Below are 113922 nucleotides of genomic sequence, written 5' to 3' on the forward strand. Positions count from 1 at the left end.
TCGGGCAGCACTCCCTCCAGGGCGAGCAGCTTCCGCTTGGTCTCCAGCCCGCCCCCGAACCCGCCGATGCCGCCGTCGCTCTCCACGACCCGGTGACACGGCACGACGACGGGCAGCGGGTTGGCGCCCATCGCCGCGCCCACCGCCTGCGCTGCGCCCGGCTGGCCGACCCGGCCGGCCAGAACGCCGTACCCGACGACCGAGCCGTACGGGACGCCGCTCGCCAGCTCGCGCAGCACCTGCCGGTTGAAACCGGAGATCAGTGACCAGTCCAGGGGCAGTTCGAAGGCGTGCCGCTCGCCCGCGAAGTACGCCTCGACCTGGCGTATCGCCTCGGCCAGCAGCGGCGATCCGGGTGCCTCGACGGGCTCGGTGCCCAGCCGGGCCGCCAGCCGCTCCAGCGACCGGTCGCGCTCCGCGTCGGTGGCGTGGAACACGACGTTGACCAGGCCGTCGCCGGTCGCCGCAAGGAGCAGCGGACCGATGGCGGTGCCCACGACGGTCCACACGACCTGCTGCTCGTACTGCCCGTGGCTGTCCATGGGCCCCACCGTACGACCCGCCACTGACAACGCCCGCCGGCCGGCTCAGTAGCCGGTCAGCGCCGCCCACACCACGTCGGGCTTGTTGGTGATGACGCCGTCGACGCCGTACCGCGTGACGGTCCAGGCGGTGGCCGCGTCGTTGACGGTCCAGGTGTACACCCCGAGCCTCCTGCCGTGCGGACCGTGGAACGCGTGCACGGTGGCGACATAGCTGCCGGAGATGGTCCCGTACGACGGGTTGATCAGATCGGTGAACCGCGCGTACCGGTACAGGTCGCGCAGCGGCGGTGTGCCGAGGAAGCCGGTCGTCAGGCCGGGCTTCAGATCATGGACGATGCGCAGACTGTCCGCGCTGAAGCTCTGCACGACCAGGCGGCCCAGGTGCGGCCTGTCCAGCCAGCCCTCGTTGCCGAGGAGCTTGAGGGTCTGCTGCTCGATGCCCGGGTACAGCTCGGGGTTCTTGATCTCCAGGAACAGCTTCTCGTGGTTGCTCTCGACCCGGCTCATGTACTGCTTCAGGGTCGGCACGTGCGTGCCCGCGTACCCGGGGCCGAACCAGCTGCCCGCGTCCAGCCGGGCGATCTCGGCGGCGGTGAAGTCCTTCACCTTCCAGGGCGCCCGGCCGGGGAAGACCTTCTCGACGTTCGTGGTGCGTTTGAGGCTGTCGTCGTGGATGACGACCAGTACGCCGTCCTTGGTGCGCTGCACGTCGTTCTCGACCCAGGAGAAGCCCAGCCGGGCCGCCTCGTCGATGGCGGGCAGGGTGTTCTCGGGAGCGTAGGCGGAAGCACCCCGGTGGGCGACGATCCGGGGCTGTTCGCCGACGTCGCCGGCCCGGGCGTCGGGAGTGGGCGCCAGCAGGGTGGCCGTCCCCAGGAGCGCGGTGGTCGTGGCGGCAACGGCGCGCGCGTGCATGCGTACTCCTCGCGTCGAGCGAATACGGACAGCACCAGAGTGACAGCAGAGCGTCAACAGGAGGGGGGCGCCGGACGGCCACGGAATGAATGGAGTTCCCCAAGTCCGCACACCGGTGCCGCACAAGTGGGGCAGGGGCGTGATTCTTTGCCGGAAAATCGTTCGACCATTCCGGTGGGGGTCATACTCTCCTCGTCAACCCTGACCGCTCGGAGCGGTCCTGGGACGGGGGCGAATTTCAGGTATTCCGGGACGCAAAGGGTGAAGGGCAGCCGCGCATGCAGGGCACGGTCGACGGATTCACGTACGGGATCGTCACCCCGCTGGTGGCCTATCTGATGGCCTGCCTCGGTGGAGCCCTCGGCCTGCGCTGTACGACCAGAGCCATGCTGGTGACCCAGTCCTGGCGCCCCGCCTGGCTCGTCCTCGGCTCGGCCGCGATCGGCTCCGGCATATGGACCATGCACTTCGTCGCCATGATGGGGTTCACCGTCAAGGAGACACCGATCCACTACGACAAATCGATGACGTACGCGAGCCTGGGCATCGCCGTCGTCATGGTGGGGATCGGGATCTTCATCGTCGGCTACCGCGGCGCCACCGGGACGGCGCTGTTCACCGGCGGCACGGTCACCGGTCTGGGCGTCGCCTCGATGCACTACCTCGGCATGGCCGGCCTGCGCCTCAACGGAAGCCTGCAGTACAACACGGTCACCGTCGCCGCCTCCGTCGTCATCGCGGTCGTGGCCGCCACCGCCGCCCTGTGGGCCGCGGGACAGGTGAGGGGCTTCCTGTGGAGCGTCGGCGCGAGCCTCGTCATGGGGCTCGCCGTCAGCGGCATGCACTACACCGGTATGGCCGCCCTCAGCGTCCATCTGCACGGCACCGGCTCGACCACCGCCGGTGAGTCGCCCGCGGCCCTGCTCGGCCCCATGCTGATCGGCCCTCTCGTCTTCCTCCTTCTCGCGGGCGTCGTCGTGATGTTCGATCCGCTGATGGTCATGGGCAAGCCCGACTGGACCCGCGTCGAGCACAAGCCGGGCATCCCGGCCGGCGCCGTCGTCCCGTCCCCGGGCCGCCGACCGCAGGTCCGCCAGCAGGGCCACCGCGGTTCCCGCACCCCGCAGAACCGGTGATCGGGACCCGTTGTCAGTGCGGGGTCGTACGGTGGATCCATGCGGCCCGTTTCCAACATCGAACGCACGGTGGCGCCCTTCGAGGTCGTCAGCTCCTACCAGCCCAGCGGCGACCAGCCGACGGCCATCGCCGACCTGGCCAGGCGCATCGAGGCCGGTGAGAGGGACGTCGTCCTGCTCGGCGCGACCGGCACCGGCAAGTCCGCCACCACCGCGTGGATGATCGAGAAGCTCCAGCGCCCCACGCTCGTGATGGCGCCGAACAAGACGCTGGCCGCCCAGCTGGCCAACGAGTTCCGCGAGCTCCTCCCGAACAACGCGGTCGAGTACTTCGTCTCGTACTACGACTACTACCAGCCCGAGGCGTACGTCCCCCAGTCGGACACCTACATCGAGAAGGACTCCTCGATCAACGAGGAGGTCGAGCGTCTGCGGCACTCCGCGACCAACTCGCTGCTCACCCGCCGCGACGTCGTCGTGGTCGCCTCGGTCTCGTGCATCTACGGCCTCGGTACTCCGCAGGAGTACGTGGACCGCATGGTCCCCCTCAAGGTCGGTGACGAGATCGACCGCGACGAACTGCTGCGCCGCTTCGTGGACATCCAGTACACCCGCAACGACATGGCGTTCAGCCGAGGCACCTTCCGTGTCCGCGGCGACACCATCGAGATCTTCCCCGTGTACGAGGAGCTGGCCGTCCGCATCGAGATGTTCGGCGACGAGATCGAGGCGCTGTCCACCCTGCACCCGCTCACCGGCGAGATCATCAGCGACGACCAGCAGCTGTACGTCTTCCCGGCCTCCCACTACGTCGCGGGCCCGGAGCGCATGGAGCGCGCCGTCAACGACATCGAGAAGGAGCTGGGCGAGCGCCTCGCCGAGCTGGAGAAGCAGGGCAAGCTCCTGGAGGCCCAGCGGCTGCGCATGCGGACCACGTACGACCTCGAGATGCTCCGCCAGATCGGCTCCTGCTCCGGTGTGGAGAACTACTCGATGCACTTCGACGGCCGCTTGCCCGGCTCCCCGCCCAACACCCTGCTCGACTACTTCCCGGACGACTTCCTCCTCGTCATCGACGAGTCGCATGTCACCGTGCCGCAGATCGGCGCCATGTACGAGGGCGACGCCTCCCGCAAGCGCACTCTCGTCGAGCACGGCTTCCGGCTTCCCTCCGCCCTGGACAACCGCCCCCTGAAGTGGGAGGAGTTCCAGGAGCGGATCGGGCAGGCCGTGTATCTGTCGGCGACCCCCGGTCCGTACGAACTGTCCCGCGGGGACGGCGTCGTCGAGCAGATCATCCGCCCCACCGGTCTCGTCGACCCGGAGGTCGTGGTCAAGCCCACCGAGGGGCAGATCGACGACCTGGTGCACGAGATCCGCAAGCGCACCGAGAAGGACGAGCGCGTCCTGGTCACCACGCTCACCAAGAAGATGGCCGAGGACCTCACCGACTACTTCCTCGAACTCGGCATCCAGGTGCGCTATCTGCACAGCGACGTCGACACCCTGCGCCGCGTCGAGCTGCTGCGCGAACTGCGCTCCGGCGAGTTCGACGTGCTGGTCGGCATCAACCTGCTCCGTGAGGGCCTCGACCTGCCCGAGGTGTCCCTGGTGGCGATCCTGGACGCCGACAAGGAGGGCTTCCTGCGCTCCGGCACCTCGCTGATCCAGACCATCGGCCGCGCGGCGCGCAATGTCTCCGGTCAGGTCCATATGTACGCCGACAAGATCACCCCGGCGATGGAGAAGGCCATCGACGAGACCAACCGCCGCCGGGAAAAGCAGGTCGCCTACAACAAGGCCAACGGCATCGACCCGCAGCCGCTCCGCAAGAAGATCAACGACATCGTGGCGCAGATCGCGCGCGAGGAGGTCGACACCGAGCAACTGCTCGGTTCCGGCTACCGCAGGACGAAGGACGGCAAGGGAGCCAAGGCCCCCGTCCCCTCGCTCGGCGACAAGGCGGCCAAGGCGGCCAAGGGGGCGAAGGTCAAGTCGGCCAAGGGCAAGGCCCAGGAGAAGGCCACGGTGCCGACGGACCGCCCCGCGGCCGAACTCGCCGAGCAGATCGAGGAGATGACGGAACGGATGCGCGCCGCCGCCGCGGACCTCCAGTTCGAGATCGCGGCCCGGCTGCGCGACGAGGTCTCCGAGATGAAGAAGGAGCTGCGCCAGATGCGGGAGGCCGGTCTGGCCTGACCTCGCAGTCAGTGCCGGACCCCGGCGCGTGCGCAGAGTGTTGCAACACCGACACAAACCGCGGGCCGGGGTTCGGCAGTGTCGGTGCCCGTGACTAGGGTTCTGGTCAACCGCAAGCAGTGCGGCAACAGGGGAAATCCGAGAGGGGAACCAGCCGTGTCCGTCAACATGACCAAGGGTCAGGCCATCAGCCTGGAAAAGAAGGATGGGGGCACCCTGACCGCGGTCCGTATGGGTCTCGGCTGGCAGGCGGCACCCAGGCGCGGGTTGTTCGGCTCGCGCACGCGGGAGATCGACCTGGACGCCTCGGCGGTGCTCTTCGCGGAGAAGCAGCCGGTCGACGTCGTCTTCTTCCGCCACCTCGTGAGCGACGACGGCTCCGTTCGCCACACCGGCGACAACCTCGTCGGCGGCGTGGGCCAGGGCGGTGACGACGAGGCCATCCTCGTCGACCTGGCGCGCGTCCCGGTCCACATCGACCAGATCGTCTTCACCGTGAACTCCTTCACGGGCCAGACCTTCCAGGAGGTGCAGAACGCGTTCTGCCGCCTGGTCGACGAGACCAACGGGCAGGAACTCGCGCGCTACACCCTGGCGGGCGGTGGCGCGTACACCGCGCAGATCATGGCGAAGGTGCAGCGGGTCGGCGCCGGTTGGACGATGACGGCCCTGGGTAATCCGGCCAACGGCCGTACCTTCCAGGACCTGATGCCGGCGATCCTGCCGCACCTGTAGGACCGCCGGAGGGCCCGGCGAGCGGCACACGACAACACGACACAGGGGGAAGGCGATGACGGCCGAGCTGGTGCGGGGGCAGAACCACCCGCTCTCGCAGGTCCGGCTCGAGATCCGGGTCTCGGCCGGTGTGCCCGTCGTGGCGGCGGCCACGCTGAGCGACGGCAACGGCAAGGCGCGCGGCGTCGAATGGGTGGCGCATCCGGGCGCGCCCGCGCTCCCCGGGCTCGAGGTCTCCAGGCAGGCGGCGGCCGACCATCGCCTTGCGGTGGACCTGGCCGCCATGCCGGAGGCCGTGCATTGCGTCAACGTGCTGCTCGCCCTGCCCGAGGGGGTGGGAGGCCCGACCCGTTTCGGCGGCGTCCCCGCCCCCTCCGTCGCGGTCACCGGCCTCGACGGCACCGGGATCGCCAGTTTCACCCTCACCGGCCTGGACGCCGAGTCGGCCGTCGTCGCCCTGGAGCTGTATCGCAGACAGGGCGCCTGGAAGGTGCGTGCCGTCGGCCAGGGCTATGCGGGCGGCCTCGCCGCGCTCCTCACCGACCAGGGCCTGCCCCAGGCCGTGGAACTCGCGGGCAGCATCCATGAGGCCGTGGCCCGGGGCGTGGCCCGGTCCGTCTCGGCGCCGCCATCGCGTCCGTCGGACGCCGACCGGTCCCGCCGGACGGCGCCCTCCGCACCGGGCCCGGCCCCACAGGGCACCTCGGACCCCGTGCCCCCTCACGGCACACAAGGACCGTACGGCGGCCATGTGCCCGGCTCCTCGTTCCCCCCGCAGCCCGACTCCACCGCTGCGCAACAGGCGCCCGCCGGCGGCCCGGTCGACTACACCCACCCGAACCGCCGGCACTCGACCCCGCCCCCGCCTCCGCCGCAGGCGCCCCCCGCCCTGCCCGGACAGCCCGCCGTGCCCGTCGCCGGTGACGCGGCCGGCTGGTCCATGGACGAGCGGCTGTACAACCAGGTCTGGGGCATGTTCGAGGACCTGGCCCGCACCACGGCCGCGTACCGCAGCGCCGTCGACTTCGCCGAATCCCGTATGGACAAGGAGATCGACCAGGTCCTGTCGGACCCGCGCAACCGGCTCGGCTCCTCGGGCGACGCCGAACGCGAGGCGGCCGGTGCCAAGCGGGCCCGGCTCGTCGAGCAGGCGAGAGTGGTGCTCGACCGTGATCTGGCCCAGCTGACCGCCGAGTGCGAGGTGGTCGAGCATGCGCTCCCGCCGGCGTACGCACGCTGGGACAACCCCGTCTGGCATGCCTACCGCGTACCGACGGAGTCCCCGATGGCCCTGCGCCTGGGCGACCTCCACCTGCCCGAGAGCGCTCCGCTGCGCGTCCCGATGCTGGTCCGGCTGCCCATGGAACGGGGCCTGTGGATCGACAGCGGCCCGAGGACGGGCCTCGACGATTCCTTCCCGGACCCCGGCGCGCTGCGGCATCTCGCGATGGAGACGGCGGTGGCGCTCGCGGTCCGGCTGCTCGCGGTCCACCCGGCGGGGGAGTTCACCGTGCATGTGATCGACCCGGCCGGTTCAGGGGCCCAGGCACTGGGGCCGCTGACGCGCAGCGGTGTGCCGGCGGCTCCGCCCGCGACCGGCGCGGCGGGCGTCGCGGATGTGCTGGGCCGGCTCACCCAACGCGTCGACCTGGTGCAGATGGCGCTGCGCGGTGGCGCGGCCGAGTCGTTGCCGCCGGGCATCGACATCGCGCAGCAGCTGCTGATCGTCAATGACTTCCCGCACGGCTTCGACGACCGGGCGGTGAACCAGCTGCGCTATCTCGCGGATGAGGGGCCGTCCGTCGGCGTGCATCTGCTGATGGTCGCGGACCGTGAGGACGCAGCCGCCTACGGCCCGCTGCTCGATCCCCTGTGGCGATCGCTCATGCGACTCACGCCGGTTCCCGACGACCACCTCGCCGACCCGTGGGTCGGGCATGCCTGGACGTACGAGCCGTCGCTCGTCCCGCCCGGCAGCGAGGTGCTCCACCGGGTGCTCGCACAGGTGGCCGCGGCCCGCACCAAGTACACGTAAAGTCCTCTGACTAGGGATTTTGACCTTTTCTTTGCCAAGGACTTTACCTTTCCTTGGTGATTGGGGTACTGTTTTCCGCACGGAGGGGAGTACTCCCTGTCTGCTGTGGCGTACCCGTCAATACGGATCAGGCCTGATCCCGGGGCGCCGGCCCCTCGTGGGCGGAAGAGACCTCCGGCAGCGACGACGCTGACTGTTTGCCGTTACGTTCTGCTACGCACTGCCGGAGGCGCAATGGATGTTTCCATGACCCTGTGGGTCCTCACCATCGCGGGCCTGGCCGCCCTCGTCGCGGTCGACTTCTTCATCGGCCGCAAGCCCCATGACGTGTCCATCAAGGAAGCCGGGATCTGGACGGTCGTCTGGATCGCCCTGGCCGGTCTCTTCGGGCTCGGCCTGCTCGTCTTCTCGGGTGGTCAGCCCGCCGGGGAGTTCTTCGCGGGCTTCATCACCGAGAAGTCGCTGAGCGTCGACAACCTCTTCGTCTTCGTCCTGATCATGGCGAAGTTCGCGGTGCCCTCGCAGTACCAGCAGCGGGTGCTGCTCGTGGGCGTGCTCATAGCCCTGGTCCTGCGGGCCGTTTTCATCGCCGCGGGAGCCGCGATCATCGCCGGCTTCTCGTGGGTCTTCTACCTCTTCGGCGCCTTCCTGATCTGGACTGCCTGGAAACTGGTCCAGGAGGCCCGGGCCGACGAGGAGGGCGAGGAGTACGAGGAGAACAAACTGCTGAAGGCGGCCGAGCGCAGATTCGGCGTGGCCGACCGCTACCACGGCACCAAGCTGTGGATCCAGCAGAACGGCAAGCGCGTGATGACGCCGATGCTGGTCGTGATGCTCGCGATCGGCACTACGGACGTGCTGTTCGCGCTCGACTCGATCCCCGCGATCTTCGGCCTGACCCAGGACCCGTACATCGTCTTCACCGCCAACGCCTTCGCCCTGATGGGCCTCAGGCAGCTGTACTTCCTCATCGGCGGCCTGCTGAGGAAGCTGGTGTACCTCTCGTACGGCCTGTCCGTGATCCTGGGCTTCATCGGCGTCAAACTGGTGCTGCACGCACTGCACGAGTCCGGGGCGCACGTCCCGGAGATCAGCACTCCGGTCTCGCTCGGCGTGATCTGCGCGGTCCTGATCGTCACCACGGTCACCAGCCTGCTGGCGTCCCGGAAGCAGGCGGCGCTCGAAGCGGCGCGGGTGCCCGGCGAAGGCGCTCCGAAGGGCAGCGTCGACGCCTGACCGCGACGGACGTAGGAACAACGGTCCTCGGGAGTGGTGCGGGGTGATTGCCGCGCATCGCTCCCGATGCTTCGTTGGGGGCACAGCGCGTCCCCGGCCGGGGACGCCGCCGCCCCGGTGGAGGCATCCATGAAGTTCGTCCAGATCATCGACTTCGAGACAGACCGCATCGAGGAGATGCGGGCCCTGTCCGAGGACATGGAGAAGCGCTTCGCGGGCCGCGAGAACAGCCCCACGCGCCGTCAGATCCTCGCGGACAGGAATCAGCCGGGCCGCTATCTCGCGGTGATCCAGTTCGACTCCCACGAGGAGGCCATGCGCAACAGCAGTGACCCCGAGACGAGCAAGTTCGCCGAGCAGATGGCCGCGCTGTGCACCCGGCCGCCGGCCTTCACCGACTGCGACGTCGTGGAGATGAGCGACCTCACCTGACCGGGACCGAAAGCCGCACCACCCGGGGGCCCGTGCCGCGCCGGCGCCGGGCCTCCGGCACCGGAAAGGACCGGAACTGTTCGCGCTGACCATCGTGGTGAGCTCCCTGACGGTCGTGCCCGGACGGGCCACGCCGCTGCAGGGCGGCGTGCACCTGGTGCTGTTCGCCGCGTATCTGGAGCTGGCGATCAATCCGTAGCGGACCTCACCCGCCCGTCGCCGGACCACCCGTCACGCCCGCGGCGGGTTCCATCGCCGCCACCGGCACCGGGCGGGTCTCCGGCAGCAGTGCGAAGCACCCCAGGCTGAGCAACGCGATCCCCGTCAGATACGCGCCCACACCCCACGGAACGCGCCCGCCGTGCTCCGCGAGCGCCGTCGCCACGATCGGCGTGAGCGCGCCCCCGAGGACCCCCCCGAGGTTGTAGCCCACCGCGGCTCCCGTGCACCGCACCCGCGGCTCGTACAACTCCGGCAGATAGGCGGCGATCACCGCGAACATGGTGATGAACGCTGCCAGCGCCACCAGGAAACCGAGGAACATCAGCAGCGGCTCGGCCGTCGCCAGCAGCGCGACCATCGGGAACATCCACACGGCGATCGCCGTGCACCCCGCCAGGCACAGCGGCCGCCGCCCGTAGCGGTCGCCGAGCAGCGCCATCACGGGCGTGAGGGCCCCCTTCACCACCACGGCGGCCATGATGCAGGTCAGCATGACGGTACGGCTCACCCCGAGCCGCTCGGTCCCATAGGCCAGGGACCAGGTCGTCACCGCGTAGAACACCGCGTATCCGACGGCAAGCGCCCCGGCCGTCAGCAGCACCAGCCGCCAGTGGTGCCGTACGACGTCGACGAGCGGTACGCGCGCGTGGTCCTCGATTTCGAGGAACCGGGGGCTCTCGGTGAGCGAGGAACGCAGCCACAGACCGGCCACGGCCAGCGCTCCGGCCGCCCAGAACGGCACTCGCCATCCCCACTGCGCGAACTGCGCGTCGGACAGCGTCGCCGACAGCACCAGCATCACGCCATTGGCGAGCAGGAAGCCGATGGCGGGCCCGATCTGCGGAAAGCTCGACCACAGCGCACGTCGCCCGGTGGGCGCGTGTTCCGCGGTCAGCAGCACCGCCCCGCCCCACTCCCCGCCGAGCCCCAGCCCCTGCAGGAAGCGCAGGAGGAGCAGCAGCAGGGGAGCGGTGACGCCGATCGAGCCGTACGTCGGCAGACACCCGACCGCGACCGTCGAGGCACCGGTCAGCAGGAGCGAGAGGACGAGAACGGGCCGCCGCCCGCGCCGGTCCCCGATGTGCCCGAAGAGCATCGAGCCCAGCGGCCGGGCCACGAACCCCACCCCGAACGTCCCGAAGGCCGCCAGCGTCCCCGCCACGGGTGAGAACGTCGGGAAGAACAGCGGCCCCAGGACGAGGGCCGCCGCCGTCCCGTAGACGAAGAAGTCGTAGAACTCGATCGCGGTCCCGGCGAGGGAGGCGGCGGCCATCCGCAGCATGGAGGGCGCCCTTACGACGCGTACATCGTGCATGCCGCGTCAACTACCCACGGTGACCACTGGTTACGGGGCGCGGGGGAGCGCGGCCCGCGTCAATAGGTGACGATGATGCGCCGGGCCGGTCCGTCCACGCGGATCACGCCCCCATAGGGGATGACGACTTGGGGATCGGTGTGGCCCAGATCCACATCGAAGACGACGAGCATGTTCGGCGCATATGTCTTCAGCGCGCGCTCCACGGCCTCACGCTGCTCCGTCGCGTAACGCGCCGCCTCCTCCGGAGTGTTGGGCCGCTCGAAGGACCAGCTCTTGGGGCGGCCCATCAGCAGGGCGGAGAACCGCTGCAGCAGGCCACGCTCGCCGAAGTTGCGCAGGGTCCGGAAGACCTCCGCGGCGCTCGGCAGTTCCTCGGAGGTCTCCAGGAACAGGACGCCGCCGTCGTACTCCGCGAGGTCGTGCGAGACCTCGCGGTCGGCCATCAGCAGCCACCCGAGGATCTCCAGGTTTCCGCCCCAGCCACGGCCCTCGACGACCCGCTCGGCGTTCCGCCAGGTCCAGCCGGTGCCGGGGCGGGACGGCGGTTCCGCGTCGAAGGTGGCGGGGTCGGCCCAGTCGCGGTTGACGTCGTTCCAGCGCTCGGCGGGCCGGAGTTCGTACTCGCCGGAGGTGAACAGCGCGGCCCTGAGGGACTCGGCGGTCTGCGGGTGCAGGGCGCCGGGGCGGCCCAGCTCGCACATCACGGTGGCACCGTGGTAGCCGACGATCCCGGCATTGCGCAGGTACGCGAGCAGGTTCGTGTTGTCGCTCATCCCGAAGAAAGGCTTCGGGTTGGCCCGGATCAACTCCCGGTCCAGCAGCGGCAGTACCGTGATCTGGTCCTCGCCGCCGATCGTGGCGATGACCGCCTTGACGTCCGGGTCGGCGAAGGCCGCGTGGATGTCGTCGGCGCGGTCCTGCGGCGACGTGCCCATCTTCCTGGTCGTCGGGTACTCCACCGGCACGAGGCCGTACTCCTCGCGCAGCCGCCGCAGGCCGAGTTCGTAGGGCCGTGGGAAGAGTTCCGCCAGCCCGGACGAGGGGGAGATGACGGCCATGCGGTCGCCCGGCTCGGGCTTGGGAGGGTACGAAGGCGTCGTCATGCCGGGAGAGTACGGGCCCTTGTCTCCTCGCCGCACCGTGATAAACCGGGTCTGAGCAGCGGTCCCTTGTCGACCGCCCACCCGAACGGACCGGAGGAACCGTGCCCCGCACCCTGGCCAACGCCCCGATCATGATCCTCAACGGGCCCAACCTCAATCTGCTCGGTCAGCGTCAGCCGGAGATCTACGGCTCCGACACGCTCGCCGACGTCGAGGCCCTGTGCGCCAAGGCCGCGGCGGCGCACGGCGGGACGGTGGACTTCCGGCAGTCCAACCATGAGGGCGAGTTGGTGGACTGGATCCACGAGGCGCGGCTCCACCACTGCGGGATCGTCATCAACCCCGGCGCCTACTCGCACACGTCCGTCGCGATTCTGGACGCACTGAACACCTGCGACGGCATGCCGGTCATCGAGGTGCACATCTCCAACATCCACAAGCGCGAGTCGTTCCGGCACCACTCGTACGTCTCCCTGCGCGCCGACGGCGTCATCGCGGGGTGCGGCGTGCAGGGATATGTGTTCGGCGTGGAGCGGGTGGCGGCGCTGGTGGGGGCCGCACAGGCCGACGCGTAGCGTTTGAAAAGGCGACTGACGCCCTATGGGCACTGACGCCTCACGAGCACTGACGCCTCACGGGCACTGACGTCCTCATAGGTGCTCAGGCCTGGGCCGCCGGCCGAGGGCGGGGTTCGGAAGGCCGGCGGCCCATACCGCGCAGGAGCCGTCATCCTGTGCGGGGCTGCTTCCAGTTGACTGCGCGGCAGCGTGCACCGGGAGCGCGCGCGGGTCACCGGCGCGTGCGAATGATTCACACGGGGCGCGCGCAACGCGCTTGCGCGGGGCGCACGTATGAAGTTCGCGCCGGGCTCGGCGTACTGGCCGGGGCCGCGCTCACCACCCGCGCGCGTGCCACTCCGGCAGATGCGGGCGCTCGGCGCCCAGTGTGGTGTCGTTGCCGTGCCCCGGGTAGACCCAGGTCTCGTCCGGCAGTACGCCGAAGATCTTCGTCTCGACGTCATGGATCAGACTGGCGAAGGCCTTCGGATCCTTGCGCGTGTTGCCCACGCCGCCCGGGAACAGACAATCCCCGGTGAAGACGTGCGGGTGGCCGTGCGGGTCGTCGTAGACCAGCGCGATCGACCCCGGAGTGTGCCCCACCAGATGGCGCGCGGTGAGCTCCACACGCCCCACCCGGATCACATCACCGTCGTCGACCAGGACATCGGTCGGCACCGGGATGCCGGGGGCGTCCTCCCGCCCGGCGTACGTACGCGCGCCCGTGACCGCCACGACCTCGCCGAGCGCCTGCCAGTGGTCACCGTGCTGATGCGTGGTGACGACGGATGCGATGCCGTCGTCACCGATCATGCCGAGCAGTGTCTGCGCCTCGTTGGCGGCGTCGATCAGTAGCTGCTCGTCCGTGGCCCGGCAGCGCAGCAGATAAGCGTTGTTGTCCATCGGGCCGACCGCGATCTTGGTGATCATCAGGTCCTTCAGCTCGTGCACGTCCGCCGGTCCGCCGACCGTCACCTCACCGCTGTACGTCATGGCGGCAGCCTATAGCGGGGGAGCGGACCGGGCGGCGTCCACGTGCTACAGCGGGGGGAGCGTCGGAAGTCCGCCGCCCTTCACCGTCAGCCCCGAGCCGTCCCGGCGGCCGGCCAGCCAGCCGAGGAGATCGGCGGCGGTGCCCTCCACCGCGATCGGGCCGCCCGCCGCGCCGCCGCCCGTGGTCCAGGTGCGGCCGCCGTCGGCGACCAGAGCGGTCGAGGGCACGCTCCCGTGTCCGCCGAAGCGCTCGGCGAGGAAGTCGATCTCCCGCTCCGTGAACTCCGCCGGAAGATCCTCCAGCTCGTACCCGATCCCCAGGTCCACATGGTGCAGCTCGACCTCGACCCACCGCCGGAACGGCAGCCGGGACGCCGAGTCGGTGACCCCGTTGCGCAGCTCCACCGTGCGCGCCCAGTCCGCGGGCGCGGCCCCGGCCGCCTGGAAGCGCGCGCCGCTCTCGCGCAGGTCGGCGAGCTGGACGTCGAGGGCGCGCGGGGCGTCCCGCTCGATGTCGGCGTCCCGGGCCTCCCCCGATGCGTACATGGGGCGCCCTTCGAGGACGTTCACCAGCGCGTCCGCGTTGCGGGCGAGGTGGGCGAGGACATGGCCACGGCTCCAGCCGGGCAGCCGTGACGGCTCGGCGGTGGACGCGTTGTCCAGTGCGGCGGCTGCGGTGAGGAGCCGTTCGGTCGCGTCACGTACAGACGCCAGGTCACGCGCGTGATCAATCATGAGGCCGACCCTAACCCCGCCACTCCTTCGGGTGAAGGTGGCGGGTCAGCCCGGCAAATCGAATGTGCGTGCTATATGGTCGGGTGCGGCGTCGGGCATGCTGGATGGCCGGGGATTGTTTACCGAACCGGGAATCCGACCGGCGTTGTCAGTGGCTCCCCCTAGTCTGAAGAACGACGGGGGCCCCGCCCCTGTCACTTCTCTCAAGAAAGGTGCGGACCGGCGTGGCCGACCGTCTCATCGTCCGTGGCGCGCGCGAGCACAACCTGAAGAATGTCTCGCTCGACCTGCCACGCGACTCGCTCATCGTCTTCACGGGCCTGTCGGGTTCGGGCAAGTCCTCGCTGGCGTTCGACACGATCTTCGCCGAGGGCCAGCGGCGTTACGTGGAGTCGCTCTCCTCGTACGCCCGTCAGTTCCTCGGCCAGATGGACAAGCCGGACGTCGACTTCATCGAGGGCCTCTCCCCGGCGGTCTCCATCGACCAGAAGTCGACCTCGCGCAACCCGCGCTCGACGGTCGGCACCATCACCGAGGTCTACGACTACCTGCGGCTGCTCTTCGCGCGCATCGGCAAGCCGCACTGCCCCGAGTGCGGCCGCCCCATCTCGCGTCAGTCGCCGCAGGCGATCGTCGACAAGGTCCTGGAGCTGCCGGAGGGGAGCCGCTTCCAGGTGCTCTCCCCGCTGGTGCGCGAGCGCAAGGGGGAGTTCGTCGACCTGTTCGCGGACCTCCAGACCAAGGGCTACAGCCGCGCGCGCGTGGACGGCGAGACCATCCAGCTCTCCGACCCGCCCACCCTGAAGAAGCAGGAGAAGCACACCATCGAGGTGGTCGTCGACCGCCTCACGGTGAAGGGTCGTGTCGGAGACGCGCAAAAAGAGCACAGCGCCAAGCGCCGGCTCACCGACTCCGTGGAGACCGCCCTCGGCCTGTCCGGCGGCATGGTCGTGCTCGACTTCGTCGACCTCCCCGCGGACGACCCCGAGCGCGAGCGCATGTACTCGGAGCACCTGTACTGCCCGTACGACGACCTGTCCTTCGAGGAGCTGGAGCCGCGCTCCTTCTCCTTCAACTCGCCCTTCGGCGCCTGCCCCGAGTGCACCGGCATCGGCACGCGCATGGAGGTCGACGCGGAACTGATCGTCCCGGACGAGGACAAGTCCCTCGACGAGGGCGCCATCCACCCCTGGTCGCACGGGCACACCAAGGACTACTTCGGCCGCCTGATCGGCGCCCTGGCGGACGCGCTGGGATTCCGTACGGACATCCCCTTCGCCGGGCTGCCACAGCGGGCCAAGAAGGCCCTGCTCCACGGCCACAAGACGCAGATCGAGGTCCGCTACCGCAACAGGTACGGCCGTGAGCGCGTGTACACCACGCCCTTCGAGGGTGCCGTCCCCTTCGTCAAGCGGCGGCACAGCGAGGCCGAGAGCGACGCCAGCCGCGAGCGCTTCGAGGGCTATATGCGCGAGGTGCCCTGCCCCACCTGTCAGGGCACGCGCCTGAAGCCGATCGTCCTCGCGGTCACGATCATGGACAAGTCGATCGCCGAGGTCTCCGCGATGTCCATCAGTGACTGCGCGGACTTCCTGGGCGAGCTGAAGCTCAACGCCCGAGACAAGAAGATCGCCGAGCGGGTGCTGAAGGAGGTCAACGAGCGGCTGCGGTTCCTGGTCGATGTCGGCCTGGACTACCTCTCGCTCAACCGCGCGGCCGGCACGCTCTCCGGCGGCGAGGCCCAGCGCATCCGCCTGGCCACCCAGATCGGCTCCGGCCTGGTCGGCGTCCTGTACGTGCTGGACGAGCCGTCCATCGGTCTGCACCAGCGCGACAACCACCGGCTGATCGAGACCCTGGTCCGGCTGCGCGACATGGGCAACACGCTCATCGTCGTCGAGCACGACGAGGACACCATCAAGGTCGCCGACTGGGTCGTCGACATCGGCCCCGGCGCGGGCGAGCACGGCGGCAAGGTCGTGCACAGCGGCTCGCTCAAGGAGCTGCTGGCCAACGCCGAGTCGCAGACCGGTCAGTATCTGTCCGGCAAGAAGTCGATCCCGCTGCCCGACATCCGGCGCCCGCAGGACCCGTCCCGCCGGCTCACGGTGCACGGCGCCCGCGAGAACAACCTGCAGGACATCGACGTCTCCTTCCCGCTGGGCCTGTTCACGGCCGTCACGGGCGTGTCCGGCTCCGGCAAGTCGACGCTGGTCAACGACATCCTCTACACGCACCTGGCCCGCGAGCTGAACGGCGCGAGGAACGTCCCAGGGCGGCACACGCGCGTGGACGGCGACGACCTCGTCGACAAGGTCGTGCACGTCGACCAGTCGCCCATCGGCCGCACCCCGCGGTCCAACCCGGCGACGTACACCGGCGTCTTCGACCACGTCCGCAAGCTGTTCGCCGAGACGGCCGAGGCGAAGGTCCGCGGCTATCTGCCCGGCCGCTTCTCCTTCAACGTCAAGGGCGGCCGCTGCGAGAACTGCGCGGGCGACGGCACCATCAAGATCGAGATGAACTTCCTCCCGGACGTCTACGTCCCGTGCGAGGTCTGCCACGGCGCCCGCTACAACCGGGAGACCCTGGACGTCCACTACAAGGGCAAGTCCATCGCCGACGTGCTGAACATGCCGATCGAGGAGGCGACGGAGTTCTTCGGGGCCGTCCCCGCGATCGCCCGCCACCTCAACACGCTGAAGGACGTCGGACTCGGCTATGTCCGGCTCGGCCAGTCCGCGACCACCCTGTCCGGCGGTGAGGCGCAGCGCGTCAAGCTCGCCAGCGAACTGCAGAAGCGCTCCACCGGCCGTACGGTCTACGTCCTGGACGAGCCGACCACCGGTCTGCACTTCGAGGACATCAGCAAGCTGCTGAAGGTCCTGTCCGGCCTGGTCGACAAGGGCAACACGGTCATCGTCATCGAGCACAACCTCGATGTGATCAAGACCGCCGACTGGGTCGTCGACATGGGCCCGGAGGGCGGCGCCGGCGGCGGTCTCGTCGTCGCCGAGGGCACGCCGGAGGAGGTCGCCGGGGTCCCGGCCAGCCACACCGGCAAGTTCCTGCGCGAGATCCTCGGCGCCGACCGGATCAGCGACGCGGCGTCGGTGCCGGCCCAGCGCAAGACGGCGGCCAGGAAGACGGTCGCCGCCAAGTCGACGGCGAAGAAGACGGCCACGGCCCGCACGACCAGGACCGCCAACAACACGGCGACCGAGAAGGCGGCCGCGGTCACCAAGAAGGCGGCACCCGCGAAAAAGACGACGCGGGCACGGAAGGCGTGAGCCGGCCGGCGGCCACGTCCTGACGAATCATCGGAAAACGGTGCCCCGCGGGAACTCCCCGCGGGGCACCGCTCGTTCCATCAGCAGCCACCCTGGCCCTGGAGGGTGTGGAAAGTGCAGCTAGAACTCCCCGAGTTCGGCGGCGAACGGCGGTTCCGCCCCCGCCCGTGAACACGTCACCGCCGCCGCACGCGCCGCGAACCGCAGCAGCCGTGTCCAGCCGTCGGCACCCAGCCCGGCCAGCGCCTCGGCCGAGAGGGCGTCCTGCGCGGACAAGCCGTGCAGCAGCGCCGCGTTCACCGTGTCGCCGGCGCCGATCGTGTCGACGACCTCGACCTTCTCGCCCGGCACGGAGTGCTCCGCGCCGTCCCGGGTGAAGACGGTGAGACCGTCGCCGCCCCGGGTGATCACCACGGCCGAGGGGCCGGCGGCCAGCCACTCGCGCGGGGTGCCGCCCAGCCACTGGGCGTCCTCCTCGGAGACCTTCAGCAGCGTCACCGACGGCAGCCAGTTCCTGAAGCGCGCCCGGTAGGCATCCGCGTCCGGGATCAGGCCCGCCCGGATGTTCGGATCGAGCGCGGTGAAGAGTCCCTGCCCGGCCGCGGTCCGCATCAGCTCCTCGTAGGCGCTCGCCCCCGGTTCCAGGACGAGAGAGCAGGTCCCGAAGGACACCGCGCGTGCCATGGCCGGGAGCTCGGCGGGGGCAGTGAACAGCCGGTCGGCGGTGCCTTCGACATAGAAGGAGTAGGCGGCCGACCCGTTCCCGTCGATCGTGGCGACCGCGAGGGTGGTCGGCTCCGTGCCGCGCTGCACGCCGGAGACCTCCACGCCGGCCCGGCGCAGCCCGTCGAGCAGGGCCTCGCCGAAGGCGTCGTACGAGGTGCGGGAGCAGAAGGCGGTGGGGGAGCCGAGACGGCCGAGGGCCACGGCCGTGTTGTAGGGGCCGCCGCCGAGCGCCGGCTTCAGGCCCGCCAGGGCGCCCGCACCCTGCGGTACGAGGTCGATCAGTGCCTCACCGGCGACGACGATCACGAGTCGCTTCCTTTCCTGGACTGGTCGGCGGCCCACTCGGGCCGCTCCGGGCAGCCGCACGACGTGCGGTGGACGAGGGTGCAGGGCAGCCGCACGGTCCGGGCGGGCCGGTCCGGCGCGGCCAGGCGGTCGAGCAGTACCCGGACGGCCTGCGCGCCGATCTCCTTGCTGGGCTGGGCGATCGCGGTGAGCCGGGGCGAGAACAGGTCCGCCCAGGCGAAGTCGTCGAAGCAGCACAGGGCGATGTCGTCGGGCACGCTCAGGCCGCGCTCGCGCAGGGCGCGCAGGGCACCGATGGTCATCGCGTTGTTGGCGGTGATCAGTGCCGTCGGTGGGTCGGCGAGGGAGAGCAGGTCCGAGGTGGCCCGCTCGGCGCGTGCCGACTCGGAGTTGCCCGGGGCCACGAGGTGTTCGTCGTGGGCCAGGCCGGCGGCGGCCAGGCCCTGCCGGTAGCCGGTGATCCGCTCGCCGGTGGTGCTGAGCCCGGGCAGGCCCGCGACCAGGCCGATCCGGCGGTGGCCCCGTTCGGCGAGGTGGGTGACGAGCCGGGCCATCGGGTCGGTGTTCTCGGCGCAGACCTGGTCGAAGCGCGGGGTGCCGTCGGTGGGGGCGTCGATCACGCGGTCCAGGAACACGGTCGGCACGGCGTGGCGGCCCAGATAGGCGACGAGCTCCCGAGGGTCGGCGGAGGCGGCGACGATCATGCCGTCCACCCGTCGCTCGTGCAGGAGCTGTACGACCTTGCGTTCGTGCGCGGGGTCGTCGTGCGGGTCGGCGATGAGCAGGCTGTAGCCCTCTTCCAGGGCGGCGGCCTCGACGCCCTGGAGGATCTCCGTGAAGTAGGGATTGCGGATCGCCGAGACCGCGAGCCCGATGGAGCGGGTGCGGGAGGTCACCAGGGAGCGGGCGAGCGTGTTGGGCGTGTAGCCGAGCTCGTCGATCGCGTCCAGCACCGCCCGTCGGGTGTGGGGCAGCACCGGACGCGTGCCGTTCAGCACGTGGGAGACGGTCGCCACGGAGACTCCGGCGCTCCGTGCGACGTCGGCCATGGTGGGCATCGGGTTCCTTCCCTGGGCCGCGGTGGCCTTCTGGCGGGGAAGGTATCCCATCCGGCGACGCACGTAAACGCTTGCGCAAACGTTTACGTCCCTGCCTTGCGTCCACCTTGTGCCCACTTCCCGCTACTTCGACCCGCTCCGGCCCGTGATGACCGCCCCAGGTATCGTCGGCCTGCATCACCCGCCCCGAACAGTGGAGACACCCGATGTCCGCCCGACCCTCAGCGAGCCGCCGTACCGTCCTTCGAGGGGCCGCCGTCACTCCGCTCGCCGGCCTCGGCCTCACCGCCTGTGCGGGGGTCGGGGGCGGTGTCACCGCGGACTCGACGCCGACCGCGCCCGTCGAGCTCGGCGCCGAGAGCGAGGTCGCCAAGGGGAGCGCGAAGCTGTACCGGGACCACAACGTGGTGGTCAGCCGGGACGGGAACGGCACGCTCAAGGCGTACAGCACGATCTGCACGCACGCCGGGTGCGCCATCAACAAGCTTCAGGGGACGACGCTGATCTGCCCGTGCCACGGGAGCGAGTTCGACGCCGTGACCGGAAAGGTCGTGCAGGCCCCGGCCACGGTGCCGTTGAGCGAGCTGCCGGTCAAGGCCACGAACGGCAAGATCATCGCGGGTCCCGGCGCCTGATCACCGGATGACCGGGGAGGCCGTCACTCCCAGTCCCAGCCGATCCCCACGATGCCCGGCCGTACCCGTGGCTCCACCAGGTGCACCGAGCGGTGCGGCCCGCTCAGGGACAGGTCCTGACGTCCGCTGCGTGGAGCGGCCGGCGAGTGCTGGGCGAACCGGTGGCAGCGCACCGGCAGTGCGTTCGGGTCGAACCGCACCTGGAGCGCGTACTGACCGCCGGGAAAGCCGAATCCGCGCAGGTACTCGCGCGAGAGCCCGGCCGTGCCGTCCTCGACGGCGTAGCGGAAGAGGAAGGTGTCGCCGGACCGCAGCCGGGTGCCGAAGAGCAGCTCGGCGACGAGCACGCCGGTGTCCCGGTCCAGGCGGACGCGTCCCGTGCGGCAGTTCTCCAGGGCGTGCACCGCCATGCGCTCCGGCGCGCAGCCCGGGTCGCCGTGGTGGATGGCCACGAAGCGGTCGACGCCGTCGCGGTGGGCCCGCACGATGTGGTGCGACTCGCGGCCCGCCAGCTCCCGGCGGGCTCCGATCCGTACCCGCTCGTGGTGTCCGAGGGTGTGCAGCCCGCCGTCGAGGGACCAGCCCAGCTCGGCCATGAGCCGCTCCAGGACGTCGGAGGCCTCGATCATCGAGCGGTACGACCGGGCCGCCGGGCGCTGCCCGGCCGAGCGGCCGTCCGCCTCGGCCAGCAGCCGGATCAGTGACTCCTCGGGCAGCTGCAGGATCTCCTCCAGCGCCCGTACGGCGCGCAGCGACTCGGGGCGCTGGGGGCGGCGGGCGCCCTGCTGCCAGTAACTCAGACTCGTCACGCCCACCTTGACCCCGTATCGCGACAGATGGTGCTGCACCCGCTGGAGCGGCAGTCCACGGGCGGCTATCGCGGCGCGCAGCGCGACATGGAAGGGGCCGCCCCGCAGGGCCGTGTCCAGTTCCGCGGTGCCGACGTCCGCGTGCTCTATGGCGTGCCGCATGCGCAGGGGCCTTTCTGTGAAGGTTCACTACGGCTGGTCAGACCGTTCGCGCGGGTCTCTGGGGCCACCCCGTCGGCGCCGGGGCGTCAGCACATCCGTACGCCGCATCCGGACGCCGTCGTTCACGGCCCCGAGTTCCCCCGCATTGAAGCGTGTTGACCAAGCCCCGACAACACCTCCTGTCCAACCGCAACGCCCACCTGGCCGAGCCGCGACCCCGCCGTGCGTGGGATTTGCCCGCGGGACGGGCACCGACGACGTCCTCACGCTCGGTGAGCGGCACCCCGGCCGCGTCGTCCACAACCCCGTCGCTGTCCACAACCCCGTCGCTGTCCACAACCTCGCCGTTGTCCACAGCCCCGCCGGAGTGTCACCCCACGCCAGTAGGGTGTGAGACATGGCCGACCCCTCCAGCTACCGCCCCAAGCCGGGAGAGATCCCGGACTCTCCCGGGGTGTACAAATTCCGCGACGAGCACCGCCGGGTGATCTACGTCGGAAAGGCGAAGAGCCTGCGCCAGCGCCTGGCGAACTACTTCCAGGACCTGGCCGGCCTGCACCCGCGCACCCGGACGATGGTCACCACGGCCGCGTCCGTGGAGTGGACCGTCGTGTCCACGGAGGTCGAGGCGCTGCAGCTGGAGTACTCCTGGATCAAGGAGTTCGACCCCCGGTTCAACGTCAAGTACCGCGACGACAAGAGCTACCCGTACCTCGCGGTGACGATGAACGAGGAGTTCCCGCGGGTCCAGGTGATGCGCGGTCACAAGAAGAAGGGCGTGAGGTACTTCGGGCCGTACGGGCACGCCTGGGCCATTCGTGACACGGTGGACCTGCTGCTGCGGGTGTTCCCCGTGCGCACCTGCTCGGCCGGCGTCTTCAAGAACGCCGCCCGCACCGGACGCCCCTGCCTGCTCGGCTACATCGGCAAGTGCTCGGCGCCCTGTGTGGGCCGGATCCCCGCCGAGGAGCACCGTGAACTGGCGGAGGAGTTCTGCGACTTCATGGCCGGACGGACGGGCACGTACCTCCGCCGCCTGGAGAAGCAGATGACGGAGGCGGCCGAGGAGATGGAGTACGAGCGGGCCGCCCGCCTGCGCGACGACATCGGGGCCCTGAAGAAGGCCATGGAGAAGAACGCGGTCGTGCTCGCCGACGCGACCGACGCCGACCTGATCGCCGTCGCCGAGGACGAGCTGGAGGCGGCCGTCCAGATCTTCCATGTGCGCGGCGGGCGCGTGCGCGGTCAGCGCGGCTGGGTGACCGACAAGGTCGAGGAGGTCACCACCGCCGCCCTGGTCGAGCACGCCCTCCAACAGCTCTACGGCGAGGAGACCGGGGACGCCGTCCCCAAGGAGGTCCTCGTCCCGGCCCTGCCCGACCCGGTCGAGCCCGTCCAGGAGTGGCTGACCGGACGCCGTGGCTCCCATGTCTCGCTCCGCATCCCGCAGCGCGGCGACAAGCGGGCCCTGATGGAGACGGTCGAGCGCAACGCCCAGCAGGCGCTCGCCCTGCACAAGACCAAGCGCGCCTCCGACCTCACCACGCGCTCGCGGGCGCTGGAGGAGATCGCGGACGCTCTCGACCTGGACAGCGCCCCCCTCAGGATCGAGTGCTACGACATCTCGCACCTCCAGGGCGACGACGTCGTGGCCTCCATGGTCGTATTCGAGGACGGCCTGCAGCGCAAGAGCGAGTACCGCCGCTTCCAGATCAAGGGCTTCGCGGGCCAGGACGACGTCCGCTCCATGCACGAGGTGATCACCCGCCGCTTCCGGCGCTACCTCGCCGAGAAGGAGAGGACCGGCGAGTGGGTGGAGGACGACGCCGGGACCGACGGTCTGCCGGGCAATGGCCTCAAGGACGATGACGGCCGTCCCAAGAAGTTCGCCTACCCGCCCCAGCTCGTCGTCGTGGACGGCGGGCAGCCGCAGGTCGCGGCCGCCATGCGGGCGCTGGACGAGTTGGGCATCGACGACATCGCCGTCTGCGGCCTCGCCAAGCGCCTGGAGGAGGTCTGGCTGCCGGACGACGACGATCCGGTCGTCCTGCCCCGCAGCAGCGAGGGCCTCTATCTGCTCCAGCGTGTCCGCGACGAGGCGCACCGCTTCGCGATCACCTATCAGCGGACCAGGCGCGCCAAGCGCTTCCGCGCGGGTCCCCTGGACGAGGTGCCGGGCCTCGGCGAGACCCGCAAACACGCGCTGATCAAGCACTTCGGTTCGGTGAAGAAGCTGCGGTCGGCCACAATCGAGCAGATCCAGGAGGTGCCCGGCATAGGCCGGAAGACGGCCGAGACCATTGCCGCGGCCCTGGCCGGGGCGGCTCCGGCCGCGCCCGCCGTGAACACGGCGACCGGAGAGATCATTGATGACGAGGAACCCGAAACGACGGCGGGTGCCTCGGGGGATCCCGTGACCGCGGGAGCCCCGGACGAACGACGGGGGCAGGAGAGATGACCGAGCACGAAGCACAGCCCGCAGCGGAGCGAGATCGGGCGCACACGGAAACGGGCGAGGAACAGCCGCAGCAGGCGGCACAGGACGTCGCCGGGGAAAGCGGAGCACAGGTGAGTACGGACATCACGGCGGCCGGGGTCCCCGAGGCGGCCATCCCCGAGCTAGTGATCATCTCCGGCATGTCCGGAGCGGGCCGGTCGACGGCCGCCAAGTGTCTGGAGGACCTCGGCTGGTTCGTCGTCGACAACCTCCCGCCCGCGCTCATCCCCACCATGGTGGAGCTCGGCGCGCGCTCCCAGGGCAATGTGGCCAGGATCGCGGTCGTCGTCGACGTGCGAGGCCGGCGCTTCTTCGACAACCTGCGCCAGTCCCTCGCCGACCTCGACACCAAGGGTGTCACCCGGCGCATCGTCTTCCTGGAGTCCTCCGACGAGGCCCTGGTGCGCCGTTTCGAGTCCGTCCGCCGTCCGCACCCGCTGCAGGGCGACGGCCGTATCGTCGACGGCATCGCCGCCGAGCGCGAGCTGCTGCGCGAGCTGCGCGGTGACGCCGATCTGGTGATCGACACCTCCAGCCTCAATGTGCACGAGCTGCGCGCCAAGATGGACGCCCAGTTCGCCGGCGACGAGGAGCCCGAACTGCGGGCCACGGTGATGTCGTTCGGCTTCAAGTACGGCCTCCCGGTCGACGCCGACCTGGTCGCGGACATGCGGTTCCTGCCCAACCCGCACTGGGTCCCGGAGCTGCGCCCGTACACCGGCCTCAACGAGGAGGTCGCCGCGTACGTCTTCAACCAGCCCGGCGCCAAGGAGTTCCTGGACCGGTACGCCGAGCTGCTGCGTCTCATCGCCGCCGGCTACCGCCGTGAGGGCAAGCGCTATGTGACGATCGCCATCGGCTGCACCGGCGGCAAGCACCGCTCCGTCGCCATGTCCGAGAAGCTCGCCGCGCGCCTCGTGGCCGAGGGCGTGGAGACGGTGGTCGTGCACCGGGACATGGGACGGGAATGACGGCACGTACTCCACGGCTGAGCAGGCTGCGCAGGATGGTCCCCGAGGCACGCGCGGGCCGCCCGGCCGAGGCCCGTGGCGGCCGGCCCCGCCGGCGTGGCGCCCAGCCCAAGGTGGTCGCCCTCGGCGGCGGCATGGGCCTGTCCGCCTCGCTGGCCGCACTGCGCCGGATCACCGGCGATCTCACCGCAGTCGTCACCGTGGCCGACGACGGAGGCTCCAGCGGGCGTCTGCGTGACGAGCTGGGCGTGCTTCCCCCGGGTGATCTGCGCAAGGCCCTGGCCGCGCTGTGCGGCGACGACGACTGGGGCCAGACCTGGGCGCGGGTCATCCAGCACCGCTTCACCTCCCAGGGCGACCTGCACGACCACGCGGTCGGCAACCTGCTGATCGTGGCGCTCTGGGAGCAGCTCGGCGATCATGTCCAGGCCCTCGACCTGGTCGGGAAGCTGCTCGGCGCGCATGGGCGTGTGCTGCCCATGTCCGCCGTGCCGCTGGAACTCCAGGCCCTGGTCAAGGGGCATGATCCGGACCGGCCGGAGGACGTGGACACCGTGCGCGGCCAGGCGACCGTGGCCCTCACGCCCGGCGAGGTGCAGTCCGTGCACCTGGTGCCGCACGACCCGCCCGCCGTGCCCGAGGCCGTCGAGGCGGTCCTGGACGCGGACTGGGTGGTGCTCGGCCCCGGCTCCTGGTTCTCCTCGGTCATCCCGCATCTGCTGGTGCCCGAGCTGCTGGACGCCCTCACGGAGACCAAGGCACGCCGAGTGCTCTCGCTGAACCTCGCCCCGCAACCCGGAGAAACCGATGGTTTCTCCCCGCAGCGTCATTTGGAGGTTTTGGGGCGACACGCCCCTAAACTCGCCCTGGACGTGGTGCTGGCAGACGAGGCCGCCGTGCCCGACCGCGACTCGCTCACCGAGGCCGCCGAGCGGCTCGGAGCCGCGGTCGAGCTGGCGCCGGTGGCCCGGACCGACGGTTCTCCGCGGCACGACCCGGAGCTGTTGGCCGCCGCGTACGACCGTATTTTTCGGATGCATGGAAGGATCGGCCCATGGCGATGACGGCAGCGGTGAAGGACGAGATCTCCCGGCTTCCCGTCACCCGGACCTGCTGCAGAAAGGCGGAGGTCTCCGCCGTCCTGCGGTTCGCCGGCGGCCTTCACCTGGTGAGCGGGCGCATCGTGATCGAGGCGGAGCTGGACACCGCGATGGCGGCCCGGCGTCTCAAGCGGGACATCCTGGAGATCTTCGGCCACAGCTCCGAGCTGATCGTGATGGCGCCCGGCGGACTGCGCCGCGGCTCGCGGTACGTCGTGCGCGTCGTCGCGGGCGGCGACCAGCTGGCCCGGCAGACGGGGCTGGTCGACGGCCGGGGGCGCCCGATCCGGGGCCTGCCCCCGCAGGTGGTCTCGGGGGCCACCTGTGACGCGGAGGCCGCCTGGCGCGGGGCCTTCCTGGCACACGGCTCGCTGACCGAGCCCGGCCGCTCCTCCTCCCTGGAGGTGACCTGCCCGGGCCCGGAGGCCGCGCTCGCCCTGGTCGGCGCCGCACGCCGGCTGTCGATCGCCGCGAAGGCCCGCGAGGTCCGGGGTGTGGACCGGGTCGTCGTCCGCGACGGTGACGCGATCGGCGCCCTGCTGACCCGCCTCGGCGCGCACGAGTCCGTGCTCGCCTGGGAGGAGCGCCGGATGCGCCGCGAGGTCCGGGCCACGGCCAACCGGCTCGCCAACTTCGACGACGCCAACCTGCGCCGCTCCGCGCGCGCGGCCGTCGCCGCCGGTGCCCGCGTCCAGCGTGCCCTGGAGATCCTCGGCGACGAGGTCCCCGAGCACCTCGCGGCCGCCGGCCGGCTGCGCATGGAGCACAAGCAGGCCTCCCTGGAGGAGCTGGGCGCGCTCGCCGACCCGCCGCTCACCAAGGACGCCGTCGCGGGCCGTATCCGCCGACTGCTGGCGATGGCCGACAAGCGCGCCTCCGACCTGGGCATCCCGGGGACCGAGGCCAACCTCTCCGAGGAACTGGCCGACAACCTGGCCGGGTGACTGAAGGACCGTCAACTTGCCGGTGCCGACGCCCGTTCGGGTGTCGGCACCGGCGTTTCGGGTGGCCATGAGGCGCCCTTGACTCGATCATGGACTGTCATGAGCCTGGCATGAGTTCGCTGCTGTGGCGGACCAGGCTAGGGGGGTTCATGAGACGTAGAGCGAGATCGATCCTCGCTGTCGGCGCGCTTCTGTTCGGCGTAGCCGGCCTCGCACCCATCGCCCAGGCACAGAGCGGAAGTACCGGCAAGGCCGCCGCGGACGACGGCGCCGAGATCAAGGTCTTCCGCGCCGAAGTCACCCAGCAGCAGTTACCTCTGCTGCTCCAGGCCGGCCAGGACGGTCATGAACTCGGCGAGCAGATGACCGCAAGCGGCCGGACCGCCGTGGAGGTCTACCTCACCGACCAGCAGGCCGAGAAGCTGGAGAAGCAGGGCGTCGCCCTCACCGAGCACACACTGTCGGCCAGGGCCGAGGCACGTGTCGAGGGCGTGTCCCAAGGCGTGTTCCGCCCCTACAGCGGCAGCGGCGGACTCAAGGAAGAGATCGTCAGGACCGCCCGGGCCCACCCCGGTCTCACCAAGGTCGAGTCCATCGGCAGGACCGTCGACGGCCAGGACATCCTCGCGCTCAAACTGACCAGGAACGCGAAGAAGTCGAAGGACGGCTCGAAGCCCTCCGTGCTGTATGTGTCCAACCAGCACGCGCGCGAGTGGATCACGCCGGAGATGACCCGGCGTCTGATGCACTACTACCTGGACCACTACAAGACGGACAAGCGGATCAAGAAGATCGTCGACTCGACCGAGCTGTGGTTCGTCCTCTCGGCCAACCCCGACGGCTACGACTACACCTTCCGGAACGCCGGCACCCGCCTGTGGCGCAAGAACCTGCGGGACGTCAACGGCGACGGCGCCATCTCCGCCGGCGACGGCGTCGACCTCAACCGCAACTTCGCCTACAAGTGGGGCTACGACGACGAGGGTTCGTCCCCCAACCCGACCAGCGAGACCTATCGCGGCGCGAGCCCCGGGTCCGAGCCCGAGACGCGGGCGCTGGACCGCTTCGAGAAGCGCGTCGGCTTCACCTACGGCATCAACTACCACTCGGCCGCCGAGCTCCTCCTCTACGGCGTCGGCTGGCAGGTGGCCACCCCGACCCCGGACGACGTCCTCTACAAGGCACTCGCCGGCACCCCCGACCGCTCCGCGGTCCCGGGCTACCACCCGCAGGTCTCCTCGGAGCTGTACACCACCAACGGCGAGGCGGACGGCCACGCGTCCAACGTCAACGGCATGGCGATGTTCACCCCCGAGATGTCGACCTGCCAGACCGCGTCCGACCTCGACCCCAACGACGCCTGGAAGGCCTCCGACTGCCGGTCGGTCTTCAATTTCCCCGACGACGAGAAGCTGATCCAGCAGGAGTTCCAGAAGAACATCCCGTTCGCGCTCTCCGTCGCCGAGACCGCCGACCACCCCGACCGGCCGGCCTCCTCGGTCGGCATGAGCGCCGCCGACTTCACCCCGGCGACGTTCTCCACGTCGTACTCGCGCGGCGCCGACCAGCAGGTCTCGGTCGTCGTGCGGAAGTCCGTGCGCGACAAGGAGCTCAAGTACCGCGTCAACGGCGGCCGTACGCAGCACCGGGCACTCAGGCCCTGGAAGGGCGGCGAGACCTACGGCGGCGAGGACAACCTCTACTTCGACGAGTACCGGGCCAAGGTCGAGGACGGCAGGCCGGGCGACAAGGTCGAGGTGTGGTTCACCGGCAGGGCCAGGAGCGGCAAGAAGGTCTCCGGCTCGCACTTCACCTACACCGTCGCCGAGCGGCCCCGGGCCGACACCCTCGTGGTCGCCGAGGAGGGCGCGGCCGCCACACAGGCCCAGAAGTACGTGGACGCGCTGAAGGCGAACGGCCGCAAGGCCATCGTCTGGGACGTCGCCACACAGGGCGCGCCCGACGCGCTCGGCGTACTGAAGTACTTCAGGACCGTCGTCCACTACTCCGGCGCGAGCGGTCCCGGCAACGCCACCCAACTCCAGTTGCGCGCCTACCTCAACGAGGGCGGCAGGCTGATCGAGGCCGGCGAACTGGCCGGCGGCAGCGTGAAACTCGCCGACGGCACCCCGTCGAACGACTTCAGCCAGTACTATCTGGGCGCCTACTCGCGCACGTCGATCCCCGGAGCCACCGGCTTCACCGGCACCGGCAACCTCGACGGCTACACCGGCGCCCTCGGCGACGCGCCCGGCAATCCGCTCGACAAGGCGGGCACCTACGGCGTCACCTCCGACGAACTGTCCGCGGACACGTACCCCCAGTTCGCGAGCGCGGGGGCGGGCCAGTTCGCCGGGACCGTCAACCCGTACGGACCGTACGCGGGCTCCTCCATGGCCGCCGCGGTCCACACCGACGACGCCTACAAGCGGCTCACCCGCACCATCGACCTCACCGGCGTGAGCGCCGCCGACAAGCCGACGCTGAGCACCCGGCTGCTGTGGGACACCGAGCCCGGCTACGACCACGCCGTGGTCGAGGCGCACACCGTCGGCGCGGACGACTGGACGACCCTGCCGGAGACGGGCGGTGCCACCAGCACCGCCGTCCCGGCGGAGTGCGGTGCCGGATTCCTGATCGGCGAGCACCCGTGGCTCAAGCACTATCTGACGCTCGCGGACAACGCTTGCACGGCGACCGGCACCACCGGCTCCTGGAACAGCCTCACCGGCAGCTCCAGCGGCTGGCAGCAGGTCGGATTCGACCTGAGCGCCTACGCGGGCAGGTCCGTCCAGGTCTCCATCAGCTACATCACCGACCCCGGCAGCGGCGGCCACGGCGTCCTCGCCGACGACGCCTCGCTGGTGGTCGGCGGCACGGCGAAGGAGACCGAGGGCTTCGAGTCGTCGCTGGGTCCCTGGAGCGTGGCCGGACCGCCCGCCGGCAGTCCGGCGGTCCTGAAGGACTGGACGCGCACCGGAGCCCTGTTCAAGACGTACGGAGCGGTCACCACGAAGGACACCGTGCTGCTGGGCTTCGGTCTGGAGCAGGTCCCCGGGGCGGCCGACCGGGCGGCACTGGTCAAGAAGGCGCTGGCGTCACTCGACAAGTGAGCCGACCCGCTCACGAACGAGTGACAACACCGCCGAGAGGCACCGTCATTTCCTGACATGGCGGGGCGATCAACCCCCCGAAGAATGGCGGTCCGTACCCCTACTGACGGGTACGGACCGCCCTGCCGTCTATGAGGCATCTGGATGTCACCTCGGGAGCCTCAGGGGGGTAGGGTCGGGGGTGGTCGGGGACATCCCAAATACAGCTCGCCGGCACCGCATGGCCGGCGTACCAACGAGGAGATCGGTTCGTGACGATCCGCGTAGGCATCAACGGCTTCGGTCGTATCGGTCGCAACTACTTCCGCGCGCTGCTGGAGCAGGGCGCAGACATCGAGATCGTGGCTGTCAACGACCTGGGTGACACCGCAACCACCGCCCACCTGCTGAAGTACGACACCATCCTGGGCCGTCTGAAGCAGGAGGTGTCCCACACCGCCGACACCATCACCGTCGACGGCCACACCATCAAGGTGCTGTCCGAGCGCAACCCCGCCGACATTCCGTGGGGCGAGCTCGGCGTCGACATCGTCATCGAGTCCACCGGCATCTTCACCAAGAAGGAAGACGCCGCGAAGCACATCGCCGGCGGCGCCAAGAAGGTCCTCATCTCGGCTCCGGCCAAGGACGAGGACATCACCATCGTGATGGGCGTCAACCAGGACAAGTACGACCCGGCGAACCACCACGTCATCTCCAACGCCTCCTGCACCACCAACTGTGTGGCGCCGATGGCGAAGGTCCTCGACGAGAACTTCGGCATCGTCAAGGGTCTGATGACCACGGTGCACGCGTACACGAACGACCAGCGCATCCTTGACTTCCCGCACAAGGACCTGCGCCGCGCCCGTGCCGCCGCCGAGAACATCATCCCGACCACGACGGGCGCCGCCAAGGCCACCGCCCTGGTGCTCCCGCAGCTCAAGGGCAAGCTGGACGGCATCGCCATGCGCGTCCCGGTCCCGACCGGCTCGGTCACCGACCTCGTCGTCGAGCTCGGCCGTGAGGTCACCAAGGAAGAGGTCAACGCCGCCTTCCAGAAGGCCGCCGAGGGCGAGCTCAAGGGTCTCCTCGACTACACCGAGGACCCGATCGTCTCCTCCGACATCGTCAACGCCCCGGCGTCCTGCACCTTCGACTCGTCCCTGACCATGGTCCAGGACGGCAAGAACGTGAAGATCATCGGTTGGTACGACAACGAGTGGGGCTACTCCAACCGCCTCGTCGACCTCACGGTCTTCGTCGGCAACCAGCTCTGATCGGCAGAGCAGGCACCTGATGTGACAGCAGGGCTCGGGCAGCGCAACGTCGCGCTGCCCGAGCCCTGACGCACGTGCGGATCGACCCTCTATGTACGGTCGATCAGCCCTCGTACGATCAAGAGCCCTCCTCAGGAGTCCCCTCATGAAGACCATCGACGAACTTCTCGCGGAAGGCGTGGCCGGCAAGCGGGTCTTCGTCCGCGCCGACCTCAATGTGCCGCTCGCCGACGGCGTGATCACCGACGACGGCCGTATCCGCGCCGTCCTGCCCACCGTGAAGGCCCTCGCCGACGCGGACGCCAAGGTGGTCGTCGCCTCGCACCTGGGCCGTCCCAAGGGCGCCCCGGACCCGGCCTTCTCGCTGCTGCCCGCCGCCGAGCGGCTCGGTGAACTCCTCGGCGCCCCGGTCGCGTTCGCCCAGGACACCGTCGGCCCCGCCGCCCACGACGCGGTGAACGGCCTGCAGCCCGGCCAGGTCGCGGTCATCGAGAACCTGCGCTTCAACGCCGGCGAGACGTCCAAGGACGACGCCGAGCGCGGCGCCTTCGCCGACCAGCTGGCCGCCCTCGCGGACATCTACGTCGGCGACGGCTTCGGCGCCGTGCACCGCAAGCACGCCTCCGTGTACGACCTCCCGGCCCGGCTGCCGCACTACGCCGGCTACCTCATCGCCACCGAGGTCGGCGTCCTCAAGAAGCTCACCAAGGACGTCAAGCGCCCCTATGTCGTCGCGCTCGGCGGCGCCAAGGTCTCCGACAAGCTCGCCGTCATCGACGAGCTGCTCGCCAAGGCCGACCGCCTGCTCATCGGCGGCGGCATGGCCTACACCTTCCTCAAGGCCAAGGGCTACGAGGTCGGCATCTCCCTCCTTCAGGAGGACCAGGTCCCGGCCGTCACCGAGTACATGGAGCGCGCTCAGAAGCAGGGCGTCGAGCTGCTGCTCCCCGTGGACGTCGTGGTCGCCCGGGAGTTCCCGGACCTGAAGGCCAAGGCTCCGACCGAGAACACCGTGGTCGACGCGGACAAGATCCCCGCCGACCAGGAGGGCCTGGACATCGGCCCGAAGACCCGCGAGCTGTACGCCGCGAAGCTCGCCGACGCCGAGACCGTCTTCTGGAACGGTCCCATGGGCGTCTTCGAACACCCCGACTACGCCGAGGGCACCAAGGCGGTCGCCGAGGCCCTCGTCGGATCGACGGGCTTCAGCGTCGTCGGCGGCGGCGACTCCGCCGCGGCCGTGCGTACGCTCGGCTTCGACGAGAAGGCATTCGGCCACATCTCGACCGGTGGCGGCGCCTCCCTCGAATACCTCGAGGGCAAGACGCTCCCCGGCCTCGCCGCACTGGAGGACTGACCTACATGAGCACGCGCACGCCGCTGATGGCGGGCAACTGGAAGATGAACCTCAACCACCTCGAGGCCATCGCGCACGTCCAGAAGCTCGCCTTCGCCCTGGCCGACAAGGACTACGAGGCCGTCGAGGTCGCCGTCCTGCCGCCCTTCACCGACCTGCGCTCCGTGCAGACCCTGGTCGACGGCGACAAGCTCAAGATCAAGTACGGCGCCCAGGACATCTCGGCACACGACTCCGGCGCCTACACGGGCGAGATCTCGGGCCCGATGCTGGCCAAGCTGAAGTGCTCCTACGTGGCCATCGGGCACTCCGAGCGCCGCCAGTACCACAATGAGACCGACGAACTGGTGAACGCCAAGGTCAAGGCCGCCTTCCGGCACGCCCTGACCCCGATCCTGTGCGTCGGCGAGGAGCTGGAGATCCGCGAGGCCGGCAACCACGTCGGTCATACGCTTGCGCAGGTCGAGGGCGGTCTGAAGGACCTCCCGGCCGAGCAGGCCGAGACCATTGTGATCGCCTACGAGCCCGTCTGGGCCATCGGCACCGGCAAGGTCTGCGGCGCCGAGGACGCCCAGGAGGTCTGCGCCGCCATCCGCGGCAAGATCGCCGAACTGTACACGCAGGACCTGGCCGACAAGGTCCGCATCCAGTACGGCGGCTCCGTCAAGGCCGGAAACGTGGCCGAGATCATGGCGCAGGCCGACATCGACGGCGCCCTGGTCGGCGGGGCCTCGCTGGACGCGGACGAGTTCGTCAAGATCGTCCGGTTCCGCGACCAGTGACGCGACCTGTGAGTATGCGGTAACGACGATTCGTCGTACCCTTGCGGGGGCCGGCAGGTGTCTGCCGGCCCCCGCAGTCCATCCGAATCCGAGGAAGTTGGTCCAGCCGTGGTTTTGGGGTTCTCGATCGCCCTGATCGTCTTCAGCCTGCTGATGATGCTGCTGGTGCTGATGCACAAGGGGAAGGGCGGCGGCCTCTCCGACATGTTCGGTGGCGGCATGCAGTCGTCCGTCGGCGGCTCCTCGGTCGCCGAGCGCAACCTCGACCGCATCACGGTGGTGGTCGGTCTGCTGTGGTTCGCGTGCATCGTCGTGCTCGGCCTGCTCATGAAGACGAGCGGCTGACCGCGGACGAGCAGCTGATCAGCTTCTCACAAACACGCACATTCCGTACGTAAGGCCCCATGTTCGGTACGCGCTCCTGAGCGCGGCCTATCATGGGGCTTGCGTCTAGGTATGGGGCCTGTAACTCCAATCACTGGACGCGCGTTGGGCCTTACGTAGACTGAGGCGCTCGCAACGAAGCGAAACGCCGACTCGCTTCGCGGCACCATCACGCAGGGAGTTACACCGTGGCAAGTGGCAACGCGATCCGAGGAAGCCGGGTCGGGGCGGGGCCGATGGGCGAGGCCGAGCGCGGCGAGTCTGCGCCGCGTCTGCGCATCTCCTTCTGGTGCTCCAACGGGCACGAGACGCAGCCCAGCTTCGCCAGCGACGCGCAGGTTCCCGAGACCTGGGACTGCCCGCGCTGTGGCTTCCCGGCCGGTCAGGACCGGGACAACCCGCCGGACCCGCCGCGCACCGAGCCGTACAAGACGCACCTCGCGTATGTACGGGAGCGGCGCAGCGACGCGGACGGTGAGGCGATCCTCGCCGAGGCGCTCGCCAAATTGCGCGGAGAGATCTAGAAGTTATGACCGGCCGGGTGCCCGCGGGCGCCTGGCCGGAGCCGTTTCGGCAGCACCGGCCGCCGACCGATTGTCAGTGGCGCCTCCTACGGTTGTGCATGGGTGAACCGTGAGGGGGAGACGTGACGACGGTCGAGGCGGCGGGCAGGACCGCGCCCGCGTGGCGCGGGGGATTCGGGCGGCTGTGGACCGCCGCCGTGGTCTCCCGCTTCGGGGACGCCTTACGCACGTCCGCGCTGCCCCTGCTCGCCGTGCGGATCACCGACGCGCCCCTGGTCGTCGCCTCGGTCACCGCCTGCGGCTATGTGCCCTGGCTGCTGTTCGGACTGCTCGGCGGGGCCGTGGCGGACCGGGTCGACCAGCGGCGGGCGATGTGGACCGTGGACACGGTGCGGGGCGTGCTCGTCGGCGGCTTCGCCCTCGCCGTGGGCCTGGGACAGGCCTCGGTTCCCCTGCTGATCGCCCTCGCTTTCACGCTGACCACTCTCCAGACACTCTTCGACAACGCGTCCACGGCCCTGCTGCCGTCCCTGGTCGACCGCGAGGCCCTGGGCGGGGCCAACGCCCGTCTGATGACCGGTCAGCAGCTCGCCGGCGGCCTGCTGGCCGGCCCGTTCGTGCCGCTGCTGCTGACGGCCGGGGCGTGCATGCCGTTCGCGGCCGACGCGGGCACCTATCTGGTGGCCGCGGCCCTGGTGGCCTCCCTGCGGACACGGCCGCCGCGGCGGGAGCCGCGCCCGGCGGGCAGCACCCTGCGCGCGGAGATCACCGCGGGCCTGCGCGAACTGTGGCGCGACCGGGTGCTGCGGGCCATCTGCCTGGCCACGCTGCTGTGCAACATCGGCATGGGCGCCCTGATCGCCACCCTGGTGCTGCACGTGACGCGCTGGCTGCACGGGGGCGACGGCGCCTATGCCGCCGCCATGACGGCGTACGCCGCCGGGAGCCTCGTCGGCGGTCTCGTCGCCCAGCGCGTCGCGCGCCGCACCGGGCGGGCCCGGGCCCTGCTGGTGGCCGGCGCCGTCCAGACGGCGTCCCTGCTCCTCGTCGGCTCGGTACGGCACCTGGCCGCCCTGCTCGCCGGCATGCTGCTGCTCGGCTCGATGAGCATGGTCTGGAACGTCAACCAGGTCACGCTGATGCAGCAACGCAGCCCGGCGTCCATGGTGGGCCGCGTCTCCTCGGCCTTCCGCACCGCGTCCACCTCCGGAGCCCCCGTCGGCGCGCTCCTCGGCGGAGCCGTGGCCGGCGCGTACGGACTGAACGCACCGGCCCTGCTGGCCGCGGTTCTCTTCGCCCTGGCGGTCACCTCGTTGATACCGGCACGCAAGCCGGACGTACCTGTTGTTGCCCCGGAGGACGGCGCCACAACAGCTCGCGTGACCCGCTGATCAACTAGGTTGGGACTGGCAGCGGGGCAGGTACGCACCAGGACAGGTTGCAGGAAAGAAGGCTGAAGTCCGAAATGAACGCAGACGGCCGTACCAGGCTCAACCAGACGCCCGAGTGGACCGCTCTGGCCAAGCACCGGGAACAGTTCGGCGACACCCATCTGCGGGACCTGTTCGCCACCGATCCCGGACGCGGCGCCGGGTACACGCTCCAGGTCGGTGACCTGTACATCGACTATTCGAAGCACCTGGTCAACGACGAGACGCTGCGGCTGCTGCGGGAGCTGGCCGCCGCGACCGACGTCTTCGGTCTGCGGGACGCGATGTTCCGCGGGGAGAAGATCAACGTCACCGAGAACCGCGCGGTGCTGCACACCGCGCTGCGCGCCCCGCGCGACGCGGTGATCGAGGTCGACGGGGAGAACGTCGTCCCCGCGGTGCACGCCGTGCTCGACAAGATGGGCGACTTCGCCGGCCGCGTCCGTTCCGGCGCCTGGACCGGGCACACCGGCAAGCGCATCAAGAACGTGATCAACATCGGTATCGGCGGCTCCGACCTGGGCCCGGCGATGGCCTACGAGGTGCTGCGCAGCTTCACCGACCGCGGCCTCACGGTGCGCTTCGTGTCGAACGTGGACGGCGCCGACCTGCACGAGGCCACCCGCGACCTGGACGCGGCGGAGACGCTGTTCATCATCGCCTCCAAGACCTTCACCACGATCGAGACGATCACCAACGCGACCTCCGCCCGCAACTGGCTGCTCACCGAGCTGAAGGCCGGTCAGGAGGCTGTCGCCAAGCACTTCGTGGCGCTGTCGACGAACTCCGAGAAGGTGGCGGACTTCGGCATCGACACGGCCAACATGTTCGAGTTCTGGGACTGGGTCGGCGGCCGCTACTCCTACGACTCGGCGATCGGCCTGTCCCTGATGATCGCCATCGGCCCGGACCGGTTCCGCGAGATGCTCGACGGCTTCCACCTCGTCGACGAGCACTTCCGCACCGCACCGGCCGAGTCCAACGTGCCGCTGCTTCTGGGCCTGTTGGGCATCTGGTACGACAACTTCCACGACGCCCAGTCGCACGCCGTCCTGCCCTACAGCCACTACCTGTCCCGGTTCACCGCCTACTTGCAGCAGCTGGACATGGAGTCCAACGGCAAGTACGTGGCGCGGGACGGGCAGGACGTCGACTGGCAGACCGGTCCGGTCGTCTGGGGCACGCCCGGCACCAACGGGCAGCACGCCTACTACCAGCTCATCCACCAGGGCACGAAGCTGATCCCGGCGGACTTCATCGGCTTCGCCGAGCCGGTCGCCGAGCTGAACGGTGAACTCAAGGCGCAGCACGACCTGCTCATGGCCAACTTCTTCGCCCAGACCCAGGCCCTGGCCTTCGGCAAGACCGCCGACGAGGTCCGCGCCGAGGGCGTACCCGAGGAGCTGGTGCCGCACAAGACGTTCAAGGGCAACCGGCCGACCACCACGGTCCTCGCCCGCGAGCTGACCCCGTCGGTCCTCGGCCAACTGGTCGCCCTCTACGAGCACAAGGTGTTCGTCCAGGGCGCGGTGTGGAACATCGACTCCTTCGACCAGTGGGGCGTGGAACTCGGCAAGGTCCTCGCCAAGCGCGTCGAGCCCGCCCTCACGGAGGGCGCCGAGGTACCGGGCCTGGACGAATCCACCAAGGCCCTGGTCACCAAGTACCGACAACTGCGAGGCCGCGCCTGACCCAAGCCCTCGATGCCGCCCCGGGCGCCGCTCAGCCGACGCGCCTGGGGAGCTCGAAGGCCGGTGACGGGGCGGATCACGGTTGGCCCTGATTGCAGGGAGGTGCGGAGAGAGCGCCGGTTCCACTGCGGGACACGCGTGTCGGTGCGCTGCGGCCGTGCTTGGTGCGGTCAGCAGGCCGGAGGTGGGACTGGCGTTCCCGGCGCCCGCGCAGCTGGTGCTGCCCTGGGCGTCGATGAGTCGGCGTGCCCCGGGCCGGCCCTGGGCGGAGATCGCGGCGGCTCCTGCTGCTGGGAATGCGCGTCGGCGCACCGGTGCCGATGCTGGCGGCGCTGTTCTGGGCGTCGATCGGCCGCGGGTGTCCCGACCGGCCCCGCTGCCGCGGCCCGTGTGTCTGCCAGTCGGTGGTGGGCGGCTCGGGTTGCGGGTAGGGCCGAGAGGGTTGCGGCTCCCAGGACTGCTGCCGCGCCCAGGGCGATGAGGAGGCCGGGGGTGGGGGACTGGGCGATTCCGGCGCCGAGGTTGTTGGCGTGGCCCGGGGCTTCGATCAGTCGGGGTGTCCCGGGCGGGCCCGTGGCCGTGGCTCGTGTGTCTGGTCAGGCTGCCGCGCTCAGTGTGTCTGCCAGTCGGTGGTGGGCGGCTCGGGCTGCGGGTAGGGCCGAGAGGGTTGCGGCTCCCAGGACTGCTGCCGCGCCCAGGGCGATGAGGAGGCCGGGGGAGGGGGACTGGGCGATTCCGGCGCCGATGCCGCTGGCGCTGCCCTGGGCGTCGATCAGCCTGCGGGCCAGGGGCAGGCCCAGCGTCGTGGCGGCCAGGACCGCGGCCAGGGCCGTGCAGCTCGTCGCCGTCACCGTGATCGCGGTGATCTGCCGCGGGGACATGCCGATCGCCTTGAGCGCCAGCAGGTCCCGCTCGCTCTCGCGGACGGTCCCGCCGATCGCGGTGAGCAGCTCGACGGCCCCGATGAGGGCGAGGACGGCCACCAGCCCGGCGACGACTCCGCGCAGCGGGGACAGCCCGTCGGCCGGGTTCGGCACGGCGTGCACGTCGAGGTGCCCTCGGCCGGCCGTGGCCAGGTCGGCCGCGACCCGGTGCGGGTCGGCGCCCGCCCGCAGCCGCAGCTGGTAGAGGGTCGGGGCCAGCTGCGGATCGTTCTCGCGCAGGGTGTCCAGCGAGGTGGAGACGACCCGGCCGGCGTTCTCCGGTTCGATGCTGCGGCCCACGATGTGCAGGATCTGCGGCCGGTCGCCCACGGTCATCCGCACCCAGTCGCCGACACGCACGTCCAGCAGGTCGAGCAGCCCCTGCCCGGCCACGGCCTCGTCGGGCCCGCCGGCGCGACGGCCCTCGGCGAGCGCGTAGGGGTACGGGTCCTGACGGGTGCCGAGGCCCCGCAGGGCGATCGTGGCGGTCTGGCCGGGCACCAGGGCGGGCACCTCGACACCGGGGTAGGCGGCGGCGACCCGGTGGTCGGCGGTCATCAGCGCCCGGGCGTCCCCGTCGCTCATGGAGCCGTCGGTCCGGACGGTGAGCGCCGCGGGCAGCCCCATCCGCTCGGGGCTGCTGTGGAACCGGTCGATGGTGGTCCACGCGCTCAGCGCCACCACGATCAGCAGCAGCGGCAGCGCCAGCCGGGCCACCGTGGCCAGCGACCGGCGGCGCCCGGTGAACACCTTGTGGCAGCCCAGGACCAGCGCCGGCGGCAGCCGCAGTCCGAGGGCGCGCCGGGCCACGCCGGTCAGCCGTCCGCCGGACTGTGGCGCGGGCCGCGGCACCGGCACCGGCGACACCCGCCCGGCCCGCCAGGCCGCGAGCCCGGTGGTCAGCCCGATGAACAGGACCGCGCCGACGGGCACCGCGAACAGGGCCATGGTCTGCCCCGGCAGCCCCTGCCACACCGCCACCGCGTCACCGAGCCGTCCGGGGACAAGGCGGCCCGGCCCCTGGATCAGCGCCCCCGCGGCCACGGCGCCGACGACGGCGTACACGACGTGCTGGAGCAGGAAGATCCGTACGACCTGGCCGGGCGTGAGGCCGATCGCCTTGAGCACCGAGATGTCCCGCAGATGGCCTCGGATCCGGGTGCCGATCGCACCGTGCACCGCGAACCCGGCCGCGGCCAGCGCGCCGAGGCCGAACAGCCCCAGCACCTGGCCGAAGAGCCGGCTGTCGCCCTGGGCCTCGGCCCGCGCCTGCTGCCAGGTGGAGACCTCGCCGACCGCGCCGGAGCCCAGCACAGTGACCGCCCGCTGGACGGCGTAGTCCGTGTCGTCGGGGTCGGCCAGCCGCAGCCCGACCACCTGGACGCCCGGATCGCGCACCGCGCCCGGCGGCGCCCACACGAGCCCCGGCTGCTCGCCGGGGCGGTAGCGGGGCTCGGGGCTGTCGGCGATGCCCACGACGGTCAGGGTCCGGGCCGTGCCGGGCAGGCTCAGCGTGTCCCCGGGCTCGGCCAGCAGGGCCCGAGCGAGCCGGCTCTCCAGCACCACCCCGTTCGGGTCCGAGGGCCGCAGCCAGTGGCCGGAGGTGAGCAGTGGGCGGTCCACGGCGAGCCGCTCGGGCGTGGAGCGCAGCTCGACGGCGGCGCGGGTGCCGCGCGAGGAGACGGTGACGGATTCCGTGGCATAGGGACCGGCGACGGTCTCGACCCCGTCCAGCCGGGCCAGCCTGGCCGTGTCGGCTGACATCGAGGCATGGATCCAGACGTGCGCGCCACGGGCCTGGTTGAAGATCCGCTGCCAGGGGTTGGTCGCGTACCCGAACAGCGCCGTGGCCAGCAGCAGGGAGGCGACGATGCCGGCGGTGGCGAGCACCATGAACAGCGCCTCACCGCGGTGCGTGCGCAGATCGGAGTGCGCCCAGCGCAAGGTGGCCCGCACCGGCTCAGCCCCTCGGTCCGCGCCGGGCGGATCGGCTCGCCCGCGACATCTCGTCGTACACCGCCGTCAGTCCTTGAGCTCCAGCACACCCGAGATCCCGGCACCCCGGGTCGGTGTGCCGTCCAGTGCGGCGTCGTCGGCGATCCGGCCGTCGAAGAAGCTGATCACCCGGTCCGCGGCGCTGGCCAGCCGGGCGTCATGGGTGACCAGCACGATGGTCTGGCCGCGCCCGTGGAAGCGCGACAGCAGCCGCATGACCTCACGGGTGCCCTTGCTGTCGAGGCTGCCCGCGGGCTCGTCCGCGAGCAGCAGCGGCGGATGGTTGACCAGCGCCCGGGCCAGCGCGACCCGCTGCTGCTCACCGCCGGACAGCTCACCCGGCATGCTGCGCTCCTTGCCCTCAAGACCCAGCTCGGCCAGCAGCTCCTCGCGCTCGGCCCGGGCCCGCTTCGGGGCGACACCGGCCAGCAGGGCCGGCAGTTCGACGTTGTCGGCGACCGACAGGTTGGAGACCAGGTTGAAGAACTGGAAGACGATCCCGATGCGCTTCCTGCGCTGGACGGCCCAGCGCGCCTCGCTGTAGGCGTCGGTGCACTCGCCGTCCAGCCAGATGCTGCCGGCGTCCGGCCGCTGCAGCCCGCCGAGCAGATGCAGCAGTGTCGACTTCCCGGCGCCCGAGGGGCCCGTGACGGCCACGAACTCGCCGTGCGTCACGCGAAGACCGACGCCGCGCACGGCATGCGCGGGCGCGCCCTCGCCGTAGTGGGTCTTGACCAGGCCCTCGGCGCGCAGCACAGGAGCGGGGTGGTCGGGAGCGGGAAGGTCGCTCACTCCATCTCCTCCAGTTCCTCCTGGCACCGCTCCAGCCAGTCGAGGTCGGCCTGCAGATGCAGCATGGCGCCCTCGATCAGCAGGTGGGCTATGCGGTTGTCCCGGCTCTCGGCCGCGGCCAGTTTCGACAGGTTGCGCATGGTGTTGAGGTACTGGCGCCGTTGCTTGTTGATGAGGGTGATCTGGTCGGCGAGACCGGTCTGCGGGGCGAGGGCGAGCTTCATGAAGAACTCGTCCCGGACCCGCGGCTCGTCCTCGGGCTCCTCGAACCAGACGCGCAGCGCCTCACGCCCGGCTTCGGTGAGGTGGTAGACCTTCTTGTTGGGCCGGCTGGACTGCTCGACGTCCTCGCCCTCGATCAGTCCCGACTTCTCGAGGCGGCCGAGGGTCACGTAGATCTGGCCGACGTTCGGCTGAGGGTACGCGGAGCCCAGCAGTTGCTCAAGGTCCTGCTTCAGCTCGTAGCCGTGGGCCGGGCCGCGTGCGAGGAGTGCCAGGAGGGCAAGGCGCACTCGTGCTGTCCTCCCCTCCGGTCAAATGTGCTCCAGGCCCTAGTATCGCCCATACCTAACAGGTATACATGGCCTCTGATTCGGGCGAGGCTGCCCGGTGCCGGGTGTGCAAGGAGGAACCTATGCGGTGGATCCACACCGCCGGTAGGGGGCTCCTCGTCCTCGCCGTGGTCCTGACCGGTTATGTCACCTCCGGCGCGCGGGCCGACGAGGGCGGCGGCGGTGGCCGCGGCCCGCTCACTCTGGCCACCGCGGGGGACCTCACCGGCTATCTCGCCCCGCTCCTCGACGGCTGGAACCGCACCCACCCCGCCGAGAAGGTCACACTCGTCGAGCTCCCGGACTCGGCCGACGAGACTCATGCGCAGATGACCACCGATCTGCGCGGCGGCGACCGCAGCCGCTTCGACGTCCTCAACATCGACGTCAACTGGACCTCCGAATTCGCCGCGGCCGGCTGGATCCGCCCGCTGCCGCGCGACCGCTTCCCGCTGGGGACCTTCCTGCCGCCGGTCGTCGACACGGCCACCTACGACGGACAGCTGTACGCCGTGCCGTACGTCACCAACGCCGGACTGCTCCTGTACCGCAAGGACGTCCTGGCCAAGGAGGGCGTACCGCCGCCGCGTACCTGGGCCGAGCTGGAGCGGGACGCGAAGACCATCGCGCCGAAGTACGGGCTCGACGGCTACGCGGGCCAGTTCCTGCCGTACGAGGGCCTCACCGTCAACGCGGCCGAGGCCGTGTACTCGGCGGGCGGCTCGATCCTCGGCGACGAGGGCGCCCGGGTCACCGTGAACTCCGCCGCGGCCCGCGAGGGCATCGGGTTCCTGGCGCGCGGGGTGCGCGATGGCTGGATCCCGCGACAGGCGCTGACGTACAAGGAGGAGGAGTCCAGGCAGGCCTTCCAGGACGGCCGGCTGCTCTTCCTGCGCAACTGGCCCTATGCGTACGTCGCCGCCTCGGCCAAGGGCTCCAAGGTGGCCGGCGAGGTCGGCGCCGTACCGCTGCCGGGCCCGGACGGACCCGGGACGAGCGTTCTCGGCGGCTCCAACCTGGCCGTCAACACCCATGCGCTGCACCCCGACTCGGCCGCGCGGCTCATCGCGTATCTGACCGGTGAGCGCGTCCAGCGCCAGGTCCTCACGCACGGCGCGCTGCCGCCGGTGCGCGCCTCGCTCTACGACGACCCCGAACTGGTCCGGCGGTTCCCCTATCTGCCGACCCTGCGCGCCGCCGTGCTCGCGGCCGCCCCGCGCCCCAAGAGCCCGCACTACGACCAGGTCAGCCTGGTGGTGCAGGCCGTCGTGCACGACGCGCTGACCGGGCACGAGACGCCTGCGGCGGCGGTACGGCGACTGGCCCGGGAGTTGGCGGACGTCTCCAGCCGCTAGTTACATGTTAGGTAACGCGGACATCTCATCTGTCGCGGAAGCGCCCCAATAAGTCCGTATTTATTGCCCCAACTAGGCAGTAGCCTCTGTTCTCTTCATTGACACCTCCGCGATACGCGTACCTAACATGCATGCATGTTGAGCAAGTACCGCTGCTGGTGGCGCGACGCAGTGATCTACCAGGTGTACGTCCGCAGCTTTCTGGACAGCACCGGCGACGGCATCGGCGACCTGGCCGGGGTCAGGGCCGGACTGCCGTACCTCAAGAAGCTCGGTGTCGACGGGATCTGGCTGAGCCCGTTCTACCCCTCGCCCCAGCACGACCACGGCTACGACGTCGCCGACTACTGCGGTGTCGACCCGCTCTTCGGCGACCTGGCCGAGTTCGACCTGCTGGTGACCGCCGCCCGGCGGCTCGGCATCAAGGTGCTCCTGGACGTCGTCCCCAACCACTGCTCCAGCGAGCACCAGTGGTTCCGCGAGGCACTCGCCGCCGCGCCCGGCAGCCCGGCCCGCGCCCGCTTCCACTTCGCCGACGGCCGCGGCCCGGACGGCAGCGAGCCGCCCAACAACTGGTACGCCATGTTCGGCGGCCCGGCCTGGACCCGGGTCACCGAGGCGGACGGCCGCCCCGGCCAGTGGTACCTGCACATGTTCACGCCGGAACAGCCCGACTGGAACTGGCGCGAGCCCGAGGTCGCCGCCGAGTTCGACCGTGTCCTGCGCTTCTGGCTGGACCGGGGCGTCGACGGCTTCCGCATCGATGTCGCCGCCGGCCTCTACAAACACCCCGAGCTGCCCGACTCCCCGGACCCCGAGGCCGACGCCCGCAGCCGCGACTCGGTCAACCCGCTCGCCTGGAACCAGCCCGAGGTGCACGACGTGTGGCGGCACTGGCGCGCGGTGTGCGAGGAGTACACGGCACACGACGGCCGCGAGCGGCTGCTGGTCGGCGAGGTCTCGGTCCCCACGGCCCGCGAACACGCCGAGTACGTCCGCCCGGACGAGCTCCACCAGGCCTTCTTCTTCGACCTGCTCGGCGCCCCCTGGAACGCCGACGCCTTCCGCAAGGTCATCTCCGAGGCCATGCAGGACATAGCCGGCACGGGCTCGACGGTCACCTGGGTCCTCAACAACCACGACCAGGTCCGCACCGTCACCCGCTACGGCGAACCCGCCACCGAAGGCAGCGGACTCGGCGCCGCCCGCGCCCGCGCCGCCGCGCTGCTGATGCTGGCGCTGCCCGGAGCCGCGTACATCTACCAGGGCGAGGAACTGGGCCTGCCCGAGGTCGTCGACCTGCCCGACGACGTGCTCACCGACCCGATCTTCCGCCGCACCGGAAGCCGCGCCCGCATCCGTGACGGCTGCCGGGTGCCGCTGCCCTGGTCCGGGCAGGCCTCCCCGTTCGGCTTCACCTCCGGCGCCGAGAGCGCCAAACCGTGGCTGCCGCAGCCGTCGTACTTCGCCGAGTACGCCACCGACCGCGCCCTCGCCGACACCCGCTCCTTCTGGCACCTGTACCGCGACGGACTCCAACTGCGCGCCGCACTGCCCCAGTTGGGAGAAGGCACCCTGCGTTGGCTGGACACCCCGCCCGGCGTGCTCGCCTTCGTCCGCGGCGACGACCTCGTCTGCGCCGTCAACTTCGGTGCGGCCGCCACCCCCGCGCCGGTCTCCGGCACACCCCTGCTGTCCAGCGGCCCCTGCCCGGCCGGGGTGCTCCCCGGCTCCACGGCCGCCTGGTGGATCAGCGACGGCACCGACCTCTGATCCCTCCCCGCTCCACCCTCGTCAGTTTCCCACCCCTGAAGGGACATCAACGATGATGCGACGACGTACCACCCTGCTCACCGGCTGCACCGCCCTCGTCCTCGGGCTCGGCGCGACCGCCTGCGGCGGCAGCGGCCCGGTCTCCGCGGGCGGCGGCGACAAGGCGCTCAGCGGCCAGACCGTCACCGTGGCCGGCGTCTGGTCCGGCAGCGAGCAGAAGAACTTCCAGAAGGTGCTCGACGCGTTCGCCGCGAAGACGGGCGCCAAGACGCAGTTCGTGTCCACCGGTGACAACGTCTCCACCGTCGTCGGCAGCAAGATCGAGGGCGGCAACGCCCCCGACGTCGTGATGGTCCCGCAGGTCGGCGTGCTCCAGCAGTTCGCGAAGAAGGGCTGGCTGAAGCCGCTCTCGTCGACCACGGAAAAGACCGTCGACGCCGACTTCGCGCCCGTGTGGAAGAAGTACGGCAGCGTGGACGGCACCCTGTACGGCCTCTACTTCAAGGCCGCCCACAAGTCGACCGTCTGGTACAGCCCCGACGCGTTCACCCAGGCGGGTGTGAAGCCGCCGACGACCTACGCCGACATGCTGAAGGCCGGCCACACCGTCTCCGACTCCGGCCTCGCCGCCTTCTCCGTCGCCGGGCAGGACGGCTGGACGCTCACCGACTGGTTCGAGAACGTCTACCTTTCCCAGGCCGGACCCGAGAAGTACGACGCCCTCGCCGCCCACAAGCTGAAGTGGACCGACCCGAGCGTGGTCCAGGCGCTCACCACGCTCGGCAAGCTGTTCAAGGACAAGCAGCTGATCGCGGGCGGCCAGAAGGAGGCCCTCAACACCGACTTCCCCGGCTCGGTGGAGAAGGTGTTCGGGCCCAAGCCCGAGGCCGGCATGGTCTACGAGGGCGACTTCGTCGCCGGTGTGGCGCACGACCAGTTCAACAAGGAGATCGGCAAGGACGCGAACTTCTTCCCGTTCCCGGCGGTCGACGGCGGCACGGCGCCCGTGGTCAGCGGCGGTGACGCGGCCGTCGTACTGAAGGACGGCAAGAACGCCAAGGCCGGGATGAAGCTCCTGGAGTACCTCGCGAGCCCGGAGGCCGCGGCCGTCTGGGCGAAGGCCGGCGGCTTCCTGTCCCCGAACAAGAAGCTCGACCTCGCCTCCTACGGCGACGACGTCACCCGCGCGACCGCCAAGTCCCTGGTCGAGGCGGGCGATTCGGTCCGCTTCGACATGTCCGACCAGGCACCCGCGGCCTTCGGCGGCACCAAGGGCGCGGGCGAGTGGAAGCTCCTCCAGGACTTCCTGCGCGACCCGTCCGACCCGAAGGGCACCGCGGCGCGGCTGGAGTCCGCGGCGGCCAAGGCCTACCAGGACTGATCCTCGATGACCGCCACCACGCTCGTACACAAAGAGGCGAGCCCGCCCGCCGCCGGTGCGACCCGCAGGCGTCGCACCCGGCGGCGGGGCCGGATCGTCGCCCTGCTCTTCGTCTTCCCCGCCCTGCTCCTGCTCGGCGCGCTGGTCGTCTACCCGGTGCTGTTCTCCGTCGGACGCAGCTTCTTCGACGCGTCCGGCAACCGGTTCGTCGGCGGCGACAACTACACCGAGATGTTCCGCGACCCGGCGACCGTCAAGGCCATCCGCAACACCGCCATCTGGGTCGTGGTCGCCCCGGCCCTGCTGACCGGCCTCGGCCTGATCCTGGCCGTCCTGGTGGAGAAGGTCCGCTGGGCCACCGCGTTCAAACTGCTGCTGTTCATGCCGATGGCGGTCTCCTTCCTCGCCGCCGGCATCATCTTCCGGCTCGCCTACGACGAGGACCCGAACAAGGGTGTCCTCAACGCCGCCGTGGTCTCGGTGCACGACGCCTTCCAGGGCACCTCGTCGTACCCGACGGCGCGGGCGCGTGACGGACAAGGACTCACCCGGGGCCAGGACGGCTCATACCTGACGGACGCCGCCCTGTCCCCGGGTGACTCGGTGGCCCTCGGACTGGTCGGCGTGCTGCCCAAGGACCTGCCCCAGGGCGCGTCGCCCGCCTACCCGGCCGCCTCGCACAAGGCGGCCCCCGGCGAACTGCGCGGCGTCGTCTACCTGGACTTCACGCCCGGCGGGGGAGGGAAGCAGGGCAGGGTCGACCCGAAGGAGAGCGGGCTGCCCGGAGTGAAGGTCGAGGCGACACGCGACGGACGGTCCGTCGCGAGCACGACGACCGCGTCCGACGGCTCCTTCCGATTCGCCGGGCTCGACGACGGCTCGTACACGGTGAAGCTGCCGGCCTCGAACTTCGCGCCGCCCTACCAGGGCATCTCCTGGCTCGGGCCGGCACTCGTCACGCCGGCGATCATCGGGGCGTACCTGTGGATCTGGACCGGCTTCGCGATGGTCCTGATCGGTGCGGGTCTTGCGACCCTGCCACGGGACACGCTGGAGGCGGCCCGGATGGACGGCGCGAACGAGTGGCAGGTCTTCCGCCGCATCACGGTGCCGCTGCTCGCCCCCGTGCTGACGGTCGTGTTCGTGACCCTCGTCATCAACGTGATGAAGGTCTTCGACCTCGTCTACATCATCGCGCCCGGCCCGGTGCAGGAGGACGCCACGGTGCTCGCGACGCAGATGTGGCTGGTGTCCTTCGGCGGCGGCAACAACCAGGGCCTCGGCAGCGCGCTCGGTGTGCTGCTCCTGCTCCTGGTGATCCCCGCGATGGTCTTCAACGTCCGCCGTTTCCGAAGGAGTCAGCGATGAACGCGATCAGGCGCGGCCTGGGCAACGGCCTGGTCCAGGCGTTCCTCGTGGTGATCGGCCTGGTCTGGCTGACGCCGCTGGCGGGGTTGTTCGTCTCCTCGATGCGGTCGGCGCAGGACACGGCCAAGGGCGGCTGGTGGACGACCCTGACGAGCCCCGGGCAGCTGTCCTTCGACAACTACTCGGCGCTGCTGAAGAACTCCGGTATGACACAGGCGTTCTGGAACACGGTACTGATCTCGGTGCCGGCCACGACCCTGGTCGTCGTCATCGCGGCGCTCGCCGGATACGCCTTCGCCTGGCTGGACTTCCCCGGCCGCGAGCCGCTCTTCCTGCTGGTGGTGGCCCTGTTGGTGGTGCCGGTCCAGATCGGCCTGCTGCCGGTCGCCAAACTCTTCGGACAGCTGGGCCTGTTCGGCACGATCCCCGGCGTCGTGCTCTTCCACGTCGCCTACGGCCTTCCCTTCGCGGTGTTCCTCCTGCGCAACTACTTCGCCGAGATGCCGAAGGAGATGCTGGAGGCGGCCCGCATGGACGGCGGCAGCGAATGGCGCATCTTCACCCGTCTGGTGCTGCCGGTGGGCCGCCCGGCCATCGCCAGCCTCGCCATCTTCCAGTTCCTGTGGGTCTGGAACGACATGCTGGTGGCCCTGCTCTTCGCCGACAGCTCCTCACAGCCGCTGACGGTGCAACTCCAGTCACAGATCCGCCAGTTCGGCAGCAACATCGACGTCCTGGCACCCGGGGCGTTCCTGTCCCTGATCGTGCCGGTGGTCGTGTTCTTCGCGTTCCAGCGGCACTTTGTGCAGGGGGTGATGGCGGGGTCGGTGAAGTAGTTTTCTCGCTCCCGCCGCCCTTACCCGTTCCCATCCCCAGGGGTTCCGCCCCTTCGACCCCGCCAGGGGGCTCCGCCCCCTGGACCCCCGATCGGCCTGAACGCCGGACAGGCTGAGATACGGCCGGAGCCCCCTGGGGCGGTTGCCGGGAACTACGGTGACGCCGGTGGATACAGCGAGCGTGGCAGCTGTGCGGCCGCCGCCGCGTCCAGGAGCCACAGGGTGCGGCGGCGGCCGTACGCCCCGGCCGCCGGGGCCTGGATCTCGCCCGCGCCCGACAGGGCGATCGCCACGGCGTTCGCCTTGTCCTCGCCGGCCGCCAGAAGCCACACCTCACGCGCCGACCGGATCGCCGGAAGGGTGAAGGTGACACGGGTCGGCGGAGGCTTGGGAGCACCGTGGACGCCGACCACCGTGCGCTCCGTCTCCCGTACCGCGGGCAGTTCCGGGAAGAGCGAGGCCACATGCGTGTCCGGGCCGACGCCGAGGAGCAGGACGTCGAAGGTCGGCACCAGCCCGTGGTTCTCCGGACCGGCCGCGCGGGCCAGCTCCTCCGCGTGACCGGCCGCGGCCGCGTCCACATCGGCGCCGTACGGACCGTCCGACGCGGGCATGGGGTGCACGCGCTTCGGGTCCAGCGGTACGGCGTCCAGGAGCGCCTCGCGGGCCTGGGTGACGTTGCGCTCCGGATCGCCCTCCGGGAGGAAGCGCTCGTCGCCCCACCAGATGTCCAGGCGGCCCCAGTCGATGGCGTCCCGGGCGGGGGCGGCAGCCAGGGCGGCCAGCAGCCCGTTGCCGTTGCGGCCACCGGTGAGCACCACGGACGCGGAGCCGCGCGAGGACTGCGCGTCCACGATCTTGGTGATCAGCCGGGCCGCGGCGGCCTGCGCCATCAGATCCTTGTCGTGGTGCACGACCAGCTGCGGGGTGCTCACTTCGCCGCCTTCTTCGCGGGAGCGGAAGCGTGAGCCGCCGCCGCAGCAGCAGCCGTGGCTTTCTTGGCGGCCGTCTTCTTCGCGGGCGCCGCGGCGGCCTCCTCGGCAAGAGACTCGGCGGGCGTCTGTCCGGGCACCCCGGTCAGCCGGTCCACGCCGTAGCGCAGCGCCGAGGCGTAGGTGTCGTCCGGGTCGAGCCGGCGCAGCTCCTCCGCGATCAGCTCGGCCGTCTCACGCCGCTTGAGCGCCACCGCACGGTCGGGCTGGCCCTCGATGGACAGCGTGGCCAGCGAGCCGTCCGCGCGGTCCAGGGCGATCGGGCCCTGACTGGTGTCCATGCGGACCGCGGTGAGGCCGGGGCCGGACGACAGCGACCGCTTGACGGGCACGTTCAGCCGGTCGGCCAGCCACATCGCGAGCAGCTCGCAGCTCGGGTTGAACTCCTCGCCCTCCACCTCGACGGCCTTCACCTCGCACAGGACCTGGTCCAGGGCCGCCGCCAGCATCGAGCGCCAGGGCGTGATGCGGGTCCAGGACAGATCCGTGTCGCCGGGCGTGTACGCGTCGGCACGGGCGGACAGCTCCCGTACCGGCTGCTCGGCCGCGTAGGTGTCGGTGACCCGGCGCTGGGCCAGGGCGCCCAGCGGGTCCTTGGCCGGGTCCAGCGGGGCGTTCACCGGCCACCAGACGACGACCGGGGCGTCCGGCAGCAGCAGCGGCAGGACGACCGAGTCGGCGTGGTCGGACACCTCGCCGTACAGCCGCAGCACCACCGTCTCGCCGGTGCCCGCGTCCGCGCCCACCCGCACCTCGGCGTCCAGCCGGGACGACGTACGGTCGCGGGGGGAGCGGGAGACGCGCCTGATGACCACCAGCGTGCGCGAGGGGTGCTCGCGCGAGGCGTCGTTGGCGGCCTTGAGGGCGTCGTAGGCGTTCTCCTCGTCGGTGACGATGACGAGGGTCAGGACCATGCCCACGGCCGGGGTGCCGATGGCGCGGCGGCCCCGCACCAGCGCCTTGTTGATCTTGCTGGCCGTGGTGTCCGTGAGGTCTATCTTCATGGCCGGCGCCAGCTCCGTCCGTCTCGTGCAAGCATCTCGTCGGCCTCCGCGGGACCCCACGTGCCCGACGGGTACTGCGCGGGCCTGCCGTGCTTGTCCCAGTACTCCTCGATCGGGTCGAGGATCTTCCAGGACAGCTCGACCTCCTCCGTGCGCGGGAAGAGGTTGGCGTCGCCGAGCAGCACGTCCAGGATGAGGCGCTCGTACGCCTCCGGGCTGGACTCCGTGAACGACTCGCCGTAGGCGAAGTCCATGGACACGTCCCGGATCTCCATGGAGGTGCCCGGCACCTTGGAGCCGAAGCGGACCGTGATGCCCTCGTCGGGCTGGACGCGGATGACGACCGCGTTCTGCCCGAGCTCCTCGGTGGCCGTGTGGTCGAAGGGGGAATGCGGGGCCCGCTGGAAGACGACCGCGATCTCGGTGACGCGGCGGCCGAGGCGCTTGCCGGTGCGCAGATAGAAGGGGACGCCCGCCCAGCGGCGGTTGTCGACCTCCAGCTTGATCGCGGCGTAGGTGTCGGTCTTCGACTTGCCGTCGATGCCCTCTTCCTGCAGATAGCCGATGACCTTCTCGCCGCCCTGCCAGCCCGCCGCGTACTGCCCGCGGACGGTGCTGCGGCCCAGGTCCTTCGGCAGCCGTACCGCGCCGAGCACCTTGGTCTTCTCCGCGGCCAGCGCGTCCGCGTCGAAGGAGGCGGGCTCCTCCATGGCGGTCAGCGCCATCAGCTGGAGCAGATGGTTCTGGATGACGTCACGGGCGGCGCCGATGCCGTCGTAGTAGCCGGCGCGGCCGCCGATGCCGATGTCCTCGGCCATCGTGATCTGCACATGGTCCACGAAGGACCGGTTCCAGATCGGCTCGAACATGGTGTTGGCGAAGCGCAGCGCCAGGATGTTCTGGACGGTCTCCTTGCCGAGGTAGTGGTCGATCCGGAACACCTGGTCCGGCTCGAACACCTCGTGCACGACCTTGTTGAGCGCCTCGGCCGACTTCAGGTCGTGGCCGAAGGGCTTCTCGATGACGGCGCGCCGCCAGGAACCGCCCTCCTGGTCGGCCAGGCCGTGCTTCTTCAGCTGCTGGATGACCACCGGGAACGAGCGCGGCGGCACGGACAGGTAGAAGGCGAAGTTGCCGCCCGTGCCCTGTGCCTTGTCCAGCTCGTCGATGGTGGCGCGCAGCCGCTCGAACGCGTCGTCGTCGTCGAAGGTGCCCTGGACGAAGCGCATCCCCTGGATGAGCTGCTGCCAGACCTCCTCGCGGAACGGCGTACGGGCGTGCTCCTTGACGGCGTCGTGGACCTCCTGCGCGAAGTCCTCGTTCGCCCACTCCCGGCGGGCGAACCCGACCAGCGAGAAACCCGGCGGAAGCAGACCACGGTTCGCGAGGTCGTACACGGCGGGCATCAGCTTTTTACGTGACAAATCGCCGGTGACGCCGAAAATGACCAGGCCCGACGGCCCCGCGATACGCGGGAGCCGTCGGTCTGCGGGGTCACGCAGCGGGTTGCTGCTCGACAAGGTTTCAGCCCTCCGAGGGGGCGAGGCGCTCCAGTACGGCCTCGGTCGACTTCAGCAGGTCGTTCCAGGACGCCGCGAACTTCTCGACGCCCTCGTCCTCCAGGACCTGGACCACGTCGTCGTAGGAGATCCCGAGCTTCTCCAACGCGTCGAGCTCGGCACGGGCCTGCTCGTAGGTGCCGCCGACGGCGTCGCCGCGGATCTCACCGTGGTCGGCGACCGCGTCCAGGGTGGCCTCCGGCATGGTGTTGACCGTGTTCGGCGCCACCAGGTCGTCGACGTACAGGGTGTCCTTGTACGCCGGGTCCTTGACACCGGTCGAGGCCCACAGCGGACGCTGCTTGTTCGCGCCCGCGTTCTCCAGCGCGTTCCAGCGGTCGGAGGAGAAGACCTCCTCGTACGCCTGGTAGGCGAGGCGCGCGTTGGCGACGGCGGCCTTGCCGCGCAGCGCCTTGGCCTCGGGGGTGCCCAGCGCGTCCAGGCGCTTGTCGATCTCGGTGTCCACACGGGACACGAAGAAGGACGCCACGGAACGGATCAGCGAGAGGTCGAGACCGCGCTCCTTCGCCTTCTCCAGACCGGCGAGGTAGGCGTCCATGACCTCGCGGTAGCGGTCCAGCGAGAAGATCAGCGTCACGTTGACGCTGATGCCCAGGCCGATGACCTCGGTGATCGCCGGCAGACCCGCCTTGGTGGCCGGGATCTTGATGAGCGTGTTGGGGCGGTCGACCAGCCAGGCCAGCTGCTTGGCCTCGGCGACCGTCGCCTTCGTGTTGTGCGCCAGACGCGGGTCGACCTCGATCGACACACGGCCGTCCTGACCCTCGGTGGCGTCGAAGACGGGACGCAGGATGTCGGCGGCGTCACGGACGTCCGCCGTGGTGATCATCCGGATGGCCTCGTCGACGGTCACCTTGCGGGCGGCGAGGTCCGCGACCTGCTGCTCGTAGCCGTCGCCCGAGGAGATCGCCTTCTGGAAGATCGTCGGGTTGGTGGTGACGCCCACGACGTGCTGCTCGTCGATCAGCTCGGCGAGGTTGCCGGACGTGATCCGCTTGCGCGACAGGTCGTCCAGCCAGATCGCGACGCCTTCGTCGGAGAGGCGCTTGAGTGCGTCTGTCATGGAATTACATCTCCTACGTGTCGTATATGAGCGTCAGCGCTGGGCGGCGGCGAGGGATTCCCGGGCCTTGGCGGCCACGTTCTCGGCAGTGAAGCCGAACTCCCGGAAGAGGACCTTGCCGTCGGCGGAAGCACCGAAGTGCTCCAGGGAAACGATGCGGCCGGCGTCCCCGACGTACTTGTGCCAGGTGAGGCCGATGCCCGCCTCGACCGAGACACGCGCCCGTACGGACGGCGGAAGCACCGAGTCCCGGTACGCCTGGTCCTGCTCCTCGAACCACTCCACCGACGGCATGGACACCACGCGCGTGGGCACCCCGTCGGCCTGGAGCTGCTCGCGCGCCTCGACGGCCACGTGCACCTCGGAACCGGTGGCGATCAGGATCACCTGCGGTGCTGCGCTCCGCCCTTCGGGCCCTTCGGCCTCGAACAGGACGTAACCGCCGCGCGCGGCGTCGTCGTTGGGCTCGTACACCGGCACGCCCTGACGGGTCAGCGCGAGGCCGTGCGGGGCGCCCTTGCCGAACTCCTTGGTGTAGCGGCCGAGGATCTCGCGCCAGGCGATCGCCGTCTCGTTGGCGTCCGCCGGGCGGACGATGTTCAGACCGGGGATGGCGCGCAGCGAGGCCAGGTGCTCGACCGGCTGGTGGGTCGGGCCGTCCTCGCCGAGGCCGATGGAGTCGTGGGTCCACACGAACGTCACCGGCAGGTGCATCAGGGCCGACAGACGCACCGCGTTGCGCATGTAGTCGGAGAAGACGAGGAAGGTACCGCCGTAGATGCGGGTGTTGCCGTGCAGGGCGATGCCATTCATCTCCGCGCCCATGGAGTGCTCGCGGATGCCGAAGTGGATCGTGCGGCCGTACGGGTTCGCCTCCGGCAGCGGGTTGTCCGCCGGCAGGAACGAGCTGTCCTTGTCGATGGTCGTGTTGTTCGACCCGGCGAGGTCGGCGGAGCCGCCCCACAGCTCGGGGATCACCGCGCCGAGCGCCTGCAGCACCTTGCCGGAGGCGGCGCGGGTGGCGATGCCCTTGCCCGGCTCGAAGACCGGGAGCTTCTCCTCCCAGCCGGTGGGCAGTTCGCCCTTGCTGATGCGGTCGAACTCGGCGGCACGCTCGGCATTGCCGTCGCGCCAGAGCTGGAAGGACTTCTCCCACTCGGCCTTCGCCTGGGCACCCCGGTCGAGGGCCTGGCGGGTGTGGCCGATGACCTCGTCGGAGACCTCGAAGGTCTGCTCCGGGTCGAAGCCGAGGACGCGCTTGGTGGCCGCGACCTCGTCGTCGCCGAGCGCCGAGCCGTGGGCGGCCTCGGTGTTCTGCGCGTTCGGGGCGGGCCAGGCGATGATCGAGCGCATGGCGATGAAGGACGGCTTGTCCGTGACCTTCTTCGCGGCCTCGATCGCGTTGTAGATGGCGTGCGGGTCGAGGTCGCCGTCCGGCTTCGGGGCGATGCGCTGCACGTGCCAGCCGTACGCCTCGTACCGCTTGACGGTGTCCTCGGACACGGCCGTCTCGGTGTCGCCCTCGATCGAGATGTGGTTGTCGTCCCACAGCAGGATCAGATTGCCGAGCTCCTGGTGGCCGGCCAGCGAGGACGCCTCGGCGGAGATGCCCTCCTGGAGGCAGCCGTCACCCGCGATGACGTACACGAAGTGGTCGAAGGGGGACTCACCCTGCGGGGCGTCCGGGTCGAACAGACCGCGCTCGTAACGGGCGGCCATGGCCATGCCCACCGCGTTGGCGACACCCTGGCCGAGCGGGCCGGTTGTCGTCTCGACGCCCTTGGTGTGCCCGTACTCCGGGTGGCCCGGGGTCTTCGAGCCCCAGGTGCGGAAGGACTTCAGGTCGTCCAGCTCCAGGCCGAAGCCGGCCAGGTAGAGCTGTGTGTAGAGGGTCAGGGACGAGTGGCCGGCGGACAGCACGAAACGGTCGCGCCCGACCCACTCGGGATCGGCCGGGTCGTGCCGCATCACCTTCTGGAAGAGGGTGTAGGCGGCCGGAGCCAGGCTCATCGCCGTACCGGGATGGCCGTTGCCGACCTTCTGTACGGCGTCTGCGGCCAGGACGCGGGCGGTGTCCACGGCCCGCTGGTCCAGCTCGGTCCACTCGAGGTCTGTGGTGGTCGGCTTGGTGCTCACCCTGAGTCAGGGCTCCTCTCCACAAGTCGGTCGCCGGTCTTCCGGGCGCGCGCCCACCGGCTGCCGGTGCACTGGGTGCCCACCGGCCTTTGCTGAGCCTACCCCCGTGAAGACGTGCGTTTTTTCGAGCCATTCCAGACTGCCGGGCCTTACGGGGATCCGCCTCCCGGCCATTCCGGATCGCATTCGGCACATGAATACGGAGCCGCTCATCTGACTGCTCAATCGAGCCTCAGTACGACCGATGAGCACGGCCCTGAGTAGCAGGTGAACGACCCATGCCAACACGACCCCACCCCCGCGAAGGACGAGGTATGGGCAACGTCTACAGTGGCGTGGTACGCGCGAGCCCTTTACCCGGACTTCACACGGGAGGCTCGCTGGGATGTCTCTGTCAGGGGTGTGCGTGACGGCCGTCGAATCCCGTCCAGCGGGGGTGCTCGGTGCGAGCCAGAGCCCGAGCCACCGGCCGTTCGGGGCCCGTGCGAAGGCTTTCGTGGCGCTGACCAAGCCGCGGATCATCGAACTGCTGCTGATCACCACCGTTCCGGTGATGTTCCTCGCGCAGCAGGGCGTGCCGGATCTCGGCCTGGTGCTCATCACGTGCATCGGCGGCTACCTCTCCGCGGGCGGCGCCAACGCGCTGAACATGTACATCGACCGTGACATCGACGCGGTCATGGACCGTACGTCGCAGCGTCCGCTGGTGACCGGCGTGGTGAGCCCGCGCGAGTGCCTCGCCTTCGGCATCACGCTGGCCGTCGTCTCGACGCTGCTGTTCGGGTTCGCGGTCAACTGGCTGTCCGCCTGGCTGTCGCTCGGAGCGCTCCTCTTCTACGTCGTCGTCTACACGATGATCCTCAAACGGCGTACGTCGCAGAACATCGTGTGGGGCGGCATCGCCGGCTGCATGCCGGTGCTGATCGGCTGGTCGTCCGTCACCAACTCCATGTCGTGGGCGCCGGTCGTCCTCTTCCTGGTGATGTTCTTCTGGACGCCGCCGCACTACTGGCCGCTGTCGATGAAGGTGAAGGACGACTACGCGCGCGCGGGTGTGCCGATGCTGCCGGTCATCGCCTCCAACAAGGTCGTCGCCAGGCAGATCGTGATCTATAGCTGGGTGATGGTGGCCGTCTCGCTGACGCTGACCCCGCTCGGCTACACCGGCTGGTTCTACCTGCTGGTCGCGCTGGTCGCGGGCGGCTGGTGGCTCTGGGAGGCGCACGCCCTGCAGAACCGCGCGAAGGCCGAGGTGACGGGCGTGAAGCTGAAGGAGATGCGGCTGTTCCACTGGTCCATCACCTATGTGTCGCTGCTGTTCGTCGCGGTGGCGGTGGACCCCTTCCTGCGGTGACCCTCCGAGATTTCCCTGACGGGCGGGGTGCGTGGTCAAGGCCACGCACCCCGCCCGTCGCCGTTTGATCTACCCGTCGGTAGCATCCTGACCATGGCAGACAAGCAGCAGGTTGACTCGAAGGCCGAGCGCAAGGTGGCGCGGCTCGCGCAGCGGATCAGCGCCTTCTCCAAGGCGCACGGCGGTGCCGAGGGCCAGGTGGCCTACATCGGTGAGCGCGGCGCCCGGATCGTGCTCGTCGGCGAGGACGGCGGCTGGGGCGACCTGGTGGCGCCCTCGTACGAGATCGCCGAGAAGGCCGTGCAGAAGTCCGGGATCACCGTCCACGAGGCGTTCGACGGCGAGTTCGCCGCCAAGGTGAAGACGGGCCCCTACGAGTGGAAGCGGATGGCCGGAATCCAGCTCGGCGGTCCGAGCAACGGCTGAAGCTCCGCAACACCTGGAGCTTCGAGCAACACCTGACACCCGGTTCACCCGTTAGGACCTTCGAGAGGACGAGGTCCAGTCACACGGGGAGCCCGGATGATCGAAACACCGTCCCTGGTGGACCAGTACTGCCACGGCGTACTGAGGACGGAGCTGGGACTCGGCACGTTCGAGGCCCAGCTCGCCCGCACCGAGGGGCCGCCCGCCCCCGGTACCACGCTGTTCGACACCCAGACGGGCTTCGCCGTACGCCGCTGGTGCCCCCCGCTGCTCGGCCTGGAGCCGCACTGTCCGCCCGCCCGCTATCTCGCCCGGCGCCGTGAACTGGGCGTGGCGGAGGTGGGCCGGCGGCTGCTGCGCGGCAGCGGGATCACGACCTATCTGGTCGACACGGGGCTGCCCGGCGACCTCACCGGCCCCGCCGAGATGGCCTCCGCCGGCGACGCCGAGGCACGCGAGATCGTGCGCCTGGAACTCCTCGCCGAACAGGTCGCCGACACCTCCGGGACCGTCGAGTCGTTCCTCACCAACCTCGCCGAGTCGGTGCACGGGGCCGCCGCGAACGCCGTCGCCTTCACCTCCGTCGCGGGCGTACGGCACGGGCTCGCGCTGGCGCCCGAGCCGCCCGGGCCGGGGGAGGTGCGAGGCGCGGCGGGCCGCTGGCTGGCGGGGCGCCGGGTCGGCGGCGAGCTGAGCGACCCGGTCCTGCTCAGACATCTGCTGTGGATCGCGGTCGCCTCGGGGCTGCCGCTCCAGTTGCACGCCGGTCTCGCGGAGCCGGGGGCGCGCATCGACCGTACGGACCCGGTGCTGCTCACGGACTTCGTGCGGGCCACCGCGGGCCTGGGCACGGACCTGGTCCTGCTGCACGGCTACCCGTACCACCGCCACGCCGCCCACCTCGCCGGTGTCTTCCCGCATGTGTTCGCCGACTCGGGCGCCGCGCTCGTCCGTACCGGCGCCCGCGCGGCGACGATCCTCGCCGAGATCCTGGAACTGGCCCCGTTCGGCAAGATCCTCTTCTCCAGCGGAGCGCACGGCCTGCCCGAACTGCACGTGGTGGGCGCGCGGTTGTTCCGGGAGGCGCTGGGCCGGGTGCTGGGCTGCTGGGTCGCCGAGGGCGCCTGGTCGCTGACGGACGCCCAGCGCGTGGCCCACCTGGTCGCGGCCGGAAACGCCCGGCGGGTGTACGGGGTGGACTGAGCTGTACAGACTGGGCGGATGCAGACCGACGCCTTGCTCGACCGGTTCCTCACGAGCCTCGCGCCGCTCGCTCCCGTCGCCGTCTGGGCACACGGTTCCCTCGCCGGGGGCGACTACCAGGAGGGCCGCAGCGACCTGGACCTCATCGCGGTGCTGGAGCGCCCCCCGACCCTGAGCACCGTACGCAAGGTCGTCACCCTGCACCGCGCCCTGCGCGTCGAGCCGCTCGCCGCCAAGCTGCACTGCAGCTACACGAGCGCGGACAGGCTCGACGACACCGGCCACAAGCATCCGACCTGGGCGCACGACCATGTCATGCGGCGCACGGTCACCCCGGTCACCCGGCGCGAGCTGCACGACTTCGGCCGGGTGCTGCACGGACGGCCCCCGGCCGGCCTGCTGCCACCCGTGTCCGACCGGGAGCTGCGCGACTTCGTCGTGCGCGACCAGCGCGAGTACTGGCGGCCCGCCGTCGACAGGGCACGCCTGTGGAAGCAGGACATCTGGGTCGACCTGGGGCTGGTGACCTTCGCCCGCGCGACCGTCACCCTGCGCGAGGGCCGGCTGATCTCCAAGCGGGAGTCCCTCGACCTGCTGCCCGGCCTCGGCGCGCCGACCGAGGTGGTCGAGGACATCAGGCGCCGCAGATACGCGGACCCGCTGCCCCCGACCCCGGAGTGGACGGCCCGCCGGAGCGAGCTGACCCGGAGCTACCTGGGACCGGCCATCGACGCACTCGTGACGGCGTACGGATGACTCATGACGGCGTAAAGATGACTCACGCGCGCGTGCCGATCGGCGCCTCTGCCGTGGGGCCGGGCAGGTCCGCCGTCATGTCGGGACGCTCCCGCAGCGACAGCAGTACGCGCAGCACCCAGATCCACATCACGGACGAGCCGAGCATGTGCAGGGCGACCAGGGCCTCGGGCAGATGCATGAAGTACTGGACATAGCCGAGCGCGCCCTGGGCCAGCAGTACGACGAACAGCTCCCGGGTCCGGTCCAGCGGACCCTTGGGCGCGTCCACCGCCTTCAGGACGAACCACAGCGCGAAGGTCAGCGTCACCACGATCCACGCGAGCACCGCGTGCAGCTTGGCGACCGTCTCCCAGTCGATCGGGATCCGGTCGACCTCGCTGGAGTCACCCGCGTGCGGGCCGGCCCCGGTGACCACCGTGCCGACGGCGATGAGCAGGACGGACGCGGCGACCAGGAACCACACCAGCTGCTGGACCGCCTTGCCGACCAGCGGACGCGGCGCCCCATCACCCTCACGGGTGCGCTGCCACATCACCGTGGCGACGGCCATGAGCGCCGACGAGAGCAGGAAGTGGGCCGCGACCGTGTACGGGTTGAGGCCGACCAGGACCACGATCCCGCCGAGCACCGCGTTGCCCATGACCACCCAGAACTGGGCCCACCCGAGCCGGGTCAGGCTGCGCCGCCACGGCTTCTGCGAGCGCGCGGCGATGATCGCCCAGCCGACGGCCGCGCACAGCACGTACGTCAGCATGCGGTTGCCGAACTCGATGGCTCCGTGGAGGCCCATCGCACCGGTGGTGGTCAGCGAGTCGTCGGTGCAGGTCGGCCAGGTCGGGCAGCCCAGGCCCGAGCTGGTCAGCCGTACGGCACCGCCGGTGACCACGATGATCACCCCCATGACGAGAGCGGCGAGGGCCGCCCGCTGGACCGTCCGGGGGTGCGGGGTCCAGCGTTCGGCGATGAAGGCGAGCGGGTTGCGCAGGGCCGCCTGGACGTCGGCGCGGGTCAGCTTTGGCACGCGCACCATCGTAGGCGCCCGCTTGTGCACGCTTTCACGAGGGTCACTCCCACGGGTCACTCCCGGAGGGGCTTTCCCGGAGGGTCACTCCCAGCGGAACAGCTTTCCGGCCGCCGCCAGGCCCACGAGCGCCCACACGGTGAGGATTCCCAGGTCGCCCCAGGGCATCCCGGCCCCGTGCTGGAGCACGTCCCGCAGCCCGTCCGACAGCGCGGAGATGGGCAGCAGACCCAGCACGTCCTGGGCGGCCGGCGGGAACTTGTCCAGCGGGACGATCACTCCGCCGCCGATGAGCAGCAGCAGGAAGACCAGGTTGGCGGCGGCCAGCGTGGCCTCCGCCTTGAGCGTGCCGGCCATCAGCAGACCGAGCCCGGAGAACGCGGCCGTGCCCAGGACCAGCAGGAGCAGGACGGCGAGCGGGTTGCCGTGCGGCGACCAGCCCAGCGCGAGGGCGATCACCGTCAGCAGGAGCACCTGGAGGACCTCCGTGACCAGCACGGACGCCGTCTTCGCCGCCATCAGGCCCCAGCGGGGCAGCGGGGACGAGGCCAGCCGCTTCAGCACGCCGTAGCGGCGCTCGAAGCCGGTCGCGATGGCCTGGCCGGTGAAGGCGGTCGACATCACGGCGAGGGCGAGGATGCCGGGGGCGAGGAAGTCGACGGCCTTGCCCGCGCCCGTGTCGACGATGTCCACGGAGCTGAAGAGCGCGAGGAGCAGCGTCGGGATCACGACCGTCAGCAGCAGCTGCTCGCCGTTGCGCAGCAGCATCCTGGTCTCCAGCGCCGACTGGGCCGCGATCATGCGGGGCAGTGGGGCCGCGCCGGGCTTGGGGGTGTAGGCACCCACGGTGGTCACGAGCGCAGCTCCTTGCCTGTGAGCTCCAAAAAGACGTCTTCGAGCGTGTGCCGCTCGACCGAGATCCGGTCCGGCAGCACGCCGTGCTGGGCGCACCACGAGGTCACCGTGGCGAGCAGCTGGGGATCGACCTTGCCGACCACCCGGTAGGAGCCCGGGGTCAGCTCGGCGGCCGTGCAGTCGGCGGGCAGCGCCTTGAGCAGGGAGCTCACGTCGAGGCCCGGACGGCCGGTGAAGCGCAGGGTGTTCTCGGCGCCGCCGCGGCACAGCTCCTCGGGGGCACCCTGGGCGATCACCCGGCCCGCGTCGATGATCGCGACGTCGTCGGCGAGCTGCTCGGCCTCGTCCATGTGGTGGGTGGTGAGAATCACGGAGACGCCGTCGGCGCGCAGGTCCCGCACCAGGTCCCAGGTGGCCCGGCGGGCCTGCGGGTCCAGGCCGGCCGTCGGCTCGTCCAGGAACACCAGCTCCGGCCGCCCCACGACGGCCATGGCGAGCGCGAGCCGCTGCTGCTGTCCGCCGGACAGGCGCCGGTAGGAGGTCCGGCCGCAGCTGCCGAGGCCCAGCCGTTCCATGAGCGCGTCCACGTCCAGCGGATGCGCGTGCAGTCTGGCCACATGGCGCAGCATCTCGTCGGCCCGCGCGCCCGAGTAGACGCCGCCGGACTGGAGCATCACGCCGACGCGTGGCCGTAGCTCGGCGGACTGCCGGACCGGGTCGAGGCCCAGGACGCGCACCGTGCCGGCATCCGGTTTCCGGTACCCCTCGCAGGTCTCGACCGTGGTCGTCTTTCCCGCCCCGTTGGGGCCGAGTACGGCGGTCACTCCCGCCTGGGCCACCAGGTCGAGGCCGTTCACCGCGGTCTTTGTGCCGTACCGCTTCACCAGGGCCTGGACCTGGACCACGGGCTCACTTCGCATGGGTCCAGAGTCTAGGTAGGTGCCGTGTCACTCAGACGGGCGGGTGCAGAAACTCCTCCGCACGGGGGCGGTGCAGCGGCAGCCACGTCTCCGCGTACGCGACGGCGTCCACCACCGGGAACAGCCGTACGTCGGCCGCTCCGGCCGTCCCGCGGACGACGGGCCGGTCCCGTTCGAAGTCGTGGCCGAGCTCGTCGAACCGGTCCGAGTCGATCGACACCTCGATCACCGATTCCCAGCCTCCGCCGGGCACCGGCCGTCCGACCTCGACGTGCGGCGCCGGTATCCGGTACTCGGCGAGGTGGAAGCTGGTGCAGGTGTCGTAGCCCGTGCCGAGGAGCAGCACGCGGGCGCCCAGCCGTTCCAGCGCGGCCAGCGGGCTGCGCTCGCCGAGCCGGCAGTCGGGCGCGTGGCCGTCGAGTATCCCGGCCGCGCGCGGGCCCACGGCCGCGAAGGACGTCTGCGGGTGGGTGCTGCGCAGGGCGCCCGGCCAGGTCCGTACGGTCTCCGGGATCACGCCGACCCCGCGGGAGGGGGTGGTCAGGGGGTCGTACCCGGGCATCGAGGCCCGGATCGTGGGCCACCACTCCTGGGGCACCGGAGGGTTTCCCCACAGGGCCGGGTCGGAGAGGTCGCCGGACTGGGTGGGGACGACCAGCGTGCCGTCCGGGCCGAGGGCGTCGAGCAGTGCCTGGACGACGGCGACGGCGCCGCCGCAGACCCAGCCGAGTGCGCTCAGGGAGGAGTGGACCAGCAGGGTCTCGCCGGTCTCGACACCCAGCCCGCGCAGCTGTGCGGCGAGTGTGTCCCGGGTGACAAGAGGGCCGGTCGGAGCGGGTATGGGCATGGTTCGGCAGTGTTCCCCAAGAGCTTCGCCGGTGCCACCGATTTGATCGATCAAAGATCGTTTCCGCAGGTCGGATTAGGTATGCCTAAGTGACGTAGGGCACCGCCCGCCCGGACGAACGTGGCTTGTCAGTCTCTGAGGAATTACGCAACAATGGCGTTGTGAAAAACGTCGGCGAGGCTCCGGAGACCCCCACGGGGACCCCTCATGAAGAGCTCGCGACCGGTGAGCGCTCGACGCGCAACCGCGTCGCGCGGTCCATCCTGGACCACGGCCCGTCGACCGTCGCGGAGCTCGCCGCACGTCTGGGACTGACCCAGGCGGCCGTACGACGCCACCTGGACGCGCTGACCGCGGACGAGGTCGTGGAGGCGCGCGAACAGCGCGTGTACGGGGCGCGCACCCGCGGTCGCCCCGCCAAGGTCTTCGCGCTCACCGACTGCGGTCGCGACGCCTTCGACCAGTCGTACGACACGCTCGCCGCGGACGCGCTGCGCTGGATCGCCGACCAGGAGGGCGGCCAGGACGCGGTCGTCGCCTTCGCCCGCGCCCGGATCGCCGCACAGGCGAACGCGTACCGCAAGGCGATCGAGGGCGCCACCCCCGACAAGCGCGCCGAAGCCCTGGCCAAGGCCTTGAGCGTCGACGGGTACGCTGCTACGGCGCGCACCGCACCGGTCGGCGAACAGCTGTGCCAGCACCACTGCCCGGTCGCCCATGTCGCGGAGCAGTTCCCCCAGCTCTGCGAGGCGGAGACGGAGATTTTCGCCGAGCTGCTCGGAACGCACGTCCAGCGACTGGCCACCATCGCGCACGGCGACGGCGTCTGCACGACGTTCATCCCCAAGATTTCCACTGACGCATCTGCAAGCACGGCCGGGAGGAACCCCGCATGACTCTCCCCACGGAGACTGCCCACCCCGAACTCGAGGGTCTGGGCAACTACGAATACGGCTGGGCCGACTCCGACGAGGCCGGTGCCGCAGCGAAGCGCGGTCTGAACGAGGACGTCGTCCGGGACATCTCGGCGAAGAAGTCCGAGCCGGAGTGGATGACGAAGCTGCGCCTCAAGGGCCTGAAGCTCTTCGAGAAGAAGCCCATGCCGAACTGGGGCTCGGACCTGTCGGGCATCGACTTCGACAACATCAAGTACTTCGTGCGCTCCACGGAGAAGCAGGCGGAGTCCTGGGAGGAACTGCCCGAGGACATCAAGAACACCTACGACCGGCTCGGCATCCCGGAGGCGGAGAAGCAGCGCCTGGTCGCCGGTGTCGCCGCGCAGTACGAGTCGGAGGTCGTCTACCACCAGATCCGCGAGGACCTGGAGCAGCAGGGCGTCATCTTCCTGGACACCGACACCGCGCTGAAGGAGCACCCGGAGCTCTTCAAGGAGTATTTCGGGACCGTCATCCCCGCCGGTGACAACAAGTTCGCGTCGCTGAACACCGCCGTGTGGTCGGGCGGCTCCTTCATCTACGTCCCGCCGGGCGTCCACGTGGAGATCCCGCTCCAGGCCTACTTCCGTATCAACACGGAGAACATGGGCCAGTTCGAGCGGACCCTGATCATCGTCGACGAGGGTGCCTATGTGCACTACGTCGAGGGCTGCACGGCGCCGATCTACAAGTCGGACTCGCTGCACTCCGCGGTCGTCGAGATCATCGTCAAGAAGAACGCCCGCTGCCGCTACACGACCATCCAGAACTGGTCGAACAACGTCTACAACCTGGTCACCAAGCGCGCCGTGGCCTACGAGGGCGCGACCATGGAGTGGATCGACGGCAACATCGGCTCCAAGGTGACGATGAAGTACCCGGCCGTCTACCTGATGGGCGAGCACGCCAAGGGCGAGACCCTCTCCATCGCCTTCGCGGGTGAGGGCCAGCACCAGGACGCCGGTTCCAAGATGGTCCACATGGCGCCGAACACCTCGTCCAACATCGTCTCCAAGTCGGTGGCGCGCGGCGGCGGCCGTACCTCGTACCGCGGCCTGGTCGAGATCGGCGAGGGCGCCCACGGCTCGAAGTCGAACGTGCTGTGCGACGCGCTGCTGGTCGACACGATCTCCCGCTCCGACACGTACCCCTATGTGGACGTCCGCGAGGACGACGTGTCCATGGGCCATGAGGCGACCGTCTCCAAGGTCTCCGAGGACCAGCTCTTCTACCTGATGAGCCGCGGTCTGTCCGAGTTCGAGGCGATGGCGATGATCGTGCGCGGCTTCGTCGAGCCGATCGCCAAGGAGCTGCCCATGGAGTACGCCCTTGAACTCAACCGGCTGATCGAGCTGCAGATGGAAGGCGCGGTGGGCTAGCCCCCGGCCGCAGTCCCCATCAAGCCACTCACGTAAGAAAGCGAGCACTACGACAGCCATGGCTGAGGCTCAGAACATCCCCGTGGGCTCCACCACCGCGGGCCAGATCGCGGTGGCCGCCGAGTCGACCGTCGCCACGCGCATGAGCGCGCCCCCGTCCTTCGACGTGGCGGACTTCCCGGTCCCGCACGGCCGCGAGGAGGAGTGGCGGTTCACCCCGCTGGAGCGCCTGCGCGGGCTGCACGACGGCACCGCCGTCGCGAACGGCACGGGCGTGAAGATCGCCGTCGAGGCCCCCGAGGGCGTCACCGTCGAGACCGTCGGCCGCGACGACGCGCGGCTCGGCCGGGCGGGCACCCCGGTGGACCGCGTCGCCGCCCAGGCGTACTCGGCGTTCGAGCAGGCCGGCGTGGTCACCGTCCCCAAGGAGACGGTGCTCACCGAGCCGATCCGTATCGCCGTGCACGGCCAGGGCGGGGTCGCGTACGGCCACCAGGTCATCGAGCTGGGCGCCTTCGCCGAGGCCGTCGTCGTCATCGACCACACCGGTGACGCGGTGCTCGCCGCCAACGTCGACTACGTCCTGGGCGACGGTGCGAAGCTCACCGTCGTCTCCGTCCAGGACTGGGACGACAAGGCCGTGCACGTGGCCCAGCACAACGCCCTCATCGGGCGGGACGCCTCCTTCAAGTCCGTCGTCGTGACCTTCGGCGGCGACCTCGTCCGGCTGCACCCGCGCGTCACCTACGCGGGCCCCGGCGCCGAGGCCGAGCTGTTCGGCCTGTACTTCACCGACTCCGGGCAGCACCAGGAGCACCGCCTGCTGGTCACCCACAACACCCCGCACTGCAAGTCGAACGTCGTCTACAAGGGCGCGCTCCAGGGCGACGACGCGCACGCGGTGTGGATCGGTGACGTGCTCATCGAGGCCAAGGCCGAGGGCACGGACACGTACGAGATGAACCGCAACCTGGTCCTCACCGACGGCGCCCGCGTCGACTCGGTGCCGAACCTGGAGATCGAGACCGGCGAGATCGTCGGCGCCGGCCACGCCTCGGCCACCGGCCGCTTCGACGACGAGCAGCTCTTCTATCTGATGGCCCGCGGCATCCCGCAGCACGAGGCCCGCCGCCTCGTCGTCCGTGGCTTCTTCGCCGAGCTGGTCCAGCAGATCGGTGTCGCGGACATCGAGGAGCGCCTGCTCGCCAAGATCGAAGAGGAGCTGGAGGCGTCGGTCGCATGAGCCCCTTCGTACGCGCCTGTGGGCTGAGCGAGCTGGAGGAGGGCACCCCGAAGCGGGTGGAACTCGACGGCACGCCGGTCTCGGTCGTGAAGACCGAGGGGGAGGTGTTCGCCATCTACGACATCTGCTCCCACGCGAACGTCTCGCTCTCCGAGGGCGAGGTGGAGGACTGCCAGATCGAGTGCTGGCTGCACGGCTCCAGCTTCGACCTGCGTTCCGGCAAGCCGTCCGGACTTCCCGCGACGCGCCCCGTCCCCGTATACCCCGTAAAGATCGAAGGGGACGACGTGCTCGTCTCCCTCACCCAGGAGTCCTGAGGCACCCATGGCAACGCTTGAAATCCGAGACCTGCACGTCACCGTCGAGGCCGACAACGCCACGAAGGAGATCCTCAAGGGCGTCGACCTCACCGTGAAGCAGGGCGAGACGCACGCCATCATGGGCCCCAACGGCTCCGGCAAGTCGACCCTCGCCTACTCGCTCGCGGGTCACCCGAAGTACACGATCACCGAGGGCACCGTGCTGCTCGACGGCGAGGACGTCCTGGAGATGTCCGTCGACGAGCGCGCCCGCGCGGGTCTGTTCCTCGCGATGCAGTACCCGGTCGAGGTCCCCGGCGTCTCGGTCTCCAACTTCCTGCGCTCCTCCGCCACCGCCGTCCGCGGCGAGGCCCCCAAGCTGCGCACCTGGGTGAAGGAGGTCAAGGAGGCCATGCAGCGCCTCAACATGGACCCCGCCTTCGCCGAGCGCAACGTCAACGAGGGCTTCTCCGGCGGTGAGAAGAAGCGCCACGAGATCCTCCAGCTCGAACTGCTCAAGCCGAAGGTCGCGATCCTCGACGAGACGGACTCCGGTCTCGACGTGGACGCTCTGCGGATCGTCTCCGAGGGCGTCAACCGCGTCCGTGAGACCGGCGAGGTCGGCACCCTGCTGATCACGCACTACACGCGCATCCTGCGCTACATCAAGCCCGACTTCGTCCACGTCTTCTCCGGCGGACGGATCGTCGAGTCCGGCGGTGCAGAGCTCGCCGACAAGCTGGAGGACGAGGGCTACGAGGCGTACACGAAGGGTGGCGTATCAGCGTGACACAGCTGCCGGGCCTCCTCGACACCGAGGCGATCCGTAAGGACTTCCCCGTCCTGGACCGGCTGGTCCACGACGGCAAGAAGCTCGTGTACCTGGACAACGCGGCGACCTCGCAGAAGCCGCGCCAGGTGCTCGACGCCCTGAACGAGTACTACGAGCGCTACAACGCCAACGTCCACCGCGGTGTGCATGTGCTCGCCGAGGAGGCCACGGCGCTGTACGAGGGCGCGCGCGACAAGGTCGCCGCGTTCATCAACGCGCCGAGCCGCGACGAGGTGATCTTCACCAAGAACGCCTCCGAGTCGCTCAACCTCGTGGCGAACATGCTGGGCTGGGCCGACGAGCCCTACCGGGTGGACCACGAGACCGAGATCGTCATCACGGAGATGGAGCACCACTCCAACATCGTGCCGTGGCAACTGCTGGCGCAGCGCACGGGCGCGAAGCTGAAGTGGTTCGGGCTGACCGACGACGGCCGGCTCGACCTCTCCAACATCGACGAGATCATCACGGAGAAGACGAAGATCGTCTCCTTCGTGCTGGTGTCCAACATCCTGGGCACGGTCAACCCGGTCGAGGCGATAGTGCGCCGCGCCCAGGAGGTCGGCGCCCTGGTCTGCATCGACGCCTCCCAGGCGGCTCCCCACATGCCGCTGGACGTCCAGGCTCTCCAGGCCGACTTCGTGGCCTTCACCGGCCACAAGATGTGCGGCCCGACCGGCATCGGCGTCCTGTGGGGCCGCCAGGAGCTGCTGGAGGACCTGCCCCCGTTCCTCGGCGGCGGCGAGATGATCGAGACCGTGTCGATGCACTCGTCGACGTACGCCCCGGCGCCGCACAAGTTCGAGGCGGGCACGCCCCCGATCGCCCAGGCGGTCGGTCTCGGCGCGGCGATCGACTACCTCAACTCGATCGGCATGGACAGGATCCTCGCCCATGAGCACGCGCTCACCGAGTACGCGGTGCGGAAGCTGAGCGAGGTCCCGGACCTCAGAATCATCGGCCCGGCCACGGCCGAGGACCGGGGCGCGGCAATCTCCTTCACGCTCGGTGACATCCACCCGCACGACGTGGGCCAGGTCCTCGACGAGCAGGGCATCGCGGTCCGGGTCGGCCACCACTGCGCCCGCCCGGTCTGCCTGCGGTACGGAATTCCTGCGACCACGCGAGCGTCGTTCTATCTGTACTCCACGCCGGCCGAGATCGACGCACTGGTCGAGGGGCTGGAGCACGTCCGGAACTTCTTCGGCTGAGGGATTGGCTAGCGATCGCATGAAGCTGGATTCGATGTACCAGGAAGTCATCCTGGACCACTACAAGAACCCGCACGGGCGTGGTCTGAGGGATGGCGACGCCGAGGTGCACCATGTGAACCCGACCTGTGGCGATGAGATCACCCTTCGTGTGAAGTACGACGGCACGACGATCAGTGACGTCTCGTACGAGGGCCAGGGCTGCTCCATCAGCCAGGCGTCGGCCTCCGTGCTGAACGAACTGCTCGTCGGCAAGGAGCTGGCCGAGGCGCAGAAGATCCAGGAGACCTTCCTGGAGCTGATGCAGTCCAAGGGCAAGATCGAGCCGGACGACGCGATGGAGGACGTTCTGGAGGACGCGGTCGCGTTCGCCGGAGTCTCCAAGTACCCGGCCCGGGTCAAGTGCGCCCTCCTCAGCTGGATGGCGTGGAAGGACGCGACGGCCCAGGCTCTGGGCGGGGCCGACGCCGAAAGGAAGACGGCATGAGCGACACCGTGGAGACGAAGCCGGCCTCGGAGGAGGAAGTCCGTGAGGCCCTGTACGACGTCGTCGACCCCGAGCTGGGCATCGACGTCGTCAACCTCGGCCTGATCTACGGCATTCACATCGACGACGCGAACATCGCGACGATCGACATGACCCTGACCTCGGCGGCCTGCCCGCTGACGGACGTCATCGAGGACCAGGCCAAGTCGGCCACCGACGGCCTCGTCAACGAGCTGCGCATCAACTGGGTCTGGATGCCGCCGTGGGGCCCCGACAAGATCACGGACGACGGACGCGAGCAGCTGCGGGCGCTCGGCTTCAACGTCTGAGATCCACCGGCGAACAGTAACGGCGAGGTCCACCGGACCTCGCCGTTTCTCGTTCTCGCTCAGGCCAGTCCGTCGACCAGCCGGAACGCGGAGTCGGCCCGGTACAGGTCGCCGTACTGGTACGGGTCCAGCTTGAGCCGGAAGTTCTGGTGGCGCAGGAAGCGGCCCGGGTAGTTGACCGACTCCAGCATGACCGCGCCGGAGTACGCGGAGGCGCGGGGGCAGAAGGTCGCGTCCTGCCGGAACAGGGACGAGCCGTCGTTGCGCTCGGCGCGCAGCAGGAAGTTCCGGTGCCGCAGATAGCCGCCGTCGGCCGTGGCGAAGGAGTAACAGGAGCCGTCGGCCAGGCCGCCCACGACCTTGAACGTGGCGTCGCGGCGGGCCGAGGCGGAGCCGACCGGGTCGAGCTTCACGTAACCGCCGCTCAGGTGCCAGTAGCGGTCGGGGTAGTTCACCGAGCGGACGGACGACCAGGCGGAGGAGGAGTCCGAGCCGCCCGAATCCCCGGATCCTCCGGAGCCGCCCGAACCACCCGAACCCCCGTGTGACGCGGGCGACTTGGAAGGCGATGCGGAGGCCGTGGACTTCGGCTTGCCGTCGCCGTCCGTGGCGGTGGCCGAGGCGGCGGGAGGCATGACCGACGACATGCCGGTCTTGCCCTTGGGCGCGGGGGTCGTACCCGACGAGGGCGAGGCGAAGGAGAGCAGGCCGGGACCGTCGTCCGTGGACGCGGCGGACCGCACCGGGAATGCCGTGTCGTCAGGAGCCTGGCGGTTCACGACGATTGCGGTCGCGCAGGCGACGATCGTGGCGATGGCCAGCCCACCGGCCAGCCAGAGTCTTCGGGTTCCGGGGGCCCGGGAGGTGTCGGGGACCCAGCCGTTCTGCCATGGCTGGTTCCCGGAAGGGTGGGGGGTGGTTTCGGGCATGCGTGTTCCTCCAGCGGCGCCCAGGGCGGCGGCCGGGGATGTGAGGGTGAGGTGATCGAGTGGTGGAACTCTAGTGGAGCCGAGGGGCTGCCGGGAGCCGTTTCAGCGAGCGGTTTCCATGAAACTTAAACCTACTCGTGTGACGCACGGGACTGAACACTCGGTTTTCAGCGCCTTCTTGATCCAGGCTCATCCGTGATCCGGGCAACCGGGCCGCCGTAGCGCAGTGGAATCGCGGACCCGGGAGGGAAAACCATTTCCATGAAGTGGGCCTACGGGACGGCCGTGCTCGCCCGCGAGACCGGCACCCGCGCGCCCAGGGCGCGCGCCGGTCGTCTCGCCGGGGGACAGCCGGCGGCAGTGGCTGACGTCGGATCAGATCCGGCTGTGCGGCGCCGTGCTGGGCGAGCGGCCGGTGTGGCACGGCCACGAGAAGAGCGGAGCAGTCCGGCCCGAATCGGCCGAACTGCTCCGCTGCTGCCGTGTGTTCGCGCGGCGCTGGGCGGCCCGCGTCAGACGGCCGGTGTTCGGCCGCCCGACGCGGATGCGCGAGCCGGGCGCGGTGGCCGCCCGGTCGTCGCCGCATCCCGGTTCAGGGGGTGATGCGTACGACCTGTGGGTCGTGGTCGCTGGTCTGGTCCGAGAACTCGCTGTTGATGTGCACGATGTCGTAGTCGTGCGACGTGATCGACGAGCTGACCAGGGTGTGGTCGAGGACCTGGGAGTTGCCGTCGTAGACGTACGTGTACTGCTCGGACGCCGACAGTGTGTCCACCAGGTCGGTCAGTACGCCGCCCTCCAGGTTGGACACGGCGGTGGAGAACGGGAAGTCGTTCAGGTCGCCGAGCACGATCACATGCGCGTCCGACTGTGCCGCAAGGATGGAGTCCACGAACGAGTTCTCCACCGAACCCTGGCTGTTGCGCTGGGTCTCGGACGAGCGGGTCGGCGGCTGGTACTGGCTGTGCAGCGCGTAGTCACCGCCCTTCGAGACGAAGTGGTTGGCGATCACGAAGTACTTCTGACCGCCGAAGGTGAACTCCGCGGCCAGCGGCTTGCGGCTGGCCGACCAGGCCGAGTTGGCCGGGGCGATACGGCCCGGGTTGTACGTCAGCTGCGCCACACCGCCCACGCTGGTCACCGAGTTGGCGGTGGTGGCGGTGGCGTTGCCGCGGGCGGTGAAGCCCACCCGTGCGGGGTTGTACAGAAGCACCTGGCGGATGTTGCCGCCGGGCTCACCGCCGTCGGTGTCGTTCCGCGGGTTGATCTGGGTGTACGAGTAGGCCGGGCCGCCGGCCGTCCTGATCGCGGAGGTCAGCATGGAGAGGGTCGTGGTGGCGGAGACGACGCCGTTGTCGGCCGGGCCGTCGTTGTCCTGGACCTCCTCCAGCGCCACGATGTCGGGCGACTTGAGGTTGTTCACGATGCCCTGCGCGAGCGCGCTGAACTTCGAGGCGGGATCGGTCGGGTCGAGGTTCTCCACGTTGTACGTGGCCACCGACAGCTGGCCCGGCGACTGGGCCGCCGTCGTCTCCTTGCCGACCCCGCCCGAGGTGAGCGTGCCGACCGAAGTGGCGTTCAGGGAGTAGCCGCCGTACGCGCTGTAGTCCAGGACGCCGGTGGCGCCGGAGATCGTGTCGCCCACGGTCGCCGTCGGGAAGGCCGAGGACAGCAGCGTGGTGATCTGCAGCCGGCCGGAGTTCTGGCTGTTGTAGGAGGAGTACAGGGAGCCGCCGCGGGCCGAGTTCACCTGTGCGGGCTTCACATTGACCCACATCTCGTCGTACGCGTTGGTCGGTCCGACCACCGGCGTGCTGCCGACGCTGACCCGCATGCCCTCCAGGGACTCGTAGTAGTCCAGGGCGTAGGTCGTCGGGTCCAGCGTGAACGAGTTGATCGAACCGCCGTTGTTGGTGCGGGTGTAGGTGGCCGGGACGCTCGCGTCGCTCATCGTGACGGCCGCGGGGAGGGCGTTCCCGGTCGAGTTGGTGCTCCAGCCCGCGCTGCCCAGTTCGGTCAGCGACTGGTTGCCGGACGAGGAGCCGCCGGGGGTGTACTCGGAGACCCTGCCGGTGATCGTGATGCTGTCGCCGACCGCCGTGTTCGGCGTGCTGGACCCCGTGTAGACGAAGATCGCGTCACTGGTCGCCGCGTTGCCGTCGCCGCTCGCGCTCTGGATCCAGAAGCCGCGCGAGGAGCCGGTGGAGCGAATCGCGGTGACGATACCGGTCGTGGTGACCGTCGAGCCGTTGTACGGCGAGATCCGGGTCGTGCCCTGGATCGCGGAGATCGTGTAGGTGGCCGCGTGCGCGGCGGACGGCAGTGCCATCAACGAGGCCGAGGCGAGCAGCCCGGCTGCCGTCGCGCGGACCATGAGCCCGAGCTTTCTGTCCATGTGCGTCCCTTCAACGAGCGGATGGGTGGAGCTGGTTGGCGCCTGGACGTACATGAGCGACTGGTCGCGGAGAGTTCTATTCGCTCAGCGTTACCGGTGGATGTACGGAGTGTGTTCCCCGCACGGCATCTACGCGGGTCATCGAAGCCCGTGTGGATCCGGCGCGGTCGCTCGTGGATGCGGCGCGGTGGTTCGTGGATGCACGGCGGTCGTCCATGGATGTACTGCCGTCCCTTCGTTATGTACGCTTGTACACATGGGATACCTCTTGCTCGCCGGCGCCATCGCCGCCGAGGTCGCGGCCACGACCGCGATGAAGTACAGCGACGGCTTCAGCAGGCTCTGGCCCTCGCTGCTGACGGCCCTGGGCTATGTGCTTTCGTTCGCCCTGCTCGCCCAGACGCTGAAGACCGTGTCGATCGGCACGGCGTACGCGATCTGGGCCGGGGTGGGCACCGCGACCATCGCGGTCATCGGACTGATGCTGTTCGGCGAGGGGTTGAGCGTGGCGAAGGTCGCCGGGATCGTGCTGATCATCGGGGGCGTGGTGGTACTGAACCTGGGCGGCGCGCACTGATGGCCCGGCGCTACGACCCCGAGCGGCGGCAGCGGATCATCGACGCGGCGATCCGGGTCGTCGGCAAGAAGGGCATCGCCGGACTGAGCCACCGCTCCGTCGCCGCCGAGGCGGACGTCCCGCTGGGCTCCACGACGTACCACTTCACGACCCTCGACGAACTGATGGTCGCCGCACTGCGCCAGACCAACGAGGGCTTCGCCAAGGCCCTCGCGGGCAGCGGCGTCCTCGAAGACTCCGGGGGCGAACTGGCGGCGGGGCTGGCGCGGGTGCTGGGGGAGTGGCTCGGCGGAGACCGCCCGGGCGTCGAGCTGGAGTACGAGCTGTACCTCGCGGCCCTGCGCCGCCCCGCCCTGCGCCCCGTCGCCGCCGAGTGGACCGAGGAGACGGCCCGGCGACTGGCCGCACACACGGACCCGGTGACCGCGCGGGCGTTGCTCGCCCTGATGGACGGCATCTGCCTGCAGGTGCTGCTGACGGGGGCGGCCTACGACGAGGAGTACGCACGGGAGGTACTGGCGCGGGTGATTCCCTGACACAGAGCGCGACCGGCCCATGAGACGCCCTGCTCACTGGTTGGCCCGCACGACCCCCCTCGCGTTAGTTTTCCCTCATGACCGACACGAACGCTCCCCGTACCACCGGCGCCGTGGCCGCCGGCCTTGCCACCATCGCCGCCGACGGCACCGTCCTCGACACCTGGTTCCCCGCCCCCGAGCTCGTCGAGGAGCCCGGTCCGTCCGGCACCGAGTCGCTGTCCGCCGAGAAGGCCGTGGAGCTGCTCGGCGAGGGCGCCGCGCAGGCGATCGGCCCCGACGCCCGCCGCAACGTCGAGGTGGTCGCGGTCCGCACGGTCATCTCCTCCCTCGACGCGAAGCCGATCGACGCGCACGACGTCTATCTGCGCCTCCACCTCCTGTCCCACCGCCTGGTCAAGCCGCACGGCCAGAGCCTGGAGGGCATGTTCGGCTTCCTCGCCAACGTCGCCTGGACCTCGCTGGGCCCGGTCGCGGTGGACGACATCGAGAAGGTGCGCCTGAACGCCCGCGCCGAGGGCCTGCACCTCCAGGTGACCTCGATCGACAAGTTCCCGCGCATGACGGACTACGTCGCCCCGAAGGGCGTCCGCATCGCCGACGCCGACCGGGTCCGCCTCGGCGCCCACCTCGCCGAGGGCACGACGGTCATGCACGAGGGCTTCGTGAACTTCAACGCCGGCACGCTCGGCACCTCCATGGTCGAGGGCCGTATCTCCGCGGGCGTCGTGGTCGGCGACGGCTCGGACATCGGCGGCGGCGCCTCCACCATGGGCACGCTGTCCGGCGGCGGCAACGTGATCATCTCCATCGGCGAGCGCTGCCTGGTCGGCGCCGAGGCGGGCGTGGGCATCGCGCTCGGCGACGAGTGCGTGGTCGAGGCCGGCCTGTACGTCACCGCGGGCACCCGGATCACCATGCCCGACGGCCAGATCGTCAAGGCCCGCGACCTCAACGGCGCCTCCAACATCCTCTTCCGCCGCAACTCGGTCACCGGCGCGGTCGAGGCCCGCCCGAACAACGCGGTGTGGGGCGGCCTGAACGAGATCCTGCATAGCCACAACTGAGCGAAGCGTCCCGCTGAGCGCCCTTCCACCGTCGGCGGGAGGGCGCTCGGTTCATGTCATGTGGGGATGTCCGCCGCGAACTCCGCCAGTGCCGTGAAGTCGGCCTCGCGCAGGCCGATGCGTGGGTTGACGTGGTGGAGCAGTGCGGGGCCGGGGTGGTGCGTGGTCACGTACGTGGTGTCGGCCGGGCTCTGTTCGTCGTCCACCCAGGCGAAGGGGCGGCCCTGGGCGTATGCCACGATCGCCTCCGTCTTCCAGTGCACCTCGTCGGGCCGCCAGGCGAACAGCCCGCTGCCGAAGTCGACGTACGGCAGCTCGGGCAGGCCGACCACCGGGGCGATATAGCGGTTGGCGGCGTCCATCCACGTGGTCGCCCAGCACAGGTCGTAGTCGAGACGCAGCAGGGCCGGGCCGTGGTCCGGGTTGAGCCACACCCGCAGTGTGCGTCCGTCCACGGCCACCCTGATCGTTGTGTAGCCCTCGGGCCGCCGCTCGGGCTGTGCCGCGTACGGGTTGAGGGGGCCGTCGACATCGAGGAAGAGCAGGGGGCGGCTCATGGGGACAACGTACGGCGCCCATGTCCAATGGCCCATGGAATTTCTTCGGACGCGGCAGGCATAGCGGCAAAATCCCGCGCGCGTCACAAGGGGTGCGGGGGACGGACACAGGGTCTGCCCAGGATGTGAAGGTGACGATGGATGCGCAGGCACAGGAGAGTTTCCGGGAGTTCGTGGCCGGCCGTTCGTCGGCCCTGCTGAGGACGGCGGTGCTGCTGACCGGCGGAGACCGGCACGCAGCCGAGGACCTGTTGCAGAACGCGCTGGTCAAGGCGGCGGGCCGCTGGCAGCGGATCGACGAACCCGAGGCCTGTGTACGGCAGATCCTGTACCGCCAGCAGATCAGCCGCTGGCGGCTGAAGTGGCGGCGGCGGGAGGTCACCGTCGCCGAGCCGCCGGAGGCGGGCCACGCCCCGGACGCCTCGGGCGCCGCCGAACTGCGCCTCGTGCTGCGTGCCGCGCTGTCCCGGCTCACCGCCCGCCAGCGCACCGTGCTGGTGCTGCGCTACTTCGAGGATCTGCCGGAGGCCGACGTGGCCCGGATGCTGGGCTGCTCCGTGGGCACCGTACGCTCCACCACCCATCGCTCCCTGGCCAGGCTGCGCGCCCTCGCGCCCGAGCTGGCCGCGCTCGGCCCGGACAGCGGCAGGGAGTTTCCGTCCCGTGACCACTCGCCCGTGGAGGTGCGGTCGTGAACGTCGAGGAACTGGTGCGTGACGCACTGCGGGAACAGGCGGCCGAACAGCAGCCGCTCGGGCACGGTTTCGCCGACCGGGTCCTGGCCGTACGGCGTCGCCGCCGCGCCCGCCGGTTCGTGTCCGTCGCCGTGGCCACCGCCGCGGTCGTCGCCGTGGCGGTCGGGGTGCCGCTGCTGGACTCCGGCAGGGGCGAGGCGCGGCCCGCGAGGGTGCTCGGTCAGGACGGGGTGTCCGCCGACTCGGACCAGTCGCCGCCGCGCGACATGATCGCGGCCGGGAACGCGGTGCTGGCCGCGTACTCGACGACGAAAGTCGTCCCGCAGAGCGACGGCCGTGGCATCGGCGCGCACACGTACTGGCTGCTGAACCCGAAGACGGGCCGGTACGAGAAGGACACCCGGTGGCAGTTCGTCGCCGTCGCCCCGGGCCTGCGCACCGCCGCCGTGCTGGAGCGTCATCTGCCGGCCCCCCGGATCGGCCTGCTCGACCTCGCGACGGGGGAGGTCGAGCGGTGGATCCCGGTGGACCACGGTGTCGGTGGGCTGGCGTTCTCGCACGACGGCAGCAAGCTGGTCGCCACGACGTACACGGAGAATCCCGACCTGTACGAGAGGAGCGGTCCCGGCAGGACCTGGGTGCCGCGGTTCGGGGCGAAGGTCCGCACCGGCTTCTGGGTCATCGACGTGGCCTCCGGCAAGGGCTTCTGGAGCGGTGTGGCGGCGGGCCGCAACGTCAACGCCCGCGAGGACTTCGCCTTCAGCCGCGACGGTGCCCTGGTGTACGCGAGGGTCGTCGGGGACCACGACGGAGCGGAGCAGTTCTACGACCTCGCGGGGAAGGAGGTCCCCGCCCCCGCGAACGAGAAGTACCTGCGGTGGGACGTCGGTGCGCGACTGTCCCCGAACGGTCGGCTCGCCGCCCTCGGTCTGACGAAGGAGGTCGCCCCCGGCAAGTCGTACTCCTCGATCCGTGATCCCCGTACGGGCAAGGAGATCACCAAGGTCCGCGGAGGCCACCTGCTCGCCTGGGCCGACGACGAGCGGCTCATCGCCTGGGAACGGGTCACGAGCCTTGACGAGCCGTACCGGCCCCGGCTCGTGCTGGTCACCATCGGCAGCGACAAGGTCGTACCGCTCAGCGGCGTCGACGAGATGAACGACCACTTGTTGCGCCACACCTGGGAGCCGGTCTTCGCCGAGCGCTGATCACACCGCCACGAACTCCTCGTACACCGCCCGTAGCCCGTCGGCCGCCTCCCGGCCGGCGGGCCGCAGCGGCGCCCGCACCGGGCCCGCGGGCAGGTCCAGCGCGTCCAGCAGCGCCTTGGCGGTGACCGTGCCCGGCAGGCCCGCGGCCATCATCGCCTCGATCAGCGGGGTGGCCCGCTGCTGGAGCCGGGCGGCGCGGGCCGCGTCGCCCGCCTCGAACGCCTCCAGGATCTTTGCGACGTGGCGCGGTACGACGTTCGCGACCGTGCTCACACAGCCCGCCGCGCCCACCGCGTACAGGGCGAGGATGTGTTCGTCGCATCCCGCGTAGTACGCCAACTCCGTGCGCGCCAGCACCTTCTGGGTGCCGAGGAAGTCGTAGGAGCAGTCCTTGACCGCCATGATCCGGGGGTGCTCCGCCAGCCGGATCATCGTCTCCGGCTCGATGCGGGTGCCGGTGCGGCCCGGGATGTCGTACAGCATCACGGGCAGGCCGCTCGCGTCGGCGACCGTGCGGAAGTGCGCCCCCACGGCGTCCTGCGGCGGCCTGCTGTAGTACGGCGTGACCACCAACACCCCGTCGGCGCCCGCCTTTTCGGCCGCGAGGGTCAGCTCGACGGTGTGCCGGGTGTCGAAGGTGCCGACACCCGCGACGATCGAGGCGCGCTCGCCGACGGCCGCCCGGACGGCCCGGACCAGTTCCGCCTTCTCCGTGTCCGTCGTCGTGGGTGACTCGCCCGTCGTCCCGTTGAGCACCAGCCCGTCGCAGCCCTCGGTCACCAGCCGGTCGGCAAGTCTCCCGGCACCGTCGAGGTCGAGCGCGCCCGACTCGGTGAAGGGAGTGATCATCGCGCAGAGAGCGCGGCCGAAGGGAGCGTGGGTCTTGCCCGGGTTCGTCATGGGAGTAGTCTCGGCACGATAATCCTGAAGCTCTACTTAATTCTTCTGAGGTGTATTGCTAAGCAGTGCTGAAGTGATGCTCCCGTGGCGGCCTCCGGCCCTATGTCCAACTCGGCCGCTCATGGGTCACTATGGGCCGGACGGTCACCGACCCCAACCTCAGGTCATGGGAGGCGCCATGAAGCTCGGCAAGGCACTGGCCACCGGAGTCGCCGAGGAGCGGCCGCTCGTCCACGAGGAAGACCCCGAACTTCCCGAGGAGACCGTCGCACCGGCGGCGTCCGCGCCGGAAGAGGCCCCGGTCGCCCGATGAGGCTGCGGCTCCCCACGGAACGCCCGGCGGAGCCGCCGACCGGATACAAGATCGCCCACCCGGTGCTGTCCCAGGACGGCACCAGGGCCGGGTTCACCGGTGTGTCGCTGGGCGGCGCGCTGCCGTACGGAGTGCTGGACGACGCGTCGTGCGTCTACGGCCGACGGCACCGCCCGCCCGCGCGGCTGTGCGACTGCGGCTTCCACTGCGTGCACGACCGCACGGCCGCCGAGGCGCTGCTGTGCACCACGGAGCACCGGGCGGCCGTTCTGCTGGAGGTCTCCGTCCTCGGCGCCTACATCCGCTTCGAGCGCGGCTTCCGCTACGCCCGGCAGCGGGTGCGTACGGCCACCGTCGGCCCCTGTGCGTGCGGCGCGCCCGCGGCCGCGCTGGCCGACGCGGGCTGGGGCAGGCCCGGCCGGCGCGCCCTGACCGCCGCCTGCGCGGGGTGCGTGCGCGGGCGTACGTCCGTCTCGCTCACCGCCTTCGCCCGGCTGGCCGGGAACGGGCTGCGGGTGGTGGCGGACCGTGAGGGTGCCCTCCCTGTCGCCGGCCTCGCCGGGCTTTCCGGGCCCGAGGGCCTCGGGGTTCCCGAACTCGCCGCCGAGGCGGCCCTGTTGCAGGCCCGCCTCGACTGGTTCCAGACCCAGCTGGCTCGGCTCGGGGAGCATGGGGCCGGGGGAGAGGCCAACGGGGACAAGGGCTAACGGTCAGCGCTCGGGGTACCCGGATGTTCCGGAACCGAGTGGAAACGCAAGACCGCGAAAAGAGTGCACCGATGACGGACAGGACTCCGCAGGGGGCCGGCGCGAAGGGTCCCGAGGAACTGCGGCAACAGACCGACCAGGCTAGGAGCCAACTCGACGGCACCGCCGGGGAGTTGGCGGACAAGGGAGACCTGAAGGGGCGCGCCCGGGCCCGGGTCGCCGACCTCAGGGACAAGGCAGGCGCCATGACCGTGCAACTGCGCAGCGGCGCCGCGCAAGCGGGCCACACCGTCCAGGACAGGGCCGCCCACGCCCCGCGGTCGGTGCTGCTCGTCGGGGCGGCGGCGGGCGCGGCGGTCGTCGCTGCGGGCGCCCTGCGGCACAGGAGTCACGGCCACCACGGGCACCACGGTCGCCGCTGAGCCGACTCGCCGCCGCGCAGACTCGACCGTCTCACCGAAAGTTCCTCCCGCATGGACAAAAAAAGTTTTCGGTGAGACTGTGGACGCATGCTGGACGTGACCGTGATCGAGGACCCCGAGGCCGCAGCCGTCTCCCTGGACCCCATCAGGGCCAGACTGCTCGCCGAGCTGGCCGCCGAGCCCGCGTCGGCCACGATGCTGGCCGGCAAGGTCGGGATGCCCCGGCAGAAGGTGAACTACCACCTGAAGGCACTGGAGCGGCACGGCCTGGTCGAGCTGGCCGGGGAGCGCCGCAAGGGCAATGTCACCGAGCGGCTGATGCGCGCGACCGCAGCGTCGTACGTCATCTCGCCGCTCGCGCTCGCCCCCGTGCAGCCGGACCCGGAGCGCTTCCGCGACCAGCTCTCCGCGCGCTGGCTGCTCGCGCTCGGCGCCCGCCTGGTGCGGGACGTCGGCGCGCTGATCACCGGCGCGACGAAGGCGCGCAAGCCGCTGGCGACCTACGCGCTGGACGGCGAGGTCCGCTTCGCCTCGGCCGCCGACCGCGCGGCCTTCGCCCAGGAACTGACGGCGGGCGTCAGCGCCCTGATCCGCAAGTACGACGCCCCCGACACGGAGGGCGGCCGGGACCACCGGATCGTCGTCGCCATCCATCCCACGGTCAAGGACCGGCCCACCCCCGAACTGGACCAGTAGTCCGCAGGAGCCCCACCATGCCCGAGGAATTCGAGATCGTCCGCGAGTTTGAGGTCGACGCCCCGCCCGAGAAGGTGTGGGAGGCGGTCACCACCGGAACCGGTGGCTATCTGTGGCCGATGGACCCGCCCGAGCCGCGGGTGGGCGGCAGCGGGCCCTTCGGGTCCACCGTCACCGCCTGGGACCCGCCCCACCGCTACACCAACCGCAGCGAGGACGTCGGCTTCTCGATCCAGTCCCTCAACCAGCTCGACTATACGATCGAGCCCCGCGACGACGGCCGGCGCGCCTGGGTGCGCTATGTCCACAGCGGCATCTTCACCGACGACTGGAACAACCAGTACGACGGCGCGAGCAAGCACACCAACTTCTATCTGCACACCCTGTGCGAGTACCTCACGCACTTCGCGCCCCGCCCGGTCACCTTCGTCCAGCTGGAGGGGCCCGCGGCCTCGCAGACACCGCGGGCGCTCGCCGCCGTCGGCCGTGCGCTCGGCCTCGCGGACGACACGGCCGCGGGCACGAAGGTCGCTGCCCAGGGGCCCGGCGGACGGACCCTGGACGCCGTACTCGACTACCGCAACCCGTACTTCATCGGGCTGCGCACCGACAGCGCCCTCATCCGCTTCTTCGGCCGCGGCCACTGGGGCGCGCCGCTCGGCATCAGCGTCCACGACTTTGCGCCGGACGCCGACGCCGAGACGAACGAGACCGCCTGGCAGGACTGGCTGAACGGCGTGTTCAGCCAGTCCTGAGGTCCCCGGACCGGGTTACGGGCGGAACCGCAGCACCTGCGGGTCGTGGTCGGAGATCTGGTCGTTGAACTCCGAGTTGATGTGCACGGAGTCGTAGTCGAGGTCGCAGCCGCGCCGGATCGAGGGGCTCACCAGGATCTGGTCCAGGACCTGCTGGTTGCCCTGGTAGTCGTAGGTGTAACGCTCGCTCCTCGGCAGCGACTTGATCGCCGACCACAGCTCGCCGTCACCTTCGAGGATCTGCGTGGTCTCGGAGAAATCGAAGTCGTTCATGTCGCCGAGCGCAATGACGTTCGCGTTCTTCTGCACGGACAGGATGTCCTTCACGAACGCGTTCACCTCGGTGGCCTGCGCGTGGCGCTGGATCTCCGAGCTGCGCACCGGCGGCTGGTACTGCGAGGTCAGACCCTGGTCGCCGCCCTTGGAGTTGAGGTGGTTGGCGATCACGAAGACGGTCTGGCCGCGGAAGACGAACTCGCCGGCCAGCGGCTTGCGGCTGCTCGTCCAGGCCGCGTTCGTCGGGTCGATCCGGCCCGGGGAGGCCGTCAGCTGGGCCTTGCCGCGCACCTTGGTGACGCCGACCGCGGTGGTGGAGTCGCCGCCCGCGCGGTCCACGAAGGACACCCGCTCCGGGTTGAACAGGAACACCTGGCGGATGTTGCCGCCGGGCTCGCCGCCGTCCTGGTCGTTGACCGGGTTGATCGAGCGCCAGTCGTACTTCGGGCCGCCCGCCGCGACGATCGCGTCGATCAGCTTGTCGACGGTCTCGTTCGCGTCGACCGTGCCGTCGTCCTTGGCGCCGTTGTTGTCCTGGATCTCCTCCAGGGACACGACGTCGGGCGACTGCAGGTTGTTCACGATCGCGGCCGCGTGCTTGTCGAAGGTGGCGTCCGACGGGTCGAGGTTCTCGACGTTGTAGGTCGCCACCGCCAGCTCGCCGCGCGCCTGCTTGCGGGTCGTCTCCCGCTCCAGGCCGCCGCTCTGCAGCGTGCCGAGCTTGCTCGCGACGAGGGTGTAGCCGCCGTACTGGTTGAAGTCCAGCGGACCGGTGGTGGTGCCCTCAAGGGTGTCGCCGACGTTCGCCTTCGGGAAGCCGGCGGTCGAGCCCAGCGACTGGATCTGCAGGCGGCCGGTGTTCTGGGACTCGTAGGAGCCGTAGATCGTGCCGCCCCGGTGGGTGCGGTGCTCGCGCGGCTTCACCGTGACCCACAGCTCGCTGTACGGGTCGGTCGCGGTGACCACCCGGGTGTCGGCGACCTGGACGGTCATGCCCTCCAGGGACTCGTAGTAGTCCAGGGCGTACTTCGACGGGTCCAGGGTCAGGGCGTTGATCGAGCCGCTCGCCGCGGTGTCGCCCGCGGGGGCGTACTCCGCCGGGACCGACTTGGCGTCGATCACCGTGGCGGCCGGGACCGCGTTGCCGGTGGAGACGGTGGTGATCGTCGGCTTGGTGAGCTCGGTGACCGACTGGTTGCCGGACGAGGCGCCGCCGGGGACGTACTCGGAGACCGTGCCGGTGACCGTGATCGAGTCACCGACGGCGACCTTCGGCGTGGAGCTCGTGAAGACGAACACGCCCTCGCTGGTGGCCGGGTTGTCGTCCGGGGTCGGGTCCTGGAGCCAGAAGCCCTTGGAGGAGCCGTAGGTGCGCGTGGCCGTGACGATGCCCGGCACGTCGGTCACCTTCTGGCCGGCGTACGGCGATATGCGGGTGCTGCCCTGGATGTCATGGATGCGCACCGCGTCCGCGTGCGCGGGAGACGTGAGGACGACGGTGGACGCCGCGGAACAGACCGCGGCTACGGTGAGCGCGGCGAGACGCGCGGAAGACCTGCTCGGCAAGGGGATCCCTCCGGGGATGAACGTGAGCGCCGGGACAAGGCTGGACATATGGAGTGCGCATGACACGCGGCGGCGGTGTGACACGCGTAGAAAGACAGTGAACAGTTGTCCCCCGACTTCTACGCGCGTCAATCTCCTGCCTGATCAAGGCAGTTGTCAAGGTTTCGGCCATGTGCGGAGGCCGAAGGAGAGATGAACCGGGCGGCATGGGTGGAAATCCGTCTAGGCTGAGCGGCTGAGTCCTTTCATGGCCCGAGGAGAACCAGCCGATGTCAGACAGCTCCCCCCTGCCGCCGGTGCGGCTGCACCCCGAAGCGGAGCTGGCGCGTGCCGCGCTGTCCACGCCGCTGCTCTCCCGGGCGGCCCGGCTCGCCCGCTGGGCGGGGCCTGAGACCCGGGTGGACGCCGGAGGCGGCCTGGTCGACGAACAGCTGCCGGCCGCGGCCGAGACGCTGGGGCTGACCGGGGACGACGCCGCGGCCTACGCCAGTGAGGCCTGGCGGGCCGCCGTGGACACCGGGCTGGTCGAGGTGGTCGACGAGGAGGCCGGCACCGTGGCGGCGGGGGAGGAGCTGGCGCTGCTCACCGCCGGCTCGCCGCACGACGTGCTCGCGGTGTGGCTCACGGCCCTGGAGGCCGTCGTCGCCGATGCGACCGTGCCCGATCTGGACGGTGTTGTCGACGCGCTGGACGACGGCGGCGAGGTCGATTTCGCGTCACTCGGCTGGGACCCGGAGGCCGAGGCGGACTTCCTCGACGGCGTCCTCGCGAACCTCTATCTGCTGACCGTCCGGGAGGACGGCCCCGGCGAGGCCCCGGTGCCGCTGCCCGCCCTCGCCGCCTCCATGATCGTGCCCAGCGACATGGGCGAGCCCACCAACGACGTCCTGGAGCAGGTCTCCGACGCGATGATGCGTCTCGACGACCAGTTCCGGATGCTGGAGCCGGCCGGGCTCGTGGAGTACCAGCCGGTCGACGAGGCACTGATGGCCGACGCCGACGAGGAGCCGGCGGCGGCACCCGTCGACGAGACCGACGTCGCCCGCTACGGCATGGTCCGGCTCACCCCGCTCGGCGTGTACGGACTGCGCGCGCGGCTGCTGGAGGCCGGCTTCGAGGCGCCCGCGGTCGGTGAACTCGCCGACAAGGGCGCCGACGTCCTGCTCGACGGCACCTCCCTGTTCCCGCCGAGTGCGGCCCTGGCCGAGACCGAGCAGTGGCTGGCCCACCGCGAACCCCTCGCCGCGGCACGCGAGTTGCTCGCCGCCGCCCGGGGCGGTGACGCCGGCGCGCCGCTGCGCAGGCTGCGCTGCCAGCAGGCGCTGTCACTGGTCGGCGCGGAGGCCGAACCCGCGCTGCGGGAGGTGCTCGACGACGCCGAGCTCGGCGGCCTGGCCCGGGTCTGGCTGAGCGAGCGCGGCGCCCCCGACGTGCCCGCACCGTCCCAGGACTTGGTGTTCTGGCTGACCATCGACACCGTGGCCGCCCAGCTCCAGGCCGAGGGCAACTCCGAGGAACTGCGGGCCCTGGTGGCGGGCCTGGCCCAGCAGCACAGCGGCTTCTTCGCGACGGCCTGGCGCGTGGAGCACCCGGCGACGGCGGACGTGCTGGAGGCCATGGGACGTCTGCACCCGGACAAGAAGGTCGCGAAGGAAGCGCGCAAGGCCGCGTTCAAGGCCCGCTCCCAGCAGGGGTACTGAGCACGAGCGCGACCCACGCCCGCCGAGCACGAGCGCGACCCACGCCCGCCGGACGTGGGTCGCGCCGTTGAAGGCGTATGTGCGGACAGGGCCTCCGCCGACACATCCCCGGGCCGGAGTGACTTTTGAGCCCCGTGGGAAGGCGTATACGGATTCATGGAAGCGGGCCCGTTGCGGTCGCCCGGTGTTCAACTCCCGTTCAGAGACGGGCGGGAGCGTTTCGCGGACCGAGGCCCGCCACGCTCCACGGCATCCCACCGTCACAGGAGACACCATGTCGCTCACTCGCAGGGACTTCGCCAGAAAATCCGCGATCACCGGTGCCGGGGTCGCGCTGGCGGGCAGCGTCGGCGCCCTCGCCACCGCGCCGAACGCCCTCGCGTCGACGGACACCGAGAGCGTCGGCGAGGACTCGGCCACCGCGCACGGCGGAGTCGGATACGGGCCGCTGCTCCCCGACCCGGACGGCATCCTCGCGCTCCCCGCCGGGTTCAAGTACAAGATCATCACCTACAGCGGCAGGACCAAGCTGGAATCGGGTGAGTTCACCCCGTCCAACCACGACGGCACGTCCACCTTCGACGGCCCGCGCGGCGCGACCCTCCTCGTCAACAACCACGAGCTCAAGGGCCCGCGCGCCGGCTGGAAGTACCCGGTGCCGCTGACCGAGGGCCTCGTCTACGACCCGGCCGCCTCCGGTGGCTGCACGGTCGTCGAGGTGCGGCACGACAAGGTCGCCGAGTGGGTCGGCATCGCCGGCACCTCCACCAACTGCGCGGGCGGCAGCACCCCTTGGGGCACCTGGCTCACCTGCGAGGAGACCGAGGACAAGGCCGGCCAGAGCGGCATGACCAAGGACCACGGCTATGTCTTCGAGGTCGACCCCGAGGACCGCCGGGCCAACCGTGACCCCAAGCCCGTCAAGGCGCTGGGCCGTTACGCCCACGAGGCGGTCGTGGTCGACCCCAAGCGCGGCCACCTGCTCCTGACCGAGGACGCGGCGAGCCCGAACGGCCTCCTGTACCGCTGGACCCCGCCGGAGGGCTACTGCCACGGCCGCGGCAAGCTGCGCACCCTCGCCGACGACGCCGGCGTGCTGCAGGCGTTCAAGTGCTTCGACTCCGGCGGCCAGTTCGTCGACGACCTCTCCCGCGCCACGAAGATCGGCACCGTGTACGGCGTCGACTGGGCCGACGTCCCCGACCGCGACGCGAAGACGACCTCCGTGCGCAAGCAGTTCACCGCCGGCCAGGTCACCCGCGCCCGCAAGCTGGAGGGCATGTGGTGGGGCGACGGCGGCGCCTACATCGTCTCCTCGTACGCCCGCGCGGAGAGCCCCGTCCAGCACGACGGCCAGGTCTGGTTCTACGACCCCAAGCGTCGCACCCTGACCCTGAAGGTGCTCCTCGGCGTCAACCCCGACCCCGCCGAGGACGGTGCCTTCGACGGCCCCGACAACATCACCGTCTCCCCGTACGGCGGCCTCGTCATCGCCGAGGACGGCGAGGGCGTCCAGCACCTGTTCGGTGCCACGGACAGCGGCCGCACCTACCCGATCGCCCGCAACGACCTGAACATCGGCACCGCGGAGAAGCCCGAGTACAGCGAGTTCACCGGCGTCACCTTCTCACCCGACGGAAGGACCCTGTTCGCCAACATCCAGGTCCCGGGCATCATGCTGGCCATCACGGGGCCCTGGAAGCGTCAGAAGCGCGGCTGAACTTCTGACGGGAATTAATTCGCTGGCTCGTCCCGCGGCCCCCCTCCTAGAGTGATGAACGTCCAGGTGCGAAGGCAGGACTTACTTCCACTCATAATGGGGCGGCCGCGGGTTCGAGTCCCGCCACCGGTACAACGGGCCGGTGTAGCTCAGGGGTTAGAGCACCTTTGTCGGTTCCGCCGACCTCGATCTCTGGACACCACAACTTCATGCACCTCCCGGTGCGCAGGCAGCGGCTACTTCTTTTGCAAAGAGAATCCAGTGCCGCAGCCGACTTGATCTCGGGAGGCGCAGCTCAAGGTGGGTGCCCGGTGCGCAGGCAGCGGTTACTTCATTGGATCGGGTGGTTGCGGGTTCGAGTCCCGTCATCGACTTCGGGTCGGTGTAGCTCAATTGGGTAGAGCACCCGGCTAAGTCCGTCGCCGACCCCTGATCTCGGGCACCCTCCTTTTGCTGTGCCTCCCTCCGAAACGGAAAAGAATTCGGGGGAATTCAACATGGCGCGATTCAACACCAAGGCCGCCAAGGCGCAGCCGACCTCGCGGGTGACGTCCACGGGGCGAGTGCTCCGTACATACGAGGGCGGCCGCGGCCACGAGCGGGACGCACGTTCCGAGCTCTTTCTGCTCGCCGTCGCCAATTTCGTCTCGCAGCGGACCTTCTACGAGAGCGGCGCCGACCGCGACGACCGGTTCGCCGCGCTCGTGCGCGAGCTCGCCGTCACCGACCCCTCCTGGACGGCCGGCCTGCTCGGCTGGCTGCGCGGCGAGGGCAACATCCGTACCGCCGCGATCGTGGGCGCCGCCGAGTACGTGAAGGCGCGCCTGGCGGCCGGAGTCACTGAGGGTCCCGCCAACCGGCAGGTCATCGCCTCCGTGCTGCGACGTCCGGACGAGCCCGGCGAGCTGCTCGCCTACTGGACCGCGACCTACGGCCGCACCGTCCCCAAGCCGGTCAAGCGCGGCGTCGCCGACGCCGTACGACGGCTCTACCACGGCAAGTCCCTGCTGAAGTACGACACCGCGTCCAAGGGCTACCGCTTCGGCGACATCCTCAACCTGGTGCACGCGGCGCCGGACCCGGACAAGCCGTGGCAGGGCGAGCTGTTCCAGTACGCGCTGGACCGCCGGCACAACCCGGACACCGCCGTGCCGCCCGCCTCGAACAGCGTCCTGACCGCGCACCGCGAGCTGATGGCGGTACCGGTGCGGAAGCGCCGGGCGGTCGTCACGGCGCCCGACGGCGCCGAGCGGCTCGCGGCTGCCGGGATCACCTGGGAGGCGCTGGCCGGCTGGCTGCAGGGCCCGATGGACAAGGCGGCCTGGGAGGCCGTGATCCCGTCCATGGGCGCGATGGCGCTGGTTCGCAACCTGCGGAACTTCGACGAGGCGGGAGTCTCGGACGAGGTGGCCGCCCGGGTCGCGGCGAAGATCAGCGACCCGGCGGAGGTGGCGCGCTCGCGCCAGTACCCCTTCCGGTACCTGGCCGCGTACCAGCACGCCCCGTCGCTGCGCTGGGCGTACCCGCTGGAGCAGGCGCTCGGTCACTCGCTGGCCAACGTGCCCGCGCTGCCGGGGCGGACGCTGGTGCTCGTCGACCGCTCGGGCTCGATGTGGGCGCGGCTGTCGGACCGCTCGGAGCTCAACCGGGCCGACGCGGCGGCGATCTTCGGTACGGCGCTCGCGGTGCGGGCGGCGGACGCGGACCTCGTCGAGTTCGGGACTACGAGCCGTCGCCTGACGTTCGACAAGGGCGAGTCGGTGCTCAAGATCCTGGGCCGCTTCGGTGACCTGGGCGGTACCGACACCACCTCGGCGATCCGCGCGCACTACCGGGGGCAGGACCGGGTACTGATCGTCACCGACGAGCAGTACGCGTACAACGTGCACGGCGACCCGACCGAGCAGGTCCCGGCCGGCGTCCCCGTCTACACCTGGAACCTGGCCGGCTACCGGGCGGGCCACGGCCCGTCGGGCAAGGGGAACCGGCACACCTTCGGAGGCCTGTCGGACGCGGCCTTCCGCATGGTGCCGCTGCTTGAGGCCGCCCGGGACGCCGACTGGCCCTGGACCGTCTGAGCCGCGCCGTGGCTCCGCGCCGTGGCTCCACAGTCGTGGCCCGCACTTCTACGGGGGGTGCGGGCCACACCCTTGTCCGCACAGCACCGGGAAGTCGATGGCCGGGCTCGTCGATCTGGTCGCGCGCGGGGAGATCGCCCGGGACTCCACGGTGCTCTACGCCCACCTCGGCGGCCAGCCCGCGCTCAACGCCTACAGCGCCCTGTTCTAGTCGGCCTGGGGCCTCTGTCGCAGGTAGCCCACGATCAGCACATGCCCCCGGAACAGCGTCACCGGGCCGGGATCGGCTGAGTGAGGTTCACCGGGTTGCCGTCGGGGTCCTGGATGTGGGCGACGCGCTGTCCCCACGGCATGTCGTTGGGGCCGCCGCGGACCGAGCCGCCCAGCGCCGCCACCCGGCCGAGCGTCTCGTCGACGTCGTCGACACCGATGCTGAGCAGAATCCGCGGTGCCGCTCCGGTCCCCGGGTCCTCCTTGGCCACCAGCCCGAGGTCGGTGTCGCCGATGCGCAAGCCGAGGTAGAAGGCCGGGCCTTCCGCCGGTACCCGGAAGATCTCCTCGGCGCCGAACAATTTCGTATAGAAGCCGAGCAGAACATCCTGGTCGGCAGTCACGATCACTGGCTGGATGGTGGACATGGCACTCCTGTCGGGAACGGTCGTGTCGCCGGGTAGACCGTTCGAGGACGGTGAACTCATCGGCCACCCCGCTGACCAGCCACTTCAACAGTGCGCTACCCCATGACCGCGCGGGCCGCGTCCAAAAACGCCAGCCGGTTGTCCTCCAGGTAGTCCCGCACGCTCTCGTCCTCGGGCAAGCCTTCCCAGACCGTCCGGTTGAGGTCGAGGAAGTACGCGCGTGCCGCACCGTGCACGGGCAGGGGGAACTGGATGCGAATGAGCCGCTCCGCGACCCACAGCCTGTTCATGACGTCCCGGGTTGTGAGGAACCAGGCGTCGGTGTCCTCCCATGCGGAAGGCCGGCTGAAGGCGGAGCGTTCGGCCTCGGCCCCCACCTCGATGAACCGCTCCAGCAGCGCCAGCCGTTCCGCTCGCCGGGCCTCCGACAGGGCGATCTGCTGCCGTTGCTGTTCGGCGCGTTCCGCCGAGAGCTGAGTCCTGTGCTGGACGAGGTAGGACAACAAGCCGCCGAGGACAACGCCGCCCACAGATATCAGTGACACCCAGACCTGACCTGACATGGCGGTCATCGTGCCATGACGTCGATCTTTGAGGTGATCTCGCTGTCGGATCCGGTCCGCTGCCGCGGGGCGCCCCCTGGAGTCGGGGGCGCCCGTAGGCGTCGTGCGGTCGGTTACAGCGCCTGTGCCGCCGGCTTCACCATGTTGCGGACCGTGCGGGCCTTTACGAAGTCGCCCATCGCGGTCATGTCCCACTCGCCGGAGAACTGCCGGGTCAGCTTGGCCATCATCACGCCGGTCTGCGGCTCGGCGTTGGTGAGGTCGAAGCGCACCAGTTCCTCGTCCGTCGTGGCGTCCAGGAGACGACAGTAGGCCTTGGCGACCTCCGTGAACTTCTGGCCGGAGAAGGAGTTGACCGTGAACACCAGGCCGGTGACCTCCTGCGGGAGCCTGCCGAGGTCGACCACGATCACCTCGTCGTCGCCCCCGCCCTCGCCCGTGAGGTTGTCGCCGGAGTGCTTGACCGCGCCGTTCAGGATCGTCAGCTTTCCGAAGTAGCAGCTGTCGATGTGGTTGCGCTGCGGGCCGTACGCGATGACCGAGGCGTCCAGGTCGATGTCCTTGCCGCGGAACGCCGGCTCCCAGCCGAGGCCCATCTTCACCCGGGAGAGCAGCGGGCTGCCGCCCTTGACCAGGGACACGGTCTGGTTCTTCTGGAGGCTGACCCGGCCCTTGTCGAGGTTGATCTTCCCGGTGCCGGGCGCCGGGGCGGGCGGGGCCGGGGGCGCGGCGGGCGGCGGGGGTGCCATCGACGGCTGTGCCGCGGGCGGCGGCGGGGCCATCGGCTGCGGCGGCGCGACCTGGGCCGGTGCCGGTTCCTCCACGGTCACACCGAAGTCGGTCGCGATGCCCGCGAGCCCGTTGGCATAGCCCTGGCCGACGGCGCGGGCCTTCCAGGCGCCGTTGCGGAGGTAGATCTCCACGATCACCAGCGCCGTCTCGGTGCCGAGCTGCGGGGGCGTGAACGTGGCCAGGACGGTGTTGTCGTCGGCGTTGCGGATCGTGGCCGTCGGTTCGATGCCCTGGAAGGTCTGGCCCGCGGCGTCCGGGCTCGCGGTGACCACGATCTTCTCGATGCCCGGAGGCACGGCGGTGGTGTCGACCGTGATCGCGTCGGGGGCCGTGCCGCCGCCCGAGCGGTACGTCACGCCCGGGCCGCTCGGCTGGTTGTAGAAGATGAAGTCGTCGTCGGAGCGCACCTTGCCGTCGGCGGTGAGCAGCAGGCCCGATACGTCGAGCCGCACCGGTGCGGCGACGTCCACCGTCACGCGGGCGGCGGACAGGGGGATGTTCGAGCCGGGGGTCATAGCTGTCATGCCGGGTGAACGAGCGGGACCGCTTTACCGTTCCCTTACCCGGCGACCATTCGGACGATCCGGTTCAGCGGGTGTTGCGGGGGTGGTTGCGGGCGGTGCGTTCGTTGCCTCGGCGGTAGTTTCCGGTCCAGCGGGCCATGACGAGCTGCGGGTCTCCGGCGTCCACCTCGGCGAGGAACTGCGCCGCTCGTGCGCCGTTCAGGGTGGCCGCGGGGCGGTTGTGGTGGGTGATGCGGACGGTGCCGCTTGCGTGTGCTTCGTAGCTGAATCCCTGGGGGCTTGGCATGTCGGGGATGGTAAGGGGGTCAGTGGGGGCGGGCCCATTTGTTTTCGCCCCCGCCGCCCCTACCCGTTCCCATCCCCAGGGGCTCCGCCCCTTCGACCCCGCCAGGGGGCTCCGCCCCCCGCTCCTCAAACGCCGGAGGGGCTGACACGACATCACCCGTCACGGCACCACCACGATCTTGCGGCCCACCCCCGCCGCGAACTGGTCCAGGGCCTGCGGGTAGTGGTCCAGGGGGATGCGGTCGCTGATGAAGACCTCCGGGTCCAGGACGCCGTTCGCGAACAGTTCCGCTGCTCGCTCGAAGCTGTGGAGCACCGCCATGGAACCGGTGATGGTGATCTCCTGGTTGTAGATGCGGTACGGGTCGATGGTGACCCGCGTTGCGTAGTCGGCCACGCCGAACTGCAGGAACGTGCCCGCCTTGGCCACCCGGTCCAGCCCGTCCTGGATCGCCGCCGCGTTCCCCGTCGCGTCGACCACGACGTCCCAGCCCCGCGGCCGCTCCAGTTCGTCCGCGTCCGCGGCGGACGCCGACGCGCCGAGCAGGCGGGCCGTCTCCAGCCGGGCCGGGTTGACGTCCACCATGTCCACGCTGGCCGCGCCGGTGCGCTTGGCGAGCTCCAGCATCATCAGGCCCATAGTTCCGGAGCCGTAGATGAGGACGTGTGCGCCCAGCCGCGCGCGCAGCACGTCGTAGCCGCGTACCGCGCAGGACAGCGGCTCCACCAGGGCCGCGTCCTGTGTGCGGACGTTTTCGGGGAGCTTCACGCAGTTGGCCACCGGCGCCACCGCGAACTGCGCGGCTCCGCCGGCCGTCGTCACGCCGATCGCCGCCCAGCGCTCGCAGAGGTTGTTGTGGCCGGTACGGCAGTAGCGGCACTCGTGGCAGTACAGCGACGGGTCCACCGCCACCCGGTCGCCGACCGCGACCTCGGTGACCTGGGTGCCGACCCCGACCACCTCGCCCGCGAACTCGTGCCCGGGGACGATCGGCAGCTTCGGCGCGAACTCGCCCCGGAGGATGTGCAGGTCCGTGCCGCACAGGCCGCAGGCGGCCACCTCCACCACGACCTCGCGCGGGCCCGGCGTCGGGTCGGAGACCTCGGCGACGACGGCACGGCCCACGGACTCGACGACGGCGGCCTTCATTTCACGGCTCCCAGCGACAGGCCCTGGACCAGTTTGTCCTGGGCGGCGAACCCTGCGGCGAGCACCGGCAGGGAGATGACGAGCGACGCGGCGCACACCTTGGCCAGGAACAGGCCCTGGCTGGTGATGAAGCCGGTCAGGAAGACGGGGGCGGTCTCGGCGACGACGCCGGTGAGCACGCGGGCGAAGAGCAGCTCGTTCCAGCTGAAGATGAAGCAGATCAGGGCCGTGGCGGCGATCCCGGGCAGGGCGATGGGGGCCACCACCCGGGCCAGGACCGTCGGCAGCCGCGCCCCGTCCACCCTCGCCGCCTCGATCACGGCGACCGGCACCTCGGCGAGGAACGACTGCATCATCCACACCGCGATCGGCAGGTTCATGGCGGTGTAGAGGACGACCAGCAGCCAGATGTTGTCCAGCATCCCGGCGTTCTTCGCGAACAGATAGATCGGCAGCAGGCCGGCCACCGCGGGCAGCATCTTCGTCGACAGGAAGAAGAACAGGACGTCCGTCCACTTCTTCACCGGGCGGATCGACAGGGCGTACGCGGCCGGGAGCGCCAGCAGCAGCACGCACACCGTCGAGACCACCGACGCCACGGTGGAGTTGATCAGCGCGGGCCAGGGGCTCGCCCCGCCGCCCGTGCCGAAGAAGTCGCGGTAGCCGTCGAGGGTGAGGGCGGCGGTGAAGGACGGTGGGTTGGTCGCCGCGTCCTGCTCGGAGTGGAAGGACGTGAGGGCCATCCAGACGATCGGCAGGAAGAACACGATCCCCGCCAGCCAGGCCACCAGACCCAGGCCGAGGCTCTTGCGCCGCACGGCGGTTGTGGTCATGCGCGGGACACCCCCTCGCGGAACAGCGACGACACCACCCGCAGGGCGAAGGTCGCGATGACGATCGAGCCGATGACCACCAGGACGCCCGCGGCCGAGGCGAGGCCGTTCTCATGGGCCTGGTAGAAGCTCTGGTAGACGGTGTAGGGCAGGTTGGCGGTGCCGAGACCGCCGGAGGTGATCGTGAAGACCGCGTCGAAGTTCTGGACGATGTAGATCGAACCCAGCAGGACGCCGAGTTCGAGGTAGCGGCGCAGGTGCGGGAGCGTGAGGTGGCGGAAGATCTGCCAGTCGCTCGCGCCGTCCACCCGGGCGGCCTCGATCTGCTGCTGGTCCCGGCTCTGCAGACCGGCCAGCAGGATCAGCATCATGAAGGGCGTCCACTGCCACACCAGGGAGGCCTCGACCGCGAGCAGCGGGGTGTTCGAGATCCAGTCCGGCTGGGGGCCGCCGACATAGTGCAGCAGGCCGTTGAACAGGCCGTACTCGGGGTTGTAGAGGACGTGCTTCCAGAGCAGGGCCGCGGCGACCGGGACCACCAGGAACGGGGCGATCAGCAGGGTGCGGACGACGCCCCGGCCGCGGAACCTGCGGTCAAGGAGCAGGGCCAGCGCGAGGCCGAGCACCAGCGCGGCCAGCACCACCGCCGCGGTGAGCAGCACCGTCGTCCACACCGAGTGACGCAGGTCGGCGTCGGTCAGGACCTCTCGGTAGTTGTCGAGGCCGGTGAAGTGGCGGGCCCTGGGATAGAGGGCGTTCCAGTCGAAGAAGGAGATCACCAGCGTGGCCACGAACGGGAGCTGGGTCACCACGATCATGAAGACGAGGGCGGGCAGGAGCGGGGCCCGGGTGGCCCAGGCGCGCAGGCGGGCGGAGGGCTGCCGCGAGGCGCGTACCGGTGTGGTCGCCAGGGGTGCTGTCGTGGTCGCGGTCATCGTCCCTCGTACTCCTTGGAGATCTTCTCGGCGAGCCGCTGGGACTTGCTCAGGGCCGAGTCGACGGACTGGCGTCCGGCGATGGCGGCGCTGATCTCCTGGGAGACCCTGGTGCCGAGGTCGGTGAACTCGGGGATGCCGACGAACTGGATGCCGGGCGCGGGGCGGGGCTGCACGCCGGGGTCGTCGGGGCGGGCGTTCTCGATGGCGTCCTTCGTCATGTCCTGGAACGCGGCGGCCTCCTTGCGGTAGGCGGCGTTCGTGTAGGTCGACGCGCGCTTGCCCGCCGGGACGTTCGACCAGCCGCTGGTGTCGCCGACCAGCTGCTCGTACCGCTTGCTCGACGCCCAGGAGACGAACTTCCAGGCCTTGTCCGGGTTGCGGGAGGCCTTCTGGATACCCCAGGCCCAGGTGTAGAGCCAGCCGGAGGAGTCCGTCTTCTCGACGGGGGCCGGGGCGTAGCCGAGCCTGCCCTTGACCGGGGACTCGGCCGCCTCCAGCAGGCCCGCCGCGGACGTGGCGTCGTACCACATGGCGACCTTGCCCTGGGTCATGTTGTTGAGGCACTCGGCGAAACCGGACTGGGCGGCGCCCGACTCGCCGTGCTCGCGCACGAGATCGACATAGAACTTCGTCGCCTTTTCGAACTCGGGCGAGTCCAGCTGGGCCTTCCACCGCTGGTCGAACCAGGTGCCGCCGAAGGTGTTCACGACGGTGGTGAGCGGCGCCATCAGCTCGCCCCAGCCGGGCAGTCCGCGCAGACAGATGCCCTTCATACCGGGCTCGGCGCCGTCGGCCTTCGCGGCCAGGTCGGCCACCTGGGTCCAGGTCGGGTGCGAGGGCATCGTCAGGCCCTTCTTCGCGAAGACGTCCTTGCGGTACATCAGGAAGGACGACTCGCCGTAGAAGGGCTGGCCGTAGAGCCTGCCGTCGTTGCCGGTCAGGGACTGGCGCATCGGCTTGAGGACGTCCTGTTCGTCGTAGGAGGGGTCCTTGCTGACGTACGGGTCCATCTCGTGCAGCCAGCCGTTGCGGGCGTAGATCGGTATCTCGTAGTTGGAGAGGGTGGCCACGTCGTACTGGCCGGCCTGGTTGGCGAAGTCCTGGCTGATCTTGTCGCGGACGTCGTTCTCGGGCAGGACGGTGAAGTTGACCTTGATGCCGGTCTCCGCGGTGAAGTGGGCGGCGGTGAGCTTCTGCAACTCGGTCATCTGCGGGTTGTTGACCATCAGGACGTCGATGGAGTCGCCGCCGGAACCGGACCCGCCCGCCCCGGACCAGCAGCCGGAGAGCAACGGGGCGAGCAGCGTCCCTGCGGCGGCCATGGCGAGCGCGGCTCGCGGCCTCCGTCGGCTCTGGGTGCGCATGGATCGCTCCTGGACGTATGGGGGGATGGCGTATGGGGGATGACGTATGGGGGGATAAGGGATTTCGACGGGCATGCGAATGACCTGTGCGGTGGCGTCGGCTCCTCAGACCCGGATGACCTGTGGTCCCAGCAGTGAATAGCGATGGGCCTCGGACACCGGCAGCAGCGTGCTCGTCACGATCGCCTCCAGTGCGCCGACCTCGGCGAACCGGCAGAAGCTGACCGCCCCGAACTTGGTGTGCACACCCGCGAAGACCGTGCGTCGCGCGGCCCGGACGGCCTGCGCCTTGACCTCGCTGACCGCGGGGTCGGGGGTGGTCAGGCCGTGCTCGCGGGAGATGCCGTTGGCGCCGATGAAGGCGAGGTCGAGGACGAAGCCGGCCAGCATCTTCGTCGTCCAGTGGTCGACGGTCGCCAGCGTGCCGGGCCGGACCCGGCCGCCGAGCAGCAGTACCGAGATGTGCTCGGCCCCGGCGAGGGCGCCCGCGACCGGGAGGGAGGCGGTGACCACGGTCAGCGGCCGGTCCCTCGGCATGGCCTCGGCGATGAGCTGCGGGGTGAAGCCCTCGTCGACGAAGACCGTCTCGGCGTCCCCGAGCAGTTCCGCCGCCGCGGCCGCGATCCGGCGCTTCTCGGGCACATGGCTGGTGGCGCGATAGGCGAGCGTCGTCTCGAAGCCGGCGCTCTCCACGGGATAGGCGCCCCCGTGCGTGCGGCGCACCAGGCCGTGGTCCTCCAGGGCGCGCAGATCGCGCCGGACGGTCTCCTTGGCCACGCCCAGCCGGACGGCGAGCGCGGTGACGTCGACCGAGCCCGTGGCTCGCGCGGCACGCAGAATCTCGCGCTGGCGTTCCTCCGCCGTACTGGTGCTCATGTCGTCACCCGCTTCCCTGTGGAACCGCCCGTTCGGGCCATGGGGGCAGTTCTACAGCGGGTGCGCGGCTCTGACCAGGTCTGTTGCCAGTTCGATGCTGCCCGTATCGGCCCGTTCACGGATCGGTGTGCCCGCCTCGGACCTGCTGGACTGCAGGAGGGGACGTGAGAGCGGGCAGCGCCCGTGCCCGAATGCGGGGGCGGATGGGTCCGATCGGTGTCCGAATGCGTGGGCGGGCGGGCCCGTTCGGATCACGCCCGCCTGTCCGTGAGAGCGATCGTCTCGCGTCCCTCGGAGTGATCCTTGCGCGTCCCTCAGTACGGCCAGATCGGCGGGTCGTTCACGAAGTGGCCGCCCAGATGGCTGTGGGCGGGGTTCTCCGGGTCCAGCTCGCCGTGCTCGGCGATCAGCTTCTCGGCGTACGGCTCGGAGTCGTCCCGCGGTTCATAGCCGAGCGCCCGCGCGCTCGTCAGGTCCCACCACAGGCGCGTGTTGGCGGAGGAGCCGTAGACGACGGTGTGGCCGACGTTGTCGGCGGTGAGGGCGGCGTGGAAGAGGCGGGCGCCGTCGGCGGGGCTCATCCAGACCGAGAGCATGCGCACACCGGTCGGCTCCGGGAAACACGAGCCGATGCGCACGGAGACCGTCTCCAGGCCGTACTTGTCCCAGTAGAACTGGGCGAGGTCCTCACCGAAGGCCTTGGACAGGCCGTAGAAGGTGTCCGGGCGGCGCGGGGTGTCCACCGGGATCAGGGGGTCCGTGCCCCGGGGGGCCGGGGTGAAGCCGACGGCGTGGTTGGAGGAGGCGAAGACGATGCGCGGCACACCCTCCTGGCGGGCCGCCTCGTACAGGTTGTAGGTGCCCTCGATGTTCGACTTGAGGATCTTCTCGAAGGGCGCTTCCAGCGAGATGCCCGCGAGGTGCAGGACCGCGTCGACGCCCCGGACGGCCTCGCGCAGCGCCGCGGTGTCGGAGAGGTCCGCGGTGATCGCGTCCGGCTCGCCGTCGATGGGGCGCACGTCGAACAGGCGCAGGTCGTAGCCGTACTCCGGCAGGAGGGTCCGCATCAGGGTGCCGAGGCCGCCGGCGGCGCCGGTGAGCAGGACGGTGCGGGGAGCGGGCATCCACGGTCTCCTTGGCTCAACGATCGCATTCATGCCTGGCATTCACATTCATGGACACGCTAGGGAGGGCTGACCTGGCTAGTCAAGTGTGGCGTGGCGTGCGGAAATCTGCTGCCCTGTTGCTCGTTTGCCCGCTTGACCGGTCCCGAGAAGGGCCCGTAGCGTGGTCGTGTTCAGAAATATGGACGCCGATCAGAGACATGCACCGACAGGGAGCGCCCGTGACGCCAGCCCCTCTCGCCGCCCGACTCCGTGTCCCGAGCGGACCGCTGTTCTTCCCCGTCACGGCCTACGGCCCCGACGGCTCGGTCGACCTCGACGTCTACCGCACGCATGTGCGCCGGGGCGTCGAGGCGGGTGCCGCCGCCGTGTTCGCCTGCTGTGGCACCGGGGAGTTCCATGCGCTGCTGCCCGAGGAGTTCGAGGCCTGCGTACGGGCAGCCGTCGAGGCGGCCGGGGGGCGGGTACCGGTGGTCGCGGGCGCCGGATACGGCACCGCCCTCGCCGTCCGCTACGCGCGGCTCGCCGAGGGCGCCGGTGCCCACGGGCTGCTGGCCATGCCGCCGTACCTCGTCGTCGCCGGCCAGGAGGGACTGGTACGGCACTACGGCGAGGTGGCCGCGGCGACCGGCCTGCCCGTGATCGTCTACCAGCGGGACAACGCCGTGTTCACCCCGCCGACCGTCGTCGAGCTGGCGCGCACCGAGGGGATCATCGGCTTCAAGGACGGCCTCGGCGACCTCGACCTGATGCAGCGGATCGTCAGCGCCGTACGCGCCGAGGTCCCCGGCGACTTCCTGTACTTCAACGGACTCCCGACCGCCGAGCAGACCCAGCTCGCCTACCGCGCCCTCGGCATCACCCTCTACTCCTCCGCCGTGTTCTGCTTCGCGCCGGAGATCGCCCTCGCCTTCCACCGCGCGCTGGAGTCGGGCGACGAGAGCACCGCGCACCGCCTCCTGGACGGCTTCTACCGGCCGTTCGTCGAACTGCGTGCCCAGGGCCGCGGATACGCCGTCGCCCTCGTCAAGGCGGGCGTACGGCTGCGCGGACTGGACGTGGGGGAGGTGCGGCCCCCGCTGCAGGAGCCGACCGAGGACCACGTCAAGCAGCTCGCCCGGATCATCGAGCGTGGCTACGCGCTGCTGGAGGGGGACGCGTGAAGGCGTCGGCGTTCGTCTACCCCTGGGACGTCGTCGGCGACCCGGAGGCAGCCGCCCGCATCGCCGCGCTCGGGGTGGCCCAGGCGACCCTCGCGGCCGCCTACCACTCCACACGCGCACTGACCCCCCGCCACCCTCGCCACCGCGTCGTCACCGCCGAGCACGCGGCCGTACTGTATCCGCCCGGCGACCGCTGGACGGGCCGCACGATACGCCCGTACCCGGCCGGGGGCTGGGCGCCCGGGGACGCCTACGGCACGGCGGCCGCGGAGCTCTCGGCGGCCGGCCTGGAGGTGCACACCTGGGTCGTCCTCGCGCACAACTCCCGCCTGGGCGCCGAGCACCCGGACACCTCGGTCGTCAACGCCTACGGCGACCGCTACCCCTGGGCGCCATGCATCGCACAGCCCGCCACGCGCGCGTACCTCGTCGACCTGGCCGCGGAGGCCGCCGTACGGCCCGGAGCCCGGGGCACCGAGCTGGAGTCACTCGGCTGGTGCGGCCTCGCGCATCTGCACGCCCACGACAAGACCGGCGGAGTCGGCCTCGGGGAGGCCGGCCAGTACCTGATGTCGCTCTGCTTCTGCCCCGCCTGCCGGGACGGGTACGGCGGACAGGGCCTGGACCCCGACGAGCTGGCCACCGCCGTACGGGCCGCCCTGCAGCCGCTGTGGCAGGGGGCGCCCGACGACGGAGGCTGGGCGGGCGTGGAGAAGCTCCTCGGCGTACAGCGGGCCGCCGCCACGCGCGCGTGGCGCGAGGAAACCGCCCGCACCCTCCAGGAGGAGGCCGTCGCCGCGGTCCGCGCGGCCGCTCCCGACGGCTTCCAGGTGCTGCTCCACGCGGACCCGGTGACGTACCACTGCGGTGCCAACGCGGGCGTGGACCCGGCGCACATCCTGTCCGTCGCGGACGGTGTGGTCGTGCCCTGCACGGGCGGACCCGGTCCGCTGACGCCGTTCGCGCAGCAGGGGCGCGCGGACGCCGTTCTCGCCGCCAACTTCACCGTGGTCTCCGGGATGGGCGGCACCCCCGGCACACTCGCGGCGGACGCGGCCCGGGCGCGGGACCTGGGGGCGACGGAACTACGGCTGTATCACGCCGGGTTGGCGTCGGACGGGGACCTGGCGGCGGTGCGGGACGCGCTGCTCGACCGGCGCTGAGCCAGTACCCCGGCCGGAGCCGGACAGCGCGACGCCGGGCAGAGCGCCGCGTTGCGGTCGCGCAGGAGGCGGGTCACGCTCCAGGAGGGCGCCCACCGATGAGTTCCGGGAACCCGGACAGTCCACCTTCCGTACGGAGATGTCCAGCGCAATCCCCAAGGAGCAACGGGATGACCGACACGATCCTCGACCTCGGCCCGCAGACGCGCGAGCTGCTGCGGCTCGCCGAGGGTGTCACCGATGAGCAGCTCTCGGCCGCGACACCGTGTCCGGACTACGCGGTGCGCCACATGCTGGGGCACCTGATGGGGCTGTCCGTCGCCTTCCGCGACGCCGCCCACAAGGATCTGGGTGCCACCACCGACACCAGCCCGAACACCGCCGAGCCGGACGTCGGCCCCGGCTGGCGCGAGGCGCTGCCCAAGGTCCTGGACGAGCTCGCCGAGGCCTGGCGCGAGCCCGCGGCGTGGACCGGTATGACCCGCGCGGGCGGCGTCGACCTGCCCGGCGCGGTCGCGGGTGCGGTCGTCGCCGACGAGCTGGTGATCCACGGCTGGGACCTGGCCCGCGCGACCGGCCAGCAGTACACCCCCGACGGCGCAGCCCTACAGGCGTCGTACGGCTTCCTGCACGCCGCGGCAGACAACCCCGACCGCGGCAACGGCGCCTTCGGCCCGGTTGTCCCCGTCCCGGCCGACGCCCCCTTGCTGGACCGCGCGGTGGGACTGAGCGGGCGGGATCCGGGGTGGCGGCCGTAGGACGGCACGAAAGAGAAACGGGTACGGAACCGGGGCGAGGCGGACCGGGAGGTGGTGGCCGGCTGCTTCCGTGGCTGGAGAGCTTCTGCGCACCGGTGGTGGTCCGGGACGACGGTGAGGTCGACTTCTGGGTCGAGGATCCGTCGGCGCTCGGACCGGGCGCCGATGCCGAGGGGACCGGTGCGTTCTTCCTGGCGGCGGCCTCGACGCCCTGATCGACTTCGACGGGATGCTGGACGCGCCCGTGCTGCCGGGGCTGTTCGTCCAGGTGGCGTACGGTGCTGGTGCCGGTGGCGGCGGACGCGGGCTGCGCCATGTCGGGGACGCCGCATTCCTCGACGGGTGGCTGCGGCAGCCCGGATTTCGTCTGATCAAGTAGTCGGCGACATCACGCTCCGGGCATGCCCCTCACGCTCACCGTCCTCGGCACCGCCTCCCCGTACCCGCAGCCGGGGCGCCCGTGTTCCGGGTACCTGCCGCGGGGCGGTGGCGCCGAGGTGTGGGTGGACGCCGGGCCAGGCACCTTCGCCGAGTTGCAGCGGCACACGGATCCCGCGCGGCTCACGGCAATCTGGATCTCGCATCTGCACGCCGACCACAGCGCGGATCTGCTCGCCGCCGATGGGGGTACCTCCCTGCTCGAACGAAGTTGAGAGCTTGGGGGAGCCTTCGCGTTCGGCGGCATGGCCCCGCCCGCGCCGGTTCCGGTGTACGCGCCGGGGGATTGTGCCCGGCGGCCGGCGGGCTTCCTCGGGAAGGCCGGTGTGGACTTCCTGAACGGTGTCTTCGACTTCCGGTCCCTGTGCGACGGCCATGTCGCCCAGCACTGGAATCTGCGCCTCACCGCCCGCGCCGTCGCCCACGACACCGAGGCCTACGGACTGCGCGCCGAGTGCCAGGGGAGCGTGCTGGCCTACTCGGGGGGCAGCGGCGCCTGTGCCGCGCTCATCGAACTCGCCACCCGCGCCGACCCGTTCCTGTGCGAGGCGGACATCGACGAGCATCGCGAAGGCAAACGGGTTCATCTGACACCGGAGGACGCGGGCCGCGTCGCCCGCGAGGCCCATGTGCGCGAGCTGTTCATCACCCACGTCGGGCCCACCCTCAACCGTGAGTCGGCGACCGCCCGCGCCGCGGTGGCCTTCGGCCGGCCCACGGACACCGCCCGTGAGGGCGACAGCAGGATCGTCTGAAGCTCCCCGACGGCACGTCAACTTCCTTTGTCAGAAGCATTGACGAAACACAGGAGCGCTCCTACCTTCAACGCGTCGTACTTCGTACGTCATATATGAGACGCGATACGTGAGATCACATACGCGAGATCCGAGAGGCGCGCATGACCTCTGTGCCCATGCCGATCCCGTCCCGTACGCAGTTCGTGCTGGACGCGATCAAACACCGCATCCTCACTGGGCAGTTGACGCCAGGTCAGGCCCTGGTCGAGACCGAGCTCGCCGCGCAGTTCGGAGTGTCCAAGACCCCGGTGCGCGAGGCGCTCAAGACCTTGGCCGGGACCGGACTGGTCGTGATGAACCAGTACAAGGGCGTCACGGTGCGCATGGTGGACGCGGACATGGCACGCGAGGTCTACGACGTGCGGCTGCTGCTCGAACCGGAGGCGCTGAAGCGGGCCGTGCGGCTCGGCGCCTCCCTCGACGCCGCCCGTGACGCGCTGACCCGCGCCGACGAGGCGACGGACACCGCCGAACGCTCCCTCGCCAACCGGGAGTTCCACCGAGCCCTCTATCTGCCGTGCGGCAACCCGCTGCTCGGCCGGATGCTCGACGAGGTCCGCGACCAGGCCGCCCTCGTCTCCGCCGTCGCCTGGGCCGCCGACCCCTCCTGGGAACGGGAGGCCGGCGAGCACCGCGAGATCCTGCGGCTCGCCCTGGAGGGCGACGCGGACGGCGCGGCCGGCGCCCTGCACGCCCACATCGCGTCGTTCGTCCGGCGGGCGTTCCCGCAGGCCGCCGACGAGTCCCCGGCACAGGAAGGTCAGGAATGAGCGGCGTGACGTTCGAGACCCAGCGGGCGGCCCTGGCCGATGTGGTGGCGATCCCGGTGACCCCGTTCGCCGAGGACGGCACCGTCGACCGGGACGTCCATCGGGCCCTGCTGCGCAGGCTGCTCGACGGCGGTGTCACCACCCTCACCCCCAACGGCAACACCGGCGAGTTCTACGCCCTCACCCCAAAGGAGCGCCGGCTCGTCACCGAGACGACCCTCGACGAGGTCGGCGAGCGTGCCGCCGTCCTCGTCGGCGTCGGCCACGACGTGCCCACCGCCGTCGCGACCGCCCGGCACGCCCGTGAGCGGGGCGCCGGGATGGTGATGGTCCACCAGCCCGTCCACCCGTACGTCGCGCAGAGCGGCTGGGTCGACTACCACCGCGCGATCGCCGAGTCCGTCCCCGAACTGGGCGTCGTCCCCTACATCCGCAACGCCCAGCTGCCCGGCGCCCGCCTCGCCGAACTCGCCGACACCTGCCCCAACGTCATCGGCGTCAAGTACGCGGTCCCGGACGCCGCCCGCTTCGCCGCCTTCTCCCGGGACGCGGGTCTCGACCGCTTCGTGTGGGTGGCCGGTCTTGCCGAGCCGTACGCCCCCTCGTACTTCTCCGCGGGGGCCACCGGCTTCACCTCCGGGCTCGTGAACGTCGCCCCGGCCGTTTCGCTGAACATGATCGAAGCGCTTCGATCCGGCGACTACCCCGCCGCCATGAAGGTCTGGGAGCAGATCCGCCGCTTCGAGGAACTGCGCGCCGCGAACGGCTCCGCCGACAACGTCACCGTCGTCAAGGAGGCCCTCGCCTCCCTCGGCCTGTGCCGCCCCGAGGTCCGCCCGCCCAGCAGGCAGCTGCCCGAGGACGAGCGCGCCGAGGTCGCCGCCATCGTCGCCGGATGGTCGATATGAACAACGGCATCAAGAAAGCGGAAGAGCTCAGAAGCCACCAGTGGTACGGCACCGACGGACTGCGCTCCTTCAGCCACCGCGCCCGCACCCGCCAGCTCGGCTATCTGCCCGAGGAGCACCTGGGCAAGCCGGTCATCGCGATCCTCAACACCTGGTCGGACATCAACCCCTGTCATGTGCACCTGAGGGACCGGGCACAGGCCGTCAAGCGCGGGGTGTGGCAGGCCGGCGGCTTCCCGCTCGAATTCCCGGTCTCCACCCTCAGCGAGACCTTCCAGAAGCCGACCCCGATGCTCTACCGCAACCTGCTCTCGATGGAGACCGAGGAACTGCTGCGGTCCTACCCGGTCGACGGCGCCGTCCTGATGGGCGGCTGCGACAAGTCCACGCCCGCCCTGCTCATGGGCGCCGCGAGCGTCGACCTGCCCACGGTCTTCGTGCCCGCCGGGCCGATGCTGCCGGGCCACTGGCGGGGCGAGGTCCTCGGCTCCGGCACCGACATGTGGAAGTACTGGGACGACAAGCGCGCCGGCCTCATCGGCGACTGCGAGATGGCCGAACTGGAGAGCGGCCTGGCCCGCTCGCCCGGCCACTGCATGACCATGGGTACGGCCTCCACGCTCACCGCCGCCGCCGAGGCGCTCGGTGTCACCGTCCCGGGCGCGTCCAGCATCCCGGCCGTGGACTCCGGGCACGACCGGATGGCCGCCGCGTCGGGCCTGCGCATCGTCGAACTGGTCCACCGGGACCGGAAGTTGTCCCACATCCTCACCCGCGAGGCGTTCGAGGACGCGGTCACCACCGTCCTCGGGCTCGGTGGCTCGACCAACGCCGTGATCCATCTGATCGCCATGGCGGCCCGGGCGGGGGTGCGGCTCACCCTCGACGACTTCGACCGCATCGCCCGCACGGTCCCGGTCCTCGCCAACGTCCGCCCCGGCGGACAGCGGTATCTGATGGAGGACTTCCACTTCGCGGGCGGCCTCGCCGGGTTCCTCTCCCGCATCCCGGACCTGCTCCATCTCGACCGGCCGACGGTCTCGTACGACACCCTGCGCGAGCAGCTCGCGGGCGCCCGGGTGCACGACGACGACGTCATCCGGACCCGCGACAACCCGGTCGCGAGCGAGGGCGGGGTCGCCGTGCTGCGCGGCAACCTCTGCCCGGACGGCGCGGTCATCAAGCACATCGCCGCCGAGCCGCACCTGCTCAAGCACACCGGTCCGGCCGTCGTCTTCGACGACTACCGGACGATGCAGCGCACCATCAACGACCCCTGGCTCGGCATCACCGCCGACAGCGTCCTCGTCCTGCGCAACGCCGGACCCAAGGGCGGGCCCGGCATGCCCGAGTACGGCATGCTGCCCCTCCCCGACCACCTGCTCAGACAGGGCGTGCGGGACATGGTGCGGATCTCCGACGCACGTATGAGCGGCACGAGTTACGGCGCGTGCGTGCTGCACGTGGCGCCCGAGTCGTACGTCGGGGGACCGCTTGCGCTGGTGCGCACCGGGGACTCCATCACCCTGGACGTCGAGGCGCGCACGCTTCAACTCCACGTGGACGACGAGGAGCTGGAGCGCAGGCGGGCCGACTGGACGCCGCCGCCCGTCCGTCACGAGCGCGGCTACGGCGCGCTCTACAACGAGCAGATCACCCAGGCCGACACCGGCTGCGACTTCGAGTTCCTGTCCCGGCCGGGCAAGGTGCCGGACCCGTACGCGGGCTGACCGGACCACCGCACCCCGATCGTTGAAGCGCTTCACCCATGCGTATGAAGCAAGCGCTTCCTGCACCTGCTGCACCCGCCCCACTGCGAACGGAGAACAGTCGTGGCCCAAGCCGCAGCCGTGGCGAAACCGCCCGCGCCACCCCGGCGGCGCCGTGCCTCCGCGACCCCGCGCAGGCTGCCGTACCTGCTGATCGCCCCGGCAGGCCTGCTGATGCTCGGCTTCATCGCCTATCCGGTCATCAGCGTCTTCTACTACAGCCTGCAGAACTACAACCCCACCAAGCCGTGGCGGAACGGCTACGCGGGCTTCGACAACTTCGTCCACGCCTTCACCGACGACCCCCGGTTCTGGGACACGCTGACCTTCAGCGCCAAGTGGGTCGTCGTGGAGGTGGGCCTCCAACTGCTCTTCGGGCTCGCCCTCGCGCTGATCGTCAACCAGACCTTCGCGGGCCGGGCGCTGGGCCGCGCCCTGGTGTTCTCCCCGTGGGCCGTCTCCGGCGTGCTGACCTCCGCGGTCTGGGTGCTGCTCTACAACTCCCAGACGGGCATCACGCGTTACCTCGCCGACGTGGGCATCGGCTCGTACGGCACCAGCTGGCTGTCGGACACCTCGACCGTCTTCCCGGCGGCGGTGGTCGCCGATCTGTGGCGGGGCGTCCCCTTCTTCGCGATCCTCCTCCTCGCCGACCTGCAGTCCGTCTCGAAGGACCTGTACGAGGCCGCCGAGGTCGACGGCGCGAGCCGGCTCAAGCAGTTCTGGCACATCACGCTCCCGCACCTGAAGGACGCGATCGTCCTGTCCACGCTGCTGCGCGCGGTGTGGGAGTTCAACAACGTCGACCTGCTCTACACCCTCACCGGCGGCGGCCCGGCGGGCGAGACCACCACCCTCCCGCTGTACATCGCCAACACCAGCGTCGACGCCCACAACTTCGGCTACGCGTCCGCCCTGACCACGGTCGCGTTCGTGATCCTGCTCTTCTGCTCGATCGTCTATCTGCGGCTGAGCAAGTTCGGAGGTGAGACCAAGTGATCACCGAGATCGCTCCCGCACCCGAGCGCGCGGTGTCCGAGCCCGCACGGCCGCGCCGCAGCCGCCGTTCCTGGGACGAGGTTCCACGCCGGCAGATATACCTCCCCCTGTCGGTCTACCTCCTCTTCACCCTGGTCCCCTTCTACTGGATCCTGCTCTTCGCCCTGCGCCCGGCCGGCTCCACCTCGCTCGTGCCCTGGCCGGTCACCCTCGACCACTTCCAGAAGGTGTGGACCGAGCGCAGCTTCGGCACCTACTTCGCCAACAGCGTGTACGTCGGCATCGCCACCCTGGTCCTCACCACGGTCGTCGCACTCGCCGGCGGCTACGCGCTGGCCCGCTTCGACTTCCGGATCAAGCGCGCGTTCCTGCTGGCCCTGCTGTGCTCCCAGTTCGTGCCGGGCGCGCTGCTGCTCGTCCCGCTGTTCCAGATCTTCGCCAGGCTCCAGATGATCAACTCACTGGGCAGTGTCATCGTGGCCGAGACCGTCTTCCAGCTGCCGCTGTCGATGATCCTGATCAGCGGCTTCATCAGGAACGTTCCGTACTCCCTGGAAGAGGCCGCCTGGGTCGACGGCTGCAACCGTCTCACCGCCTTCCGGATCGTCGTACTCCCGCTGCTGCGGCCCGGGTTGATCGCCGTCGGCTCCTTCGCCTTCGTGCACGCCTGGAACCACTTCCTGTTCGCCCTGATGTTCCTCTCCGACCAGAGCAAGCAGACGATTCCGGTCGGCCTCAACACCCTGATGAGCTCGGACAGCGTCGATCTGGGCGCGCTGGCCGCGGGCGGCATCATCGCCGCCGTACCCGTGGTGATCGTGTTCGCGTTCATCCAGAAGTGGCTGATCACGGGCTTCAGCGCCGGGGCGGTGAAGGGTTGAGACACCATCGGGCCGCCCCCGCCCGGCCGCTTACCCTGCAGGGAAAGATCGACAACGCAGGGAGGATCCCGTGAGCACACCCGTCCCGATCGTCCTGGCGGGCGCACGCGGCCACGGCCGCTGGCACCTCGACAACATCCGCCGGCTCCAGGACAAGGGCGTCGTCCGGCTCGCCGGGATCTGCGAACTCACCCCGCTGGCCGGGGACGAGATCCCCGAGGGCCTGGGTGTCCCCGTCCAGTCCGCCGACTTCGGCGCCCTCCTCGACCGCACGGACGCGCTGATCGCCGTGATCTGCACGCCCATCCCCACCCACACCGACCTGGCCCTCACCGCGGCCGACCGGGGCGTCCACATCCTGCTGGAGAAGCCGCCCGCGCCCTCCTACGACGAGTTCCGCCGTATGGCCGACGGGGTCGCCAAGGCCGCAGTGGTCTGCCAGATCGGCTTCCAGTCGCTGGGCTCGCACGCCGTGCCCGCGATCCGGGAACTGATCGAGGAGGGCGCGATCGGGGAGGTCATGGGCGTCGGCGGCGGCGGGGCCTGGGCGCGTGACGAGGCGTACTACCGACGGGCGCCCTGGGCGGGCAGGCGGCGGCTGAACGGCGTCGACGTGGTCGACGGCGTGCTCACCAACCCCCTCGCCCATGCGGTCGCCACCGGTCTCGCCCTCCTCGGCACCACCCGCGCCGAGGACGTCACCGGCATCGAGACCGAGCTGCTGCGCGCCAACGACATCGAGTCCGACGACACCTCCTGCGTCCGCGTGAGCACCGCCAAGGGCCCGGTCACCGTCGCCGCGACCCTGTGCGCCGAGGACCCCGGGGAGCCGTACGTCCTGGTGCACGGCGACCGGGGCCGGATCACCTTCTGGTACAAGCAGGACCGCATCCTGCTCCAGCGCGCGGGCCACGGCCCGCAGGAGATCGAGTACGAACGCACGGATCTGCTGGGGAACCTCGTCGACCACCTCACCATCGGCGCCCCGCTGCTGGTCGAACCCGATGCGACGGGCGCCTTCATGAAGGTCGTTGAAGCGATTCGACTGGCCGACGACCCGGTCGCGCTGCCCGCCGGCGCCTGGCGCCTCCTGCCCGATGAGAACCGCCGGGTGGTGCCCGGGATCGACGGACTCGTCGCGGCCGCCGCCGACACCCTCGCCCTCTACTCAGAGCTGGGCGCCCCCTGGGCGCCACGGAAACAGGGGAGCACCTGATGACGACCGACGACACCCTCGTCCTGCGCGCCGCGGGCCGCCCGGTCGGCCGCTACCTCACCCGTCCCGAACTCCCGGCCCGCCTCTCCCCGCGCCCCCATCTGCACCCCGTCACCACCCTGTCCGGCACCACGGTCACCGAGGTGAGCCCGGCCGACCACATCCACCACCTCGGCGTCGGTGTCGCCGTTCCCGACGTCGAGGGGCACAACTTCTGGGGCGGGCGGACCTTCGTCCGCGACCGGGGCCCCACCGAGCTCGACAACCACGGCGCCCAGCGTCACACCTCCTTCCAGCTCCGCGACCCCGACGGCTTCGTGGAGGAGCTGCGCTGGGTCGCCGCCGGGACCGAGCTGCTGCGCGAGCGCCGTACCGTGGCCGCCACCGCGCTCACCGACTTCGCCTGGGCGCTGGACTTCACCTTCTCCCTCACCAACGTCACCCCGGACCCGCTGTCGTTCGGCAGCCCCGCGACCAACGGACGCCCCGGCGCGGCCTACGGCGGCTTCTTCTGGCGCGCCCGCAAGGAGGCCACTGCCCCGCACGTCTTCACCGCGGAGCGCGACGGCGAGCCGGAGGTCCACGGCACCCGCGCCGACTGGCTCGCCCTGACCGGCGCCGACTGGACGCTGGTCTTCGCCGGGGCCACCGACGACACACGGCGCGACCCGTGGTTCGTCCGCACCGCCGAGTACCCGGGGGTGGGTTCCTCGCTGGCGCACGAGCGGCGGGTGCCGGTCCCGTCCTGCGAGACCGTCGTACGGCGGGTCGTCACCGTCGTCGCCGACGGCCGCCTGGGCCGGGACGAGGCGGCGGCACTGGTCCGCAAGGCGGTGAGCCCATGAGCGCCGGCCTCACGGAGGACACCTATCGCAACCCGGTCCTCGACGCCGACTGGTCCGACCCGGACGTCGTCCGCGTCGGCGACGACTTCTACCTCACCGCGTCCAGCTTCGGCCGTGTCCCCGGGCTGCCGCTGCTGCACTCCCGTGACCTGGTCAACTGGACCCTGATCGGTCACGCCCTCGAACGCCTGGACCCGGCCGAGGAGTTCGCGGCGCCCCGGCACGACTGCGGGGTCTGGGCACCCTCGCTCCGGTACCACGACGAGCGCTTCTGGATCTTCTGGGGCGACCCCGAGCAGGGCATCTTCCAGATCAACGCGCCCGAGATCCGCGGCCCTTGGAGCCGTCCGCACCTGCTGAAGGAGGGCAAGGGCCTGATCGACCCGTGCCCGCTGTGGGACGAGGAGACCGGCGAGGCCTACCTCGTGCACGCCTGGGCCCGGTCCCGCTCCGGCATCAAGAACCGGCTCACCGGCCACCGTATGCACCCCGACGGCAGCTCACTGCTCGACGAGGGCAAGGTGATCGTCGACGCGGACCGCATCCCCGGCTGGTTCACCCTCGAAGGGCCCAAGCTCCACCGGCACGACGGCTGGTTCTGGATCCTGGCGCCCGCCGGGGGAGTGGAGACCGGCTGGCAGGGCGCCTTCCGCTCGCGCGGCTTCTTCGGCCCCTACGAGGAGAAGGTGGTCCTGGAGCAGAAGGACACCGACGTCAACGGGCCGCACCAGGGCGGCTGGGTGCGCACCGCTTCCGGCGAGGACTGGTTCCTGCACTTCCAGCAGCGGGGCGCGTACGGCCGGGTCGTGCACCTCCAGCCGATGCGCTGGGGAGCGGACAGCTGGCCGGTGATCGGGGACGACGGCGCCCCCGTCGCCGTACACCGCAGACCCGGACTCCCGCCGCAGTCGCCCGCCGCGCCCGCCACCGACGACCACTTCCCCGGCGGTCGGTACGGCCGTCAGTGGCAGTGGGTGGCCAACCCCCGGGACGGCTGGGCCACCCAGCACTCCGCCGACGGTCTGCGGCTGTCCTGCGTCCGCTCGTCCGACGCGCACGACCTGCGGAAACTGCCGAACGTACTCACTCAGCGGCTGCCCGGCGCGCCCTGCGCGGTCGAGGTCGGCCTACGGCTGGACGGCGAGGAGCCGGGGGCGCGGGCCGGGCTTGCCGTGCTCGGGGACGCATACGGCTGGATCGGGCTTGAGCGGGGGGCCGACGGGACGGTCCTGCTCGTGCACCGGTTCGCCGAGCCCCTCGCTGAAAAGGAGCGGGACGCCGAGCACGCGCGTGCCGTGCCCGAGGGCCGGGTCCGGCTGCGCATCGAGGCCGCGCCGGGGGCCCGCTGCCGCTTCTCGGCCGACACCGGGGACGGTTTCCGCCCGTCCGGACCCGTCTTCGCCGCCACCCCCTGGCGCTGGGTCGGCGCCCTGCTCGGCCTCTTCGCCCTCGCACCCGCCGGGCCGGGACACGCCGGCACGGCCACCTTCACGCACTTCCGCATCACCCCCGCCTGAGTCCACCCGCCTGTTGGGAGCCGCAATGACGCACCCCCTCGGCAAGCGCTTGCCGTCCATGTCTCCGCTGGATCCGGAAGAAGAGAGCCGACCGATGAAGAGCAGCATCCGCAGAAGCAGGCGCGCCGCCACGGCCGTCGCCCTGGGCTCCGTGCTCGCGCTGACCGCCACCGCCTGCGGCGACGACGGCAGCGGCGGCGCGGGCGACAAGGGGAACGAAGGCTCCGGCAAGGGCACGATCACCTTCTGGGACAACAACGGCGGTGTCAGGACCGACGTCTGGAAGCAGATCATCGCCGACTTCGAGAAGAAGTACCCGGACATCAAGGTCAAGTACGTGGGCGTGCCCGCCGCGAGCGTCCAGTCCAAGTACGACACCGCCATCCAGGGCGGCGGCCTGCCGGACGTCGGCGGCGTCGGCACCGCGATGCTCGCCGAGATCGCCGCGCAGGGGGCTCTGGAGCCGCTGGACAGCCGGATCTCGTCCGGCTCGCTGAACGGCAGGCTCAACGCGAAGTTCCTGGAGAGCGTGAAGGCGGCCGGCGGCGACGAGAAGACGTACACCGTGCCGACCTCGGCCAACAACGGCACGCTGTGGTACCGGACCGACCTGTTCACGGCCGCCGGGCTGGAGGCGCCGACGACCTGGACGAAGTTCTACACCGCCGCCGGCAAGCTCACCGACAAGGGCAAGAACAAGTTCGGCTACACCATTCGGGGCGGTGAGGGCTCGATCGCCCAGGCCCTGGACGCCACCTACGGGCAGAGCGGGATCACGTCCTTCTGGAACGGCGACAGGACCACGGTCAACGACCCGAAGAACGTGGCCGCGCTGGAGAAGTACGTCGGCCTGTACAAGAAGGACACCCCGTCCGCCGACGTCAACAACGACTTCACCAAGATGGTCGCCCAGTGGGATTCCGGCACGATCGGGATGCTGAGCCACAACCTCGGTTCCTATGCGGACCACGAGAAGGCGCTGAGCGGCAAGTTCAAGGGCCTTCCGAACCCGACGCTGGACGACGGGACCCGGGTGCAGGTGTCCAATCCCGTGGACGGGCTGGGGCTGTTCAAGTCGAGCAAGAACAAGTCGGCCGCCTGGAAGTTCATCGAGTTCGCGGCCTCGCATGAGTCCAACAGCAAGTGGAACGAGACGGCGGGGCAGGTGCCGGCCAACACGGAGGCGGCGCAGGACGCGTGGGTTCAGCAGTCGGAGCCGACGAGGCTTGCCGCCGAGGCGCTGAACGGGGCCGGCACGAAGATCGTGCAGCTGCCTTACTACCTGCCCGACTGGAACACCATTTCCAAGGCGGACAACGAGCCGAACTTCCAGAAGGTGCTGCTCGGGAAGATGAGCGCGAAGGAATTCCTGGACATGCTTGCCGATCAGCTCAATGCGGCGCAGGCGGACTGGAAGAAGAACCACTGAGAGCTCGGGTGGTTTCGGTTGTGGGGTGACTGCGGGCCGGTTTGTGGCCGGTCGCGCAGTTCCCCGCGCCCCTGATCTACACACCCTCTGTTGAAAGGTGCACCTTCGTGTCCCTTACGCGCAGACAGGTAACTTCCGCGGCTCTGGCCGCGATTCCCCTTGCTAGTCGTTCTCCCGAGCGGCACCGCACCGTCTACCTCGCCGGTGATTCCACCGCCGCCCAGAAATACGCCGACGCGGCTCCCGAGACCGGGTGGGGAATGGCGTTCCCCTTCTTTCTCCGGAAGGGATGGGTGGTCGCCAACCACGCCGTGAACGGGCGGAGTTCGAAGAGTTTCGTCGACGAAGGCCGGCTCGACGCGATCCTCGCCGAGATCCGGGCCGGTGATCTTCTTCTCGTCCAGTTCGCGCACAACGACGAGAAGTCCGCCGACCCCACCCGCTACACCGAGCCCTGGACCACGTACCAGGACTATCTGCGGCTCTACATCGACGGCGCCCGTGCGCACGGTGCCCGGCCCGTCCTCGTCACCCCGGTAGAGCGCCGCAAGTTCGACGCCGACGGCAACGCCGTGCCGACCCACGGCGACTATCCGGCGGCGATGCGCGCGCTCGCGCAGGAGGAGCGCGTGGCGCTGCTCGACATCGAGGCGCTGTCGCTCGCGCTCTGGCAGCGGCTCGGGGTCGAGGCGACGAAGACCTACTTCAACTGGACCGACACCGAGCAGGACAACACGCACTTCAATCCGCCGGGGGCCATCGCCGTGGCGCGGCTCGTCGCGCGGGAGTCGCTGCGGACGCGGGTGCTCGCGTCCCGCGACGTCGTCCGGCTGCACGACGAGATTCCCGTCTCTTGGATCAACTGGCCACCCGCATCGGATTCGTAACCGAGGAGACCGCACAGTGCGTACCCAGATATGTCATGGACGTGTCACAGCGAGCCTTGCCGGCTGCACGGCTCTCGTGCTCGCCGTCACGGGCACGGCCTCCGCGCAATCCCGGCATCCGGACCTCGCTCACCAGGTACTGGCCGCGAACGACGGATGGGGCGCGTACGGCACCGGCACCACGGGAGGCGCCGCCGCCGACTCCACCCATGTCTACACCGTCACCACCTGGGAAGAGTTCAAGGCCGCCCTGGCCGACGGCGGCAGCGCGCCCAGGATCATCAAGGTGAAGGGGACGATCGACGCCGACGGGCCCGGCTGTGCCTCGTTCGAGGCGCCGGGCTACGACTTCGACGCCTACCTCGCCACGTACTCCCCGGAGAACTGGGGCCGCTCCACCAACCTGGACGCCGAACCCGACGACAGCCCCGAGGGCCTGCGCCGCGCCTCCGCCGCCAAGCAGGACGCCTACATCAAGGCGAACGTCCCGGCCGACACCACCATCGTGGGTATCGGCAGCAACGCCGGGTTCAAGGGCGCGAGCCTCCAGATCAAGGGCGTCGACAACGTCATCGTCCGCAACCTGGGCTTCGAGAGCCCGCTCGACTGCTTCCCCCAGTGGGACCCGACCGACACCGCCGACGGCAACTGGAACTCCGAGTACGACAGCGCGGTGATCCACGGCTCCACGCATGTGTGGATGGACCACGACACCTTCACCGACGGGGACCACCCGGACAGCACGCTGCCGTCCTACTTCGGCCGCATCTACGAACAGCACGACGGCGAGCTGGACATCGTCAAGGGCGCCGACTACGTGACCGCCTCCTGGAACGTCTTCGAGGACCACGACAAGACGATCCTGATCGGCAACGGCGACAGCGCCGCCACGGCCGCCGTCGACCGGGGGCACCTCAAGGTCACCTTCCACCACAACCTGTTCTCGAACCTGGTCGAGCGCGCCCCGCGCGTCCGCTTCGGGCAGGTCGACTCGTACAACAACCACTTCGTGGCCGAGGACGGCTTCTCCTACAGCTACGGCATCGGGATGGAGTCACAGCTCGTCGCCGAGCACAACGCGTTCACGCTGGCCGCCGGGGTCAAGGCCGGTTCGATCCTGAAGAAGTGGAAGGAGGCGCCGCTGACC

The 113922-nt window shown here is 70.3% G+C and carries 102 protein-coding genes, 1 tRNA gene and 3 pseudogenes (2 of these 106 running past the window's edge); 70 read left to right on the forward strand and 36 right to left on the reverse strand.

Features of this window, described 5'->3' with window-relative positions; genetic code table 11:
- Together ACZ4EG_RS15870 and ACZ4EG_RS15875 are read right to left on the reverse strand one after the other, a co-directional pair.
- Positions 1-542 carry the 5' portion of a methylated-DNA--[protein]-cysteine S-methyltransferase gene (locus tag ACZ4EG_RS15870; RefSeq protein WP_467791016.1) on the reverse strand. The gene continues 13 nt to the left of window position 1, outside the view, so only the first 542 of its 555 coding nucleotides appear in the window; the start codon lies at positions 540-542; its stop codon lies off the left edge, out of view.
- A 45-nt stretch (positions 543-587) separates the two neighbouring features.
- Positions 588-1460 carry a glycerophosphodiester phosphodiesterase gene (locus tag ACZ4EG_RS15875; protein ID WP_467791017.1) on the reverse strand — a complete coding sequence of 291 codons (873 nt, stop codon included), beginning with the start codon at positions 1458-1460 and terminating at the stop codon, positions 588-590.
- A 278-nt stretch (positions 1461-1738) separates the two neighbouring features.
- On the opposite strand from ACZ4EG_RS15875, the gene ACZ4EG_RS15880 reads away from it, so the two are divergent.
- From ACZ4EG_RS15880 to ACZ4EG_RS15910, 7 genes and pseudogenes are all read left to right on the forward strand, one after another.
- On the forward strand, positions 1739-2596 hold the full coding sequence (locus tag ACZ4EG_RS15880) for an MHYT domain-containing protein (protein ID WP_467791018.1): 858 nt from the start codon (positions 1739-1741) through the stop codon (positions 2594-2596).
- Between the two features lie 39 nt (positions 2597-2635).
- Positions 2636-4795: an excinuclease ABC subunit UvrB gene (uvrB, locus tag ACZ4EG_RS15885; RefSeq protein WP_467791019.1), complete on the forward strand. Its 2160-nt coding sequence runs from the start codon at positions 2636-2638 to the stop codon at positions 4793-4795.
- Between the two features lie 156 nt (positions 4796-4951).
- Entirely contained in the window at positions 4952-5530 is a 579-nt protein-coding gene (locus ACZ4EG_RS15890; RefSeq protein ID WP_453548266.1) for a TerD family protein, read from the forward strand.
- Positions 5531-5585: 55 nt separating this feature from the next.
- The gene (locus ACZ4EG_RS15895) at positions 5586-7565 is read left to right on the forward strand and encodes a TerD family protein (protein WP_467791020.1); all 1980 of its coding nucleotides are present in this window, start codon (positions 5586-5588) and stop codon (positions 7563-7565) included.
- A 234-nt stretch (positions 7566-7799) separates the two neighbouring features.
- The gene (locus tag ACZ4EG_RS15900) at positions 7800-8801 is read left to right on the forward strand and encodes a TerC family protein (RefSeq protein WP_467791021.1); all 1002 of its coding nucleotides are present in this window, start codon (positions 7800-7802) and stop codon (positions 8799-8801) included.
- A gap of 129 nt (positions 8802-8930) precedes the next feature.
- The gene (locus ACZ4EG_RS15905; protein WP_453548273.1) at positions 8931-9233 is read left to right on the forward strand and encodes a hypothetical protein; all 303 of its coding nucleotides are present in this window, start codon (positions 8931-8933) and stop codon (positions 9231-9233) included.
- Between the two features lie 76 nt (positions 9234-9309).
- Positions 9310-9432: pseudogene (locus ACZ4EG_RS15910) on the forward strand (ionic transporter y4hA); the annotation flags it as partial.
- Positions 9433-9438: 6 nt separating this feature from the next.
- Here ACZ4EG_RS15910 and ACZ4EG_RS15915 read toward each other — a convergent pair.
- Positions 9439-10737, reverse strand: a complete 1299-nt coding sequence (locus tag ACZ4EG_RS15915; protein ID WP_467791123.1) for an MFS transporter — start codon at positions 10735-10737, stop codon at positions 9439-9441.
- A gap of 92 nt (positions 10738-10829) precedes the next feature.
- Positions 10830-11876, reverse strand: a complete 1047-nt coding sequence (locus tag ACZ4EG_RS15920; RefSeq protein WP_467791022.1) for a S66 family peptidase — start codon at positions 11874-11876, stop codon at positions 10830-10832.
- Positions 11877-11977: 101 nt separating this feature from the next.
- Here ACZ4EG_RS15920 and aroQ point away from each other — a divergent pair, with 101 nt between their 5' ends.
- Positions 11978-12451: a type II 3-dehydroquinate dehydratase gene (aroQ, locus tag ACZ4EG_RS15925; protein WP_467791023.1), complete on the forward strand. Its 474-nt coding sequence runs from the start codon at positions 11978-11980 to the stop codon at positions 12449-12451.
- Between the two features lie 318 nt (positions 12452-12769).
- Here aroQ and ACZ4EG_RS15930 read toward each other — a convergent pair whose 3' ends face one another.
- Positions 12770-13426 (reverse strand): MBL fold metallo-hydrolase, encoded by a 657-nt coding sequence (locus ACZ4EG_RS15930; RefSeq protein ID WP_453548282.1) that lies wholly within the window; start codon positions 13424-13426, stop codon positions 12770-12772.
- Positions 13427-13471: 45 nt separating this feature from the next.
- Entirely contained in the window at positions 13472-14161 is a 690-nt protein-coding gene (locus ACZ4EG_RS15935; RefSeq protein ID WP_467791024.1) for a maleylpyruvate isomerase family mycothiol-dependent enzyme, read from the reverse strand.
- Positions 14162-14385: 224 nt separating this feature from the next.
- Between ACZ4EG_RS15935 and uvrA the strand changes: the two genes are divergently transcribed.
- Positions 14386-17451, forward strand: a complete 3066-nt coding sequence (uvrA, locus tag ACZ4EG_RS15940; protein WP_467791025.1) for an excinuclease ABC subunit UvrA — start codon at positions 14386-14388, stop codon at positions 17449-17451.
- Between the two features lie 120 nt (positions 17452-17571).
- On the opposite strand, the gene ACZ4EG_RS15945 is transcribed toward uvrA, so the two are convergent.
- Together ACZ4EG_RS15945 and ACZ4EG_RS15950 are read right to left on the reverse strand one after the other, a co-directional pair.
- Positions 17572-18483: a carbohydrate kinase family protein gene (locus ACZ4EG_RS15945; protein WP_467791026.1), complete on the reverse strand. Its 912-nt coding sequence runs from the start codon at positions 18481-18483 to the stop codon at positions 17572-17574.
- On the reverse strand, positions 18480-19541 hold the full coding sequence (locus tag ACZ4EG_RS15950) for a LacI family DNA-binding transcriptional regulator (RefSeq protein WP_467791027.1): 1062 nt from the start codon (positions 19539-19541) through the stop codon (positions 18480-18482). Before ACZ4EG_RS15950 ends, ACZ4EG_RS15945 begins: the two co-directional genes overlap by 4 nt.
- 206 nt (positions 19542-19747) lie before the next feature.
- Between ACZ4EG_RS15950 and ACZ4EG_RS15955 the strand changes: the two genes are divergently transcribed.
- Positions 19748-20176: a Rieske (2Fe-2S) protein gene (locus tag ACZ4EG_RS15955; protein ID WP_467791028.1), complete on the forward strand. Its 429-nt coding sequence runs from the start codon at positions 19748-19750 to the stop codon at positions 20174-20176.
- Between the two features lie 23 nt (positions 20177-20199).
- Here the strand turns inward: ACZ4EG_RS15955 and ACZ4EG_RS15960 are convergent, their stop codons facing one another.
- A complete protein-coding gene (locus ACZ4EG_RS15960) occupies positions 20200-21147 on the reverse strand; it encodes a hypothetical protein (RefSeq protein ID WP_467791029.1) in 948 nt (315 codons plus the stop codon).
- A 397-nt stretch (positions 21148-21544) separates the two neighbouring features.
- Here ACZ4EG_RS15960 and uvrC point away from each other — a divergent pair, with 397 nt between their 5' ends.
- From uvrC to pgi, 12 genes are all read left to right on the forward strand, one after another.
- A complete protein-coding gene (uvrC, locus tag ACZ4EG_RS15965) occupies positions 21545-23605 on the forward strand; it encodes an excinuclease ABC subunit UvrC (RefSeq protein WP_467791030.1) in 2061 nt (686 codons plus the stop codon).
- Positions 23602-24615, forward strand: a complete 1014-nt coding sequence (gene rapZ / locus ACZ4EG_RS15970) for an RNase adapter RapZ (RefSeq protein WP_467791031.1) — start codon at positions 23602-23604, stop codon at positions 24613-24615. The genes uvrC and rapZ overlap by 4 nt, the downstream gene beginning before the upstream one ends.
- Positions 24612-25679 carry a gluconeogenesis factor YvcK family protein gene (locus ACZ4EG_RS15975; protein ID WP_390709002.1) on the forward strand — a complete coding sequence of 356 codons (1068 nt, stop codon included), beginning with the start codon at positions 24612-24614 and terminating at the stop codon, positions 25677-25679. The genes rapZ and ACZ4EG_RS15975 overlap by 4 nt, the downstream gene beginning before the upstream one ends.
- Complete coding sequence (whiA, locus tag ACZ4EG_RS15980) at positions 25670-26659, forward strand: DNA-binding protein WhiA (protein ID WP_453548304.1); 990 nt, start codon at positions 25670-25672, stop codon at positions 26657-26659. Before ACZ4EG_RS15975 ends, whiA begins: the two co-directional genes overlap by 10 nt.
- 149 nt (positions 26660-26808) lie before the next feature.
- Positions 26809-29772, forward strand: coding sequence for a M14 family metallopeptidase (locus ACZ4EG_RS15985; RefSeq protein WP_467791032.1), 2964 nt, complete (start codon positions 26809-26811; stop codon positions 29770-29772).
- A 251-nt stretch (positions 29773-30023) separates the two neighbouring features.
- The gene (gene gap / locus ACZ4EG_RS15990) at positions 30024-31031 is read left to right on the forward strand and encodes a type I glyceraldehyde-3-phosphate dehydrogenase (protein WP_263207468.1); all 1008 of its coding nucleotides are present in this window, start codon (positions 30024-30026) and stop codon (positions 31029-31031) included.
- Between the two features lie 145 nt (positions 31032-31176).
- On the forward strand, positions 31177-32388 hold the full coding sequence (locus ACZ4EG_RS15995) for a phosphoglycerate kinase (RefSeq protein WP_467791033.1): 1212 nt from the start codon (positions 31177-31179) through the stop codon (positions 32386-32388).
- Positions 32389-32393: 5 nt separating this feature from the next.
- The gene (gene tpiA, locus ACZ4EG_RS16000) at positions 32394-33170 is read left to right on the forward strand and encodes a triose-phosphate isomerase (RefSeq protein WP_467791034.1); all 777 of its coding nucleotides are present in this window, start codon (positions 32394-32396) and stop codon (positions 33168-33170) included.
- A gap of 108 nt (positions 33171-33278) precedes the next feature.
- Positions 33279-33515, forward strand: a complete 237-nt coding sequence (secG, locus tag ACZ4EG_RS16005) for a preprotein translocase subunit SecG (protein WP_453548313.1) — start codon at positions 33279-33281, stop codon at positions 33513-33515.
- Positions 33516-33790: 275 nt separating this feature from the next.
- Positions 33791-34078, forward strand: coding sequence for an RNA polymerase-binding protein RbpA (locus ACZ4EG_RS16010; protein WP_007448238.1), 288 nt, complete (start codon positions 33791-33793; stop codon positions 34076-34078).
- A gap of 122 nt (positions 34079-34200) precedes the next feature.
- Entirely contained in the window at positions 34201-35469 is a 1269-nt protein-coding gene (locus ACZ4EG_RS16015; protein WP_467791035.1) for an MFS transporter, read from the forward strand.
- A gap of 74 nt (positions 35470-35543) precedes the next feature.
- Complete coding sequence (gene pgi / locus ACZ4EG_RS16020; RefSeq protein ID WP_467791036.1) at positions 35544-37199, forward strand: glucose-6-phosphate isomerase; 1656 nt, start codon at positions 35544-35546, stop codon at positions 37197-37199.
- Between the two features lie 596 nt (positions 37200-37795).
- Here pgi and ACZ4EG_RS16025 read toward each other — a convergent pair.
- The 3 genes from ACZ4EG_RS16025 to ACZ4EG_RS16035 all read right to left on the reverse strand — a co-directional run bounded on the left by ACZ4EG_RS16025 (position 37796) and on the right by ACZ4EG_RS16035 (position 41421).
- On the reverse strand, positions 37796-40078 hold the full coding sequence (locus ACZ4EG_RS16025; protein WP_467791037.1) for an FtsX-like permease family protein: 2283 nt from the start codon (positions 40076-40078) through the stop codon (positions 37796-37798).
- Between the two features lie 66 nt (positions 40079-40144).
- Positions 40145-40909 (reverse strand): ABC transporter ATP-binding protein, encoded by a 765-nt coding sequence (locus ACZ4EG_RS16030; RefSeq protein WP_467791038.1) that lies wholly within the window; start codon positions 40907-40909, stop codon positions 40145-40147.
- Positions 40906-41421 carry a PadR family transcriptional regulator gene (locus ACZ4EG_RS16035; RefSeq protein WP_263207428.1) on the reverse strand — a complete coding sequence of 172 codons (516 nt, stop codon included), beginning with the start codon at positions 41419-41421 and terminating at the stop codon, positions 40906-40908. The genes ACZ4EG_RS16030 and ACZ4EG_RS16035 overlap by 4 nt, the downstream gene beginning before the upstream one ends.
- Before the next feature lie 122 nt (positions 41422-41543).
- Between ACZ4EG_RS16035 and ACZ4EG_RS16040 the strand changes: the two genes are divergently transcribed.
- From ACZ4EG_RS16040 to ACZ4EG_RS16060, 5 genes are all read left to right on the forward strand, one after another.
- Positions 41544-42815: an ABC transporter substrate-binding protein gene (locus tag ACZ4EG_RS16040; RefSeq protein ID WP_467791039.1), complete on the forward strand. Its 1272-nt coding sequence runs from the start codon at positions 41544-41546 to the stop codon at positions 42813-42815.
- 135 nt (positions 42816-42950) lie between these two features.
- Complete coding sequence (locus tag ACZ4EG_RS16045; RefSeq protein ID WP_467791040.1) at positions 42951-44588, forward strand: glycoside hydrolase family 13 protein; 1638 nt, start codon at positions 42951-42953, stop codon at positions 44586-44588.
- Positions 44589-44640: 52 nt separating this feature from the next.
- Positions 44641-45969 carry an ABC transporter substrate-binding protein gene (locus tag ACZ4EG_RS16050; RefSeq protein ID WP_453548330.1) on the forward strand — a complete coding sequence of 443 codons (1329 nt, stop codon included), beginning with the start codon at positions 44641-44643 and terminating at the stop codon, positions 45967-45969.
- Positions 45970-45975: 6 nt separating this feature from the next.
- Complete coding sequence (locus tag ACZ4EG_RS16055) at positions 45976-47337, forward strand: ABC transporter permease (RefSeq protein WP_453548332.1); 1362 nt, start codon at positions 45976-45978, stop codon at positions 47335-47337.
- Complete coding sequence (locus tag ACZ4EG_RS16060) at positions 47334-48173, forward strand: carbohydrate ABC transporter permease (RefSeq protein ID WP_390711419.1); 840 nt, start codon at positions 47334-47336, stop codon at positions 48171-48173. Before ACZ4EG_RS16055 ends, ACZ4EG_RS16060 begins: the two co-directional genes overlap by 4 nt.
- Before the next feature lie 152 nt (positions 48174-48325).
- Here the strand turns inward: ACZ4EG_RS16060 and pgl are convergent, their stop codons facing one another.
- From pgl to tkt, 5 genes are read right to left on the reverse strand one after another with little or no spacing between them, the layout of a single operon-like run.
- Entirely contained in the window at positions 48326-49108 is a 783-nt protein-coding gene (gene pgl / locus ACZ4EG_RS16065; protein ID WP_363297234.1) for a 6-phosphogluconolactonase, read from the reverse strand.
- A complete protein-coding gene (gene opcA / locus ACZ4EG_RS16070; RefSeq protein WP_467791041.1) occupies positions 49105-50169 on the reverse strand; it encodes a glucose-6-phosphate dehydrogenase assembly protein OpcA in 1065 nt (354 codons plus the stop codon). The genes pgl and opcA overlap by 4 nt, the downstream gene beginning before the upstream one ends.
- Complete coding sequence (zwf, locus tag ACZ4EG_RS16075; RefSeq protein ID WP_263207413.1) at positions 50166-51689, reverse strand: glucose-6-phosphate dehydrogenase; 1524 nt, start codon at positions 51687-51689, stop codon at positions 50166-50168. Before zwf ends, opcA begins: the two co-directional genes overlap by 4 nt.
- A gap of 4 nt (positions 51690-51693) precedes the next feature.
- Complete coding sequence (tal, locus tag ACZ4EG_RS16080) at positions 51694-52812, reverse strand: transaldolase (protein ID WP_453548340.1); 1119 nt, start codon at positions 52810-52812, stop codon at positions 51694-51696.
- A gap of 33 nt (positions 52813-52845) precedes the next feature.
- A complete protein-coding gene (gene tkt / locus ACZ4EG_RS16085) occupies positions 52846-54948 on the reverse strand; it encodes a transketolase (RefSeq protein ID WP_453548342.1) in 2103 nt (700 codons plus the stop codon).
- A 385-nt stretch (positions 54949-55333) separates the two neighbouring features.
- Between tkt and ACZ4EG_RS16090 the strand changes: the two genes are divergently transcribed.
- The 4 genes from ACZ4EG_RS16090 to ACZ4EG_RS16105 all read left to right on the forward strand — a co-directional run bounded on the left by ACZ4EG_RS16090 (position 55334) and on the right by ACZ4EG_RS16105 (position 58687).
- Entirely contained in the window at positions 55334-56302 is a 969-nt protein-coding gene (locus ACZ4EG_RS16090) for a heme o synthase (protein WP_390711414.1), read from the forward strand.
- A 93-nt stretch (positions 56303-56395) separates the two neighbouring features.
- Entirely contained in the window at positions 56396-56728 is a 333-nt protein-coding gene (locus ACZ4EG_RS16095) for a hypothetical protein (RefSeq protein ID WP_467791042.1), read from the forward strand.
- A 96-nt stretch (positions 56729-56824) separates the two neighbouring features.
- Positions 56825-57931, forward strand: a complete 1107-nt coding sequence (locus tag ACZ4EG_RS16100; protein WP_467791043.1) for an amidohydrolase family protein — start codon at positions 56825-56827, stop codon at positions 57929-57931.
- Between the two features lie 18 nt (positions 57932-57949).
- The gene (locus ACZ4EG_RS16105; protein WP_467791044.1) at positions 57950-58687 is read left to right on the forward strand and encodes a nucleotidyltransferase domain-containing protein; all 738 of its coding nucleotides are present in this window, start codon (positions 57950-57952) and stop codon (positions 58685-58687) included.
- 22 nt (positions 58688-58709) lie between these two features.
- On the opposite strand, the gene ACZ4EG_RS16110 is transcribed toward ACZ4EG_RS16105, so the two are convergent.
- The 4 genes from ACZ4EG_RS16110 to ACZ4EG_RS16125 all read right to left on the reverse strand — a co-directional run bounded on the left by ACZ4EG_RS16110 (position 58710) and on the right by ACZ4EG_RS16125 (position 62333).
- Positions 58710-59720 carry a COX15/CtaA family protein gene (locus tag ACZ4EG_RS16110; RefSeq protein ID WP_467791045.1) on the reverse strand — a complete coding sequence of 337 codons (1011 nt, stop codon included), beginning with the start codon at positions 59718-59720 and terminating at the stop codon, positions 58710-58712.
- Between the two features lie 75 nt (positions 59721-59795).
- Positions 59796-60512, reverse strand: a complete 717-nt coding sequence (locus tag ACZ4EG_RS16115; protein ID WP_467791124.1) for an ABC transporter permease — start codon at positions 60510-60512, stop codon at positions 59796-59798.
- Between the two features lie 50 nt (positions 60513-60562).
- Complete coding sequence (locus ACZ4EG_RS16120) at positions 60563-61486, reverse strand: ABC transporter ATP-binding protein (RefSeq protein ID WP_453548352.1); 924 nt, start codon at positions 61484-61486, stop codon at positions 60563-60565.
- Positions 61487-61517: 31 nt separating this feature from the next.
- Positions 61518-62333: an AAC(3) family N-acetyltransferase gene (locus ACZ4EG_RS16125; RefSeq protein WP_467791046.1), complete on the reverse strand. Its 816-nt coding sequence runs from the start codon at positions 62331-62333 to the stop codon at positions 61518-61520.
- A gap of 161 nt (positions 62334-62494) precedes the next feature.
- On the opposite strand from ACZ4EG_RS16125, the gene ACZ4EG_RS16130 reads away from it, so the two are divergent.
- Genes ACZ4EG_RS16130 through ACZ4EG_RS16165 form a run of 8 tightly spaced genes read left to right on the forward strand, consistent with a single transcriptional unit; the run spans position 62495 to position 69048 of the window.
- Positions 62495-63229: a helix-turn-helix transcriptional regulator gene (locus ACZ4EG_RS16130; protein ID WP_453548356.1), complete on the forward strand. Its 735-nt coding sequence runs from the start codon at positions 62495-62497 to the stop codon at positions 63227-63229.
- Entirely contained in the window at positions 63226-64647 is a 1422-nt protein-coding gene (sufB, locus tag ACZ4EG_RS16135) for a Fe-S cluster assembly protein SufB (RefSeq protein ID WP_453548359.1), read from the forward strand. Before ACZ4EG_RS16130 ends, sufB begins: the two co-directional genes overlap by 4 nt.
- A 58-nt stretch (positions 64648-64705) precedes the next feature.
- Positions 64706-65890 carry a Fe-S cluster assembly protein SufD gene (gene sufD, locus ACZ4EG_RS16140; protein ID WP_467791047.1) on the forward strand — a complete coding sequence of 395 codons (1185 nt, stop codon included), beginning with the start codon at positions 64706-64708 and terminating at the stop codon, positions 65888-65890.
- Positions 65887-66207 (forward strand): non-heme iron oxygenase ferredoxin subunit, encoded by a 321-nt coding sequence (locus ACZ4EG_RS16145; protein ID WP_363297250.1) that lies wholly within the window; start codon positions 65887-65889, stop codon positions 66205-66207. The genes sufD and ACZ4EG_RS16145 overlap by 4 nt, the downstream gene beginning before the upstream one ends.
- Positions 66208-66214: 7 nt before the next feature.
- Positions 66215-66979 (forward strand): Fe-S cluster assembly ATPase SufC, encoded by a 765-nt coding sequence (gene sufC, locus ACZ4EG_RS16150; RefSeq protein ID WP_390711404.1) that lies wholly within the window; start codon positions 66215-66217, stop codon positions 66977-66979.
- Entirely contained in the window at positions 66976-68232 is a 1257-nt protein-coding gene (locus tag ACZ4EG_RS16155) for a cysteine desulfurase (RefSeq protein WP_390711403.1), read from the forward strand. Before sufC ends, ACZ4EG_RS16155 begins: the two co-directional genes overlap by 4 nt.
- Before the next feature lie 19 nt (positions 68233-68251).
- On the forward strand, positions 68252-68719 hold the full coding sequence (gene sufU / locus ACZ4EG_RS16160) for a Fe-S cluster assembly sulfur transfer protein SufU (RefSeq protein ID WP_363297253.1): 468 nt from the start codon (positions 68252-68254) through the stop codon (positions 68717-68719).
- On the forward strand, positions 68716-69048 hold the full coding sequence (locus ACZ4EG_RS16165; protein ID WP_316753337.1) for a metal-sulfur cluster assembly factor: 333 nt from the start codon (positions 68716-68718) through the stop codon (positions 69046-69048). The genes sufU and ACZ4EG_RS16165 overlap by 4 nt, the downstream gene beginning before the upstream one ends.
- Positions 69049-69107: 59 nt before the next feature.
- Here ACZ4EG_RS16165 and ACZ4EG_RS16170 read toward each other — a convergent pair whose 3' ends face one another.
- Complete coding sequence (locus ACZ4EG_RS16170) at positions 69108-69977, reverse strand: AbfB domain-containing protein (RefSeq protein ID WP_467791048.1); 870 nt, start codon at positions 69975-69977, stop codon at positions 69108-69110.
- A 592-nt stretch (positions 69978-70569) separates the two neighbouring features.
- The gene (locus ACZ4EG_RS16175) at positions 70570-72372 is read right to left on the reverse strand and encodes an endonuclease/exonuclease/phosphatase family protein (protein WP_467791049.1); all 1803 of its coding nucleotides are present in this window, start codon (positions 72370-72372) and stop codon (positions 70570-70572) included.
- Between the two features lie 256 nt (positions 72373-72628).
- Between ACZ4EG_RS16175 and ACZ4EG_RS16180 the strand changes: the two genes are divergently transcribed.
- The 3 genes from ACZ4EG_RS16180 to dapD all read left to right on the forward strand — a co-directional run bounded on the left by ACZ4EG_RS16180 (position 72629) and on the right by dapD (position 74552).
- Entirely contained in the window at positions 72629-72949 is a 321-nt protein-coding gene (locus ACZ4EG_RS16180) for a DMT family transporter (protein ID WP_390711400.1), read from the forward strand.
- Positions 72949-73485 carry a TetR/AcrR family transcriptional regulator gene (locus ACZ4EG_RS16185; RefSeq protein ID WP_453548371.1) on the forward strand — a complete coding sequence of 179 codons (537 nt, stop codon included), beginning with the start codon at positions 72949-72951 and terminating at the stop codon, positions 73483-73485. Before ACZ4EG_RS16180 ends, ACZ4EG_RS16185 begins: the two co-directional genes overlap by 1 nt.
- Positions 73486-73562: 77 nt before the next feature.
- A complete protein-coding gene (dapD, locus tag ACZ4EG_RS16190; protein ID WP_390711398.1) occupies positions 73563-74552 on the forward strand; it encodes a 2,3,4,5-tetrahydropyridine-2,6-dicarboxylate N-succinyltransferase in 990 nt (329 codons plus the stop codon).
- 56 nt (positions 74553-74608) lie between these two features.
- Here the strand turns inward: dapD and ACZ4EG_RS16195 are convergent, their stop codons facing one another.
- Complete coding sequence (locus ACZ4EG_RS16195; protein ID WP_467791050.1) at positions 74609-75109, reverse strand: HAD domain-containing protein; 501 nt, start codon at positions 75107-75109, stop codon at positions 74609-74611.
- A 137-nt stretch (positions 75110-75246) separates the two neighbouring features.
- Here ACZ4EG_RS16195 and ACZ4EG_RS16200 point away from each other — a divergent pair, with 137 nt between their 5' ends.
- A complete protein-coding gene (locus tag ACZ4EG_RS16200) occupies positions 75247-75804 on the forward strand; it encodes a SigE family RNA polymerase sigma factor (protein ID WP_467791125.1) in 558 nt (185 codons plus the stop codon).
- Positions 75801-77012, forward strand: a complete 1212-nt coding sequence (locus tag ACZ4EG_RS16205; RefSeq protein ID WP_467791051.1) for a WD40 repeat domain-containing protein — start codon at positions 75801-75803, stop codon at positions 77010-77012. Before ACZ4EG_RS16200 ends, ACZ4EG_RS16205 begins: the two co-directional genes overlap by 4 nt.
- On the opposite strand, the gene dapA is transcribed toward ACZ4EG_RS16205, so the two are convergent.
- Positions 77013-77915 (reverse strand): 4-hydroxy-tetrahydrodipicolinate synthase, encoded by a 903-nt coding sequence (gene dapA / locus ACZ4EG_RS16210; protein ID WP_467791052.1) that lies wholly within the window; start codon positions 77913-77915, stop codon positions 77013-77015.
- Positions 77916-78081: 166 nt separating this feature from the next.
- On the opposite strand from dapA, the gene ACZ4EG_RS16215 reads away from it, so the two are divergent.
- The 5 genes from ACZ4EG_RS16215 (at position 78082) to ACZ4EG_RS16235 (ending at position 80808) form a co-directional block, all read left to right on the forward strand.
- Entirely contained in the window at positions 78082-78228 is a 147-nt protein-coding gene (locus ACZ4EG_RS16215) for a hypothetical protein (protein WP_467791128.1), read from the forward strand.
- Entirely contained in the window at positions 78225-78935 is a 711-nt protein-coding gene (locus ACZ4EG_RS16220) for a hypothetical protein (RefSeq protein ID WP_467791053.1), read from the forward strand. The genes ACZ4EG_RS16215 and ACZ4EG_RS16220 overlap by 4 nt, the downstream gene beginning before the upstream one ends.
- Positions 78936-79006: 71 nt before the next feature.
- Positions 79007-79357 carry a DUF3618 domain-containing protein gene (locus ACZ4EG_RS16225; RefSeq protein ID WP_467791054.1) on the forward strand — a complete coding sequence of 117 codons (351 nt, stop codon included), beginning with the start codon at positions 79007-79009 and terminating at the stop codon, positions 79355-79357.
- Between the two features lie 87 nt (positions 79358-79444).
- Complete coding sequence (locus ACZ4EG_RS16230; RefSeq protein ID WP_453548385.1) at positions 79445-80053, forward strand: ArsR/SmtB family transcription factor; 609 nt, start codon at positions 79445-79447, stop codon at positions 80051-80053.
- A gap of 17 nt (positions 80054-80070) precedes the next feature.
- Positions 80071-80808, forward strand: coding sequence for an SRPBCC family protein (locus ACZ4EG_RS16235; RefSeq protein WP_467791055.1), 738 nt, complete (start codon positions 80071-80073; stop codon positions 80806-80808).
- Positions 80809-80823: 15 nt separating this feature from the next.
- Here the strand turns inward: ACZ4EG_RS16235 and ACZ4EG_RS16240 are convergent, their stop codons facing one another.
- Positions 80824-82650 carry an endonuclease/exonuclease/phosphatase family protein gene (locus tag ACZ4EG_RS16240; protein WP_467791056.1) on the reverse strand — a complete coding sequence of 609 codons (1827 nt, stop codon included), beginning with the start codon at positions 82648-82650 and terminating at the stop codon, positions 80824-80826.
- 269 nt (positions 82651-82919) lie between these two features.
- Between ACZ4EG_RS16240 and ACZ4EG_RS16245 the strand changes: the two genes are divergently transcribed.
- The 5 genes and pseudogenes from ACZ4EG_RS16245 to ACZ4EG_RS16265 all read left to right on the forward strand — a co-directional run.
- Positions 82920-84350 (forward strand): hypothetical protein, encoded by a 1431-nt coding sequence (locus ACZ4EG_RS16245; protein ID WP_467791057.1) that lies wholly within the window; start codon positions 82920-82922, stop codon positions 84348-84350.
- A 274-nt stretch (positions 84351-84624) separates the two neighbouring features.
- Entirely contained in the window at positions 84625-86070 is a 1446-nt protein-coding gene (locus ACZ4EG_RS16250; RefSeq protein WP_467791058.1) for an alkaline phosphatase PhoX, read from the forward strand.
- A 62-nt stretch (positions 86071-86132) separates the two neighbouring features.
- A tRNA-Ser gene (locus tag ACZ4EG_RS16255) sits at positions 86133-86202 on the forward strand.
- 365 nt (positions 86203-86567) lie between these two features.
- Positions 86568-88148 (forward strand): vWA domain-containing protein, encoded by a 1581-nt coding sequence (locus tag ACZ4EG_RS16260; protein ID WP_453548397.1) that lies wholly within the window; start codon positions 86568-86570, stop codon positions 88146-88148.
- Positions 88149-88224: 76 nt separating this feature from the next.
- Positions 88225-88359: pseudogene (locus tag ACZ4EG_RS16265) on the forward strand (1-aminocyclopropane-1-carboxylate deaminase); the annotation flags it as partial.
- Positions 88360-88417: 58 nt separating this feature from the next.
- Here the strand turns inward: ACZ4EG_RS16265 and ACZ4EG_RS16270 are convergent.
- From ACZ4EG_RS16270 to ACZ4EG_RS16315, 10 genes are all read right to left on the reverse strand, one after another.
- Positions 88418-88786 (reverse strand): VOC family protein, encoded by a 369-nt coding sequence (locus ACZ4EG_RS16270; protein ID WP_453548404.1) that lies wholly within the window; start codon positions 88784-88786, stop codon positions 88418-88420.
- 95 nt (positions 88787-88881) lie between these two features.
- Positions 88882-89358 (reverse strand): hypothetical protein, encoded by a 477-nt coding sequence (locus ACZ4EG_RS16275; protein WP_453548406.1) that lies wholly within the window; start codon positions 89356-89358, stop codon positions 88882-88884.
- Positions 89359-89462: 104 nt separating this feature from the next.
- Positions 89463-90656 (reverse strand): TerD family protein, encoded by a 1194-nt coding sequence (locus tag ACZ4EG_RS16280; RefSeq protein ID WP_453548639.1) that lies wholly within the window; start codon positions 90654-90656, stop codon positions 89463-89465.
- 73 nt (positions 90657-90729) lie between these two features.
- Positions 90730-90951, reverse strand: a complete 222-nt coding sequence (locus ACZ4EG_RS16285; RefSeq protein WP_453548408.1) for a hypothetical protein — start codon at positions 90949-90951, stop codon at positions 90730-90732.
- Between the two features lie 159 nt (positions 90952-91110).
- On the reverse strand, positions 91111-92100 hold the full coding sequence (locus tag ACZ4EG_RS16290) for a zinc-dependent alcohol dehydrogenase family protein (protein WP_453548410.1): 990 nt from the start codon (positions 92098-92100) through the stop codon (positions 91111-91113).
- Positions 92097-92933: a carbohydrate ABC transporter permease gene (locus ACZ4EG_RS16295; protein ID WP_467791059.1), complete on the reverse strand. Its 837-nt coding sequence runs from the start codon at positions 92931-92933 to the stop codon at positions 92097-92099. Before ACZ4EG_RS16295 ends, ACZ4EG_RS16290 begins: the two co-directional genes overlap by 4 nt.
- A complete protein-coding gene (locus ACZ4EG_RS16300; RefSeq protein ID WP_453548414.1) occupies positions 92930-93868 on the reverse strand; it encodes a carbohydrate ABC transporter permease in 939 nt (312 codons plus the stop codon). Before ACZ4EG_RS16300 ends, ACZ4EG_RS16295 begins: the two co-directional genes overlap by 4 nt.
- Positions 93865-95235 (reverse strand): ABC transporter substrate-binding protein, encoded by a 1371-nt coding sequence (locus ACZ4EG_RS16305; RefSeq protein WP_467791060.1) that lies wholly within the window; start codon positions 95233-95235, stop codon positions 93865-93867. The genes ACZ4EG_RS16300 and ACZ4EG_RS16305 overlap by 4 nt, the downstream gene beginning before the upstream one ends.
- Before the next feature lie 105 nt (positions 95236-95340).
- Positions 95341-96111, reverse strand: a complete 771-nt coding sequence (locus ACZ4EG_RS16310; protein WP_453548419.1) for a DeoR/GlpR family DNA-binding transcription regulator — start codon at positions 96109-96111, stop codon at positions 95341-95343.
- Between the two features lie 314 nt (positions 96112-96425).
- On the reverse strand, positions 96426-97235 hold the full coding sequence (locus tag ACZ4EG_RS16315; protein ID WP_453548421.1) for an NAD-dependent epimerase/dehydratase family protein: 810 nt from the start codon (positions 97233-97235) through the stop codon (positions 96426-96428).
- 221 nt (positions 97236-97456) lie between these two features.
- Between ACZ4EG_RS16315 and ACZ4EG_RS16320 the strand changes: the two genes are divergently transcribed.
- The 16 genes and pseudogenes from ACZ4EG_RS16320 to ACZ4EG_RS16395 form a co-directional block, all read left to right on the forward strand.
- Positions 97457-98398, forward strand: coding sequence for a 5-dehydro-4-deoxyglucarate dehydratase (locus ACZ4EG_RS16320; protein ID WP_467791061.1), 942 nt, complete (start codon positions 97457-97459; stop codon positions 98396-98398).
- Positions 98395-99561, forward strand: coding sequence for a hypothetical protein (locus ACZ4EG_RS16325; protein WP_467791062.1), 1167 nt, complete (start codon positions 98395-98397; stop codon positions 99559-99561). Before ACZ4EG_RS16320 ends, ACZ4EG_RS16325 begins: the two co-directional genes overlap by 4 nt.
- A 170-nt stretch (positions 99562-99731) precedes the next feature.
- On the forward strand, positions 99732-100319 hold the full coding sequence (locus tag ACZ4EG_RS16330; protein ID WP_467791063.1) for a TIGR03086 family metal-binding protein: 588 nt from the start codon (positions 99732-99734) through the stop codon (positions 100317-100319).
- A 229-nt stretch (positions 100320-100548) separates the two neighbouring features.
- Positions 100549-100698: a DUF6368 family protein gene (locus ACZ4EG_RS16335; protein WP_467791064.1), complete on the forward strand. Its 150-nt coding sequence runs from the start codon at positions 100549-100551 to the stop codon at positions 100696-100698.
- A 22-nt stretch (positions 100699-100720) separates the two neighbouring features.
- Positions 100721-101512 (forward strand): annotated as a pseudogene (locus ACZ4EG_RS16340) (MBL fold metallo-hydrolase).
- 143 nt (positions 101513-101655) lie between these two features.
- Complete coding sequence (locus ACZ4EG_RS16345) at positions 101656-102324, forward strand: GntR family transcriptional regulator (RefSeq protein ID WP_453548431.1); 669 nt, start codon at positions 101656-101658, stop codon at positions 102322-102324.
- Positions 102321-103232 (forward strand): dihydrodipicolinate synthase family protein, encoded by a 912-nt coding sequence (locus ACZ4EG_RS16350; RefSeq protein ID WP_453548433.1) that lies wholly within the window; start codon positions 102321-102323, stop codon positions 103230-103232. Before ACZ4EG_RS16345 ends, ACZ4EG_RS16350 begins: the two co-directional genes overlap by 4 nt.
- Positions 103220-104962, forward strand: coding sequence for an L-arabinonate dehydratase (gene araD, locus ACZ4EG_RS16355; protein WP_453548434.1), 1743 nt, complete (start codon positions 103220-103222; stop codon positions 104960-104962). Before ACZ4EG_RS16350 ends, araD begins: the two co-directional genes overlap by 13 nt.
- A 102-nt stretch (positions 104963-105064) precedes the next feature.
- Positions 105065-106000 carry a carbohydrate ABC transporter permease gene (locus ACZ4EG_RS16360; protein ID WP_453548436.1) on the forward strand — a complete coding sequence of 312 codons (936 nt, stop codon included), beginning with the start codon at positions 105065-105067 and terminating at the stop codon, positions 105998-106000.
- Between the two features lie 8 nt (positions 106001-106008).
- Positions 106009-106881: a carbohydrate ABC transporter permease gene (locus ACZ4EG_RS16365; protein ID WP_453548641.1), complete on the forward strand. Its 873-nt coding sequence runs from the start codon at positions 106009-106011 to the stop codon at positions 106879-106881.
- Positions 106882-106951: 70 nt separating this feature from the next.
- Positions 106952-108097 (forward strand): Gfo/Idh/MocA family protein, encoded by a 1146-nt coding sequence (locus ACZ4EG_RS16370; protein WP_467791065.1) that lies wholly within the window; start codon positions 106952-106954, stop codon positions 108095-108097.
- The gene (locus ACZ4EG_RS16375) at positions 108097-108942 is read left to right on the forward strand and encodes a DUF6807 domain-containing protein (RefSeq protein ID WP_467791066.1); all 846 of its coding nucleotides are present in this window, start codon (positions 108097-108099) and stop codon (positions 108940-108942) included. Before ACZ4EG_RS16370 ends, ACZ4EG_RS16375 begins: the two co-directional genes overlap by 1 nt.
- Positions 108939-110459, forward strand: a complete 1521-nt coding sequence (locus ACZ4EG_RS16380) for a glycoside hydrolase family 43 protein (RefSeq protein ID WP_467791067.1) — start codon at positions 108939-108941, stop codon at positions 110457-110459. The genes ACZ4EG_RS16375 and ACZ4EG_RS16380 overlap by 4 nt, the downstream gene beginning before the upstream one ends.
- Positions 110460-110553: 94 nt before the next feature.
- Positions 110554-111888, forward strand: a complete 1335-nt coding sequence (locus ACZ4EG_RS16385) for an ABC transporter substrate-binding protein (RefSeq protein ID WP_453548445.1) — start codon at positions 110554-110556, stop codon at positions 111886-111888.
- Positions 111889-111995: 107 nt separating this feature from the next.
- The gene (locus tag ACZ4EG_RS16390) at positions 111996-112775 is read left to right on the forward strand and encodes a rhamnogalacturonan acetylesterase (RefSeq protein WP_467791068.1); all 780 of its coding nucleotides are present in this window, start codon (positions 111996-111998) and stop codon (positions 112773-112775) included.
- A gap of 16 nt (positions 112776-112791) precedes the next feature.
- On the forward strand, positions 112792-113922 hold the 5' portion of the coding sequence (locus ACZ4EG_RS16395; RefSeq protein WP_467791069.1) for a pectate lyase family protein. It continues 183 nt past the right edge of the window; the window shows 1131 of its 1314 coding nt (coding positions 1-1131); the start codon lies at positions 112792-112794; its stop codon lies beyond the right edge, outside the window.

The organism is Streptomyces sp. NPDC025638, assembly GCF_055558775.1.

Bases quoted from the DNA above. Each gene is read 5' to 3' on its own strand.
- ACZ4EG_RS16335 (WP_467791064.1), top strand. From the start codon at position 100,549: ATGCTGGACGCGCCCGTGCTGCCGGGGCTGTTCGTCCAGGTGGCGTAC.
- ACZ4EG_RS16385 (WP_453548445.1), top strand. From the start codon at position 110,554: ATGAAGAGCAGCATCCGCAGAAGCAGGCGCGCCGCCACGGCCGTCGCC.
- ACZ4EG_RS15905 (WP_453548273.1), top strand. From the start codon at position 8,931: ATGAAGTTCGTCCAGATCATCGACTTCGAGACAGACCGCATCGAGGAG.
- ACZ4EG_RS15955 (WP_467791028.1), top strand. From the start codon at position 19,748: ATGTCCGCCCGACCCTCAGCGAGCCGCCGTACCGTCCTTCGAGGGGCC.
- ACZ4EG_RS16280 (WP_453548639.1), bottom strand. From the start codon at position 90,656: ATGACCCCCGGCTCGAACATCCCCCTGTCCGCCGCCCGCGTGACGGTG.
- ACZ4EG_RS16090 (WP_390711414.1), top strand. From the start codon at position 55,334: ATGTCTCTGTCAGGGGTGTGCGTGACGGCCGTCGAATCCCGTCCAGCG.
- ACZ4EG_RS16220 (WP_467791053.1), top strand. From the start codon at position 78,225: ATGAGGCTGCGGCTCCCCACGGAACGCCCGGCGGAGCCGCCGACCGGA.
- ACZ4EG_RS16315 (WP_453548421.1), bottom strand. From the start codon at position 97,235: ATGCCCGCTCCCCGCACCGTCCTGCTCACCGGCGCCGCCGGCGGCCTC.
- ACZ4EG_RS16290 (WP_453548410.1), bottom strand. From the start codon at position 92,100: ATGAAGGCCGCCGTCGTCGAGTCCGTGGGCCGTGCCGTCGTCGCCGAG.
- ACZ4EG_RS16095 (WP_467791042.1), top strand. From the start codon at position 56,396: ATGGCAGACAAGCAGCAGGTTGACTCGAAGGCCGAGCGCAAGGTGGCG.
- ACZ4EG_RS16040 (WP_467791039.1), top strand. From the start codon at position 41,544: ATGCGGTGGATCCACACCGCCGGTAGGGGGCTCCTCGTCCTCGCCGTG.
- ACZ4EG_RS15930 (WP_453548282.1), bottom strand. From the start codon at position 13,426: ATGACGTACAGCGGTGAGGTGACGGTCGGCGGACCGGCGGACGTGCAC.
- ACZ4EG_RS15880 (WP_467791018.1), top strand. From the start codon at position 1,739: ATGCAGGGCACGGTCGACGGATTCACGTACGGGATCGTCACCCCGCTG.
- ACZ4EG_RS15875 (WP_467791017.1), bottom strand. From the start codon at position 1,460: ATGCACGCGCGCGCCGTTGCCGCCACGACCACCGCGCTCCTGGGGACG.
- ACZ4EG_RS15975 (WP_390709002.1), top strand. From the start codon at position 24,612: ATGACGGCACGTACTCCACGGCTGAGCAGGCTGCGCAGGATGGTCCCC.
- ACZ4EG_RS16180 (WP_390711400.1), top strand. From the start codon at position 72,629: ATGGGATACCTCTTGCTCGCCGGCGCCATCGCCGCCGAGGTCGCGGCC.
- ACZ4EG_RS16170 (WP_467791048.1), bottom strand. From the start codon at position 69,977: ATGCCCGAAACCACCCCCCACCCTTCCGGGAACCAGCCATGGCAGAAC.
- uvrC (WP_467791030.1), top strand. From the start codon at position 21,545: ATGGCCGACCCCTCCAGCTACCGCCCCAAGCCGGGAGAGATCCCGGAC.
- ACZ4EG_RS16350 (WP_453548433.1), top strand. From the start codon at position 102,321: ATGAGCGGCGTGACGTTCGAGACCCAGCGGGCGGCCCTGGCCGATGTG.
- ACZ4EG_RS16105 (WP_467791044.1), top strand. From the start codon at position 57,950: ATGCAGACCGACGCCTTGCTCGACCGGTTCCTCACGAGCCTCGCGCCG.
- ACZ4EG_RS15950 (WP_467791027.1), bottom strand. From the start codon at position 19,541: ATGCCCACCATGGCCGACGTCGCACGGAGCGCCGGAGTCTCCGTGGCG.
- ACZ4EG_RS15985 (WP_467791032.1), top strand. From the start codon at position 26,809: ATGAGACGTAGAGCGAGATCGATCCTCGCTGTCGGCGCGCTTCTGTTC.
- ACZ4EG_RS16010 (WP_007448238.1), top strand. From the start codon at position 33,791: ATGGGCGAGGCCGAGCGCGGCGAGTCTGCGCCGCGTCTGCGCATCTCC.
- araD (WP_453548434.1), top strand. From the start codon at position 103,220: ATGGTCGATATGAACAACGGCATCAAGAAAGCGGAAGAGCTCAGAAGC.
- ACZ4EG_RS15915 (WP_467791123.1), bottom strand. From the start codon at position 10,737: ATGCTGCGGATGGCCGCCGCCTCCCTCGCCGGGACCGCGATCGAGTTC.
- ACZ4EG_RS16200 (WP_467791125.1), top strand. From the start codon at position 75,247: ATGGATGCGCAGGCACAGGAGAGTTTCCGGGAGTTCGTGGCCGGCCGT.
- ACZ4EG_RS16375 (WP_467791066.1), top strand. From the start codon at position 108,097: ATGACGACCGACGACACCCTCGTCCTGCGCGCCGCGGGCCGCCCGGTC.
- ACZ4EG_RS16250 (WP_467791058.1), top strand. From the start codon at position 84,625: ATGTCGCTCACTCGCAGGGACTTCGCCAGAAAATCCGCGATCACCGGT.
- ACZ4EG_RS16275 (WP_453548406.1), bottom strand. From the start codon at position 89,358: ATGACCGCCATGTCAGGTCAGGTCTGGGTGTCACTGATATCTGTGGGC.
- dapD (WP_390711398.1), top strand. From the start codon at position 73,563: ATGACCGACACGAACGCTCCCCGTACCACCGGCGCCGTGGCCGCCGGC.
- ACZ4EG_RS16245 (WP_467791057.1), top strand. From the start codon at position 82,920: ATGTCAGACAGCTCCCCCCTGCCGCCGGTGCGGCTGCACCCCGAAGCG.
- sufB (WP_453548359.1), top strand. From the start codon at position 63,226: ATGACTCTCCCCACGGAGACTGCCCACCCCGAACTCGAGGGTCTGGGC.
- rapZ (WP_467791031.1), top strand. From the start codon at position 23,602: ATGACCGAGCACGAAGCACAGCCCGCAGCGGAGCGAGATCGGGCGCAC.
- uvrB (WP_467791019.1), top strand. From the start codon at position 2,636: ATGCGGCCCGTTTCCAACATCGAACGCACGGTGGCGCCCTTCGAGGTC.
- ACZ4EG_RS16270 (WP_453548404.1), bottom strand. From the start codon at position 88,786: ATGTCCACCATCCAGCCAGTGATCGTGACTGCCGACCAGGATGTTCTG.
- ACZ4EG_RS16330 (WP_467791063.1), top strand. From the start codon at position 99,732: ATGACCGACACGATCCTCGACCTCGGCCCGCAGACGCGCGAGCTGCTG.
- ACZ4EG_RS15920 (WP_467791022.1), bottom strand. From the start codon at position 11,876: ATGACGACGCCTTCGTACCCTCCCAAGCCCGAGCCGGGCGACCGCATG.
- ACZ4EG_RS16345 (WP_453548431.1), top strand. From the start codon at position 101,656: ATGACCTCTGTGCCCATGCCGATCCCGTCCCGTACGCAGTTCGTGCTG.
- whiA (WP_453548304.1), top strand. From the start codon at position 25,670: ATGGCGATGACGGCAGCGGTGAAGGACGAGATCTCCCGGCTTCCCGTC.
- tpiA (WP_467791034.1), top strand. From the start codon at position 32,394: ATGAGCACGCGCACGCCGCTGATGGCGGGCAACTGGAAGATGAACCTC.
- ACZ4EG_RS16045 (WP_467791040.1), top strand. From the start codon at position 42,951: ATGTTGAGCAAGTACCGCTGCTGGTGGCGCGACGCAGTGATCTACCAG.
- ACZ4EG_RS16215 (WP_467791128.1), top strand. From the start codon at position 78,082: ATGGGAGGCGCCATGAAGCTCGGCAAGGCACTGGCCACCGGAGTCGCC.
- ACZ4EG_RS16185 (WP_453548371.1), top strand. From the start codon at position 72,949: ATGGCCCGGCGCTACGACCCCGAGCGGCGGCAGCGGATCATCGACGCG.
- ACZ4EG_RS16295 (WP_467791059.1), bottom strand. From the start codon at position 92,933: ATGACCACAACCGCCGTGCGGCGCAAGAGCCTCGGCCTGGGTCTGGTG.
- ACZ4EG_RS15995 (WP_467791033.1), top strand. From the start codon at position 31,177: ATGAAGACCATCGACGAACTTCTCGCGGAAGGCGTGGCCGGCAAGCGG.
- ACZ4EG_RS16300 (WP_453548414.1), bottom strand. From the start codon at position 93,868: ATGACCGCGACCACGACAGCACCCCTGGCGACCACACCGGTACGCGCC.
- ACZ4EG_RS16175 (WP_467791049.1), bottom strand. From the start codon at position 72,372: ATGGACAGAAAGCTCGGGCTCATGGTCCGCGCGACGGCAGCCGGGCTG.
- ACZ4EG_RS16225 (WP_467791054.1), top strand. From the start codon at position 79,007: ATGACGGACAGGACTCCGCAGGGGGCCGGCGCGAAGGGTCCCGAGGAA.
- ACZ4EG_RS16050 (WP_453548330.1), top strand. From the start codon at position 44,641: ATGATGCGACGACGTACCACCCTGCTCACCGGCTGCACCGCCCTCGTC.
- ACZ4EG_RS16165 (WP_316753337.1), top strand. From the start codon at position 68,716: ATGAGCGACACCGTGGAGACGAAGCCGGCCTCGGAGGAGGAAGTCCGT.
- opcA (WP_467791041.1), bottom strand. From the start codon at position 50,169: ATGAAGATAGACCTCACGGACACCACGGCCAGCAAGATCAACAAGGCG.
- sufD (WP_467791047.1), top strand. From the start codon at position 64,706: ATGGCTGAGGCTCAGAACATCCCCGTGGGCTCCACCACCGCGGGCCAG.
- ACZ4EG_RS16305 (WP_467791060.1), bottom strand. From the start codon at position 95,235: ATGCGCACCCAGAGCCGACGGAGGCCGCGAGCCGCGCTCGCCATGGCC.
- ACZ4EG_RS16125 (WP_467791046.1), bottom strand. From the start codon at position 62,333: ATGCCCATACCCGCTCCGACCGGCCCTCTTGTCACCCGGGACACACTC.
- sufC (WP_390711404.1), top strand. From the start codon at position 66,215: ATGGCAACGCTTGAAATCCGAGACCTGCACGTCACCGTCGAGGCCGAC.
- ACZ4EG_RS15900 (WP_467791021.1), top strand. From the start codon at position 7,800: ATGGATGTTTCCATGACCCTGTGGGTCCTCACCATCGCGGGCCTGGCC.
- ACZ4EG_RS15960 (WP_467791029.1), bottom strand. From the start codon at position 21,147: ATGCGGCACGCCATAGAGCACGCGGACGTCGGCACCGCGGAACTGGAC.
- dapA (WP_467791052.1), bottom strand. From the start codon at position 77,915: ATGACGAACCCGGGCAAGACCCACGCTCCCTTCGGCCGCGCTCTCTGC.
- ACZ4EG_RS16195 (WP_467791050.1), bottom strand. From the start codon at position 75,109: ATGAGCCGCCCCCTGCTCTTCCTCGATGTCGACGGCCCCCTCAACCCG.
- ACZ4EG_RS16235 (WP_467791055.1), top strand. From the start codon at position 80,071: ATGCCCGAGGAATTCGAGATCGTCCGCGAGTTTGAGGTCGACGCCCCG.
- ACZ4EG_RS16120 (WP_453548352.1), bottom strand. From the start codon at position 61,486: ATGCGAAGTGAGCCCGTGGTCCAGGTCCAGGCCCTGGTGAAGCGGTAC.
- ACZ4EG_RS16285 (WP_453548408.1), bottom strand. From the start codon at position 90,951: ATGCCAAGCCCCCAGGGATTCAGCTACGAAGCACACGCAAGCGGCACC.
- ACZ4EG_RS16110 (WP_467791045.1), bottom strand. From the start codon at position 59,720: ATGGTGCGCGTGCCAAAGCTGACCCGCGCCGACGTCCAGGCGGCCCTG.
- ACZ4EG_RS15935 (WP_467791024.1), bottom strand. From the start codon at position 14,161: ATGATTGATCACGCGCGTGACCTGGCGTCTGTACGTGACGCGACCGAA.
- ACZ4EG_RS16310 (WP_453548419.1), bottom strand. From the start codon at position 96,111: ATGAGCACCAGTACGGCGGAGGAACGCCAGCGCGAGATTCTGCGTGCC.
- ACZ4EG_RS16260 (WP_453548397.1), top strand. From the start codon at position 86,568: ATGGCGCGATTCAACACCAAGGCCGCCAAGGCGCAGCCGACCTCGCGG.
- ACZ4EG_RS16230 (WP_453548385.1), top strand. From the start codon at position 79,445: ATGCTGGACGTGACCGTGATCGAGGACCCCGAGGCCGCAGCCGTCTCC.
- sufU (WP_363297253.1), top strand. From the start codon at position 68,252: ATGAAGCTGGATTCGATGTACCAGGAAGTCATCCTGGACCACTACAAG.
- ACZ4EG_RS16055 (WP_453548332.1), top strand. From the start codon at position 45,976: ATGACCGCCACCACGCTCGTACACAAAGAGGCGAGCCCGCCCGCCGCC.
- ACZ4EG_RS16115 (WP_467791124.1), bottom strand. From the start codon at position 60,512: ATGATCGCGGCCCAGTCGGCGCTGGAGACCAGGATGCTGCTGCGCAAC.
- ACZ4EG_RS15895 (WP_467791020.1), top strand. From the start codon at position 5,586: ATGACGGCCGAGCTGGTGCGGGGGCAGAACCACCCGCTCTCGCAGGTC.
- ACZ4EG_RS16145 (WP_363297250.1), top strand. From the start codon at position 65,887: ATGAGCCCCTTCGTACGCGCCTGTGGGCTGAGCGAGCTGGAGGAGGGC.
- ACZ4EG_RS16380 (WP_467791067.1), top strand. From the start codon at position 108,939: ATGAGCGCCGGCCTCACGGAGGACACCTATCGCAACCCGGTCCTCGAC.
- ACZ4EG_RS16100 (WP_467791043.1), top strand. From the start codon at position 56,825: ATGATCGAAACACCGTCCCTGGTGGACCAGTACTGCCACGGCGTACTG.
- pgi (WP_467791036.1), top strand. From the start codon at position 35,544: ATGAACGCAGACGGCCGTACCAGGCTCAACCAGACGCCCGAGTGGACC.
- ACZ4EG_RS16060 (WP_390711419.1), top strand. From the start codon at position 47,334: ATGAACGCGATCAGGCGCGGCCTGGGCAACGGCCTGGTCCAGGCGTTC.
- tal (WP_453548340.1), bottom strand. From the start codon at position 52,812: ATGACAGACGCACTCAAGCGCCTCTCCGACGAAGGCGTCGCGATCTGG.